This window comes from Bacillus sp. iso_77, assembly GCF_056173625.1.
The window spans coordinates 1,669,304-1,781,511 of the sequence record NZ_CM149683.1 but is presented as its reverse complement, the minus strand read 5'-3'; the positions used below and the strand labels follow the sequence as shown (position 1 = coordinate 1,781,511).

Sequence of the window (112,208 nt, the reverse complement as noted above, 5' to 3'; positions counted from 1 at the left end):
TTCAGCGGCTCGCAAACGGAGATTATACGACGAATCTGCCAACTAAGGGGATATATAAAGATGTGTTCTATAATGTCAATCACTTATCCGAGCAGCTCGCTTCAAGCCAAAAAGAAAAAGACAAATTAGAGCAAATGCGGGAAGAGTGGATCAGTCATATTTCTCATGATATTAAAACACCATTATCCTCGATTCAAGGCTATGCAGAAATCATGAAAGATCCAAATTATCCTCTTTCAGAACAAGATATCAGACATTACGCTGACATCATTGAGAATAAATCACTGTACATCAAAGATGTGATGGAGGATCTCAATTTAACAACAAGGCTGAAAAATAACGACGTGATGCTGCATAAAGAGCTTGTGAACATTGTGCCATTGCTGCGTGAAACGTTAATTGATATCCTCAACGATTCGAGATATGCGGATCAGACCATTGAGCTACAAACGAATGTAGACAAGCTTATGCTGAATATTGATACGATCCTCATACGAAGAGCGGTCACCAATCTCATTTTAAATGCCCTTGTTCACAATGATGCTGATGTGAAAATCATTGTACAGCTTGAACAAAAAGAACATACCCACATCACCATTCAAGACAACGGCAAAGGAATTGAAGAGGCAGAGCTAGAAAAAGTGTTTGACCGCTACTATAGAGGGACGAATACAGGAGGGACACATGCAGGCTCAGGTCTTGGAATGGCGATTGCAAAAGATATCATCCAAAAACACGGGGGAGATATTACAATACAAAGTATAATAGGAGAAGGAACAACGATTGATATCCAATTACCCGCTTGAGCGGACACACAAAGAAACGGTTCTGCTTCATCACAGAACCGTTTTTCCATCTATTATTCTGAAAACACTTTAATGCCTTTCACAATGTTCCAAATGAAGAAGTAGATCGCCACAAGGAATGTCACAGCATACGTTGCAATTAAGAACGGACCAGCATGACTGATATCGTTCATGCCAAGTAAACCTGAACCGGCAATCCCAAGACCGAAAATCAAATAAGGAATAATATGTGTCCATAGTGATTTTTTCGCATGGTATTTCACTTCGTCTTTTCCTAAGAAATAAACGATAATCGGAAATAGAAATGGTGCAAAAAAGATACTGAAGTAACATAATGAAGACAAAATTTTATTTTCTCTCAAAGCTTTTCACCTCTATGATTGATTTAGAAGAGGGGACCATTTGACTCATCCCTCAATTCCTTACAAACTCATTGTACAACCTCAACCTTAACTCGTATTAATCCGAACCTTACAGCAACCTTAAATATGTTAAACTGTAGAATGATCAATGCAAGATAAAATCATTATAGGTATTTCAATCTATTTTTTCTGAAAAAATAGTTGACTTTGGTCATTCCCTCTGTATAAAATAAAGTCGTAACCGATGCAGGAGTGTTACTGATATGATCAGGCACCACCAAGTCAGGTAAACAGATTGTACATTTGTACGTTGTTTGCTGAGATTTTGGTGTTTTTTTATGCTTTTTTTAGCATTTTAGGTAAGGTGGGATGAGGATGTTCACCGTCGTTAAAGTTTTAAATAATAATATTGTATTAGCTCTAACAGAGGCTCAAAATGAAGTCGTTGTGTTTGGAACAGGAATAGGTTTTAAAAAGAAGAAAGGTGATACCCTTGATGAGAGCGCTGTCAGTAAGACATTTTATTCTGATCAGACGTCTCCATTAGAATCTCAACTTGCCGCTATCCCAACTGATATCCTTTTATTAACTGAAAAAATCATTCGCGTAGGCGAAGAGATGTTGAATAAGAAGTTAGGTTCCAGCGTGCTCTTTTCGCTATCCGATCATCTCACTTTCGCTATTCAAAGGCACGAAGAAAAAATGGCGTATGAAAACCCCATTGTGTGGGAAATTCCACATCTCTATTTTCAAGAATATCAAGTCGGGAAAAAAGCACTGACAATTATTCAAAAGATGATGGGCATTTCTTTTGAAGATACTGAAGCTTCACTCATTGCCCTGCATTTTGTAAACGCTCAAATAGATGGTCAGTCTATGGGAGACACCATTAAGATGACTCACCTTACGAAAGAAATCGTCAAAATTATTCAAAATATTTTCGAGATGATATTGGATAAATCATCCATTAATTATTCGAGGTTTATTACCCACTTGAGATATTTTATTGTCAGGCAGGAAACCAATCAACCACCGCAGCAGATGGATGACTCGTTAAAAGAATTAATACAGGATCGTTATATGAAGAGTTATGCCTGCGGATTGATCATCAAAGAAATGTTAAAACGAGAATTCAATTGGAATGTGACAGAAGACGAACTTGTTTTTTTAGTCATCCATATTGAGAGAATCACAAAGGAACACCAAAAAAATAAATAATTTCATTTAGGCGTGTTATGAAAAAGCATTAACCTAAACAAATCTCCATGAGAAAGAATGATCTTTTCTATGGTGGATTTTGTTTAGGTTTTTTTTGTAAAAATGAAGGGGTGAAGGCATGAAAAACAAAGAATTGGCTGGAAAAATTGTGAAATTAATTGGTGGAACCGAAAATATATCTCAAAGTTGGCATTGTATCACACGGCTAAGATTTAATCTCAACGATGAAAGTCAGGTAAAAGTAGATGAGCTGAAAACATTAGATGGTGTTTTAGGTGCTCAATTCCAAAGTGGACAGTTCCAAGTCATTATTGGAGCAAAGGTAGCAGAGGTTTATGAGGAAATCGATCATCTGGCAGGTCATAGCAGCAATAATTCGGCTCCTGTTAAAAACACGTCAAAGATGAATCCAATTGAAGTCGTATTCGATGTGATCAGCGGGATTTTCACACCTATTTTGCCAGCGATTGTTGGTAGTGGATTGATCAAAGGGATCATGGCACTGTTCGTTAGCTTAGGCTGGCTGGCGGAGACAAGCTCTACCTATCAAGTACTTCAAATTTTTTCAAATGCTGTCTTTTACTTTTTACCTTTTCTCATTGCTTATTCGGCAGCGAAGAAATTTAAAACGCGAGAATCTCTCGCACTCGCATTAGCAGGAATTTTACTATATCCAACGATGCTCGAAGGTGCAGCAAAAGGAGCAGACCCGTTAAGTTTTTTAGGGTTAAGTATTCCACTAAATAATTACACATCTTCTGTATTACCTATTATTTTAGGTGTGCTATTACTAAGTTTTGTCGATAAGTGGATAACAAAAGTGATCCCCAAATCCTTAAGTATCGTATTTACACCGGTACTGAGCCTGATGATCACAGCTCCTCTTACACTGGCTTTTATCGCTCCTATTGGGAACGTTTCTGGGCAATATTTAGAAATTTTTTTCACTTCTTTGTTCAATTTCGCTGGTCCGATTGCCGGTTTATTAATGGGAGGCTTGATGCCACTCATTGTGTTAACTGGAATGCATTACGCATTCTTCCCAAGCACGTTAGCCAGCTTTGAAAAAGTGGGTTACGATATCATGCTGCTTCCGATGAATTTCATTGCGAATATGGCACAAGCAGGCGCTGTGTTAGGTGTCATCATCCGTACCAAGCGGGTAGAAACAAGGTCATTAGCGCTTTCAACATTGCTTCCTAGTTTCTTCGGGATCACAGAACCAGCCATTTATGGAGTCACACTTAGACTAAAAAAACCTTTTTATGCTTCATTAATTGGCGGCGCAGTCGGTGGATGTTTTTACGGTTTATTTTCAGTTAAAACGACAGCCTTTTCGATCCCAGGCATTACTTCACTGCCAACTTACATTATGAAAGGGACAAATAATTTTCAGCTGGCTCTGATTGGAATCGCCCTTAGCTTCATCGTGTCACTTCTCATCACCATTCTCCTTGGATTTCAGGAGTCTGTCACGGCCGCTAACGAGCAAACAGCAGAAAAGCCAAATCACACTGAGAGTACAGAGAATCAACAAATATCTAAGCAAACAACCCCTTATGAAGTTCAAGCACCTATGAGTGGAAAGATCATTCCTTTATCTGAAGTGAATGATTCCGTGTTCTCAAGTGAAATGATGGGGAAGGGAGTCGCAATTTTGCCTGATAAGGGGGTGGTACAAGCACCGTTCTCAGGAAAAGTAGTGACTGTTACACCTACTAAACATGCCATCGGACTCGTTTCAGATGATGGGATTGAATTATTGATCCACGTGGGGATTGATACCGTCAGCCTAAATGGCCAATTCTTTGATGTACTCGTAAAAGAGGGCGATGAGATGAAGATGGGGGATCATTTATTATCGTTTGATATAGAAGGAATTCAATCAAACCATTTAGATGTAGTGACACCTATTATCGTCACAAATTCAACGCAATACCTTGATGTGATTCATACAGGTGACGCTTATGTCACCGCAGGTCAAAATAAGCTCTTAATGCTTATTCACTAATATAAAGAGAAGGGATGATTGAAATGAAGAATGTAAAAAAAGGATTTTCAGATGATTTTTTATGGGGTGGCGCAACTGCTGCCAATCAAATAGAAGGCGCATACTTAGAAGGTGGCAAGGGCCTGTCGACGTCAGACTTTGCTGCATATAAAGATCCTTATGAAAAAGGAAAAGTGAACAACTTTACTTTCGATGTGAGTTCAGCTGAATTAACAAGATACAAGGAACAACCCGATGAATTTGATTTCCCGAAAAGACGCGGAATCGATTTTTACCATCGATATAAAGAGGATATTGCACTATTTGCAGAGATGGGCTTTAAAGTGTTTCGCTTGTCTATTTCATGGGCAAGAATCTTTCCAACTGGTTTAGAAGACAAGCCGAACGAAGAAGGATTGGCTTTTTACGATAACGTATTTGATGAGTGTGCGAAATATGGAATTGAACCGCTAGTCACGATGTCTCATTACGAAATGCCGATTACTTTAACAGAGAAATATAATGGCTGGATGAGTAGAGAGCTTGTCCCGTTGTTTGAAAAATATGCCCGTGCCATTTTAGAAAGATATAAAAATAAAGTGAAGTATTGGATTACATTCAATGAAATGAATATGAACCTCAACAGCCTTTACACCGGTGCTGGAATTTTAGAGGACCTAGTAGACCATAAATTACAGGCTGCGTATCAAGCATCACATCACCAATTTATCGCCAGCGCTCTCACAGTGAAGGCTGCAAAAGAAATCATTCCACATGCACAAATTGGCTGTATGATTAACCAAATAGAAGCCTATGCAAAAACAACGAAACCAGAGGACCAGCTGCAAGCGGTAAAATCGAACCAATTGAATATGTTCTATCCGGATGTTCAAGCTAGAGGTGAATATCCAACATACATGGTGAAATATTTTGCTGATAACGACATAAAGCTGGATATCGAAGAGCAGGATGAGCAAATTTTGAAAGAGGGCATTGTTGATTTTGTGGCGATCAGCTACTATATGTCGCACGTAGCAGAAGCGCGAGAAGATGCAGCTGAGCTAGCGGGTACTTTTGATAGTCCAATCAAAAATGAGCATTTAGAGTTATCACAATGGGATTGGCCAATTGATCCAATGGGTCTGCGCATTTCATTAATTAAACTGTATGACAGATACCAAAAACCTTTATTTGTTTGTGAAAATGGACTTGGCGCAAGAGATACATTGACACCAGACAGAGAAATTCACGACGATTATCGAATTGATTATTTAAAACAACATATTGAACAGATGAAAGAAGCAGTCAAAGAAGGTGTCGACTTAATGGGGTATACACCATGGGGTTGTATTGACTTAATTAGCTGCGGAACATCTCAAATGAGTAAGCGCTATGGTTTGATCTATGTAGATCAAGACGACAGAGGGAATGGTTCATTAAATCGTTACAAAAAAGATTCCTTCTACTGGTACAAAAAAGTGATTGAAACAAATGGGGAAGATTTATCATAATCCAGATGGAATAATGATGACACCATTGCATCCGCCTTAATTGGCCGGGTGCGATGGTGTTTTATTTGTTTACCGAAAAGTAACCTTAATGATGTCATAGCAAGCACTAGAGATCTCTTTGCTACAATCATTTGATAACAAAAGTTGGCCGAAAAATGTTTCACCTTGACCTTGAAGTATAGTTCAACCTTTATAATGTACATATAGTAAAACAAAATAATAAAAAAGGAGTAACGATGGAGTTGATGACTAGAGGAGAACTTGCCAAAAAAACAGGAGTAAGTCCTGCCGCAATTCGTTACTATGAAGAGCACAACATATTACCTGCTCCAAGACGACGTTCAAACGGTTACAGATTCTATACAGACGACTATGTTGTGAAAATTCAATTGATCAAAGATGCGAAAACGCTCGGTTACTCATTAAAGGAAATAGCTGAAATTATGGACATGCTAAGTCAAGACATAGACCTTGATACCCTAAGACAAATTGTCCATCTTAAACATGAAGAAATTGAAAAGAAAATTAAAAGCCTTCGTCTCATTCAAGACCTTTTATCTAACTTATTAAAAACCCCTGAAAAAAAAGTACAAGTCTACCTGGAATCATTTCGTGTTCCGAAGCAGGATGATCAATAAACCTATTGAGTGAAGGAGAGAAAAAAATGAGTGTAGAAATGTATCATGGTGAACGTTCTAAAGAAAGTATTCAATTTGAAACATTATTCGCTTCGCAAAGTAATAAAGAGAGTTTTTCTAGTATCGAACAGACAAAAAAATTTCTTGAGCAAAAAGGAATTGAAAATACGCAGCCTTATGCCATTGGGGATGATGTGAAGTTAATCAGTGAGGTACAAGAGCAGACATTCGAAGGCATGCAAGTTTTCACATTGAATGAACAAGCATCACAAAATCAAAAAACCATTCTCTATCTACATGGTGGTGCGTGGACAAATCAGCCTTTGAATGTCCATTGGTGGTTCATGGATAAAATGGCACAATCACTAGGTGCGAAAGTAGTCGCTCCTATTTACCCAAAAGTACCTCATTATAGCAACCAGGATACGTATCCGAAAATGCTTAACCTATATAAAGACCTTCTGAAAACTGCCGGAAGTGCCAATCAATTGACGATCATGGGAGATTCAGCTGGGGGAAACATCTCACTTGGTCTTGCGCACCTTTTAAAGAAAGAGGATCTGCCGCAACCGAAGGATATCGTGTTACTATCTGCGTGTGTGGATATGAGCATGAGCAACCCTCTCATATTTGAATACGCAAAAAAGGATCCGATTCTAGGTCATGAAGGAATGGAAGTCATCACAAAAATGTGGGCAGCTGATCAAAGTCTCACAGACCCATTGATTAGTCCCATTTACGGTGACTTTAAAGGGCTCGGGAAGATCACTCATTTTATCGGAACACATGATATGCTATATCCAGATGCCATAAAACTTGATGAAAAACTATCAGAACAAGGAATGGACATCAAAACCTTTGTTTATCCTGAAATGCTACATGTGTTTGTTGTCATGCCAATTCCAGAAGCGGCAGATGCTCTGAAGAAAATCATTCAAGTGATCAATCGTTAGGGATTCAGTTCACACCTAGAAAGGGTACATGTTCTGATGTAAATAGGCGAAAAGGCTGCTTACTTGAAAGCAGCCTTTTTCAATTGAATATGAAATACATTCAGAATGGCAATTCACTACAGATTAAACGGTCTTTTGGCTGGTTTGTAAAGGAGAGTGAAATTCAGTTCATCACCTCATGTTTGGTATAATACATACGAGCAGTAAGGAAAGGGGAAACGCGATGAAAACGTTTGATCTATCACAAGAAGATATCGAATTAATAGACGAAGCAAAAAAGAAGATTATCAGTCTTTATGAAGATGACAAGCATCATGTAGGGGCAGCGATCCGCATGAAAACAGGAGAAATCATATCAGCTGTCCATATAGAAGCCTATATCGGACGGGTAACTGTTTGTGCAGAAGCCATTGCGATTGGTAGCGCTTTATCGAATGGATACAAAGATTTTGATACAATTGTTGCAGTGAGACACCCTTATTCAGATGAAGAAGATAGAAGAATCAGGGTAGTCAGCCCTTGCGGCATCTGCCGAGAGCTCATTTCAGACTTTGGACCAACATGTTTTGTCATCCTTGATATGGATGGGCAGCTGGTCAAGATGAAAATCGAAGAACTCATTCCGCTCAAATATACTCGAAGCTGATGTACCACATAAAGATAAAATAGGAAAAGGGATGTAGCAAACGTTACATGTGATTCTTGCTACATCCAAGATGACTGAAAAAGCGTTCAACAAAAGCGGCCCCATGTATGGTTTCCATATATTTCGTGTTAAAAATATACTGTTCCTTTTGTTCAAGCTTCCGCAGACTCCGCACTAGTATTTTCCGATCATGGTCAGACAGAGTAGGATCATCATCTATCTTCTCAAAGGCCTTTTTCACACGTGCAGATACATGTTCAACATATAAATGGTGTTTGGATGCTGGCGGAATACATGCCCCCAGGTCACAGCCTATAAAACGAACACCATCAAGGGTGCAGTTTTCAAAATTGGCGATCAGCTTTTGTTTGCCATTTCCATCAAACGTTATATCTATTAGCTTACCAGCAAAGGTACAATTGACGATGTTCGCTGCCTGTAAAACACGGTCATTGAATCTACAATTAGAGAAAGTACAATCGATAAACGTAGCATTCTCCAATGTCATTCCCCTCATATCGCAGGAAGAAAATTCGCAATTGGTGAAGACAGCTTCGTTTTTGCCAATGCCCACAGAGCGCAAATCTGAATGACTAAAAGTACAATGATCAATCGTACTACCGGCAAAAAATCTCGCATTCGTCAGATCACACGTATCAAATACAAGATGATCCAAGTGACAGCTCCAAAAAATAGGAGAACAAACATTTGAGTTGATGATCGTTGTTCTGCTGATTGTCTCGTTTTCATACCTGGCAACATCAGAAAATGTTTCGTTTTCTCCTGATATATCAGACTCAATTCTTCTCATCGCTATCACCCTATCATTTCTTCAGCATTTTTCAATCATGATGTCCATTTTTTCTATCAGCTCTTGTCTTTGACTCAAGATTATATCACAAAACGATATGCGTTTAATGGACCTTTTGTGATATGAGGAATGTCAGAATTCCTATTAAAGATTTTCGCATTGATGTCTATTATGCCAAAGCTAGTGATTCGTTTAGCGTGCATATCGTGATATGTTTCAGCGGTTTCTTTTGTTTTGAATAAGTAGATTCCCTATCGGGGTCAGCTTGTATACATTCTTTGACTGAACACTAAGGTAAATCACAAAAACCTAAACAAAATCCACCGTCATAAACAATGGGTATTTGTTTAGGTTTTTTAGCGATTGAATCGTTTTCGAAGAACTAGGCATGAGACAGCGAATACTGCGAAAGCGCCCGCTGATCCAGCAGCAAACACCAGCTCAAATTGTTCTGGTTTCGGTTTGAATAACAAAGGGACTGAAAGAATGAGCGCAGCACCACTAAAGCTTAATCCTAATATCAACATGGCCAATAATTTATTCATAGAAACACCTCTTACACTTAGAGTGAGAACAATGGAGACCTACTGATCTAAGTATCATTGTTATGATTCGACAACCTTTAACCGTCCTAAATGGAGTGTATCATATGATGGTAGGCGATTGGTTTCTTTTCATGAAAACACAATCGTACAACAAACAATTTTAAACGAACACTGTTCTTTACGAACGGTGTTCGTTATAATATAAATGAAATGAAATTTAAAACGCTTTCCACAAAGGGATGAGGAGATGCAGAAGATGACGTCATTATCTAAGAATCAAAAGCAAATCGCTATCATTGGAGGAGGACCTGGGGGACTAACACTTGCCTTAATTTTGCAAAATTACGGTATACAAACAACCATCTATGAACGGGAGATGCATGACAAGAGCCTTGAACGAGGGGGCTCACTGGATATTCACGAAGAAACAGGTCAAAAAGCCTTAAAAGAAGCAGGAGTTTATGAGAAATTTCAAAGGAATGCCCGCTATGAAGGGGAAGATTTCCGATTACTTGATAAATCAGGAAGAATTTATTTAGATGAAGAAACGGAATCAGATCAAAAAGGTACTCGCCCGGAAATTGATCGTGGTGTGTTATGTGAACTACTATTAGAACAAATTGATGCTGAAACCATCAAATATGGATATAAACTAGAAAGGTGCGTTTCATTAGAAAGTGGTATGACCGAGCTTCATTTTGAAAACGGGGTTGTCGAAACAGTTGACCTTTTGATTGGGGCTGATGGTGCTTTTTCTCGTGTGCGTCCTCTGTTAACAGATATTGAGATTGAATACTCTGGGCTCACGATGCTAGAACTGAATGTCTTAAGCGTAGAGGAGAACCACCCTGATTTAGCTGAATTTAATAAACGAGGTAAGATGTTTGCTTTGGCAGACCACAAAGGACTGATTGGGCAGTTAAATGGAGATGGCCGAATCAAAGTGTATGCAAGCCTTATGGTAGAACGCAATTGGATCGAGACTTGTGGTATACCGTTTCATCAAGCGAAAGAAGCAAAAGAACAATTATTAGCGTTATTTAGTGATTGGGATGATCAGCTGAAAAACTATATTCGTTATGCAGAAGATGCCATCATTCCAAGGCGGATCTATACGCTTCCTACCGGTTTTAAATGGAATCGTCATAAAGGAGTAACGCTTATCGGTGATGCAGCTCACGTCATGTCGCCATTCGCAGGCGAGGGTGTGAACATGGCGATGTTTGATGCAAGGGAGCTAGCACTTGCTATTGTCCGACATCCTCATCATATTGAAAAGGCGATTGAAGAATACGAAGACATGATGTACGAATATTCATCAGAAAAAGCGCATGAATCGGAGAATAGTTTAAAACTGTGTTTTTCAAAAGACGCTGCGGTCAAGCTTGCAAATATGATGAATTCTTTTCAAAAGGATGATGATTGATGCTCAATTTACTATTTTACTTTGACATGTTATAAAGAGAGTATGAACAATTCAAATCGTCGTATGATCAGTCGCCGGTCTCGGCCGGCTAAAGAACCCTTAAGCCGTGAGCTGATTGTGAAAACGGCCTATGAGCTTCTTAAGGAGCAAGGAATAGAGGGCATGAGTATGCGTAAGGTGGCTAAAGCATTGGATACGGGACCTGCATCCTTGTATGTCTACGTGAACAATGTTCAAGAACTCAGTGCTTACGTATTGGATTATGGTCTCGGACAAATGGTTTATCCAGATTCAAAGGATAGCACATGGAAAGAACAGTTATTCGACATATTGCATACTTATTTCCTACTGCTATTCGAAAAACCGGGTCTCGCTGAAATTTCTCTTTCCACCATTCCACAAGGAACGAACTTTCTTCAGTTGACCGAACGTATTCTCGCTGCATTGCATGAAGGCGGGATCAAATCTACATCCGCAGCATGGGGAGTAGACCTATTGCTGTTATACGTATCTTCTGTAGCTTACGAAAAGGTCTCTTGGAAGAAACAAGGCTCTTCACAGATTTCAGACACAAAAAAAGCATTTCTTCAAGCAGATAAAACGCAGTTTCCTTTCATTCATCGTGTAAAAGAAGAAATATTTGCAGGTGATACCGTATCAATGGAACGATTCCGATGGGGAATTGACGTCATTTTGTATGGAATCCAGCAGGAAGACAATTAGAAAGGAGCATAAGCAAAAAGCAGTCAATGGCTGCTTTTTTTATATGGTGATTTTCATATTTGTGATCTTGTGAGCATTATAATATATAAATAAATCTATATATTGTTTTTATATATAAAAAATTATATAATCTAGTGGAATAAAAAAATGAGGTGCTTAGGCATGGAACATATTAAAAAGTTATTAGAGAGTTATATTCCTTTAGCAAAATCTACTGCAAAAATGTTTGGACCAAATTGTGAAGTGGTGATTCATGATTTAACGAATCCTCAAGCATCTGTCATGTTTACAGTAAATAACCATGTGACAGGAAGAGAAATCGGCCAATCATTTGATCATCTAGTCAAGACTGTATTACAATCAGAAGATTTTAAAGAAGATTATCTGGCTGGTTATACATTTGTAACAGAAGATAAGCGTACGATTCGTTCTTCGACTTCATTAATACGTGATTCAAAGCAAAAAGTGATCGGTGCTTTCTGTATCAATTTTGATGTTGAAGCACTGAATCAAATGCAGCAATTTATGGATACTTTTCTTACTACACACGTGGAAGCTCAAGAGAAAGAAACAACATCAAATGATGATCTTGAAAATGTGGAAGAAATAGTAGATCAATTGATTCAACAAATCATTCAAAACAGTGTTCACCCAGTCATGAAACGTCATGAAAAAATTGAACTAATCAAATTTATGGATGAAAAGGGCATTTTTTTAATGAAAGGATTGTTGAGAAGGTCGCATCTATGTTGGGTATTTCCAAAGTAACCGTCTATAGCTATTTGGATGAAATCAAAAATAAATCGAGGTAAGGAGTGTAAAAATGGAAAGCATACTCGAGGTAGGAAATCTAAAATCAAACGGACACTATGCATTCGCAACCATTCATCAAAACACGGTCTATGTGTCGGGACAATTTGCCATCAATCCTGAAACGACAGAAAAAGAGTTCGGCCCCATTGAAAAAGAGACATTACAAGCGCTTAAGAATGTAGAGATGATTGTAGAGGCTGCTGGAAGTAAAAAAGAAAAGATTTTGCGCATGACATTATACATTTCAGATATTGAATTATGGGACAAAGTAGATGCGGTTTATACCGAATTTTTCGGTGAACATAAACCAGCACGTACGATTGTACCAACGAATGAATTACATTTTGGTTTCAAAATTGAAATGGATGCCATTGCATATATTTAGAATATTTTTTTGACCATCCTATATAAAAAATTATATTTTGTATAAAAAAATATTCAAAGGGGCAGATGAAAAATGAATCAATTAATTTGTAACCATTGCGAGGAAAAATATGAGATGACACCAACTCTATGGAAATGTGATTGTGGTGGAGTATTAAATCTAGTGAAAGATACCCCGAAAATAGACGTCACAGCTTGGGATCACTATCCAAATTCATTATGGCGTTATGTTGAAACCATGCCATTTCCAAAAGATTCTAAGACGTGGGAAACTGTGACAATGGGCGAGGGCCAATCTCCTTTAATCGTTCTAGGTCCTAATGAGCCAAACACTTATGTAAAAGTTGATTATATGATGCCGACACTATCATTTAAAGACCGTGGAGCAGCTGTGTTAATGACAAAAGCTAAGGAATTAGGGGTAACAAAAGTCATTGCTGATAGCAGCGGGAATGCAGGAACGGCAATTGCTGCGTATGCTGCGCGTTGTGGTATTGCCTGTGACATCTATCTAAGTGATCAAACATCACCTAAAAAAGTCGCTCAAATAAAAGCCCACGGAGCAACGATTAAAGAAATTCATGGTACACGAGAGGACATTGCAGCTGCGGCCCAAAAGGCAGTAGACGAAGAAAACGTTTTTTATGCAAGCCATGTCTATAACCCTTATTTTTTCGAAGGTACAAAAACATACGCCTATGAAATCTATGAGCAACTAAAAGGAGCACCGGATGCTTTAATCATTCCGGTTGGAAACGGCACTCTGCTGCTCGGTGCATATTATGGCTTTAGAGAGTTATTCGAAAATGGTCTCATTCATAAAATACCGAAAATTGTTGCTGTACAAGCGAAAAACTGCGCTCCACTTGTGAAAGCTTTTCAACATGCGGAGGAATCAGCAACGCCTGTGACAAATAAAGGGACTGTAGCAGAAGGGATCGCTATTGCTGCCCCGGCTCGCTCCAAACAAATTTTGGAAGCTGTATACAAGACGAATGGTACGTTTATTGATATTGAAGAAGAAGAAATTATACATGCACGTTCTAAACTGAGTGAGAAAGGATTTTATGTCGAAGTGACATCTGCCATCAATTTTGCTGGCTACATGAAATATCAAAAGGAATCAGAAGAAACCATTATCATACCTCTTTGTGGGGCAGGGATTAAATCAAAATAACCTTAGGACTCTGGTAGAATAGAGCGTTGCGTGCCTCGTTGTCCTATTATAGGTTCAATCAGGAGTAATATTTGCGAAATGAATTTAGATGATATGGAGGGTTTTGGCGGGGACATACCATTTGAGAACTTTACAGATGACATCATTCCTTTGCTGAATCTTTCGGATTCTGATAGTTACTTAATGCCAGATGTTTGTAAAACCGTTGCAGTTAGATTACGTCAACTGATCCACAATTGGTCTGATGATGATATAGATAAAAAGAACGCTCTCTATCTGGCAGAAGGAATGGAGTTAGCGCATCAACAAAATGAGTCAATCAGATTGATATAAGATGAGAAGAAAGCTACTTTAGAAAGCATGTTTAAACTGTAGTAGCTTTCTTTCCATTCTACCTAATTATTTTTCATTTGTTCCTCTCCCCAATAACATATCTCATCTAATACAGGCATCAGTGATAAACCCTTTTCAGATAAACTATATTCTACTTTTGGAGGCACTTGGGGATATTCTTTACGATGTATTAAGTGATCCGCCTCAAGCTCTTTTAGTGTATTGGTTAATGTTTTAAAAGAAATCGTTCCGAGCTTACGTTTCAGCTGATTATAGCGAACAGGACCATCGTTTGAATATAAAGCATACAGAACTGGCATTTTATATTTCCCACCAATTAATGACAAAGTATACCCAAAACCAGTATCTTTTAGCTCAGCTTTCGTCTGGAAGGACTCCTCATTCATTTTATACTCTCCTTTGGGTTAGTATCGCACTTTGATTACCGTACTTGTAGTATGTTATAGCACACAATAAAATGAATGTACATCAAAAAATGAATGTACATCAAAAAATGATGCAAAACTCAGAAGAAGGGTGAATGAATAATGAAAACGATTGTCTATGCACATCCTTGGGATGGAAGTTATAATCATGCCATTTTGACTTCCATAACAGAAAAATTAGAAACAAAGAAAGAACCGTTTCAAGTGATCGATTTATATAAAGATGGATTTAATCCTGTTTTTACAGCTGAAGAATTAAAACATTTTCATAAAGGAGAAACGCCTTATCCATTAGTGAAGGATTATCAAGAAAAATTAAAACAGTCAACAGAATTGGTATTTATATTCCCTGTCTGGTGGTGGGATTTACCTGCTATTTTAAAAGGATTTATTGATAAAGTGATGTTAAGGGGTTTCGCATTTACGGAAGATCAACACACTGGTGCTTTGAAAGGTTTATTGACAAATATAAAAAAAACAACCGTGATTCCAACATCTACAACAGATAAGGATTATATTGAATCGGAAGCTGGAAATGCCATTCAAAGCGTTTTTATTAACAGAACACTAGCTGATTTGGGATTGAAAAATGAATCCACGAAATGGATTCATTTTTCTAGAGTGAACTTAACAACAGATGAAAAGAGAAAGCAATTTTTAAAAGAAATATCCCAGAACATTTGATTTACAGTACAACAAATAAGGCCCATCTTCTACGACCGATTTAATTTCTTGAGAAGGTCGTAGAAGTTTTGAAATTTGAAAGAGGTGAGATTTAGACAAACAAAAGGATAGACTTGTACAAGAAGGTAAATGTAGATCCATTGTATGATCTGATAAACAATAGTCGTATAAGAATCCCACTATTTAAAGTAAGCTTTATAACTTTAGTGCTACACGTTTCAGCAGACTCTTTATCACCAGTCATTTAAGCAACAACAAATCGAGCCTGCCTAATTGACCTCTTGCACTCCTCCAAATACCCCATTATTTAAATCCATACCATTTCTGTGTTATAGCACTGCCGGCTCAAGCAGATTGTTAACATCATTCCATTAAAGAAAATACTGACTCATACCATTTCTAAAGATAGGCAGGGTCTTAGTCACTAGCTCTTCTGATGAAATAAGTCTTCCATCCTTATTCCATGTGTATGCAGCTCCGTATATCCCCCAACTTAGCATAGTAGATAGGGTTGTTACCATTTGTTTATCCTCTAATTCGATGATGTTGTTAGTTCCTTTTAGCATAAGATCAGCTATTAGTTTCTGTAACTCCTCTTTAATTTTACTTTCGATAATAGTTCCTAAAGAATGATAACCTTTGGGACATAGGTCGCTTATCTCTTTATGGTGATCACACATGGCTAGAAAAATATTTGCAATGACTTTTTCATTGAATCCATCGTGATCATTGAGTCTTTTTTTCAATTTGTCTGTAAATGTATTGGTGATTGTAGAATGTAACAAATCAAATTTATCGTCAAAGTGCGCATAAAATGTAGCGCGGTTAATAGTAGCCTTTTCTGTGATATCACGTACCGTGATATGGTTGAAATCTTTTTCACTAGCTAACGAAAGAAAAGAGTCTACAATCAACTGTCTTGTACGAAGTATTCTCGGATCTTTTTTTGGCATAATCATTTTTTCTTCTCCTTTTAGGGTTCATCATCTTGTCTAAAAACGACAATACATATAGAAGTGTTGCGTAAACTACATATTGGCTATTTTGATTATTGTTTATTATTCTTTTTCATCTTATCATCAATTATACAACGCGCGTTGCTTAAATAACACATGTTATTACGAAAGATTTTTGATCAAGGAAATCATTGTGATCATTCTGAATAACAAAAGGAGATAGACGACCATGAATATCACTATTTTTGGGGCAACTGGTGCAATCGGTCAACTTTTAACACAGTTTGCATTAGAAAACGGAGATTTCGTTACGGTATATGTTAGAAACCCTGAGAAAATCAAGCAAAAGCATTCGAATTTACGCATTGTAACGGGTGAACTAACGAACACTTCAGCTATTGAAACGGCAGTTTCAGAAGCTGATGTCGTGATAAGCACCTTAGGTCCCGGCATTGATTTATCTCGAAAACAAAAAGGTACACCGATCGCCGACGGACATAACCGGATTGTCAAAGCGATGAAGAAGTTCACCAAAAAAAGGTTGATTACACTCGCGACGCCAGCCTTGCAATCTGAAGACGATAAGAAAAGCTTATCGACGATATTGCCAAGAATATTGCCTAAACTTCTCATGCCAAATGGTTATGCCGAAATGAAGAAGATAGGAGAACTGATTAAACAATCGAACCTGGATTGGACAGTCGTTCGAATCATTAATCCTAATATCAAATACAACGGGCAATCTTACGGTTATTCATTCGGCGATCAGCCAGCTAAAATGTCCGTATCTAGGGAAAATGTCGCTAAACTCATGTATGACGCTGCTAGGCAACCCCAATTAATCGGAAAAATGCCCATTGTTTATAATCATTAAATCAGCTTTTTGTATGAGGTTGTTGATTCAGCAGAAATTATAGGAATCATTTAGAGTCATACCAAAATATTGCGTGTGAATTCTTTTTATAAGTATTCAAAATCAAAATCATAAAGGGGAAATGATCATGTCAAAAGTATTATTTGTTAAAGGAACACCTCAAAGTGAGGAACAATCAAGAAGTACGCAAGTTGCTAGAGCATTTATCAATGAATATAAGGAAGTAAACCCAGCAGATGAAATAATAGAAGTAGATGTCTATTATGCAAATGTGCCATTAATCGATGCTGATTTTTTAACTGGACAAAAGAAGTTAAGAAGTGGGGAAGTGCTAACAGATGTTGAAGCACAAAAAATAGAAGCAGTGAATGCATTCACAAAACAATTTATGGAAGCAGATAAATACATCATTCAGTCTTCAATGTGGAATTTAGGAATTCAACCTTTATTAAAAGCCTATTTTGATACAATCATGAGTGCTGGAAAAACGTTTAAATATACTTCAGAAGGTCCAGAAGGATTGATGAAAGGGAAAAAAGCAATCCATATTCATGGTATGGGAGGATTTTATTCGCAGGCAATTGGAATGGAACATTCCGATTCTTACGTAAGAGGTGCGCTAAAGTTTGTTGGAATTGAAGTGGAACCAACGATTTTTGTTGAAGGTATTGACTATGATCCAACTAAAGAAGAAGAAATTGTTACTTCAACAATTGAAAAAGCAAAAGCGGTAGCACGAACGTTTTAAAAAAAGCATTGGTGGGATTAGTTAAAAAGATTTTAATTAACATCATCCCACCTCGCACGTTCAAAAGCGTAATAAAGAAGAATAGACAAAATACATTCATCAAAATCATAAAGGGGGAACATATGATGAAAGTAGAAATTTGGTCTGATTTTGTTTGCCCGTTTTGTTATATTGGCAAACGTCAATTTGAAATAGGGTTAGAACAGTTTGAACATAAAGAAGAGGTAGAAGTCGTATTTCGACATTTTCAATTAGATCCATATGCGAAAAAAAATACAGGAATGGATATCCATCAAGTATTATCCTCTAAGCATGGTGTCCCATATGAAAAAGCAAAAGTACTGAACAATCAATTGAAACAGAAAGCAAAAGAGGTTGGGTTAGATTATCAATTTGATACAATGATTCCTACAAATTCATATGATGCACTTCGTCTTTCTTATTATGCAAAAGAGAAAGGGAAGATTCGGGAGTTTATGGAGCGTATTTTGAAAGCTCATTTCACAGATTCACTAGATATCGGTGATCACGCAACACTTGCTCAACTTACAAGTGAAATAGGTCTTGATGGCAACGAAGCTTTGGATGTTTTATCAAATGATCAATATAGCGAGAATATCGCAGCTGATAGAGCCGAGGGATCTAAAATTGGGATTCAGGGCGTGCCCTTTTACGTTGTGAATGATAAATATGTCATCTCAGGAGCACAACCTAGCGAAGTGTTTTTAGAAACATTACAACAGGTATGGAAAGAAGAGTACGCGAATCGTAAGGTTGAAGAGCATAAATTAGAGTCGTCGCTCGATGATTATTGTTCAGATGGAACATGTAAATTTTAATGGATATTCAAAAAAGATTCAGAAATCTCAAAAGAATATTATAGTATTTCAAGGCACAGGTATTGTTGTTCTAAATCTTGCAGTAGTGCCAACACCACTTGACTTGTATTGAACCTAATTGGTGCTCGTGTGATATAGCTGCTTTAAATACCACTTTATTATGAATCATTTACTTCCAAAAAATCAAAGGGGTTTAGCGATATGAAAAATACAATTTTCCAAGGCACAATCGAGCATTCAGGATTTGTAGTACCCGATATCGAAGTAGCAGTTGAATTCTTCACTCATATTTTGGGTTTTGAAGTCTTGTTCCGGCCAGGACGGATGCAGTTTGAGGACGATAGTTTAAAAAGATACTTTGGGGTTCACGAACATTCAGTTGTAGAAGGGGCGGCATTTTTGCAATATGGCGGTAGAAAGATCGAACTGGTTCAATGGTCGACGCCAGATCAACAGAATGTTCACCTAAAACCCAGTGATATCGGTGTAGCCCATCTAGCTATTACAGTCACCGATATAGAAGAGGCTTTGAAATACTTTGCAGAACAGCCTGATGTTAAAGTTAGAGAGCTGAGTCCTCTTGGATTTTTCTATATCACAACTTCATGGGGAATGGAGATTCAAATAATGGAATTACCCCAAAAACCTTTATGACCTATCTAATTTGTACCAAGACAAGAACAAGGGTCCTTTAATTAGTTGAAACAATAACTGTATCTTTATTAATGGACCCTCTTTCTCCTTCTGATCAAAGGACACCAAGAAGGGTCCTTTCCATCTAGTCTAGTTGACCTCTTGCAGGCAATTGATCATTGTTTTCTCCTCTTAATACCTCACTAATATCCTGCTTTCTTAAAATCCATATCATTTCTGTGCTTTTTGATGTCTCTTTTAGCTTTGGCAGCTCGAGCAAAGTGTTAACAGCAGAATGCCCAATGCCAACTACTGCAACTGTTTAATGCTGAAGAAGAGAAGTGGGCATTTTTCCAAAGGGTAAGAGGTGAAATTGGAGATCGATTGAAACAGTTTGCTGAGACTGGAAAATAGTGCTGCGTTTGAGTTGATTGAATATAAAATCTAATAATAAAGAGGATCAAGTCAAAGATTCTCTTTTTTTCATTAATTAATAGATAAGACATAACCATTGTAATGACTTGGCGAAGAGCTACTAAACACGAGTTGGAAGAGAGATGTTATTTATAATATCAAAACTTAAACTTGATCTCTTTTAGTTTACATAATATATATTCTAGGAAGTTAAATAATAATTGAATTTTCTCCGTCTCATTATTAAGTATACTTATCTTATTGAGATAAAACAAAAAATGAAAATCCAACGGTTGATTCGTCAGATTTTCATTCCTCTAAATGTTTTAAAATTTTTGCAGGATTCCCGCCAACAATCACATTTGACGGAACATCTTTTGTCACAACGGCTCCTGATGCAATGACAGCATGATCTCCGATTGTCACACCTGGGTTGATAATGGCGCCGCCGCCAATCCATACATGATGTCCAATTGTGACTGGTTTGCCGAATTCAATACCTGTTTGACGTTCTTCTGGATTTAACGGATGTCCAGCTGTGTATATATGTACATTCGGACCTAACAAACAATGATGTCCAATTGTAATCTTGCAAACATCTAATAACACAGCATCAAAATTTGCAAAAAAATGCTCGCCAACCTCGATATTGTATCCATAATCACATTGTATTCTGCCTTCAAATACCACATCTTCTCCGCAAGCGCCTAAAAGCTCCTTTAAAATGGCCTTTCTCTGTGATGGCTCATTTGTTTGCTGATAGGCAAATGTCAATTGTCGTGCTTTTGCTCGATCTGCCATCAATGTGTGATCATTTGGGTGATAGTATTCTCCCTTGATCATCTTTTCTTTTTCTGTTTTCATGTTCATCTCCCTTTTATTGAAAATTCATTCATCGTTTGAATGAATGCCTCGGTGAATTGTGTTGTCGTCTCATTTCCTCCTAAATCCTTCGTTTTCAAGTTCTTTTTTAAGGTCTCATCAAGAGTATGTTCGATCAGACTGGCTGTCTGTTTTAATCTTTCATCTTGATATTTCACATGTAGCCAGTTACAAAGCATTACTGTAGAAAGAATCATGCCCATTGGATTGGCTATATTTTGACCAGCTATATCAGGTGCTGAACCATGTGCCGCCTGTGCCATCGCTTGATTTTCGTTGCAATTTAATGAGGGTGCCATTCCTAAACTGCCGACTAGTTCCCCTGCAAGATCAGATAAAATGTCGCCAAACATATTTTCTGTCACAATCACATCAAAATCACCTGCACGTCTCACTAAATGAGCAGCCATCGCATCAATATGAATATCCTCAACCTCCACTTGTGGATATGCTTTCGCTACCTCTTGACATGTTCGTAAAAACAAGCCAGATCCTAATTTGATCACGTTCGCTTTATGAACAATGGTGACTTTCCCCCTCCTCTCCACTGCACGTTGAAAAGCTGCGTGGGCAATACGGGTAATTGCTTTTTTTGTAAACACACCTGTAGATATGGCGACATCTGGTGTAATCATCCACTCTCCTGTCCCCTGATACATATTCCGGTCTGGATAAAAGCCTTCTGTATTTTCTCGAAAAATGACAAGGTCGACGCCATTGGCAACGCTTTTCACACCTGGCAGCGATTGCGATGGACGAATATTTGCAAATAAATCAAATGTATGACGCAGTTCTCCACTTGGATTTCTTCTTTCTTTCAATTGATCAGGATATGAAGCTGAATCATGAGGTCCTAATATCCAGCCATGGCATTTTTTCAAGGCGGCTATAGTAGAAGCTGGCACTGGATCTTGATGAGAATGAATGGCTTCAGCACCGATAGGACACTCTACAAATTCCACAAATAGTTCATTGAACTGTGACAACGCTGTCTTTAAAATACGCATACTAGAATCAACAATTTCCGGTCCAATCCCGTCTCCCTTTAAAATACCTATTCGATATGACATATGTATCGCCCCTTTTGTCTTTATTCTATCAAAGAATGATGAAGTTGGAATATTTTCTTCATGATGATCCTCCCTCATGTTATTTACGAATCAAGAAGTCTCCTTTATAATCGAGTAGATTTGTTCTGTATGACTACATAGATATGAGGGATTAGATGAAATTAAAGTGGTATAAAGCGATTATTGTTATTTTTACGATGTCTGGGATCTCCATCTCCACTTGGTTTTCAAGAACACCAGAAGTGAGAGATTTATTGCAAGCAGATACAGGCACAATGGGACTCATTTTACTCGGCTTATCTGTAGGTTCCATTGTCGGGCTGATTCTTTCCAATGTATTCGTTCGCAAAAAAGGCGGCCGAGTGGCGATTGTGGTCAGCGCTTTTTTGATGTTTATTGGATTCTCAACCCTTGCAATCGGCGCGGCCCTCTCTTCTACGCTGGTTGTCACTGCTGGTCTTTTTCTTTTTGGTTCAGGCTCAGGCATGTGCAATGTTGCCATGAACTTAGAAGGAACGGAGATTGAGTATCAGATCAAGAGAACGATCCTGCCGATTTTGCATGCTTCTTTCAGTATTGGAACGTTAATTGGTGCAGGTGCCGGAATACTCTTTATTTATTTAGGTGTGTCTGTCCTCATTCACCTTCTCACCATTGCACTCCTTTTCTTTCTCAGCATCCTGATTTGTACACGGTTTATTCCGCACGGGACAGGAAAAGATCCGGATAAGACGCAGACAGAATCAGTTGAGGCTTCTCAAACATCATGGCTGAACAAACGGACGATCTCATTAGCGATGATTGCCTTATGTCTCGCATTTGTAGAGGGTTCTGCAAATGATTGGATTCCACTAGCAATGGTTGATGGCTATCAGGTTTCTCATTCAATGAGTACGGTCATCTATGCATTATTTTTGTGCGGGATGATTAGTGGCAGACTACTGAGCGGACGTTTCATTGATCGCTTTGGCAGGGTGTTATTGCTAAGAGTCGCGATCTTATCTGCTGCCGCCGGACTATTCTTGGTGATTTTAAAGATTTCACTCGTCGTGTGTATGATATCTATCTTTTTATGGGGACTTGGCGCGTCCTTAGGCTTCCCGCTGACCATTTCAGCAGCTGGTGATGATAGCCGCTATGCTGTCAAACGTGTCAGTATCGTCACTTTATCTGGGTATACAGCCTCTCTATCAGGGCCCCCTGTTTTAGGACTGCTCGCCAATCAAGTCGGTCTGCTTCATGCGTTTATTTTTGTTCTGTTTGCCATTTGTATTGCAGGAATCTTTACAAAAGCTGTTGCAAAACCGACATCAATACATTCTTTTTGAAAAGTGCCAGATCTTTGATCTCGGTACTTTTTTTAAATTTAATAAATAAAATTGAAACCTTTCACGAAGTGAAACAGTCCTATAGATGTCTTGATGTTTATCGCTTTTTTAAAGAGGGAAAGTAAAAAAATAAGACTTTTCAAATAACTGAAAACGTGGTAAGATCATGAAAATAAACAGGAAGGGGTGAGAAAAATGAAAAAAAATATGCTGTTAAAATTAGCAGTCTTATTCATAGCACTTGCAAGTTTTCATTTGTTCTCAATGCCTCATTCCGTTCAGGTATACCATCATGCAAAGGTGGTTGCTGATCAAGAATCACATGAAATGAAAATCGTTCAGACAGCAGGCGATGAAAAGAAACAAAAACATGTGAACGCAGTATTTGCGGCATTTACAGCACTGCTAGTCATTGGCAGTATGGCAGCTGGATTTGCACGCATCACTTATACTGATCGATTTGACCGGAAAAAGAAGCATTTACTTGCAGTGTTCTACCAGTCTTCGAATTTCCGAGTAGCTCGTGTTAACCCAACCATTTAAATCAAACAAAAATTGGGAGGTTTTACACGATGTTATTTTTCTTAAGAGTATTCATTCTAGGTCTATTCTCTGTCACTTCACTTTCTCTTTTCGTTTACCAAGGAATTGAAGTAGTGCATGCCATCACAAGCATGTTTGGCAATCACGAGAGTTAAATTGACCTCATCATAAAAAAACCCCCTGCCTTACGCAGGGGGTTTTCGTTTTGCTTATTTATTGTCATCTTGGTCAGATGCAGCAGGTGATAAAAGAACTTGAGTTACTTCTCCCTGCTCTTCCTCATCTAAAATAAACGATCCATTGCTATAACGATCATTTGCCCTTAGTGTGGAAATATCGAGCGGGATCGTGGCACCCTTTTCCGTATCAATCTCAAGTGTATCGTGCAGTGAAGCAGCAATCACAGCAACAATTCTGTGAGGGTTTTTCTTTAATTCTCTTAGCATGATCACTCCACGTTTTGCTCTTGATGTCTTATCAAATTCAGAGAGGTTCATCCGCTTCACAGCACCTCTTTGTGTCGTGAGAACAAGCACATTGTTCTTCGGATCAATGATTTGTCCCGAGACCACCTCGTCTCCGTCCTTCAAATTGATGCCTTTCACACCAGCCGCTCTCGGACCGACCACACTCACTTCTTCTTCATCAAACCATAATCCATAGCCATTTTTCGTTGCAATAAACAATTCTTGCTGACCTGTTGTAACATGAACATCTACAAGTTCATCATCACCTTTTAAATTCAAGGCGACAAGCGGTTTTGAATAGCGCTGCGCTTTATATTGGAGAAGCTCTGTTTTCTTCACCATACCGCCTTTTGTGAAGAACAAGAGATATGATGAATCATCGAATTCTTTAATTGGGATCGCTTTTTGAATGGTTTCATCGCGGTCAATCGAAATAATATTCGTAATGTGCTGCCCCATGTCTTTCCAGCGTATATCTGGCAACTGATGAACTGGACAGTAAATGTAACTCCCTTTATTCGTAAATAGCAGAAGAACATCTGTTGTATTCATTTCAAACTGGTGAATCAGTCGGTCTGTATCCTTCATACCGAAGTCCTTACCGTTTGATGCAGCATATGAACGCTGGCTTGTCCGTTTGATGTATCCATCTTTTGTGACTGTGACGTACACGTCCTCTGATGCGATCATCACTTCAAGGTTAATCTTAATTTCTTCAATTTTTTCCTCAATGACGGATCGTCTTTCATCAGCATACGTCTTTTTCAACTTCTTCAAGTTGTTCGTAATGACTTTAAACAGCTTCTTCTCATTCGCTAAAATGTCTTCAAGCTCTGCAATTCGCACGTCAAGCTCTCTTGCTTCGTCTCTTAGTTGAGTGATATCTGTATTTGTTAAACGATATAACTGGAGAGAAACAATCGCTTCTGATTGAGCTTCTGTAAAATCATATTTCTCCATCAAATTGTTTTTCGCATCACGCTTATCATTAGACGAACGAATCGTCGCAATGACTTCATCTAAAATGGAAAGAGCTTTAATTAATCCATCTACAATATGATGACGTTCTTTTGCTTTTCGAAGCTCGTATGCTGAGCGGTTCGTCACCACTTCTTTTTGATGAGCAATGTAAGCGTCTAGTACAGTTGTAAGCGTCATTAAAGTCGGTCTTCTGTTATGTATCGCGACCATATTAAAGTTATATGGGATTTGTAGATCAGAATTTTTATATAAGAAATTCAAGACACCATTCGCATCCGCTTCTTTTTTCAGCTCTACAACAATCCGAAGGCCGGTACGATCCGTCTCATCCCGAACTTCAGAAATTCCTTCTACTTTTCTTTCAATGCGGAACTCGTCCATCTTTTTGACAAGATTGGCTTTATTCACTTCATAAGGAATTTCTGTGATCACGATTTGCTGGCGTCCACCGCGGATGGTTTCAATCTCCGCTTTTCCGCGAATCATAATCTTTCCTTTTCCTGTTTCATATGCCTTCTTAATACCATCCACACCTTGAATGATCCCGCCTGTTGGGAAATCAGGCCCTTTGATGACTGTCATTAAATCTTCAACCGTACAATGCGGCTGTTCAATTCGCTTAATCACGCCATCAATCACTTCTCCTAGGTGGTGCGGCGGAATATCAGTCGCATAACCGGCTGAAATCCCTGTTGACCCGTTCACAAGAAGGTTGGGAAACATCGCTGGTAAGACAACAGGCTCTTTGCTTGTATCATCAAAGTTCGAGACAAATTCGACCGTCTCCTTGTCGAGGTCTTTTAAAAGCTCTGATGCAATTGCAGAAAGCCTTGCTTCCGTATAACGCATGGCAGCAGGAGGATCTCCGTCGATACTCCCGTTATTTCCATGCATCTCAATCAGCACATTTCGCACTTTCCAATCCTGGCTCATTCTCACCATTGCTTCATAAACAGAAGAATCACCATGCGGATGGTAGTTACCAATTACGTTACCGACTGTTTTGGCAGCTTTACGGAAGTTTTTATCTTGTGTATTTCCTTCTGCATACATCGCATATAGAATTCTTCGTTGTACAGGCTTTAATCCATCACGTGCATCTGGAAGTGCACGATCTTGGATAATATATTTACTATAGCGACCAAAACGGTCTCCAATTACTTCTTCTAACGGTAAATCATGAAATCGTTCTTGTTGTGCCATGTTTAAACCTCCTCAGCTAGCGACAAGTTTTCATTTTCAAGAATGTTGCTTTCCTCATCAAGTCCAAAGGCGACATTCTTTTCAATCCATTTACGGCGTGGTTCTACTTTGTCACCCATCAGTGTCGTGACGCGGCGCTCCACCCGTGCAGCATCATCGATCTTCACCCTGACAAGCGTTCTCGACTCTGGATTCATTGTCGTTTCCCATAGCTGGTCGGCATTCATTTCACCTAAACCTTTATAGCGTTGAATCGTATATCCTTTTCCAACTTTCTTTAACACGTCATCCATTTCTTCATCAGACCAAGCATATTCAATGACTTCTTTCTTCCCTGAGCCTTTGCTAACTTTATATAAAGGCGGAAGGGCAATGAATACTTTGCCATGCTCAATCAGCGGCTTCATATAGCGGTAGAAGAATGTAAGCAATAGAACCTGAATATGCGCGCCATCTGTATCAGCATCTGTCATGATGACAATTTTGTCATAATTGATGTCTTCTACATTAAAATCGACACCAACCCCGCCGCCAATGGCATGGATAATGGTGTTGATTTCTTCGTTTTTGAAAATATCCGCAAGCTTTGCTTTCTCTGTATTAATGACCTTTCCTCGAAGCGGCAGCACCGCTTGGAATTTTCGATCACGTCCTTGCTTGGCTGATCCACCAGCAGAGTCGCCCTCTACTAGATACAGTTCATTTCTTGCCGGGTTTCTAGATTGAGCAGGTGTTAATTTTCCGCTGAGTGTTGCTTCAGATTTTTTCCGTTTCTTGCCGCTCCTTGCTTCTTCTCTTGCTTTTCTAGCCGCTTCTCTTGCCTGCTGCGCTTTAATCGCTTTTTTCACAAGCAGTGTCGCCGTTTCGCGGTTTTCTTCAAGGAAATAAGCCAATTTTTCAGAAATCACGGCATCAACAGCTGACCTTGCCTCACTCGTTCCAAGCTTTCCTTTTGTTTGTCCTTCAAATTGAAGAAGTTCTTCAGGAATTCTGACAGAAATAACAGCTGACAGACCTTCACGAATATCCGTACCTTCTAAATTTTTGTCTTTTTCTTTTAAAAGGGTCACTTTGCGTGCATATTCATTAAAGGCTCTCGTCATGGCCGTTTTTGCACCAGACTCATGCGTACCGCCATCTTTGGTTCTTACGTTATTGACGAACGACAAAATATTTTCTGAATATCCGTCGTTAAATTGAAAGGCAAAATCGACTTCAATGGACTGATGTTCGCCTTCAAACGAAACGACTTCACTAAGTACATCCTTTTCCTCGTTTAAATAAGCAACGAACGCTTCAATACCTGTCTCATAATAAAAGGTTTCCTGTACATCATGGCGATCATCAATCAGCTCTATTTTTAGCCCTTTTAATAAAAAGGCTGATTCTCTTAAACGCTCTGATAATGTATCAAAATTATAGGTGGTGACACTGAACATCGTTGGATCTGGCTTAAAATGAATCAGTGTACCGGTCTTTTTCGTTTTCCCGATTTTTTCAAGTGATGTGACTGGCTTTCCGCCATGTTCAAAGCGCTGGTGATAAATAAATCCATCGCGTTCTATCGTCACGGTGAGCCACTCTGAAAGTGCGTTCACAACGGACGCCCCAACTCCGTGAAGTCCACCACTTGTTTTATAACCGCCTTGACCAAATTTTCCGCCTGCGTGCAGGACCGTTAAAATGATTTCTGGTGTCGGTTTTCCAAGCTTATGCATACCAGTAGGCATTCCACGCCCTTTATCTTGGACGGAAATGCTGTTATCTTTATGTATTTTGACAATGATATGATCTCCATGGCCGGCGAGCACTTCATCGACAGAGTTGTCTACAATCTCATAGACAAGGTGATGAAGACCGCGTGAATCCGTCGATCCAATATACATCCCTGGGCGTTTACGGACGGCTTCAAGCCCCTCTAGCACCTGAATAGAATCATCGTTATAATCTACTTGCTGCTTTTTAACCAAATGCTTAATCCCCTTTCACTAACAAACATAACCGGCTAATCATCAATGATCTCTCTAGATTTTAATGATGATCATGCTGCTCATTACTGTCCACTTTAATAAGCTGCATCATCACCATGCATGTGTGATTCAGTGATACATGCTCTTTTGCACGGTTATGAGAATGTTCTACATTCTGCAATCAGAACTAGAAGTCCATTATAAACAAGACTGTTTCATAAGCCAAATGCAATCATATGATGGTTTTAGCAAAACAGAACAAATGTTCTATATTTATCTTATCGCTCTTTTTCTCGATATGCAAGGTCACCGATAGGTCCCTGTCGCCTTATTTTATCGCTTTCTTCTAGAATCGCAAATATATTTCTGCAACAAAAAAGCAAAAATCCTTGAAAAACCAAGGATTTTTGACGATTTAATGAGTTTTTGTCATCGCATGAGCCACTTTGATACATAAGTCCATGATGGCGACCTTGCCATTTTCCTCAATCAGCCTTTTTGCCTCTTCATGATATACGCCTTGCTGCGCCCAAAAAACAGGTGCGTCTATTTCAAGAAATTCTTTCGCCACCTCAGGCAAAAACTCAGAACGTCTAAAGACATTGACGATATCAACAGGCTCTTTTATGTCTTTTAAAGAGGCGACCGCTTTTACCCCAAGTGCTTCATCAATCGTTGGATTGACAGGAATGATGTCATAACCGGCATCTTGCATGGCTTTTGAAACCATATAGGACGTTCGGTGCGGCTGATCTGACAAACCTACAACTGCAATTCGCTTACTGCTTTTTAATATATGCCCAATTTCTTGTTTTGAAGGATGATTCATCCAGACACTCCTTTTCTTCTATTTTAGCGAATTTCTTGTTAAAAACAAAGCTGAATTCATCGGCCATCGTTTTTTTCAAAAAAAGATCGCCATGTTTTTCATAAGATCATGTTAAAATGTAAGACAAGAGGGAGAATATAAAGGAGTTATGCAGATGTTAATTGCTTTGATGTTTATTTTGGCTTATCTTCTCGGCAGTATTCCATCAGGTCTCATTGTCGGGAAAGCTGCAAAGGGAATCGATATCCGTGAACATGGCAGCGGGAACCTAGGTGCGACGAATGCATTCCGTACACTAGGTGTGAAAGCAGGGTCCATCGTTATCACAGCTGATATTTTAAAGGGGACTCTTGCTTCGGCTTTACCGTTTTTCATGCAACTGGACATTCATCCCTTATTAGCAGGAGTTGCTGCTGTTATCGGTCACAGCTTTCCTGTCTTTGCAAAATTTAAAGGGGGAAAAGCGGTCGCTACATCAGGCGGCGTGCTGTTATTTTATGCCCCGTTCTTATTTATCACGATGATCGCTGCTTTTTTCTTATTTTTATACATTAGTAAATATGTTTCATTATCATCTATGCTGACTGGGATCTACACATTCATTTACAGCATATTCACCCAAGATCTATTTTTAATTATTGTTGTTGCTGTTCTTGCTGGCTTTGTGATCTTCAGACACATCGCCAACCTCAAACGAATTCTCAACAAAACTGAACCGAAAATCAAATGGCTTTAGCCGTTTCATCAATTTAAATATGTGGTAAAAGTAAAGAAAAGCTGTTTTTGCATCCTGCATTTAAAACAGCATGACTTCAAAAAGGGGCGATCACATTGAAATTAACGATAAAAGATGATGCACTCAATTGGTACAAGAATGAACTGGATTTAGAAAAAGGTGATCATGTTCGCTTTTTTGTCAGATATGGCGGGTGCAGTAATGTACAAAAAGGCTTTTCTCTCGGCGTCGCAAAAGATGAACCTCAAAATGCCGGCGCAACCGCTGAAGTAGAAGGCATTACTTTCTTCGTGGAAGAAAGTGATATTTGGTATTTTGACAACCATGATCTGCATATTGATTATAACGAGTCCGTGAAAGAACCAGAATTTCATTATGAATAAACAAAAAAGATACCTCATCCCTCGGGTATCTTTTTTGTTTATCACTCAATATAAAGTCCATACTCCTGAATGTTTCCTAATGACCGCTCTTTTTGCAAAATCCGTTTTTGCGAATCACCGATGAGATCAAAATGAGGAAAACCTTCACGAACATGAATCCACTCTTTCTTTAATCCATGCTTTTGTCCCCAAGCGATTAATTGCTCCATATCCTGACAGGCTGCCTTTGTGACAGTATTCGCATGCGGAAAACGGTCATCAAGCCAATAGTGTGTCAAAAAGGCCACATTCCCTTGCCGAACAGCTGATTTCCAAGCATTTAGATCCTTTCTTTTAATACCAAATGCCATGAATCAAACCTGCTTCTTGGACTGTTCGTATACGCTGTGCCATGCAGGGAAAGCTTTTCTAAATTGAATCGGTCTAAAGGTTTCTTTGTCCACACAAATATGTGAGGTGGTCCCTGTAATAGCCGTTTGTCCATCAGGTTTTTGTATTTCATAGCCATACACTGTTTTCACGCCGTTATATTCTTCAATCCATGTGTGAACTGTAGCCGTTTCACCGTACAGTAGTGGTTTCTTATATTGAACCTGAAGATCGACAACAGGTGCAAGGACACCGTCTGCCTCTAACTGGGCATAGGAAAAGCCTAATTCTTTAATTAACGCTGTTCTACCGACTTCCATCCAAATTAAATAGTTGGCATGATACACAATGCCCATTTGATCTGTTTCTGCATAACGGACTTCTATTTCTTTTCTAGATACATACACGTTTTCATCGCTCTCCTATCAAAACCTAACGTCTCTGACATTTTACCACATTCCAAATGGTTCTTCTAAAAAGAGGCAATAAAATAAACCAGGAATCCCTGGTTTATTCAGTGTAACCGCTCTTTCTTGCTGCTTCCTCGTCCTTTATTTCAGAACGCATTGCGTCAATACTTGTTCTACGGTTTTCATTTTTTTGCTTGATCATCTGCTTTTCTTCCTCTGTTGAAAGACCCATTGCTGCTTCAGATTCATCAATATTTTCAAGTGTGTTTTCGATCATATCCTGCAGCTTCTCAACATTGTCAGAACGATCATCTGGATTGGATTGATATGACTTGTCATTCATCATGCTTCCCTCCTATTATTCGCCCTTCGTCTGTATCACATCAGGCTGTTCATTCGATTTATTATGCATCTTTTTGCCTTTATTTCGTTTGTATGCTACAGGTTTTGTCCCTAAATGGTCTGGTGTAAACTGCGCTTGTTTATCATGCTCTCTACCCATCATTCATCCCTCCCTCTTCTTTAGGATGAACGAAAAAGGACAAATCATAACTTATTTCTGTCTAAATCGCTCTTCCAACTTTTCTTCAAGCTGGTTTAAAAATTCCTCATTGCTTAATAATTCTTTTTTATTTTCAAGCACAAGTTCTTCAAATGTACGGCGCTTTCTTCTTCTCATGTCTATCACCACCTCCACTCTGTTCATACCATTTTCGCCAAAACATTTAGAAAATAAGCAAAAAAGAGCTGAATCATTATAGATCCAGCTCTTTTTCAATTTCTTTTTTTGTGAGCATTTGATGCTTTACAGACAGGATACGCCCTTTTTCATCTAGTATGTATGTCGTCGGATAGGAAAGTACCTGATATCTTGCTTGAATACCTTTTTGATCTAATAAAACAGGAAAACTGACTTTAAGTTCATCAATAAATGAGGCGACGTGATCCACACTCTTTTCAGTGTTCGTCAAATTCACCGCTAGTACCTCAACTTGGTCATTTTCACTTCTAATTGCGTCTAGATCTGGCATTTCTGTTCGGCAAGGCTTACACCATGTCGCCCAAAAATTGAGGAGTACTTTTTTCCCTCGATAATCAGATAACGATGCCGTTTTGCCATCAAGGGTTTTGAGCTCAAAATCAGGGGCTTTGTCCCCTGTTTCAAGACCGATGGCAGGTTCTTTTGGTCCGAATACATTCCATGCAAGTAAACCAATCAACACAAGTAAAACAGCGCTTGCCATTCCTTTTTTCCACATGATTGATCCTCCACTATGTTAAAAAAGAAGAGAAAGCTGTCTAATCGCCTTCTCTTCTTTGCTTTATTAGTTGCTTGCCAATTTTTCACGCAAGACCATTTGAAGGATACCACCATGACGGTAGTAGTCAATTTCGACTTCACTGTCAAAGCGAACAATTACTTCAAATGTTTTCTCGTTGCCATCTGTATCAATTGCTTTTACAGTGACAAGATCACGCGGACGAACTGTTTCATCAACATCTACTTCGAATGTTTCTGTTCCTGTTAGTCCATAAGTTTCTGCACTTTCACCGTCTTTAAACTGTAAAGGAAGTACACCCATGAAGACAAGGTTACTTCTGTGGATACGCTCAAAGCTTTCCGCTAGAACGAATTTAATTCCAAGAAGATTTGTTCCTTTTGCAGCCCAGTCACGAGAAGAGCCCATTCCGTAATCTTTACCTGCTAAGATCGCAAGACCAGTTCCATCTTCTTTATAACGCATGCATGCATCATAAATGGATGTCACTTCACCAGTTGGCCAGTACGTTGTATACCCGCCTTCTGTTCCTGGTGCGATTTGGTTCTTAATACGGATGTTTGCAAAAGTACCTCTCATCATAACATGGTGGTTACCACGGCGAGATCCGTATGAGTTAAAGTCTCTAGGCGATACGCCTCTTTCTTGCAAGTATTTACCCGCAGGTGTGTCTTTACCAATCGCTCCAGCAGGAGAAATATGGTCTGTTGTGACAGAGTCACCGAACTTGGCAACGACGCGCAATCCTTTAAGCGGTTCAACTTTACCAGGTTCAACTGATAAGTTTTCGAAGAATGGCGGGTTTGCAATGTATGTGGAATCTTCATCCCATTTATACAATGCATCGTCCGTCGTTTTAATTTCATTCCAGCGGTCATTGCTGTCAAATACAGTTTCATACTCTGAACGGAAGAGTTCAGGTGTAACTGTGCTTTTCACAACACTGTTGATTTCGTCCATTGATGGCCAAATGTCATTGAAATAAACGTTCTCACCATTTTTATCGACACCGATCGGATCTTTTGTTAAATCAATATTCACCGTACCAGCAAGTGCATACGCCACAACTAATGGTGGAGATGCAAGGTAGTTTCCTTTCACAAGCGGATGGATACGTCCTTCAAAGTTACGGTTACCTGATAAAACAGAAGTGATCAGCAGATCATTTTCAGAGACAGCATCCTCAATTTCTTGTGCAAGCGGTCCTGAGTTTCCGATACAAGTTGTACAGCCATACCCAACGATGTTAAATCCGAGGTCTCTTAAGTATGGAAGAAGTCCTGAGTTCACGAGGTATCCTGTTACAACCTTAGAACCTGGCGCTAGTGACGTTTTCACGTAGTTTGGCACCTTCATGCCAAGCTCACTTGCTTTCTTCGCAACAAGACCTGCTCCGATTAAGACGTATGGGTTCGATGTATTCGTACAGCTCGTAATCGCTGCAATGGCAATCGCACCTGTCTTCATCACAGCTTTTTCACCATTTGCTAGATCAAATTCGATTTGTTTGTCTAGCTCTGATTTTTCTAAGCCAAACCCTTGGTTACCAGCTGGGCTTTCGATGTGTTTATGGAACGTCTCTTTCATTTGAGAAAGTGGAATCAAATCTTGTGGACGCTTTGGACCAGATAAGTTTGACTCAATTTGAGAAAGATCAATTTCCACAACATCAGTAAAGATTGGCTCTTCTGCATCTGGCGTATAGAATAAGCCATTTGCGCGAGAATATTCTTCAACGATATTAATTTGCTCTTCATCACGTCCAGTAAGGCGAAGGTAAGCAAGAGCTTCCTCATCTACTGGGAAGAATCCGCAAGTAGCACCGTATTCAGGCGCCATGTTTGCAATTGTTGCACGATCTGCTAACGGCAATTGTGCAACACCAGGTCCGAAGAACTCGACGAACTTGTTAACTACGCCTTTTTCACGAAGAACTTGTGTCACTTTTAAGGCAAGGTCAGTTGCAGTTGTTCCGTTTGGAAGCTCTCCAACTAATTTAGCACCAATAACTTCTGGTACTGGGAAGTATGAAGGCTGACCAAGCATACCAGCTTCTGCTTCGATACCGCCAACGCCCCATCCAAGTACACCGATACCGTTAATCATTGTTGTATGTGAGTCAGTACCAACTAATGTATCTGGGTAAGTGATGATCTCGCCATCTTCTTCGATTGCATGAACAACACTTGCAAGATACTCTAAGTTCACTTGGTGAACGATCCCTGTTGCAGGCGGAACAGCTTGATAATTGTTAAACGCTTTCTTTGCCCAGCTAAGGAAGTTATAACGCTCTGCGTTACGTTCGAATTCTAAATCCATGTTAATGTTTAATGCATCTTCAGTTCCAGCTTTATCGACTTGTACAGAGTGGTCAATGACCAGGTCAACTGGAATTTCAGGGTTGATTTTATCTGGGTCTCCGCCCACATCTGCCATTGCTTTTCTTAAAGAAGCAAGGTCAACGACAGCTGGCACACCCGTGAAGTCTTGTAAAATAACACGAGAAGGTTTAAATGGAACATCAATTTCTTTAACCTCGGCAGTTCCCCATTTTGCCAAGTTTTCAACGTGTTCCTTCTTGATCACTCTACCGTCTACTTGGCGAAGCACTGATTCTAAAAGTACCTTAATGGAATAAGGCAGCTTAGAAACATTTCCGATTCCTTGTTTCTCTAGTGCTTCTAACGAATAATAGTGATACGTTTTCCCATTTGTCGAAAACGTTTTTCTAGATTGAAAAGCGTCTTGTTTAGCGACTTGCTGCTGTTTCGACATGTCCAAAATCCCCCTTTTGATGATCAAGATCAATTTCAATTCTCAGAAAAATCGTCGTATTTCACCACAATTTTCTCACAATTTCATCTTAAAACAAATTCATACATAAGTAAATAACAATGCTTTTATTAAATTCAATAAGTTTAGCTTATCACAAGGAAATGATTACTCTTCATAAACTGAGCAGCACGGGTTCATACTAATGCTGAGGTGATAGAACATGACAAAAAGAAAAGCAAATCATGTCATTGACGGCATGAACGCAGCCAAAAGCCAAGGAAATGGTGCAGGCTATATAGAAAATGATCAGCTCGTTTTAACAGAAGAACAAAAGCAAAACAATAAAAAGCGTAAAAAAAACCAATAAGAAAGGAGTGAGAAATGATGACGGACAAAAACACTGGGAAAGACATACGTCAAAACTCTCCTAAAGAGCATCAAGGCGGGCAACCTGAGCCACTATCAGGCAGTAAAAAAGTGAAAAATCGCAACCATACAAGACAAAAGCACAATTCACATCATGATATGTAAACATTTTCTCTAAAGCCCGTGACCAAACGGGATGTTTTAGGTCTTTCACACATTTCAGCTTTTATCATATGATTTATTATGAGATGTGATGGAGGAGTGTTTATGGAGAATGAAAAGCAAGTGAATTCCTCTGATTTTCTTGAAATAGATGATTGGCTGAATGTATTAATGGACGATCCTTTTGCATGGTATGACGAACAGCTCCCAATAGATCTTTATGAAACGAGCCGTGATTATATTATTGAGATCGACCTCTCCACCCTATTGATCACTGATTTAAAACTGACCTTTTCCGGATGTGAGCTCATCCTCGCTTATTTGATTGATGAAAGAGAACAGCCAATTGAAAAAAGTGTCATGCTCCCTTTTTATTTGAATGACAAAGACATTGATACAGATTACGAAAACAGAATCATATCAATCAAAATCAAAAAGGATGCCCATCGTCAAGACGGCGCATTTTCCTTTCAAATGCCGCACTTCAAACATTAAGAGCCCGCCTGTATACAGGCGGGCTCTCTTCCGTTCGTTTCAAGTCAATACCTTGTGCGAACCACCATGGCCAAATAGTAGAGTCGCTATACAATAATGTATTCCTTTTCTACTAAATGGTTTGGGTCATTCTAGTAAATGGGCGCCTCTTGATCAAAAAAGGCGTTTTAGAGAAAAAACACATACATTTTTGTTATTTTCTTCTACCTTCCCTTCATGTAAAATAGAATAGAGAGAAGGGATATAGGGAGTGAGAACATGTTAAGCGGCTGGTTTTTGTGGTTCATTTTATTTTGGGGTACAGTGATGATTGGATTACTAGCAATCGGTGGCTTTTTTATGTTTCGCAAGTTTTTAAAACGATTGCCGAAAGAAGACGGGAAATCAGAGCTTGATTGGCAGGATGAATATATTCAAAAGAGCCTGCACCTATGGCGCGATGAAGACAAACAGCTATTAAATGAGCTAGTATTACCGGTTCCAGAGCTGTTTAGAGATGTCGCCAAAGAAAAAATCGCCGGTAAAATTGGCGAGCTGGCACTTAAAGAACAAGCGGCCAGCATTAATTTAGACTTAATTATTCGCGGCTATATTATCGCTACACCGAAGCGGGATCATAAATTTCTACTAAAGCGCCTTCAAGAAAAAAAGATCGACCATTCACCATATGAATCTTTATTAAAATAACCTCCTTTTTAAAAAGGAGGTTTAATTTATTTGGGCCTGCTGCACATCTAATTGTTTAGATATCTTTCTAAACGACAAATACATCGCAATTCGCCAAGGGACAATCATGCCAAAGGCTAGAATCCAAAACATCCCGCTGAGCGCACCATAATCAATGGAAGAGCTTAAAATCGTCTTCATTCCGATACGAAGGACAAGAAGCCCAATGAGAATAAACACAAATGCTTTTGAACGCTTCAAATAGATTTCATTACCTCTAATTTCAAATTTCGATGTTTTAATTAAAAAGATAGAGAAAAACATCCCTACAGTAATCGCCTCTAAAAATTCAGCTCCAGTTACTTGAAACATTGGCACAAAAAACATCAGTGCACCAGTGCTCATAAAGATAGGAGGTAATATAATTTTTTTCGCGGTTGCAGGTTTTGCAGATGATTTAATGCGAATAAACATGACGGCTACCGCCATACATACCGCCACTATAGAAGAAATTATGATCATCATATCAAATCATTCCTTTATTCTTTAAGGTCAGCCTATGTATAATATACTCCAATTGATGAAAAAAAACCATTCGCCGCGACTGTAGAAAACGATTTCAAAAACCAGTAAATCCTCCAAATAATGATGAGAACATAATAATGATCCATGTCAGAAGATCAAAGAACAGCAAGATCCCTACTACGATCATAATAATCCCGCCAGTTTTCATGATGAGCTGTTGACGCTTTCTGATCCAAGCCATTTTTGTGATGAAAAAGGAAAGAACAAAAAATGGGATAGCAAAACCTAATACATACGCAATCATGTAGGTCACAGCGGACTCTGGCTTGTTGCTGGCAAGTGTGATGACAGCTGATAAAATCGGGCCGGTACATGGTGTCCAACCAGCAGCAAAACCCATTCCGATGAGAATCGATCCAAAAAAACCGGCTGGACGATTTTTAAACTGCAACCTCTTTTCTCCCATTAAAAAAGAAGGCTGAAATACACCAAGAATCATAAAGCCAAAGAAAATAATGAGAATGGCACCAATTTGACGAATCGCATCTTGATATTCAATGAAAAACTTCCCAACAAACGATGTCCCAAATCCAATAGCAATAAAAATGAGAGAGAACCCAATTAAAAAGAATAATGTATGAAGAAGACTTCTCCTTCTCAGCATCACCTTCTCAGATTTCACTTCATCTATACTAACGCCCGTAATATAGGATAAAAAGGCTGGATAAAGTGGCAGACAGCACGGTGAGATAAAAGAAAGAAACCCTGCTCCAAACGCTAAAAAGTAATTCAAATCTGACAAAAGAACACCCCCTTCTTACAATATACAATAAGAGATGACAAATTCATTTCATTTTTTTTACATCATCTCAATAAAGATGGTCTAATCTCTTAAAACCTTATATAATTTAATTTGACATCAAGATACCAAACCCTTTAAATTTGAAAATAAACCTTAAAATGGATATAATAGAACCGATTCTTTTTATCAAGATTTGCATGAAAGGAACATGACTTTGGTAAAAACATCATTATTAACTCAAATTGAAGAAAAAAGAGAAGAGTTGATGAAAGTTGTCTTGCATAATGGGATGACGTCAACAGTGACCATCGAACATAGCCAGCAGCTAGATCATCTCCTCTTACAATATCAACGACACTTACACTCAAACTCAGCCAACTAATGATATCTCAAGATAGAAACAAATGCCGCACGATTTTAGAAAAGTTGATATGTGTGACAATAAAAGAAACGAAAACCTCTGCTCACAGGGGTTTTTTGTTTTGTCTTTAACAAACGGTTCACGGCAAAATAAAAACCACTTTCCCTGCTTTATTCATGCAAGTACAGTGGTTTTATGCGTCTGATGAAGGTGACTTCAATAAAGAAAGGACATCGCTTGTCCAATCTTTAGGGACCATGTTCCATCTATGATCATAATAACGTACGTATTATTTCGCTTGGTTGTTCATGGCTTTCATCATTTGATTGATTTTCTTTTGGGACGGTTTCATGCCCATTTGCATCATCATCATTCGAAGCATTTGTTCATTAATTGGTGGATTCTTTTTCAAGTAGCTCATCATATACTTACGAGCAATAAAGAATCCGAGTGCAACTCCTGCAAGCAGTGCAACAACGCCTACAAGGATGACAACCCATAAATCCATAATTCTTCCTCCTTCATGTTGTCTCGTATAAAGTGTACTAAACAAAAGGCTATTATACAACATTTCACGTTCAATTTTATTTTTTTAAACAAAATTCCTCACTTTTACCGGATTGAGCCAACCGTGCTTCTTTGATCCAAAGTCCATAGCCAGGAAACAAGGACTAATTTTTCTGAGTACTTCAAAAAACACCGCTTCTGCCTCATAACTGCCTGTGGCAGACATTTGAATGTAACGGTCTTTTATAATGAATGCGGCTGTGCCTTTTCCATCTGGTAGCGATGCACTGTATATTGAGCCTATTTGTGTATAGTGAATATTGGTTAAATTGTTCATTAAACGCTGGTGCATATGAAAAGCAGGGATTCGTTTCGTTACATAATCCACTTGCTTAACAAGCATGACTAATTCGTCATCACTGCGGTTCGTCCAGTGTAACGATTCAAACAAATGAAACAAAATAGATTCTCTACCAAAATAATGATGAGCAAACTCATCCTCAATCCAATAAATATAATAATGGCGTTCCATGTCTATCCCTTCCTTTCACATTTCGTCAATCTCGCTTATTGCTTGTATTATACAAAAATGTGAAAGAAAGAATTGTCTATATATGAAGCAAGAAGAAACTAGTTTTGTCAAAAAAACAAGAAAAAAGAAAAAAGTTTGCAGAGCATAGTGAAAAGCTCTGCAAACCGACTGCAAAAAAGCATGATGCTTGGAGACTGATTATTTATTCAGCTTTGCTTTTACGCGGCTCACCACGTTGCTGACAGTGAAACCGTATTTTTCAATAATGGTTTCGCCTGGTGCAGAAGCGCCAAATTTATCAATCGCAATCACATCGCCATCAAGGCCAGTGTAACGTTCCCAGCCAAGTGAAGCACCCATTTCGATTGCAACACGTGCTCTCACTGCTTTAGGAAGAACGGACTCTTTGTATTCGTCTGACTGCTCATCAAAGCGATCCCATGCAGGTAAGCTCACGACAGAAACGCGAATGCCTTCTTTTTCAAGTGCTTTTTGCGCTTCAATGGCTAAACCTACTTCAGATCCTGAAGCAAGTAGAAGAGCTTCTGGCTGTGCATCAGCTGCTTCAACGACGACATATCCACCTTTTTCTACGCCTTCATACGCCTTCTCTGGTGATTGATCAATCGTTGGAAGGTTTTGACGAGTAAGAACAAGCGCTGTCGGTTTATTCGTTGAAGATACAGCAATTTTCCATGCTGCAGCTGTTTCGTTTCCATCAGCTGGACGAATAACAGAAAGGTTAGGCATCGCACGTAATGAAGCGAGCTGTTCAACTGGCTCATGCGTTGGTCCATCTTCCCCAACCGCAATGCTGTCATGCGTAAATACATAAGTGACAGGAAGTCCCATTAATGCAGCAAGACGAATGGCAGGTCTTAAGTAGTCAGAGAAAACAAAGAATGTTCCGCCGAATACACGAAGTCCGCCGTGAAGTGCCATACCGTTTAATGCTGCACCCATTGCGAATTCTCTCACACCAAACCAAATGTTTCTGCCAGCGTAATTCTCTCTGCCAAAGTCAGTTGTATCTTTGATTGTTGTTTTATTTGATCCAGCAAGGTCAGCAGACCCGCCAATAAAGAATGGTACTTGTTTAGCAATGCCATTTAATACTTCTCCAGAAGAGGCACGAGAGGCAAGGCTTGAACCTGCTTCATAAACAGGAACCTCTTGATCCCAATTCTCAGGAAGTTTTCCTTCAATCGCAAGCTTCAGCTGAGCTGCTAGTTCTGGATATTCTTTTTCATATTGCTCAAACAGTTCATTCCACGCTGCTTCTTTTTTCTGTCCAGCGTCTTTAACAGCTGTTTTGAAATGATCGTACACTTCAGAAGGTACATGGAAATCTTCTTCAAACGTCCAAGAATAAGCTTCCTTCGTTAGCTTCGCTTCCTCACTGCCAAGCGGTGCACCGTGCACCCCAGACGTTCCCGCACGGTTTGGAGATCCGAAACCGATCGTCGTCTTCACTTCAATAAGTGTAGGTTTGTCTGTACTTTGTTTGGCTTTTTCAATGGCAGCCGTCACTTCGTCAATGTTATTGCCATCTTTTACATAAAGAACTTCCCAATTCATCGCTTCAAAACGATTCTTCACATTTTCAGAGAAAGAACGATCGAGGTCGCCATCTAAAGAAATGTCGTTTGAATCATAAAGAACAATTAAACGGCCTAAGCCTAAATGACCAGCAAGTGAAGCAGCTTCAGAGGAAATGCCCTCCATTAAGTCTCCATCTCCGCAAATGCTGTATGTATAGTGATCCACAACATTAAAGTGATCTTTGTTATACGTTTCTGCAAGATGTCTTTCTGCAAGTGCCATTCCTACAGCCATCGCAATCCCTTGTCCTAAAGGACCTGTTGTCGCATCTACGCCCTCTGTATGTCCAAACTCAGGATGTCCAGGTGTTTTGCTTCCCCATTGGCGGAATTGTTTTAAATCTTCGATGCTCAGATTGTATCCGCTTAAATGAAGCATGCTATATAAAAGCATAGAGCCATGTCCCGCAGATAACACAAAACGGTCTCTGTTAAACCAATTTGGATTTTGCGGACTTACGTTTAAGTGATTCGTCCATAAAGCGTATGCCATTGGTGCAGCGCCCATCGGCATTCCAGGGTGACCGGAATTCGCTTTTTCAATTGCGTCTATGGAGAGAGTACGTATTGTTGCAATAGATTTCAATTCAATCGTTTCCATATAAATCCCCTTCCGTATCTTGTGTACACCATTATCATAAATCTACTGTCCTTTTTTCACAACTATTTCACGCCGAAAAAGAAGGATTTTGTCACATTTAGTTTATCGATCACCTAAAAACTTATGCAAATATGAAAAAAGATGAGAATATTCCTCCCATCTTTTCAAAAATAAAGAAATGATGACCTTTAATGAAGATTCTGGTCTCTTTCTCTTTTTAATTTTTCTGGTGTGACATCGTTTCCTTCTGGATCGACGATTTTCACGGTTTTAAGTGTATTTTTCATAGAAGAACGAAAAGCCTTTAAATATTCCTCTCTTAATTGCTTCTGTTCTGTTTTCTCAGCGTCCGACAAACCGGCCTCTTTCGACTTTTTTGAAAGCTCATTGATTCTTGCAAGCTGTTCTTTAGAAATCATGACAAACTCCTTTAAAACATTTTCTCTACATACTACTAAATATCAGTCATTTTTACAACAAATCACGCTTTAAGTCGCAAGCCCTTTTTCATATTCTTGGTACCTTCTATGGACGGTTGCTTTTGAAATGTCAAAACCAAGTGCCTGCAATGTCACTGCAATTTCAGCGAATGTCATGTTGTTTTTTCTTAATCGAACAATTTCAGAAATCGGTACTTCAATACGTTCGCGGCCAGGCGCCTGTTCTTGGTGTTTTAAATTTAGTTCGGGTTGATACCCTCGCTCAACAGCTTTTTTCATCCCACGCTTAATTTTCAAATTATGAATTTTCCGCTGATACTCTTCTACAACGCCTACAATCTCAATGACCATCTCGTCTGCTTCTGAAAGCTCAAGCTCTCCTCTATGAAATACGCTGTACACCTTGACTTTTTCTTTAAACAGACAATGAAGAAGAGCGATTTTCGCCTGCCCTCTTCCAAGGCGTGTCTCATCTTGAATGAGAACAGCATCGATTTCTTCCTCTTTCAGCGCAGCCAGCATGTCAAAAACACCGTCACGATCAAGATCGTATCCACTCGCTTTTTCTTTAATCACTTTGACTACATTCATCTTGTGCGCTGCAGCTAAAGCAAGCAGTTCTTCTTCTTGTCTTTTAAGCGAGGTTTCTTGCTCTTCTTTGGCAGTACTTACTCTCGCATAAATGATTGCATTCATGTCTTCAATCGACCTTTCTACTGTACTGTTGCAAGTTGATATACGACTGGATGCTCTTTTTTAACTGGAATCACAAGGATATCTCCCGGCTGGATGTCAGTTGAAGCGAGATCATTGTGTTCAGTTACCCAGTCAATAAAAGCATTTTTATCGATTGATTTACTGTCGTTTACTTGATCAGCTAATCCCCAAAGAGTATCACCTGATTGAACCTCTATTTTAACATATTGATTTGGATCATTATGGCTAGTGACTGCAATAAGTGAGAGAAATATGCCAACGATGAATGAGAATAGCCCAATAAAAATAATAGATTCCTTTAACCTCATAATGTCATCTCTCCTAATAGAATGTGTGTTCGTTCTTTCTGACACTCATTATAAATACGAACAAACGTTTCTGTCAAACGTTTTTTTCGAACCTATGTTTGTACTGTTAGGAAAAACATGCTATAATTTCTTTAAAATTGACGTTTTGAGGTGCAAAAGATGACGAAGCTATCAAAAAGACAACTCGATATCCTGAAATTCATAAAAGAAGAAGTAAAAAGCAAGGGTTATCCCCCATCCGTTCGTGAAATTGGCGAAGCTGTCGGTCTAGCATCCAGCTCAACTGTCCATGGACATTTAGCTAGACTAGAAACGAAAGGTTTAATTAGAAGAGACCCAACGAAACCTAGAGCGATCGAAGTACTAGATGAAGAGGAAATGAATATTCCAAAAAGCGCTGTAATGAATGTTCCAGTCATCGGAAAAGTCACAGCAGGCTTGCCTATCACGGCTGTTGAGAATGTAGAAGAATATTTCCCACTTCCAGAAACTTTTGCAGCGCCAGATGAACAAGTATTTATGCTTGAAATTATGGGAGAAAGTATGATTGATGCAGGTATTTTGGACAAAGACTACGTCATTGTGCGTCAGCAAAGCACTGCCAACAATGGAGATATTGTGGTGGCTATGACAGAAGAAGATGAAGCAACAGTGAAACGTTTTTATAAGGAAGATACACACTTTAGATTACAGCCCGAGAATCCATCAATGGAACCGATTATTTTACAGAATGTGAGTATACTAGGTAAAGTGATTGGCGTATTTAGAAATATTCATTAAAAAAAGCCGGTATTTCATCAATTGCTGATGAGAGCCGGCTTTTTCTTTTATGAACAAGAATATGCAAGAATACTGGAGCTTGGGAACGAGCCAAATGTAAAGTTCGGCCATATGAAACCCGTTGTACGGCCAAAAGGCTGCGAGGAAAGAACATACATGAGAAATACTTGACCGTTTCTAAGGAACACAATGGTCCACCTTCTATTACATCCAGCTGCAAATTGAACCGTTTGCTGGCTTCCGCCTACACTCTGCCCCGCAATGAGCGGCTGCATACTTTGAGGCTGAGAGACTGCTTGTTGATATTGCGAGATGATATGCTGCGGCGGGGCTGGCGGGACCGATTGTCCTCCTGCACCTTGCCCAGTCCCTCCGAATGGCAAACCGGGAAATCCTCCAACTTGAGAAATAGGAAACGCCGGCATGCTTTGTACCTGCCGATCGTACAAGTACCCATTCCACGTACCTTCATATGGATTATACATACTAAACACCACTTTCTTAGACATTCATCACGACAGTATATGTCATACATAAAAAAAGAGTGTTGAGGAGACAAATAGAAATCTTTCCAAAAGACGTTTTATTCTTCTTTAGAACGGTTAAATACTAATGAGGAAGAAAAAAATAAAAAAATGAAAACTTTTTGTCTCCCTCAAACGTTATATAGATAGAAAGAAAAGAAATAAAAAACATTTAGATTTAATACTTGTAATATCTCTGTAACTATTGTAACATTTGTAACATAAGAAGTTTTCATTGAGAAAAGGAGGCAATCGCCTTGAAAAAATTATTTGTTTTATTAACCGCTATTATGCTTATGATCTCATTACAAACAACAACACTGGCCGCTTCCAAAAAATCAGCCGCTTTGACAAATAAAGAAGCGTTACATATTGCCCTTGATGCAAGAGAACACTTTTGGAGTGCGATGTCAGGCTACAACATTAAAGAGCATTCAGATTACAAATTAAAATCATTTACTTATAAAGATATGACTTACAACTACCTGTCTAAAACATTTGATACAAAGAAAAAACTAAACAGCTATCTATCTCAAGTTTTCACAAAAGATGCCATTACTCACGGTTTAAAAGACTATCAGTTCATCGTTCATAAAGGAAAAATGGCTGTGCCAGTTGGTGACGGAGACAATATGCTTAATTGGGATAAGGCAACACCTAAACTCGTCTCTAAGAAAAGTACAATCCGCACATACGAATTCACAGTTCCAACACTTGATGGACGCAAAGTAAAACGTACTGTCACTTTCGAGAAAGTACAAAACGAGTGGAAAGTAACAAAAATTGACGCTGTGATCTAAATAAAAACCAGGCCGTTTACTAGGCCTGGTTTTTATATGGATGAAAATTCAGTCATACGATCTAAAGCGTGAGCAAGTGATGAAGCCGTTTGAAATTCATTAAAAGGAAGTCCAAGCTGTACAGCCGTTTGAGCAATTTCTGGTCTAATCCCTGAAATGGTCGTATCAACCCCAATTAACCGAAGTGACGTGACAAGATCAAAGATTTGATGTGCTACCATCGTATCAATGATGACGACACCTGATAAATCAATACATAAATGTTGAACACCTTTTTGCGAACACTGTTTTAATGTATTTTCTAAGATAATCTTTGCTCGCGCAGTGTCAATATCTCCAACTAAAGGCAATAAGGCAACATGACTTTTTAACACAATGACTGGAGAACTCAGCTCATAAATCATGTCTCTTTGTGCAACGAGTTTTTTGGTGGTATTTTTCACATATTGCTGAATAAAGACATGAATTGAAATGTTAAATGCCTCAGATATCAAATCATACCAATAAAATATTCGATCAATGTCAATATCACCTTGATGCTGTTTTATAAACTCTTTTAAGTAATGAAGAACCACTCTTTGATTGGACATATATTCTCTCACGACGTAATCTAATGGTGTGTTCAAGTGCTTCGGATCACTTGCTAAGTCTTCAGACCATTTTTTAAATTTCGTATGTAAATACGTCTTGTCTTCAATAAGTGCGCGGATAAAATGCTGATAATAATCTTGATTTTGCCGTTTAAGCTCTGCTATGATGCTGGAATCTGTTGAACGATAAATGGATTCTGGATCATCATCCTCAATTGATTCATACCATGTTTCAGTCAGTTTCTCTGCATGTTGCATGAAAAAATCGTATAATGCACGGTTCTTTTCCATAAGCATATGTCCCTTCACATTTTCTACTTGTCAGTCTTTGTACCTGATGGATTGATTGTACCATTGAATCTTTTGTACCTGCTAGCTCGAATACGCTCCTGTTGAACAAAAAGAGCCCCCTCTCAAGGAGCCTCTTGTCTATGTTTATTTGACAATAAATAAAATTCGTTTCCCGTCAGGATACCCGCTGATTTGATGCCCGACCCATGAACCAGCGCCTCTATTATCTGATGGACTGACATATTGAACGCTTGCCCCCTTTCCTCCTTCAAGACACACCGCCATCGGCCATTCATCCCGGTCAAAACCAGGTTTTGTGGGAATTCCTTTTAATGATTCTTGCCTGCGGGCATCTGCCCCATTTCGGTCAATGGTACACACGTCTGAGTGCCCTTTTCGAATAGCTTCTTGAATATGACTGCCTGTTTCAGGATACCGTTCCTTAGGAAATTGAATCACATGATCATAACGATCTGCTCCTTTTGCGGAACGATCCTCTCCAAAACCACCTAATAACGCACCCATCCAAATGACAAAACAAAGAACGACAGCAGCGATCCAGCCTTTTCTCATCTTCAAAAGCTCGTGACCTCCTCATACTTTTGATGAAATGATGTTGACTTGAAGGGAATGAGTCATTTTTAATGTATGAGTGGCTGAGTGATGACATGTGAAAAACATGAGCTGAATCTTCCTGGATACTGATCCATAAGAAAAAACGAATGATCTCTTCATCATTCGCCTTGTTCTACTTAAGATATTTCATCTACTCTATATAATGTTTCGTTTTGTGAAGACATCTCGGATGGCATCCCCTCTTCAGCTGATGTGGATCGTTTATATTCTTCAGATGAGATGACTGTACCATGTGATTTAATCCAGCTAACCAATTTGCTGTTAGCTGATGACTGATTGTCTGGTAATAAAAAGTATTTCACCTTTCCTTGTTGAATAAGTGCTTTTAATTTGTTGACATTCAAAATAGGATCTGTCCCATTAAAACCGCCTAAAGCCATGACATTCTCATCTTCGTCAATGATATATGGCGCTGCGGTAACAGTCGTAAGCGTTGCAAATAAATACGTTTCACCTGTTTGATGAGCCTTTAAATAAGTGAGTAAGCCTTGATCGACACTAGATGTAAACATGTTCCCACCTCGTGAACTAGCCAGCTGTACACCTGCCTCTGGAAGAACAGCATTTCCACCATATATGATTGGGGTGGCGGACCAAAAACCTGGAAACAGTAACAGCGTTGTCAAAGCAGTGATGAGCAGTCGTTTCATGATCAATTGTTTTTCTCTGTACATCAGCAATAGGATAGCGATACTTGTTCCCGCAATGGCAATGGCATACATCCAAATACTACTGATTTGAGTCGTATAGTTACTCAAAATATACCCTTGGAAGATGGCTGTAACAGCGATTGCTGCTGGAAGCAAATACGCAGATACTCCTTTGTTTGCCTTAAATAACTCTCCCATCTTCTTAGCTCCTATGCCGCATAGTGCTGCAATAGGCGGGGCAAGCATAATGAGATAGTAATGGTGAAAGAAACCCGCAATACTAAAGAATCCGGCAGCAGGAATCAGCCATGCTGTCCAAAACATCGTTTGTTTCCATTCATTTAATTGTGCTTTTCTCTCATTCCACCAGCTGATGATCATCCCTAAAAGCCCAAACAAAGCAAACGGCAGCATCCAACTGATTTGACCTGACAATGCAGATTGAAATAAACGAAATATACCGGGATTCCCAGTGCCATACATATTCATACTTTGTTGACCTACAGCACTTCCAGGCGGAGAACCACTACCTGAACCATGTTGAGGTGGCATCATTTGATTTTGGGATGGAGGCGGCTGATTTCTGTTTGACTGATCCTCTGACGAATTCCCTAATCCAGAATTGTCTGGCATCACCATACCTGCTTGCTGATTCATGTCACCAAAGGATTTCCCTGTCGTCTGACCAAGCAGCCGTTCCGTGCCGTTATAACCAAAGGCAAGTTTTAACACTGAATTTGTTTGGCTGCTTCCCACATAAGGGCGCTCACTTTCAGCTGTCATATCTACAGCAACTGCCCACGATAGAGATAAGCAGACTAATACGACGATCGAGCATAAGAGAGAGAAAATTTTCTTTTTTAACGGTACGCGAGCAGCAATAAAATAGTAGAAAATAAATGCTGGAACGACCATAAACGCTTGCAGCATCTTCATATTAAATCCTACCGCTACCAAAGCGAAGGCCATAAGAAGCCAGCGCATCTTTCCGCTTTTTACAGCACGCATCAAGAAATATGTACCCGCAAGTAATGTGAAGACAAGCATACTGTCGATATTGTTCGTTCTGCTTACAGCTGCGGCAATTGGCGTGAGAGCCATAACGGCCGCTGACACCCTTGCAGCACCTTGACCGAAAGCCGGTTTTATCATGAGATAAAGAAGAAGAACAGACCCCACTCCAGCAAGTGCCTGCGGCAATATCACACTCCATGTATGAAAGCCAAAAATAAGTGCACTGATGGTTTGAATCCATAAAACGACGGGTGGTTTATCAATTGATACGAATCCAGCCGCATCAAATGAGGCATAAAAAAAGTGATGGAAGCTTTTGGACATACTTTTGACTGCAGCTAAATAATATTGATTGGCACTGTCATTCTGCCAAATTTGATAAGTGTAGAGAAAAGCTGCAATCAATAAAATCAACAACAATATCATATCTATTTTTTTATTTTTCACTCATATCTCTTCTTTCTTTTTCATTTATTTCATTCAGCATAGCTTGTAAATATGAAATAGTGATGAACAAAAAAAGAAACTTTTCTGCATTTGACGATAAAAAAAGCCTGTCCCCTGTAAAGGAAACAAGCTGATTGTTCTATTTTTATTGCGCCTTCGCATAGTTGATAAATTCAACAAAGGCAGCAGTCGCTTTTGGTCCGCCGTTGATCGTTCCGTTTGAATAACCCGCATTATGGACCCCGACGATCTGTTGGTTCTGATCTAGCATCGCAGAGCCAGAGTTTCCGCTAAATGTATCGATCGTATAGTATGCGAGATTCGTATCTTCTCTCGTGACTGGACCTGACATTTCCCATTGTGACACTTTGCCAGTCGATCTCATTTTATCACCTGGATATCCAGAAATTTTAATCGTTGTACCTGTTAGATTTGTCACTTGACGAATAGAGCGATAGCCGACCGTATTTCCAATGTTCGTATCTGTTTTAATGACGGCAAAATCATATTGACTCGCCCCCGTGTTGATATATCCGCTTGGTACATAGAATTCGGTCATGTTTGCTGAGCCGTTCACGGCTGTGCTGTCATTCATGCCTGGGTAGACAGACCCTTTTGCACTATAGCTTCTTGTGGCTGTATTGTAGACGCAGTGTCCGTTTGTCAATATTTTGTTTGGAGCAATGAGTGTTCCGGTGCAGCTAGACCCACCAAATGTAATATAAGCAATAGAGTTGTAGGGTGCTACTCTTGTATTCGTCACTTTTGTTCTACCATCGTCTCCAATGACTACTTTTGTTTGAAAGTCTTTTAAATATTTTGTGAGTGGTTTTACTTTTTCGCCAATAGTAGAAGAGAGATCATCCACTTTGTCAAAGGATGAGGGGGTTTTCATATCGTTGTGGAAGTCAGCTGAAGAAATCACCTTTCCGTCAGAAGTCACCATGTCATAATCAGACGTAAGTACTGAATCAGATGCTGCATGGGCAAAACTAGGCACACTTAAAGCACCAAAAACGAGTAGTGAAGGGATTAATTTTTTCACCTTTTTCATCATATTCCTCCTTTATGTCCTATATCAAAAATGATACGATTGTTTCATATTGGAGTAAATGAGAGAATATTCTTATTTTTTACAAAATATTTCATTTGTAAATTAGGTGTTTCGTATCTTCCAAATATTTATTCTAGCGATCTCTCTATGAAAAAAGAAAAACCGCCATTTTGGCGGTTTCAAGATTGTTGACGAAGGGCTAAAATGTGATTTATTTTAGGCCCTTTGTCTTCTTTTCAACATGATCAGCTCCATACATCTTTTACATATCTGTTGTCATTGGCTAAAGATGTCAGCCATTGTTCAGCTGTTTCTTTCGCACACTGTTTCTCAGTCTGATACAATTCAATAAGTGTTGCCTCGACATCTGGTGCCATGACCTTTCCATCCCCGCAAATATACAGGTAGGCGCCTTTGTCGAGCAATTCAATGAGCTTGGCTCCATCATTTTTAATGAAGTGCTGGACATACACTTTTTGCTCCTCGTAGCGAGAGTAAGCACGGTGGATGGTGACGACTCCTTTTTGTTCTGCAAGCTGCATTTCGTCATAATACAGATCATCTTCATGCGGGTGGCGGCAGCCAAAATAAAGATGGGCTTCACCTAACGACTTCCCTTCATTTTGCCATGCTTCCCTTGCCTGAATGAACCCTCTAAACGGGGCGATACCTGTTCCTGGTCCAATCATGATCATTGGTATTTCAGGAGAAGGCGGCAATTCGAATCCTGCTTGAGCTTCATGAAGGAAGCAGGCCACTTCATCTCCTTCTTGCAGTCCGCATAAATAGTTTGATGCGACGCCTGCGTATTCACCGCGTCCGCTCCATGATTTTCCTTTCACAACAGCTACTGTGATACTAAGCCTCTTTTCATCTACCTTTGGCGAACTGGAGATCGAGTAATAACGAGGCTTCAATCCTGGTAAAAGGGCTAAAAAATGATCAAATGGCAGTTCACATGCTTCGTATTGTTCTAGTAAATCAAGCATGGTCACACGCTTCTTTAATACAGCTTCTTGATAAATTTCTCCCGCCATTTGTTCAAGTTCAATACGATGAGGTGGGCATACCGTATATTTTGCAAGTTCTCTTAGCTGAGTACGTGTCACAGGCTCTTGCAGCTCTACATGTGACGCCAGCAATTCTCCGACTTGAATTGGCTGATTTAATGGTAAATGACTTGCTTCTTTTTCCGAAGAGAGTATCATGTGCTGCTCTGGATCCAGCTTGAAATGATCGGTCACTCGCTGAACGAGTGTTGCACTATTTTTTGGCACGATTCCGATATGATCTCCTTCTTTATAGTGCTTGCCTTCAGGTAACTGAAGTTCGATATGCCTTGTTTGGCGGGTACTTCTTTCAGATTGTAATTCTTGATTTTTCAATACAACAGCTGAAAAGGCACCATATGTTTTAGCAACAGGACGTTCCACTAGCTCATTCGTATATGCAATGGATAGGTTTGGCTTTTCTTGGCGTTTCTCCTGCAAGGTTAAATTGAATTCTTTTGCAAGCTCATCGAAGACTGTCTTCTGGAATGTTTCTTTATCTTCATCCATATCACCGCCCGCATCGCCTTCACCAATATCCGTTACACGCTTCGCCCCTTTTCTTTCAAGTGCTTCATCAATCAGACGAGGAATACGCTGATACGTGCTCGCCCAATTTCGATCCCCGCACCCAAAGACTGCAAATGTCACATTTGATAGATCTTGCTCCTCATCCTGCGTCACCCAATCCACAAACTGTTTCGCATGATCAGGCGGATGACCGTTGTATGAAGCCGTTACAATTAAAACTGCGCCTGACTCTGGTAACTTTCGAGTATAATCATCAAGCGGTGCCGTTGTCACGTCAAACCCTTTTGCTTTCCCGTCTTCAGCAAATTCGTTTGCCATCTGCTTTGCTGTGCCAAGATTTGATCCGTACAAGACCAATAGCGGTGTTCCATGACTCGCTATTTTCACTTCAGCAGATGCCGTGCTTTTTGTTGGTTCTTCTTTCGGAGGCGCCATAAAGAATTGCTGCTTTCTTGGCCGCACTTTGATTTTAAAATCATTCGGCTTAATCGTCAGAGATTCTTTTAAATCCAGTTCATACGACGTATGGTCAATCAGTTCAAGGTTGTGCAGAACCATCGCCAGAACCATCGTGGCTTCATGAAGGGCAAATTGCATCCCAATACACGCACGCTGTCCATTTCCGAACGGTTTATAGGCATGCTGTGGAATCTTTTCAGGATGCATAAAACGTTCAGGCTTGAATTCTTCTGCATCCTCCCCCCAAACCGCTTGATCCCGATGTATTTTAGGAAGTAGCACACTGACACTTTGGTTTTTTTTGATCGGATATTTCCCTCCAATGACTGTATCCTCTTTCGCATAAAGAGAGAACGTAGGCGCCGTCGGCCAGAGGCGAAGTGCTTCGTTTAAGACCATACGCGTATAACTTAGTTTTTGAACCTGCTTAAATGTCGGCAGTCCGCCTTGCAGCACGTCGTCTGCTTCTTGTACGGCTTTTTTTAATTTGTCTGGATTCTTTAGTAAAAAATAAATCGCAAATGACAACAACCCACTTGTTGTTTCATGACCTGCTATTAAGAAGGTAATGATTTGATAACGGATATTTTCATCTGACAGGCGTTCACCTGTTTCAGGATCCTTTGCATGTAGCATGAGAGAAAGTAAATCATTGCCCGTTTTATCTTGTTTTTTCCGTTCTTGAATAATGTCATCTACTAATTGCTTCATAAATTCAACATCTTGTTCAAATTCTCTTCTTCTTTTGATCATTAATTTATCTGCGACCGGCAATCTACTTGCTTGATCCATCGCTTCATTTAAGCCATTCAGCATGCTTTCAATAAATGGATGTTGATTTTCTTTATAAAAGCTGTTAAATCGAAAATCAAAACCGCATAACCCGATCGTATCTAAAGTGAGCTTTGTCATATCCTCTGCTACTTCAATTTCTTCATCACGGCCCGTTCTTTGCCATTTTTGTACAAGCTGTGTGGCAATATCGAGCATCATCTCATGATAGCCCTTCATGGCCTGCTGGCTAAACGCCGGCATCAAGATGTGATGAGCCTTTCTCCAATTCGGCTCTTCTGTCCAACTTGTGAATAACCCATCCCCTGAAAATGTTCTCACTTTATTGAGACTGCTTCCAATGAATTTATCAAAACGCCTCTCATCAAATACTTCTTTGGCAAGTTCATGGCTGGAAACAAAAATACTTGTTGCTTTTGAAAATTCAAACTGAAAGATCGGCCCTAATTCATCTGCCAGCCGCCAAAAGGTTTGAGAAAGCTCTCCTTTTTTGATATGAGGAATATTTTTTAAAGGTCCGTATGTTTTTGGTTTTGGAATGATTGATGTTTGTTGCATGTGCCCACTCCCTTTATTTCTTTATGATGCAACGCTAATGGCACGCCATAAGCATTGCTCAATATCTTCTAAAAATTCAATCGTTGGCTCAATTTCCTCTGCTAGAATCTGTTTATGAAGCTGAACGAACGCTCCAAATACAATGGATAAAATCGTTCTCCCTGAAAGATTTGGATGAATTCCATCCTTTTTGCCTTCTTCAAAAATATGAAATAGCTCATTTAATAGCTGCTGCATCTTCTCTTTACTTGTCTCATCTAAATAGTGTGAGCGTTTGTCAATTTCTAAGAAGTACAGACCACTTGGATTCTCTTTTGTAAAGAGCACTAAGCAGTAAAAGACATGTTTGAAATAAGCCCTGATACTTGCTTTAGGGTCTGGACTGTTTGTATTCACCTTGTCGATAAATGCAATCAGGCTTCGCTGGTATAAAATGTTCACAAGAGCCTCTTTACTATCAAAATAACGATAAATGGTTCCTGCTCCAACATTGGCTCTTTTCGAAATCATCGGCATCGTTGTACCGTCAAAACCCCGTTCAATAAATAAGTCCAGAGAAGCCTTCATAATCTGCTCCTGTTTATCAGTAGTTGCTGCGGGCATTTCATCCTCTCCTTTCGTTTAAATAGGAATGAATGTTCATTCCGCTTGATGTATATTATATTGATATTTTAAATTCTTCTATTTATACTTAAACATACTTATTTTTCTCCGTCACTACATTTTCTGAAAATAATAATAATTGAGAAATGATACCTAGATAGATGACATCCAAACGACTTATAAATATTGGCAGTTCTGTGACGCGTGGGTGTCGTCTGAACTATATGTTCATTCTTGGTCAATTGGAGAATGGATGTGATCGTCATATGTATCAATATATAAACTGCCATTACTTGAACGAACCGCATAAACAATGTCTTTTAAAGACAGCTGCCTTTTTTGAAGTTCTTCATAGATCCACTGCTCCGTTAATTGGTTTTCTTGAAGGTTTTTCAAAATGAGCTTTCCGTCCATAATGACTTCAATGGGCATGTAACGCTCTGCCTGCTTCCACAGGTTAAGATCTTTTCGCGTGACATAATCAAATGAAGGGTATTTTTTCACTGACATATGCCCATCTGTTTCAATCATTGCAAATTCAACTTCACTAATGTCAAACACATTCTTTTCTCTGAGCTGTTGATTTAAATAATCAAGTGTATACCTCATTCCTTTCATATTCTCTTCAAGGATTTTGCCATTTTGAATCACAAGCGTTGGTTTACCGGCCATAAAACCTCTCATCTTCCGGCTTCTTAAAGCAAGCAAAGAAATGACATAAATGATGATGACAAGTGACACAAAAGATATGGTTGTGTGATGAAGCGGAAGCGAAGTATTAAACGCCAGGTTCGCCGCAATTGAACCTAGACTGATCGCTGCAATGAAATCAAAAATATTCATTTGCGCAATGGTTTGCTTTCCAAGAAGACGGGCACCGCCGAATAAAATAGCAAAAGCAAATATGGTTCGAAGAATGACTTCAATATGATCTGGCATTTCAGCTTCCACCTTTCGATTTCATGAAAAAAAGCCTTTTCTTTAGAAAAGACTCTTTGTTAGACTATGCATTTATTCCGTCATTATTCAAATGGCCCGCTTCCGTTTGCTCAAATTGTGAACGCAGCTCAATGATTGAGCAGTTTCTCACGTTTACTGGATCTTGCTCGAGCAACCATGTATAAAATCTTGCTTGCTCTGCTGTTTGCAAAGCATGCATATATTTTTGGGTGGAGCGCTTATCTGCAACACGCTGTTTAATGGATCGCATTTGCTTCCAAAATTGATAATAAGGAAGCTTTAACTTGGTCATAAAGCCGCTGTTATCCTCAATGACATAGCCTTCTTCTTTGATTGTGTCATCATGTGATACAGATTGATACCATTTATAGAAAGAGGTCCAATCATGAAACACTGCCACTTGCTGTTTGCACCGCATGCCAAGCTGTTCACTGAGCCTTTTCACTTCAGCAAATGGTTCTTTTTCATAGCTCAGCTGACGCTTCACGATATCAAGTAAAATGAGTTGATCATGATCATATGTGATAATATGCGGGTCTTTCTCTGGCAAAATGACTTCAAATACAAGGGATACATGGTTGTCGCGTACATATGATTTGATGTAATCGACCTGCACATCGTCAAAGGTCGCATAAAATAGCTCTTCGACCCAAGCAGCATGCTGATTTTGCTTCACATGTGACGTATACGATTTGGACGTAAACACCAGTTCATCTTTTATGTCGTTAAACCCAACCGTACCTAAGTATCCATTTGCTTTATCATAGACCGTCACAGGAAATTGAAGATGATTCACTAGATGCTGCATTCTGGTTTCAGGACGTTCATCAATATTAAAGAACTTATTATAACTTCTAGACACAATCTGCTTTGAAGTCATATTGATAAACAACCCTCTTGCTTTGACATTTATTTCATCCCATTGTCTTTCACTAAATGCTTTTTTCGTGAAATTAAAAGATGAAATATCGTGTGGCAGCTTTAATTCCTGTACATATTCATGCTGATCTAAATGGGCTAAAAAATCATCCAGCGTCACATTGGGCTGAACAAAGACCGGTTGATTGTTTTCAGAAGCTCTGTAGACAGGATTGTCAATTTCATGTGTCTCAATCCCGCCTGCTGTGATTTTTAACACACGCAGCTGTCCGCCAAATTCAACCTGACCTTCGAGATTATAAGATCTATCCGCCGCTTGGATAGGCAGTCTATATAAATTGCGATGACCATGAATTTGAATGATATCTAATCCAGAAGTGTTTTGGACAAATAAGTGGTCAATGTCATCTGAATATTCACCTACTCCGTGAATAAGCTGCTGCGATGAGACATGCAGAAGCTCTTCTGGCAAATGGGCAAGCCCACCATGGGTGACAAGAAATGTCTGACCATGATACGTAAAATAGGTGAGCTGATGAAATGTTCTGACAAACTTCCTTAACTCTTTTAGGTCAAAACCTGCTTCCGCAATTTCAGGCGCAGTATGACGGTTAAACATATTACTTCTCACTTTTTCTTCATGTGCATATTTGTAAAGATGCTGATCATGATTTCCTTCAATGACGATCACATTGCGGCATTCTCTATGTGCCAGCATCCATTCTAAAACTTCCTTGTTTTCTATTCCTCTATCAAGCAAATCACCTGCAAAGATATAAAGCTCGTTTTCTTTCAAGTCTCCTTGCAAATAAGTATTTAGAGCTGTGTAACAGCCGTGAATATCACCGAATACGTGAATGGCCTCATACTGATCAAAAGACCTAGGCTGATAAGTCATAATGGCTGGATATTCCTCAGGCGTCAAAACGGTTACCCATGAAGGCACCTTCTCTGTCTTTAACCGTTCATTCATTTGATATAACACAGATTCCTTCACTACTTTGTGCGGCTCTCGACCGCGATTTTGCAGCAGGGATGTTTCAAGAGGCACTTGCGTAAAATCGACGACATACACTCTATAGCGGTATGAAGTAGCTAATGATTTATACTGCGAAATGGACTTACTTGTGACATGTGTTGCATCAATGACAGTAAAGTCTCCTCGTTCCATTCGGGCTGTGAGGAGTTCAAATAATAAAGACCAGACTTTATGATCATGTTTGCTTGAAATTTCCGGTTTCCCATTGACTGATAACTGCGGAGGCTGGGTTAACAGACGGATTTGATCCGCTGATAATGTATATGGTTCTAAGCCTTGTTCTTTGATCCAAGTTGATTTACCTGCACCTGGGAGACCTCGTAAAAGGACTAAAGTTCTCATAATGGTTCTCCTTTAATGAGTGATATTTTACCTATTATAGATAAATTATGGATAAATCTCAATCTTTTATTGATTATGGTAATATATAGATATAAGGAGGGTTACACATGCCTAATGAAGCGAATACTGCATTCAACATTGGGGATATCGTATTCCAAGTATTTTCTCTTCTATTCATTGCATTGATCGTGACCATCGTTGTCATCGCGATTCGAATGATAAGAAGAAAACAAGTGGAATTGAAGAAAGTCGAGGCTAGATTAAATAAAATAATTGAAAAAAATCATTTAAAAAAGTAAAAATCCGGGAGTTAACCGGATTTTTTTGTTTTCATCACGATTCCTTGTCGCTGCTGCATCAAAAAGAAAAAGACACCTAAAAGGACAAGTAGACCACCGAACATTTGTAGCAGCGTGACTTTCTCTCCAAGCAGTAAAACAGCGAGTATCGTTGCCCCAACAGGTTCGCCTAGAATACTCATTGAAATAGTTGTCGCATTCACATAGGTTAACAGCCAGTTGTTAATGACATGGGACATGGTAGGGATAATGGCGAGCAGTAAGAAAATCCCCCATTCTTTACCCGAATAGCCTACAAAAGGCGTTTGCTGTATAAGGTTAAATAAAATTAAAAAAAGGCCGGCAAAACCAAATACACAAAAACTATAAATCCAATGAGATATCTTTCTCACAGCTTGTTGACCGATTAATAAATAACAAACAACAGCGATTACACTGAAAAAGGATAAAATGTCTCCTATAATGGCGTCTTGACTATGGCCGACATCCCCCCATCCGATCATGAGCGCACCAACAATCGCCGCACACATTGTGAAAATGGCTGACTTCGTTGTTCGTTCACGAAAAATGAGAAATCCGCCTAATAATGACACCATCGGCTGAAGTGCAATGATGATTGTAGAGCTCGCCACTGTGGTGAGCTTCAATGAGCCGAACCACAAAACAAAATGGAGCCCTAAAAAGAAACCTGACATACATAAGAAAAACCAGTCTCTTCGCTTTAACGAGACAAACTCTTTTTGACGCGGCAGAATAAACGGAAGCATCAAAACCGCCGCAAATATCATTCGATACATACTTAAAATAGCAGCAGGCGCACTTGACCACTTCACAATAATGGCCGAAAACGAAATCGCAATGATTGAGATCACAAGCGGCACCGCAATCGACTTCTTTGGAGCATTTGTCTTCATTTCCATTAGCAGCTTCCTTTACATCAGCAGTAGATGAGCTTCTCATCTTGTATGACGTCATCTTACTATGACTATTCGCCTAGAAGCAAGATGAATTTTAAGAATGTTTACATAAAAAAGGCTTTCTTCACGAAAGCCTCATTCATCATCTATTAATACATAAACAGCCCGCACCGGCCCATGAACACCAACCACTAAATTCATTTCAATATCGGCAGAATTACTTGGACCTGATATAAAATGAATGGCGCCTTTCGTCTGCTCTCCTTCTTCTACTAAGCGATGAAGAGCTGAAACAGCATGAATCATCCGCGGGACAATTGTGCTTTTTTCAATACATACGATATACATCATCGGTAAAAAATGAAGTGCTCTCCCTTGACCTTGATGGGAGGAAAGAACAACCGTTCCGGATTCTGCAAGTGTGTAATCACTGAATACCACTGCATATTTCGCTTGTTCTGCCTGCCTTATATTTTCTTCTCTTGATGTATCTGCATTCCAGCTAGTGACTGAGATTCCTTCTTTCTGCAAAGCTTGAAACATAGGATGACATTCATATTGTGCAAAACGTCTATCGCTCGAAGTCATCACAGGACCTTCTCCATACTCTTTCATCAATAATCGTAACGTTGAGGGTGCTTCTTTTGGCGTTGTTTCTACCACTCTCGTATGAATTTGCTGACATTGCACCTTCAATTGCTCTATCAATTCTTCTTTCGCCAGACCTTCATTTGTTTCCCAATTGACTCGATGCTTCCAAACCGGACGCCGAATAGATGCAGGCTTGGAAGAGCTTTTGCCTAATTGTTGCTGGATATGTGCTAAAAATGGATCTCGATGAGAAATGGTACCTTTCATTGCCGCTCCTCCTTTTGTTTCTTTTTAAACCAATCCCGAAACCTTTCTTTGCTTGGCGCTGGGAGGTCACGAATTTCTGTCCAATTCTTTAAAGGACCCGCACCTTTTGAAATCTGTCCGTTTGAAGCCATACGTTTCAAGAGCACAGGGGCTGCTTTTGTTCCAAATCGATACATTCTAGGAGTGGATGCGCCCATTCCGAACATTTTCATTGCCATCATTTCCGCTTTAGGCGCTCTCCCCTCTTTTTCAACGATGGCTTGTCGATGTTTGATTAATAATTCGTGAAGTGGAATTTTCACTGGACAAGCATCTGTACAGGCTGCGCATAAACTTGAGGCGAAAGGAAGCTCTTGGTAGTCGTCATATCCTCCAAGTAACGGCGAAAGAACAGCGCCAATCGGACCCGGGTAAATTGATCCGTACGAATGACCGCCAACATGCCGGTAAACGGGGCACACATTGATACAGGCTGCACACCGAATACATTGCAAAACTGGCTGAAATTCCGTCCCTAATATATTTGACCGTCCGTTATCCACAATGACCAAATGAAACTCTTCTGGTCCATCGACCTCTCCTTCTCCTTTTGGTCCCACGACAGAGATATAGCTTGTTAACTTTTGACCGACTGCGCTTCTGCACAATAGACCGACAAGGACATCGAGCTCCTCCATCGTTGGTACAAGCCGCTCCATCCCCATGACTGCGATATGTGTCTTTGGAATGGACGTGACAAGATCCGCATTCCCTTCATTCGTCACAAGACAAATCGATCCTGTGTCAGCCACAGCAAAGTTACAGCCCGTCACACCAATATCTGCTTCAAGAAATTTTTCTCGTAACAAAGCTCTTACAAATTTGGTCATTTCTTCAGGAGTCTCTGACATATCATATCCAAGCTTTTCGTGAAAAACTTCCCGTATTTGTTCTTTCGTCTTATGAAGGGCTGGTGCCACGATATGTGAAGGTGGTTCATGGTCATCAACTTGAAGAATATATTCTCCAAGATCGCTTTCAACTACCTCGCAGCCAATCTCTTCTAGCGCTTCATTCATTTCAATTTCTTCTGTGACCATTGATTTTGATTTCACGATTTTTTTTGCTGCTTTTTTTTGTGCTACATCTTGGATGTACGCCGATGCCTCTTCCTTTGTTTTTGCAAAAAACACATGACCTCCACGTCTACTCACGCTCTCACTTAATTGATATAAGTAGTCATCAAGATGGGCAAGTGTATGCTGCCTGATGTCCTCTCCAAGTTCCCGCCACTTTTCCCAGTTTCCAAGCTCTTCACTTGCGGTCATCCGCCTTTTATACAGACGCTCCTGTGCTGAGGAAACAGCTCCTCTCATCACAGCGTCTTCTAATCCTTCGCCGATCCGCTCTTTAAAAGCCTTCTCTCCAATTTTCATACTCATGTGCCGTTCCCCCTCTTAGCTTCAGCGGCTATTCAACACTTCTGCGATATGCATCACTTTAACTGGCTTATGAAGACGATTCAGCCTTCCTCCGATATTCAGTAGACATCCACAGTCAGCACCTATGATATATTCAGCGCCTGCCTCCTCTATGCTTTGTACTTTTTCATCGACCATCTGCTCAGAAATGGGTGTCATTTTGATTGAAAAAGTTCCTCCAAATCCGCAGCAATTTTCAGCGCGAGGCAATGGTTCCATCACCAAATCTTTGACATTTGACAACAGTGTGAAAGGCGCTTCCTTAATTCTAAGCAGTCTCGTCATATGGCAGGAGGTATGATAGGTGGCTTTTCCTTTCAAACTCGCTCCTACATCTGTTACATGTAATATATCAACAATAAATTCCGTTAATTCATATGTTTTCGCAGCAAGTGCCTGAGCACGGGCAAACCACGCTCGGTCTTCTTTAAAAAGGTGCGGATATTCTAAAAACATGGCCTTACAAGAACCTGATGGTGTGACGACATATTCAGCTGATTCAAAGGCTTTCATCATATTTTTGGCCGCTTTGATTGTTTCTTTTGTATAGCCGCTGTTAAAGGCGGGCTGCCCGCAGCACACTTGTGCTTCAGGGAATTCCACTTCAACACCAAGCCGCTCTAATACCTCAACAGTCGCCTTTCCTACATGTGGCTGCATCGTGTCAATGATACAGGTGACAAATAAACTGACTCTCATCGGCGAACTTCCTTTCTTTTGCTGCACCTTGATTTATGTCTGGTCATCTGATGACTAAATAATGGACCTTCATTTCATTTTAATCCCAAATTTCTGAAATTTCAATGAACGGATTTGTCTAAAATTTGGACATCATGTTTGTGAAGGTACATAAAAAAAGCGCCCTTTTTACAGGGCGTTTTGACATGTTTATTTTGAAATCATTTCACGTATTCCGTCTTCAAGAGGTGTTAAAGAACGGCCTAATAGTTTTTCGAAATCATGGCTTTCGACTGCTAATGCCCCATCGCGAATTCCGCTTTGCATCGCTTTGACAAATGGAACAGCTTCTTTCGGTACACCATTTGACGCTAAAAATTCTCCAAATGTATCTATATCCATGTGCTCTACTTTGATCTCTTTGCCGCTCACCTTGCTGACCATTTGTGCAAGTTCAGGGTGTGTGCGAAGCGGTCCTGACAATTCATAGATTTCCTGATCATGTGCCGGCAGTGTTAACGCATTTGCTGCTGCTTCTGCATAGTCATTTCTTGTTGCCCAGCCGACTTTACCTTCACCAATTGGGCTGATAAACGGCGCTCCGTTGACTGATGCCAGAATCGTATCTTTTTCATTTTCCACATACCAATTGTTTCTTAAAAAAACATGGGGGATGCCAGAGGCCAAAATCGCTTCTTCTGTTTTTGCATGGTCATGTGCTAGGTTAAGCTGACTTTCTCTTGCATTGACAACACTTGTATAAGCAATAAATGACACATTCGCTGCTTTCGCTGCTTGGATGGCATTGATATGCTGCTTCACGCGGTCTCCATCCCCAGACGAAATGATCAAAAGGCGATCAACCCCTTGAAACGCTGTTTGAAGTGTATCCGGCTGTGTGAAGTCTCCTTTGCGCACATCCACCCCAGCTTCCTTCAAATGTACTGCTTTTTGCGGATCTCGAACACTGACCGCCAATTGTTCAGCTGGTACTTTTGCGAGCAAATGTTTCACGACGAGCGATCCAAGTTGTCCTGTTGCACCTGTCACTAATAATTTCATTAATTTGACCTCCTCATTTTTCGTTCAACGGTGATGTTCCTGAATGAAACAGCTTGTTTCTTACATCAGAGCATTCGTTATAATCAAAATGGTTACAACGAAGGGGTAAAAAAAGCTCTATGTATGAGCTTTTTCTACTCCGCCTCGATTAATAATTGCTTAATTGTCACTTGTTTTAGGCGATGCTCAAGTGCAGACTGTGCTTCTTTGAGTTCTTTCCGCAGTCTCGTATCCATGGCTTGACCAATTCGACACGCAATGACTGGTTGATGAAAATTAAACAACTCTTCATCTTCGATTACATCCACAGCCCGGTACACATCTAGTAGAGTAATGTCCTCTGCCGGCCTTTTTAAGGAAGCACCGCCAACTCCTCGGCGAATCTCAATGAGATCCGCCTTTTTGAGCATAGCCATCATTTTTCTGATAATGACTGGATTTGAATTGACACTTTCTGCAATAAAATCCCCTGTGCACTCTTTTGAAACACCCGCAATAAAAGATAAGATATGAACAGCAATGGTATACCTGCTGCTAATTTGTTTCACATTCCTTCACCACCGTTGTAATCAATATAGTTACAATGAGCGGTTTTGTCAATCAATAAACGGATTTTTCTTTCTTTCCCAATCTTCAAATGTCATCATCTCATGATGTTCTGCTGCATCAATTTCTAGCGGTGCAATACATTCAAGCAGATTTCCATCGGGATCAAGAAAATAAATGGCGGCATGAAATTGTGGTGGATTATCAAGTACTAAAGGCTGTTGCTCTTCCGAAAAGCCAAACATCGGATGTATGCTGATCCCTTTTTCTATCAGCCATTCTTTGATCTGGTCAAGGCTGGATGTTTCTATTTGGAAGGCCACATGTCGCGTCGCTGGGTGATATGGAACAGTGGACATATCAACCTTCCAAAGGCCGAGCCAGCTCTTTCCTTTCTCAATCCATAAAAAGGCCACTCGTTCATTTTCATGAGCAAGCGTTAATTCCAATTTTTCAAAAAAAGAAATGGATGCCTTCAAATCACTCACAGGTAAATGTGCTTCATACAAGCCTTTCATCATCATTTCAATCACTCCTTTACTATCTTCTATTGTGTAGGAATTGAAAACATTCTTCCTCAGCAAAACGATGTATTTCAACCAAGCCATTGGATTGAGATGGTGAAATGTTTGATCCATTGCATATGGGGGAAGGTGTTCAAATAAAAGAAAGGAGCGTTCAATATGCCTTGGACAATGGAAGATTATCCAGCTTCATTCCAATCACTAGACAAAGTCATTCGAAAAAAAGCACTTGAGATTGCCAACAAAATGGTGCAGGAAGGCTATGAAGAAGGTAGAGCGATTCCAATTGCGATCAATCAAGCGAAAGAGTGGAAAAAGAATGCGACGGAAAAAGAAATGGAGGACTTTCACTCTCATGGTTCTGTGACTCCTTCTAAGAAAAGCAGCTCTGCACGACCTGAGCTCATGGATCATGCGCAGCATGTCGTGAAACATGATGAAGGCTGGGCGGTTCAAACTGAAAAAGCGAAGCGTGCAAGTGAGGTAAAAGAAACGAAACAGGAAGCCATCGACCGCGCGAAAGAGATTTCATCTAAAAAAGGAACAGCAGTTGTCATCCACCGAACAGACGGGACGATTCAGGATGTGGTGAAGCCAAAATAAGACCGCCCTTTGGCGAGCGGTCTTTTCTTTATGCATTCTTTTCTTTTTTAGCGGGTGCTTTTCTTTTCTTAGGTGCTGCTTTTTTCGTTTTTTCAGGTTTTGATCGATCGATAGAAGCCTGCAAAGCGGCCATCAAATCGGTGACATTGGATGAAGCCTCTTTTTTACCTGTCGTTGCTGGTTGAACGGTATGTTCTCCAGAGATTTTGTCTCCAATTACATTCATCAGCTGCTCTCTGTATTCATCGCGATAAGCGGCTGGATCGAATGTGGTGGTCAGCTGCTCAATTAAAAGGAGTGCTGTATCCAACTCTTTCTTCACGATATTTTCCTCTTGCGGGATATTCGGGACATCTGATACTTGCCTAATTTCGTCAGGGAAATGAATGGTTTCCATTAGTAAAATATGTTCGTAGCACCTAACAATCGCTAATTGCTCCTTTGAGCGAATCATGATCTTGGCTACACCGATTTTCCCTGATTCTTGTAACGCTTTTCTTAATAATGAATAAGCCTTTGCTCCGCCGGTATCTGGAGATAGAAAATAACTTCTTTCATAATAGATGGGGTCGATCTCTTCTATCTTCACAAAATCAATAATTTCGACGGCTTTTTCTTCATTTTCTTTTCTCAACCTCTCGAGTTCTTCCTCATCCAATTCAATGAATTTATTTTTGGCATACTCGTACGCTTTTACAATTTGCTCTGGCGCTACCTCCTCGCCGCAGTTAGCACAAACCTTTTTGTAGTTAATCGGCGTATGGCATTCTTTATGAAGCTGTCTTAATTTAATATCTTTGTTTTCTGTAGCGGTAAACAGCTTGACTGGAATATTCACCAGTCCGAAGCTAATGCCACCCTTCCATACTGTATGCATCGTAACGCCTCCGTTCTTTTCTCCTTACTATGCAATGTTTTCATCTGAGTTATGTATGTTTATGAAAATTTCATCCCACTCTAAGAACACATGATGTAAGGAAGTGAAAAACACAATGAAACCGATGCGTTTAACGTCTGCACATGATATTCCTGTTGGAGCAGACTGGCTGTATGAATTAAAATATGACGGCTTCAGGGCCATTCTTATTTGGGAAAAAGACACCATCCATTTAGAGAGCAGAGCCGGAAAGCGATTAAATGAACAATTTCCTGAAGTCATTGATCAGTGCCAGCAACTAACAAAGCAGCTTGCACCTTTTTTACCGCTGACCCTAGATGGAGAATTGGTCTTTTTACTGAGTGAACAAGAAAGCGACTTTACTAAAGTTCAGCAAAGAGGCCGCCTGAAAAACACAGAAACCATTCAACGCCAGGCTAAGCGGTTTCCATGTCATTTGATTGCATTTGATCTATTGAGATTTAAAGGGAAATCCCTCGTTGATTTACCGTTGATTGAGAGAAAAGCTGAGCTGCATGAGGTGTTCCAAGCTGCAAATCTTCCTCTCTCCGTTCAGCTGAATCACCCCTCTCTTCTTCAAATCATCCAAACCGATAGCAGCCCTGATGACATGAAAAAAATCATGACGACATATTTAGCGGAAGGATTAGTTGCTAAAAAGAAGATGAGTAAATGGCAGGAGCATACCCGCTCGAAAGAATGGCTCAAAATCAAAAATTGGCGATATGTATCTGTCATCGTGACTCGTTTTGATAAAGACAATGGCTATTTTCAAGGATGTCTTTATCAAGAAACGAATCTCATAGAGGTTGTCCAATTTAAGCATGGTTTCTCTAAAGAAGAAGAACAAACCCTGCGCACCTTATTTCTAACCAAAGGTCAAATGACTGGAGCATCACATTATGAAATCCCACCATCCATTGTCGCAAAGATTGCCTGTATCTCTTTTGATGGATCAGCCTTACGAGAGCCCCGGTTTTCTTCGTTTTTATTCGATGCAGATCCAGCAACGTGTACCTTTCAACACATGCTCAAACAGCTTTATCCGCTCCCAGCTTTGATTGACGTCACCCACCCAGAGAAACCGGTTGTACCTGCCCTTCATATCACAAAGGCAGATTACTTACTTTATTTGAGGCAAGCCGCTCCCTATTTATTACCCTTTTTACGTGAAAGACGTCTTACGTTAATACGCTTTCCTCATGGCACTGGTGGAGAATCTTTTTATCAAAAGGCTACGCCCGATTATGCGCCTGATTTTGTTGAGACAGATCAAGCGCACGATATTTCTTACACAATCTGTAATGATCCTGACACGTTGCTTTGGCTTGGTAACCAGCTGGCGATGGAATTTCATATTCCTTTTGAAACGAGAGATACAGATCGGCCTGTAGAAATTGTATTTGATTTAGATCCGCCTTCTGTTAAAGAGTTTCACCTAGCAATAGAAGCAGCCAAACGAATCAAGGTCATTTTAGATGGACTCTTTCTCACTGCATTTATTAAAACAAGTGGTGGGAAAGGGCTACAAGTTTATATCCCATTGAAGAAAAATGCCTTCACATATGAACAAACTAGACAATTCACTGCGTTCATCTGCCAATTTTTATGTGAACAAGCACCCGAGTTGTTTACGCTAGAGCGTCTAAAGAAAAACCGCGGCAACCGTTTATATTTAGACTACCTTCAACATGATGCTGGAAAAACAATCATCGCCCCGTATTCCCCGAGAGGAAACGAGCTCGGACTTGTTGCAACACCGATTGAATGGGAAGAATTAAATAGTGAAGAATGTCACCCTTCTTTATTTACGATGCCGGCTGTTATGAAACGTCTAAAGGAAAAAGGCGACCCATTCCGGCAAATGAGGCACCATGTGAATGATGATTCTTTTCGACAAGTTTTATATCAGCTGCAGGACATGTTACCAGCTCATAAAATGGACATACGCGGTCATTAAGCGTTACACTTATTCATTAGAGAGAAAGAAAGGGATGACCATTTTGACCGCACACTCAATACGAAACATTGCCCTGATGTTCTTATGTCTTACCGCAGGAATAGTGGATGTTATTGGCTATTTAAGCCTAGGGCACGTGTTTACAGCAAATATGACGGGAAATATAGTACTGCTTGGCATTGCAGCAGGCAGTTCATTGCAGTTAACCGCTCTTCATTCCATCACGGCACTTAGCGGATTTGTTCTAGGTGTTTTACTAGCTGTTGTCATAGGTGGAAAACAAGAAAAAACATTTTGGCCAAAAGCCGTTACACGCATCTTTATCATAGAAGTCATCATCTTGCTTCTATTTGCTCTTATGACCATTTTTCCTTATACGCAAGGTGCTTATTTTATGCTGATTATCCTTTTAAGTATGGCGATGGGCATGCAAACGGCGGCCGCACGCAAATTAAATGTCGCTGGCATTTCTACAACAGTTTTAACGAGTACACTTGCTAACTTATTTGAAGATTTGGCGCAACGCTTATCAAATCGGGAAAAAAGAAAAGCCCCTATTCAACATGTGAGCTTGCTGCGAATCGGTTCTATTGTCTTTTACTGCCTAGGAGCTGCTTTAGCTGCGTATACAGATGCTTACGATCCGTTTATCATCATTTGGCTGCCTATTTGCATCCTAGGGGTTATTGTGATCACAGCTACATTTAAGCACTTTCACCAATTGAAATAGCCAATCTTAGATGGCTATTTCAATCACTGTGATGAAACATTAATAACTTCTTACATAAAAACCAGGAGGACGCCCCATAATGAATGTGGAGCCATATGGAGAATATCCAGAAAACGTCCCGAACCCCCCATATCCAGGGTAACCTCCTAAGCCCGAAAACACGCCAGGGCTCACATAATACCCGCCAAAGCCAATATGAGGTCCCACTGCTCCGCCGCTAAAACCGCCGCCATGAAAGCCTCCATACACCCGTGAATCCATACAATCACCTGCCTTCAACTTACACCTCATCTCATCATATGCGTGACAAATGGAGCGGTGTTCCCTCTTTTGTAACAATTTCTATGTACAATAGACCAATTTGATGAAATTTGAATGAAAAGTCCTGCAAAAAATTAAATTAAGCAAAGAAAGGTGACCTTTTTAACTTGTTGCTCTGCCCTATGTTTATTTAGAATAATGGAGCAGGTAACAAATTTGCACACCCCCTTTGTTGCGAATTCTTCTTATTAAACGTTCTTGCAGCGTTTAATAAGAAGAGCCTATTTTCACCCATATAAAAAACCCTTGCTGATCATCATCAACAAGGGCGAGATATGATTGGGTGATTAACCACCAATGATTTTTTCTGCTACTTCGAAAGAACCCGCTACATTTTCAGTTAAAACAGCCGCAGCGACCGCTAAACCTACAACGAATAATACTTTTAATCCTGTTTTCATCTTATATCAACCCCATTCTTTTCATATGTAAATCCGCTTCTAAACTTTTATTCAAGTAAAAAACAGACTGCTCATATAGTGCTTGATTTTCACAATACTTTGCAGCAAAGTGAGAAAGCTCTTTCACTTCATGATATTCATTCTTTTCTTCTAACTTTCTTAATTTCTCATTAATTTGCTGAAATCTTTGTGGCACATTCGTTAAGTAAAGATCATGTACGATGCCTATTTTGAGCTGAAACACTTCATGAGAAGCTTCTTTCATTCGGGCATATGCAGCCTCTATATACTGACTTGCACGCTGCTTTTCACCAATCACACAGAGTTCCCGGCTGATCAGATACGTAGAATGGAAAAAGAAATCTGAATCATAATACTCTTGATGAGACAATGCTTTTTCAAGATGTCGTATAGATTCTTTCGGTTTATTCCAAAATGAATATAAAATGGCCACATTATGGTGGTGCTGAGCCAGCATAAAATCATCCTGTTCGCTAGTCAACACCTCTTCCGCTAAACGATAATTCTCAAGCGCTTCTTCGTACCTGCCAATCTCTGTAAGGTTGGCTGCAATAAGAGAATATGAAAGTGCAGTTCTTCTTTCATATTGCTTGTGACGTTTATAGACGTGTAGAGCCCTACGAATATAACTTAATGAAAGCATAATATGACTCAGGCGATAGTAAAGCCACGCGACCTTAAAATCAAAATCAGCGCGTTCGATTTCACTTGGAATTTTATCTAAGAGCTTTTCCGCACTTTGATACATCTGTAATGCAACCTCATAATTCCCCTGATGCTGTTCATACACACCCTCATAAAAATCAAAATAATAAGCAAGGCGATTAGACAAATCATCATCTTTTTTCCCATAATGGCCTTCTATACTTTTCGTTGAAACATTGCCTTTTTGCCCTCTTAAATTGTACATCAAAATATGATGCCTTTTCTCTAGAAGAGAATAATACATGAGGATGTCATTATCATCAATTTCCTCTACTGCCTGTTTCGCTTTAGCAAATAGCCGTTCTGCCTCATCTGCATGATCTTTTTTGATTTCCATGTTCCAGTCATTTAATAGTGATGCCAATTCCGCCACAGGAACTTTGCTCATTCTACACCCCCAATCACCTTCAGCTACACCACATGATTTCACTAAATATGGAACTTCTATTAGCAATTGCTAATTCGTCCATTTGACATCATTTTAATATGAATCACTTGAATCTTCAATAACCGATTCCTTTGTTATTGCGTTTCTTTCTCCTAGTCAATGATGTATACACTAAAAATCCCGTCTTTTTTCTATTAAAGGACACGGTTGAATTGAAAAAAAAGCCCTTATTGGGCTTTTTGGATTTATTCCAATCTGATAATGGTTAATGCCGCTCCAACAGATCCCCCGCCAAGTAATACTACGGTTGCGACTAAACCGAATATTTGAAGAGAAATTTGATTCCCTGCTGCAAGTGTTGTAATGAGAGATACATTGTAGGTAGATGTAGATAAAGCAGGTGTTAAAATAGACCCTGCTATGGGTGTTCCGTTGTTAATCACCCTTGTTCCTGCCAGAAGTGCAGCGCTTGTATTTACTTGATACGTGATAAAATACCGCCCTGAAACAGGTACAGTAAACACCGTATTACCACCACTTACGGTAAATCCATCTAAACTTTGGTTATTAGGCAGCGTCACTGCCGTTCCGCCTAAAACAACCAGCACCGTACTTCCCGACGTATTGGATGCGTACATCGAGTTAGTTGTTAAACTAGTACCGGTTGGACCTGTGTCACCTGTTGTGCCCGTTGCACCGGTTGGACCTGTGGCTCCCGTTGGGCCAGTTACTCCTGTTGAACCTGTGGCTCCCGTTGGACCCGTCGAGCCGGTTGCGCCGGTTACTCCTGTTGAACCCGTGGCTCCAGTTGCACCGGTTACTCCTGTTGAACCTGTGGCTCCCGTTGGACCAGTTGCACCGGTTGGACCTGTGACTCCAGTTGTGCCCGTTACTCCTGTTGAACCCGTGGCTCCCGTTGGACCAGTTACTCCTGTTGAACCTGTGGCTCCCGTTGGACCAGTTACTCCTGTTGAACCTGTGGCTCCCGTTGGACCAGTTACTCCTGTTGAACCTGTGGCTCCCGTTGGACCCGTTGCACCGGTTGGACCTGTGACTCCAGTTGTGCCCGTGGCTCCAGTTGCACCGGTTACTCCTGTTGAACCTGTGGCTCCCGTTGGACCAGTTGCACCGGTTGGACCTGTGACTCCAGTTGTGCCCGTTGCACCGGTTGGACCTGTGGCTCCCGTTGGGCCAGTTACTCCTGTTGAACCCGTGGCTCCCGTTGGACCAGTTACTCCTGTTGAACCTGTGGCTCCCGTTGGACCCGTCGAGCCGGTTGCGCCGGTTACTCCTGTTGAACCCGTGGCTCCAGTTGCACCGGTTACTCCTGTTGAGCCGGTTGGACCGGTTACTCCCGTTGAACCCGTGGCTCCAGTTGTCCCTGTTGCGCCAGTTACTCCCGTTGGACCTGTGGCTCCAGTCGGGCCGGTTATTCCTCCACACATATTAAGTTGGGCGCACATGTCTCTCACTACTTTCAAACTGTGGAATCTTCAAGACATACACACTAATACTGATAATTGAGAGAAAACGAAACGACAATACTTCCAGTCGAGGTTCCACCAGTAGCTAAAATCCCAATCGAGTTCAGATCACTGAGCGTAATGGATCGACTCTCTCCTGGAGGTACCGTGAAATCAGGAACAGCTGTACCGTTTACCTCTAAAGCCACAGTAGGTGCTACAGCCACAATCCCATTGTTTTCCACCATGATGGTTCCGTTTATGACATAAGGTGTTCCATCTGTCCAGACGACAACTGCATCAGCTGCTGCTGCTAAATCAAGTGTGAAGCATACTGCATCATTTACAAAGCCCGCTTGTTCATTACTACATCCGCCTAAAATAGCCATTTTAACCCTCCTTCAACCTAGTCTTGATAGACTATGATCCATTGATATTGGATGATTGTGCGATTATCACAGCTTCAAAGCTTTATTTTTCTTCTTTGCACCATGTTGATTTGCATGTCTAATCGTGCTTGCACATTTTCAGTTGATGGAGATTTCAAGATAAATTTCACATCTTTCACAGTAATCGCACGACTTTCTCCTTTTTGGACAAGAAGATCATAACAAAATGTACCAGTGTGAATCCTAATTGCGACTGGTACATCCTGATGATCTTGATGATGCAACACAACAGTTGCCGTATTGAGAAATTTTGTTCCATTCCGCCATACTTCCACCGAACTGGGCGTTGTGGAAAAACAAAGAAAGATGTGGTGAGATTCTATGTTTTTTAAAATAAGCGCATCATATACAGGAAGCTCTACTTCAATGATTCCACATAAAAAAGAAAGATCTACAAGAATTTTCGAACTGGATCGATACAAAACTTTTTGACAGCATGTTGATCTATTGCAACACGGTACAAGAAGTTCCAACACCACACAATTCTGCTTTTCATTGATAGAACTCAAAGAAAAATAGCAAGTCTTAAACACACTTCTTTCAAAAAACACCCATGAGTAAAAAGGTTCCCCATCTTCCATGGTGAGCAAAAAGGGAGAACTCATCGAACGTTTGTGAGTAAAGCCTTCTAATTTTGTTTGATTGTTTATCTCTTTTAGTTTACTCATCAACAGGTTTGTCACTTACAATCAGCCCAATTCCATGCTGTATACATAACTATATGGTCTTTTATCATATGTGCCTTTGACTATTTTGTGCGATTGGATTAGACGATGAGCATAGCTTTTCATTTTTCAAGTTTCTCTATATAATATGAACAAGAACTTTCCGTGCCTCAGTAGCTCTAGAAGGGAAGAGCGCCGTAAAACAATTGTAGCTAGCGGGTCGCAAGGCAAGGGTTTCAGAAGCACCGAAAAGCAAATGAGCTGAGACAGGTGAAACTCCTGTCGGTGAAATTCCGTAGGGAAGCGTGTTGCCCCCTAGCCTATGCTTACGAAAGGAGTGCGGGTTCGAATCCCGTCTGAGGCTTGATGAATATGGAGGATGAAAACAATGCAGGTTTTTGAAGAATATGTAAGCAACATCGGTCATCCAGAGCTGAAACAGCGCATGCAAGACATCTTACAATGGATATCAGACACATTCCCTCAATTAGAGCCAAGAATTGCTTGGAATCAGCCCATGTTCACAGATCATGGCACATTTATTATTGGATTTAGCGTCGCAAAACACCACATTTCTGTCGCACCAGAAGGAAAAGGGATTGATCACTTTTCAGCAGATATTGTACAAGCTGGTTATGACCATGGAAAAAAGATGTTTCGGATGAAGGAAAGCTTACCGATTGACTATCCTCTGTTAAAAAAAATCATCGAATTTAACATTGAAGACAAAGCAGATTGTTCCACATTTTGGCGAAAATAATAAACACCCCGATCTGATGTCATAACAGATTGGGGTGTTTTTTCGTGGACTTACATATTATTTGATTCTCTCTCCTGTCCATTTCTGCTCCACCCATTCATAGCACGACAGAAGCAGGCTAACGCCCTTTTGGAATAGCGGCAAATAAACAACCGTTACTGCCGTTAAATAAGCGATCACAGCACCTGCCAACACATCAAATGGATAATGAACACCTACCCAAATCCTTGAAAACCCTACAGCGCAGGCAATGAAAAGCCAATAAATACGACGCTTGTGGAAAAGCCAAAAGACTATACAAATGGAAAAAATAAAAATGGTGTGATCACTCGGAAAAGAGTTGTTCACTTCCTTTTCGATTAAAAGATTGACTTGATTCAATTCTGCAAAGGGCTGCTGATTGGAATAAAAGAGCCCAGCGACTTTCCCTAACATCTCTGCCAAGATAAAGGTCAACCCAGCAGATATCATCATCCATCTGTTTCTTCTGCTCCGATTTTGAAACCACATGATCAAAAACATGATCGCAATGAACATCACTGAATATTCAGCCAATCCAATAAGAACTGGATTTAAGACATCGTGATTCATACTAAGTTGATTAATCGACCGAAATACCCGTTCATTAAACTCCTGCATCTCATTTCATTCCTTTTGCTTCGTTTAGGAAAAGGATAAATGAAAAAAGAAGACCGTGACATCGATCGAGCGAACAAAATAAAGGGATCATCTCACATTTTTGTCACTTCGTTGTCATCCGGATACAAAGAAACAAAGCACTATTTAGAATGAAACTGCTCCCATTCTTTTTTCAGCAAAGCATATTGATAGGTGTTGTCATATTTAGGGGTGCCATCCTCATTTGTAGTAAATGAAACAAACTCTAGAAAGAGGCCTTCTTTCCTCATGCCTAAACGCTCACATAATGTTTGAGATCGATCATTGTCATCTTCTACATATGCATATAAGCGCCTTGCTCCTTGATTGACAAATAGATATGACAAGAGAGCTTCTGCACTTTCACGGGCATATCCCTTCCCTTCATATAACGCATGAAAATTCCAGCCAATTGAATACGTGTCAGGCTCATCTTTTAAATGAAACAGTTCACCGATAATCAACTGACTTTCTTTTAAACAAATCGCCATATAAGAGTGATCTGCTTTTCTTTTTTACACCTTAGCGACCGCTTCTTCTAATGTAGAGATTTGATCATCCAGAAAACAATTTACTCTTGGATGCAAGCATTCCAGGTGCATCTTCATCACGAAATGGTCTAAGAATTAACCGTTTTGTTTCTATTTTATCCATAAGGGTCTCCTTACTATTTCTTCTTTATCTTTCACTATTTTAGATGTCATGGACTGTTTTTGATCATTTGATCGCATGGACGTATCCATTTTTAAACTCCAAGCGCTTTTTGTAATGAAATAATGTCATCAAAACTGATATAATAGAACATAAGTTTGTATTTTATTGAAAAGGGATGACTTGAAATGATCAAAACGGTAGAAGGCAATATTTTAGACGCAGAAGAAGATATCATCTGTCACCAAGTGAATTGTAAGGGTGTCATGGGAGCAGGATTAGCAAAGCAAATCAAAAGCAAATACCCAAATGTGTATAAAGACTATAAACGTTTATGTGCAGAACAAGGAGATGACTTATTAAGCTCCGTCCAGCTCATCACAACAAACGATGGAAAAACCATTGCCAACTTATTCGCTCAAGTTGGATACGGAAGAAAAACAAAACAAACAGATGACGACGCATTACGCAGCTGCTTTGAACATCTAAAACAGACAGTAACAAACCCAAATGAAGAGAACCTCCTTCATTCTATCGCCATTCCTTATGGGATCGGCTGCGGCTTGGCAGGTGGCGATTGGACGGTTGTTCGAGAGATGATAGAAGAGGTCCTTGGTGAGTGTGAAGTGACGGTTTATCGGTTTAAATAGGTAAAATGAGAAATTCTAATGAATTACAAAAACCCTCCTTCATTTATTTGGAGGGTCATTTACTATTTGTTATTTTCTTCTTTATTTTTCAAATAATTTAGCACAGCTTCTTTATCTTTCTCGTCTTCAGGTAGAAATCCGAACGTTTCGTATTCCCAAACGGCTATTCTTTGATCACCATCAATACCTAATGAGAAAATATCCTCATACCCATATTCAATCGAGAATTTACCTGAATGCTCCATCTCAAGCGTGAGATTAGTCCATGAACCATAATTATTTTTTTCATATAATGTTTTTAACTGTCTAAATAATCGTGTTAATTCAACTAAAAAATCCATATATATTGATCTACTGATATTAAATAATTTAGGTATATTGTGCCCGTAAATAAACTCCTTATCCCCCTTTTTTCTAAAGTAAAAAGTTATTTCTGCTTCGTGTTTGACCACTTCCGTATACATTCGTATTTCTTCCCATTCAACTGGAATGTTATCATGAATAAGTTCAGCTATTTTTTGATAGATAGAATCTATTGTTATGTTTTCCATATTATTCACCCTCCGATTTTATTTTCAATAATTAGATACTTTTCTTTTCCTTCTATGCTATAAAACACACCAAACTCAGAGGGTCTAATTGAATCATTTAAATATTTCGGCTCAATTATAACTTCTACACGCTTTGGGGGATCAGATGCTAATGCTTTTCTCCATTTCTGTTCCATCTCATACCATTTCCCGCCACTACGATTAATCTGCGAATTCATCGGCACCAGATTATCAATATCACCAGAACCTTTGAAAATAGTCGCAATTAAATGACCACCATCATCATCCAGCAATCGATCCGGCTTTCCTGAATTGGATTGAGCATATTGGTTTCTTTTGACCTCTCCATATTTTAAATTATTTGCTTCGACTTTGACAATGCGGCCATAGTGATCTGTTGTGTAGGTGTAACCTTGCTTTGTTGAATAAACGACATTCGGTTTTAATACCTTTTTGCGTTTCCATCGCACATAGTGCTCTCCGTAACTGACAACGGTCGGTGGTGATTTGGGTGCTGGTAATCTTCTGCCTGTCTTAGAGATTCCGTATCCTGAGTTGTTATCTAGACGCTTTGCCATGGAGATGAGTTTATTTTTGAGATTTTCTCCGTCAAACACGTTATAAGGGAGTTTCCCTCCACCTGATAGTTGAAACTTTGGTGAGTATGGCAATAGATTCGGAATGGTGACGTTACCGATTGATTTTGCCCCTTGTTCAAGCCCTTTCTTCACTGTTGTTTTGGCAGCTGTTGTCCCTGTTTTTGTGATGGCTCCTGCCCCTTTAGAACCAAAGACAATTTCCGCAAGAGAACCAGTCGCATAGGCGAACCAGTGTGACCGAGAATACGCATCACCATTTATGACTTCTTTTTGGAATGAGTCTGAAATCGATTTTCCAATCGCTTTCGATGTTTCAATTGGATGTGAAACAGCCGTTACGACCGATTCAACGGCACCTCCAGGATCTGTCACAAGATCGTAGATACCAACTACTGTATCTTTTGCCACATCATATAGACCAACTGCAGCACCTTTTACACTATCAACGAATACCTCCGATGCTTCTTCCTGTGCTTTGATTTGGAGAAGCTGGCTGTAATACATTTTTTGATCATATGTGAGATTCTCATATCCAATTTCGTCTACAATCTCAAAGTATTTCGCTTCCGATAGACACGAAGGATCATTGAGCTTTTCTTTCAGTTCTTTGATTCTTCGTTTTTCTTTTTCTTCTTTTTTCACCTTTAAATATGCTTTCACCTGTGCATCGATTTTATCATGATTCTTGTACACATCTGTCTCATGAAATGCTTTTGAATCGTAATACATTGGCTGCGCATTCTTTCCTTTTCCAGTAGCAGCTATCATCTTTGCATAAAAAGTGTTGAGGTGGTTCTCAACCGCTTCTGACTTTGCGTATTCCGTTTTTAAATCATTGTCTATTTGATGTAAAACTTCAATGGTCTCTTTTCTTTTTTTGTTCGCATCATCTAAATGTTCATTGACCTCTTTACTTGAAAAAGTATGTAATTCAATTAAATCACTGATATCGTCAAAAATAGTGGAAAGAGCCTCTTTTTGTTCTTTGACCATATCTTTATTGTTCTGAATCCCTTGTTTTAATTGAGTGTCTAAAAAGTGCTCATCAATAAAAGTACTCCCGCCTAATGATTCATCATCAAGCTTTCCTTTGACTCCATCTAAAAAAGCCTTTTGCATATCGATAAAATCAAGATAAGCGTCTGTGTACAGCGCAAGATCCTCATAAAAAGATTTGATATTGTCTGCACCTTTTCCAGTAAATTCATCACCTAACCCCGACACACTTTTTAATGCTTTTTTCACAAGTTTCATTTCTTCTTGAAGCTCATGATAGGCCTTTGATCTCTGTTCTACAGCTGATAGTAAAGATGGAGCATCTAATATTTTCATATAAAAAAGACTCCTTTTATGACATATTCTTTTACCAGAATACCATAAGGAGCCTGACACTTTAATCCACTTTATCGTTTTTTAACCAATTAACCTCCAGAGCTACCTCTTGATGCAACTGTTTGGACATCTTCATGTAGAGGTTGAGTCAAACCGTTTGTAAAGAAAAGTGTACCTAGAGCTACCACAGCTAGTGAAAATGTAATAAAAACCGACTTCTTCAATTAATTCACTCCTTTTCCTACATACTGGCTTGCGAGTAAGGCTCTTTTATAGTAATTTAATGACTGTTTCAGCAAGCCTCTCCCCTCTAAATATTTCGCCACATCAACCAGAATCTCCTCTAAATCAACCCATACTCTTTTCTCTTCAAGCTCTAAACACAGATTGTTTATATTGTTCAATTGAGATTGATTTTTTTCATACAATAGTTCTTTTAACAATTTAAATTTTATTTGAAAAACGTTATGGTTGACTTGTTCTGATAAAGAAATGCCTAGATCAATCCATTCAATCGCGTCATTACTTTTACTGGAGATTTCTATTCTAGAAAGTTCATATAAACATCTCATCTTCAATAAATCTTGATTTTCGATCTCTTTATAACTCAACGTGCGCCTAAATAGTGCTGATGCTTCTTCTAAATTTTCTTTTTTGCTTTCTAGAAAACCCATATTGTAATATAGATGAATGATTAAATGATTGTCATTAATACTTTCGATCATATTCTCAGCTTCACTAAAAAGAGCTCTTGCTTTATCATATTCAAATTGATCAATTAAGTTTAACGCATGTAGCATCCTACAGTTAATCTGTCTTTTGATATATGTTTCATGCGCATTAAATGTGTCACACGCAATTTGTGCATGATATTTTGATAAAAAGGTCATTTTCAAATCATAAAATAGAACTGCGATTTTATAATGAAATTCAGCTTTTTCTATTTCATCATCAACATAAGCCAACTTTTTTTCAGCTATTCTGAAGTAACTTAATGCCTTATCATAATCTTGCAAGTAGTCATGATAGATCCCATTATAAAAGTAGAAGTAATATGACATGAGTTTATTTGTTTTTTCTTCTTTTTCGTCTGGAGCATTCCGCTGAAAGAATGGCTTATCTAAATTTCTGCTAATATTCTGAAGTTTCAGCTTAAGCCTAAAGCTCAAAAGTTGATAGTACAAAAGAATATCTTGATTTTCTTCCATTAAATCAATTGCCCTGTCTATGTCATCTTGCATTTCTATAGCTGCCGATAAATCCCCTTTTTGTATCGCAAGATTCCAAGTGTTTAACATGTTCCCTACCTCCTGAGAGGCAATTAATCCTGACATTCCTTTACCCCCTTCTAAACAAATCCCTAGTATAATTCTAACACGCATTTTACAACATATGTAAAGTGAATCTGCTCATAATAGAAATTTTCGGTATCCCGCAAATATGATAATAATTGAATGGTATGCAATTATAAGAGTTGGTTAAAAGAGAGAGTAGCCAGAAAGGACTTGATACTTATTTCTTTTATTGACCACCTTCATTTTTTAAAAAGAAATTCACAAAATATTGTTTTGAAATTGATATAAAAAGACCTGACTGAGTTTCAGCCAGGTTCATGAAGGGGTCAATCTAAATTATATTATAATGAAATCAAAACAGATAATTAAACATCCGTTCTCATTCACTCTTTGAAAATTCAACCTATACAGTATACTCTACATGCTCTAATTTTGCCTTAATCTAAAAAATCAATATTAACAGCGAAATTTCCAGCTGTTACAGTTATCTGAGGAATTTTAGTTTTTTCAAAAATGTCTACAATTTCAAATAATGTCTTTTTTATAATATCGTTACTTGGCATTGTATATACTCTTAATATAAGGATTGTTTCAATGCTTCTAGCTACTTCAAAAAGAACGTCTTCATCTTTAACAGATTCAATGTAACTTTTTATTCTTTTAAAGAACCACTCTACTTCTTCTAAATCTTGTAACGGATATTTAGTAATTTGATGAATATCGGCTGGATTAGCTGCTTCTTTCTCTAAGATCGCTTCAAGTTCTGCTTTAGTTATATATTCCTCCTCTTCTTCTTCGTATTCACCCTCTGCTGCTTCCTCATCAACACTGTACTCAGCTGTATAAAGCCCCTCAATGAATTCATCAAAGGAATCTGCTAACTTAAAGTCTTCTTCCATCTCAACATCAAAATAATGAATTGCAGGATTCTCTTTCGTCTTTCGATAATCCATCGCTACCCAAGTATGGCCATCACCGTTAATCAAAACAAGCCCTTCTGGCAGCTCCCACTCTTTTATTAAGTAGGCACTATCCATAATTCCTTCACCTTCGGCGATACCCATCAGGTGATTAAATTGAATATGATCCTCAGCCCATGAATTAGAGTAAGTGGTTGGAAAAGCATTATGAATGGTATAACCACCATTCTGCTCTAATATGAGCTTTTTATATGTATCTGGCAAAGTGACACCAAGTTTCTTTTCAGCTTTAGCTATTTCTGCTTCGTTGATCTTTTTTAACGTATAGTAACCTTCCTCGTCTATTTCCCAAAATGATTTCAAGATGAATGCCTCCTAGTAAAATATGCACATAAGTATACCATCTTGCTGAGTATATTTAACAATTTAGGCAAAATAAAAGAAGAATATTAGTTACTTAGTCATTCACGCTGTCTATTTTTGTCGAAACGATAGTAAAAAGAAGGTACTTCATGTAAAATTTCCTTTGCACCTAAAAATCAGGAGGATCCAATATGAAGAAATTATCTATATTCATTTTTATTTGTTTCATGATGCTAACAGCTTGCAGTAGCGCAGCATCAAATGAAAAACAGCTCACGACAGGCAATATTATTGAAGCTTTTAAAAGTGCTGGGCTTGAAGCAGAAAAACCATCTGATCTTAAACAAAAAGAGTTTGGAAATATAAGAGAAGAAGGAAAAAGAATTCTCGTTCCTTCCTTAGGTGAAAATGCTGGTGGAAGGATTTTTAAATTTGGAAATGAAACTGATTTACAGCAGGCGAAATCTTATTATGATGAGTTAGGAAATGCTGGATCTATGTTCTTCTCTCACACCTATTCAAAAGGAAACTTTTTATTACAAATGAACGGTGAAATGAAAGATGCTGAATTTGAAAAGTATAAGAAAGTAATGGATGAGGAAATAAAATAATTTCATATATTTTTAAAAGAAGGAAGGTCAATAAATGTCATCATTTTGGCTGCTAACAGTTATCCTTACGATTGTTATATTGGGTGTTTCTTTGATCTTTAAAAGAAAGAATGCACCTTTACAGTATGGAATACCATCGATTCTCATTCTCATCAGTATTATCTTATTATTAATAAGTTTTTTCGTAGGAAAGTGGGAAGGTTTAGGACTGGGTGCAATCAGTATATCTTTACTGATTGCATCTGTGATCACCTTAATTTTTAATAGTACCTTGAGTTATTTTAGTCATAAATAACATAGAGCCACTTCTGCATAAGAAGTGGCTCTTTCGATTATAAAAATATACTAATTAAAATAAAAACACCCTGAAGCCAATGGCTCCAAGGGGTTTTCTTTATTAATACTGAGACATATACTGATCGCGTTCCCATGGGTGTACTTGGGTGCGGAACATATCCCATTCGATTTCTTTTGATTCGATGAAGTGCTCGAATAAGTGATCGCCTAGTGCGTTGATCATGACTTCGTTTGACTTGAGCAGCTCAAGTGCTTCTGCAAGTGTTGCAGGTAAGTCAGCGATGCCGTTTTCAAGGCGCTCTTCTTTGTCCATGACATAGATGTTTCTGTCGATTGGCGCTGGTGCGTCTAGTTTGTTTTTGATTCCGTCTAGACCTGCTGCAAGTAATACGCTTAGTGCAAGGTATGGGTTTGCAGATGGGTCTACACTGCGTACTTCTACACGTGTGCTAATGCCGCGTGATGCTGGAATACGAATCAATGGGCTGCGGTTTTGTGCACTCCATGCTACGTAGCAAGGTGCTTCATAGCCAGGAACAAGACGTTTGTAAGAGTTCACTGTTGGGTTTGTGACCGCTGTGAAGCTTGTTGCGTGCTTCACAATACCTGCGATAAAGTGTCTAGCTGTCTCGCTTAATTGTAAGTCTGCTTTCTCATCAAAGAATGCATTTTTACCATTTTTAAATAATGATAGGTTACAGTGCATACCAGATCCGTTTACACCGAACAATGGTTTTGGCATGAATGTCGCATGAAGACCGTGCTTTCTAGCGATTGTTTTCACAACAAGCTTGAACGTTTGAATGTCATCACAAGAACGGATGGCGCCTGCATATTTGAAATCAATTTCATGCTGACCAGGTGCTACTTCGTGGTGAGAAGCTTCAATTTCAAAGCCCATTTCTTCAAGCTCAAGCACGATGTCACGGCGGCAGTTTTCACCTAAATCTGTTGGTGCAAGGTCAAAGTATCCACCTTTATCGTTTAGTTCGAGCGTTGGCTCGCCTTTTTCGTCTAATTTAAATAAGAAGAATTCTGGCTCAGGTCCAAGGTTGAAATCACTAAATCCTAGTTCTTCCATTTCCTTCAAGATACGCTTTAAGTTGTTACGAGGGTCTCCATCAAATGGTGTTCCGTCTGGCTTATAAATGTCACAAATAAAGCGTGCAACTTTACCTTTTTCTGCTGTCCAAGGGAAAATAACAAACGTGTTTAGATCTGGATATAGGTACATATCTGATTCTTCAATACGTACAAACCCTTCAATAGATGAACCATCAAACATACATTTGTTATCGAGAGCTTTTTCTAACTGGCTCACAGGAATCTCAACATTTTTAATTGTTCCGAGAATGTCTGTAAATTGCAGACGGATGTACTTTACGTTTTCCTCATTTACTAATTTTACGATATCTTCTCTTGTGTACTTTGCCATTTCGTAAAACTCCTCCCCTACAAAAGGTAAAATGTGTATAGCAATGCTTTTGCTAATTGGTTAACGGAAGAACCTTGACATATCCCCCTGCCTAAAGGTCGTTCCTTGTTGGAAACGTCCAGCCTGAATGAGTTCCTTCTTCAGTAGCTTCCTGAGTTCATCATCTGTCAAGTTGTGCTTCGCTGTGGTTTTCTCCTCTGTCTTTGTTTCAGACGATGGATTTTCTGCCTCAGCTTTGGCAAAAAGTTTTTTGATTCCTGCCATGTTTACACCTTGTTCGATGAGGTTTTTGATTTCTAGTAATTTATCAACATCATGGAAAGAAAATAATCGGCGATTCCCATCACTTCTAGCTGGAAATACTAAACCATTTTCCTCATAATAGCGAATTTGTCTTGCAGATAATTCTGTTAGCTGCATGACAATCCCAATTGGGAATAAAGGCATTGAGCGGCGAATGTTATCACTCATCTCAACTGTCTCCTCCTCTTTGCTTAAATTTATTATATGTCATGTTATATTATGTGTCAACGAAATGTTAGGAATATTAACATGGATTTTTTTATCGAGCAGGCACTTCAATAAAACCTTGCTCTAATAAGGCATCTACAGCACTGCAAATGGCATTTTTCACATGGGCATACGTGAGACCACCCTGAACATAGGCTGTGTATGGCGGTCTAATCGGACCATCAGCTGATAATTCAATGCTGGCTCCTTGGACAAATGTGCCCGCTGCCATAATAACATCGTCCTCGTATCCCGGCATATAGCTTGCATGCGGTGTGACATGACTGTTAATCGGTGATGCATATTGAATCGCCTGACAAAATGCAATCATTTTTTTAGGGTCTCCAAATTCTACAGATTGAATCAAGTCGGTTCTTTTCGCATTCCACGCCGGGTTTGTTTGGAACCCGAGTTTTTCAAGAAAACGCGCTGTAAACACGGCGCCTTTTAAACTTTGTGCAACAACATGCGGTGCTAAGAAAAATCCTTGATACATTTCCTGAAGCGCATACAGCGATGCACCCGCTTCACTGCCGATGCCTGGAGATGTCATTCGATAAGAGCAAGCTTCTACCCATTTTTCTTTTCCGACGATGTAGCCGCCCGTTTTGGCAAGGCCACCGCCTGGGTTTTTAATGAGCGAACCTGCCATAAGGTCTGCACCCACATGACACGGCTCTTGTAATTCAGTAAATTCACCATAACAGTTGTCAACAAACACAATGATGTCCTCATTGATGTCTTTCACAAATGAAATCATTTGTTCAATTTCTTCTATTGTAAAGGATGGTCTTGACGCATAGCCTTTAGAACGCTGAATCCCGATGACTTTTGTTTTTGAGGAAATAGATTCTTTGACTTTGTCGAAATCGATAGATCCATCTTGACGCAAATCAATGGCTTTGTAATCGATCTGAAAATCTTTTAATGAGCCTGTCCCTTCTTTGCCGCGAATCCCGACAATCTCTTCTAGGGTATCGTAAGGTTTCCCCGTCATGTAGATCAATTCATCGCCAGGTCTTAGCACACCGAATAAGGCGATGGAAATGGCATGTGTTCCAGAAATGATCTGCGGGCGTACAAGACCGCTTTCCCCTCCAAATACATCCGCATAGATCTTTTCTAACGTGTCTCTTCCCATATCATCGTAGCCATAACCAGTTGTCGGGTTAAAATGAGAGTCGCTGACTTTATGTTTCCGGTAGCTTTCAAGAACCCGCCACTCATTTTGTTCGCTCTTTCGATCAATTTGCTGATGTATTTGTGAAATGTCTTGTTCTGCTTCTGCTGCTATTTTTTCTAAAATGGTGCCATGTTTTAAAGTGTGAAACATCGTGATTTAATTCCTTTCCTACAACATATACTTCTTGATTTGTCCTAATATGGTTTGCTCCTCACCACTAAATCCAGTGATGTCATAAAGCTCTGCTTCCTTTTGAAATTCCAGTGATTCCACCAAGGTTTCTGACTTTAAGGCAGATATGAGTTTCCCTTCATATGCCGGAATTCTTACATGATATGGCTTTAAAAAATCTTTTTTCAGTTCAGCCATGATATCCGCTTTTAACCGCTTCACATCTTCCTCGCGCCTAGCACTGATTAAAATGTGGCGCTGCTTTGAGGAAGGGATAAAATCCGGCCGGATTTGGTCTTTTTTGTTATAGACTGTCAGCATCGGAATACGGTCAGCTTCTAATTCTTCTAAAAGCTTATGAACCGTTCGTTCATGCCCTTCATAATCCTCATTCGAAGAATCGATCACATGAAGCAAATAGTCTGCTTCTTTTACTTCTTCAAGAGTGGAACGAAATGCTGCAATCAGTGTGGTTGGAAGGTCTTGAATAAAACCAACTGTATCGGAAATCAGTACACTGTAGCCAGATTCAAGTGTCATTTTACGCGTCATTGGGTCAAGTGTGGCAAACAGCAAATCTTCTTCATGGCTATCCGCTTCTGTTAACTGGTTAAACAATGTAGATTTCCCGGCATTTGTGTACCCGACAATAGCGATTTGGAATACGCCATTTTTCTTCCGTCGTTCCCGGTATCTCGTGCGATGTTCTTTGACTGCAGACAGTTGTCCGTGAATTTCGTGTATGCGGTTTCGAATATGACGTCTGTCTGTTTCAAGTTTTGTTTCACCTGGACCTCTTGCGCCAATTCCGCCGCCTTGTCTTGAAAGGCTGATCCCTTGTCCACTCAGTCTTGGCAAGGCATACTGAAGCTGGGCAAGCTCTATTTGCAGCTTCCCCTCTCTTGTACGGGCTCTTTTGGCAAAAATGTCTAGAATCAATTGCGTACGGTCAATGATTTTCACATCTAAGGCAGTCGCCAAAGCTTTTAACTGGCTAGGCGAAAGCTCGTCGTTAAAAATAATAACGTCACAGTCTAACTCGTCGCAAAGCACTTCAAGCTCTTCCACTTTCCCTTTCCCGATGTAAGTCGCGCTGTCCTGTCTATTTCTTTTTTGCGTCATGATGCTGACAGCTTCACCGCCAGCTGTTTTGGTTAAGGAAGCTAATTCTTCCATAGAATATTGAAAGCGTTCATCCGTTATATGCGGCAGTTGACAGCCGACAAGGATCGCTTTTTCGATCATTTCATGTTCATTCAACGTCAGTTGTTTCCTTTCTGTACTTAAGTTTCAGTAGTACCATCATACCAAACACATCACACGTATACCACCATTCGGAAGGTTTAATTTCTTGTCTCTTTACAAAAAGGATACGCCATTTCAAGAAGGCGTATCCTCTTTCATTTGCAGATCATGGCTTTTAATCGTAAGTAAATCTTTTTTATCATAATGATCCACAAGAAGCAGCCTCATCGCCTGAGTTCGAATCGCTTTTTCAATGGTGTTTCGCACAAAACGGCCGTTGCTGAATTTGGCAGGACTCGTTGTGCTCTTGATGTGCATTAAATAGTCTCGCAGTTTCCATTCTGCCTCTTGGGTAAAGACATATTCCCGATCTGCCATCATTCGTTTTGCAATATCCATCAGCTGATCGACCGTATAATCAGGGAAGTTGATATTGATCGGAAATCTCGATTGCAGACCAGGATTTAGAGAAAGAAAATGATCCATTTCCTTGGAGTATCCAGCTAAGATGAGGATGAATTCATGCTGCTTATCCTCCATATGTTTTACAAGGGTATCAATGGCTTCTTTCCCGAAATCCTTCTCTCCTCCGCGGGCAAGAGAATAGGCTTCATCGATGAACAAAATGCCGCCTAGTGATTTTTTAATCAAATCTCTTGTTTTTTGAGCTGTATGTCCAATGTACTCTCCAACCAGATCTCCTCGTTCTGCTTCAATTAAGTGCCCCTTTGAAAGAACATTCATTTCAAAGAAAAGCTTCCCGACAAGCCGTGCAACCGTTGTTTTCCCTGTGCCAGGATTTCCTTTAAACATCATATGAAGCGCTTGTTTTCCTACCTTTAATCCTTGTTCTTGTCTTTTTTGATTGACAAAAATCCAAGCATAAATTTCTTTTATGTTTCGTTTCATTTCATCCATCCCGACAAGGCTGTTCATTTCTCGTTCTATTTCTCGTAAGATGCTGTGTTTGGCCTCATTTTTTTGCAAGGCCTCTAGGTATTCTGCCTCTGAATCTGCATCAACCAATACTTGCTTCTGTCCATTAAGTATAATGTTGATTTGGCCGTTATTTTTATATGTGACAGCTCGCTCCAACGTATTCACCTCTCGCTCTTCTCTCTTTAATCTATTCGGGTGGAGCTGTAATCGTGACAATCGCCCGCACTAGCATCGGTTTACTGTCAAAATGACCCGAGATACTGGTTATTGTAGGGAATTGTGCGGTTTCCCAGGAAATGATGTGCTATTTCCATTGTATTCATCCATTTCGGGCGGACAAACCAACAATTTGTTTTTTCTTAGAAAAATGGCGCTTTTTCATCACAAATTGTGCAGAAAAGAGTCTCAATGATTTCCGCATTTTGTACAGGCAATTTTTCTATTTCCTCATAAAATAAAGACGAGGTGATGAATAGATGGTGAAAATTTTTATTGATCCTGGCCACGGAGGAACAGATTCTGGAGCTGCTGCTAATGGACTTTTGGAGAAAAATATCACACTGCAAATTGCGCTTTTTCTGAGAGATATGTTGATTAGTGAATATGATGGGGTTTCCGTCCGCTTAAGTCGTTCAATTGACCAATCCGTCACGTTATCCCAGCGTACGAATGCGGCAAACAGCTGGGGAGCTGACTATTTCGTGTCTATTCATATTAATGCTGGCGGAGGCACAGGTTTTGAAAGTTATGTGTACCCTGGCGTTTCAGCACCAACCACCACGTATCGCAATGCCCTTCATGATGAGATTGTCCGCTCCGTTGATTTTGCCGACCGCGGCAAGAAAACGGCGAACTTCCACGTTCTGCGGGAAACTTCTATGTCTGCCATTTTAACTGAAAACGGTTTCATTGATACGGTAGCTGATGCAAATAAGCTCCGTAACGCTACTTTCCTTCAAGGGATCGCTCGTGCTCATGCCACTGGATTAGAAAAAGCCCTTCAATTGAAAAAAAAAGCAAGTAACCTATATAAAGTGCAAGCAGGGGCTTTCAAGGTCAAAGCCAATGCGGATGAACTAGCAGCTACACTCAGATCCAAAGGATTTGAAGCGCTGGTCGTACTGGATAGCGGCATGTACCGAGTCCAAGCTGGCGCTTTCCGTTCAAAGCAAAATGCAGATGACCTCGTCGCCCGATTAAAGCAGGCCGGTCACGACGCATTCGTTTTTCAATAATCTAAAAAACAAACCGGCTCAAGTCATCTTTAGAGCCGGTTTGTTGTCTATCCAATTATGCTAAAATGTTCACGACAAATTGAGACCATGTTTCAAGACGATCGAAATACTCAGGCTTTTTCAAATCTGTTACTTTCATCCATTTGCCTGAGATTTGATCTGTTTCTTTTACTTCTACATAAGCACCCGGCGATAATTCAAGGGCTGATAACAGTCCGATGTGCACACGGCCGACACTGTTATCATCATCATTAATGAGTCCAAGGGTTTTCATCTCAAGTTTGTCTTCTTCTTGAATCGAAAGTTCCTCGTCCAGTTCACGATCGGTATTTTCTTTTAGAATCTCAGCAAATTTTTTTCCTTCAATGAAATTCATATGACCGCCAAAGCCAAGAGATAACTTATGATGTAAGCGAGTCTCTCCCCCGCCTTGAAGTCTTTCATATACATACACTTCGTCCTCACGCTTAATCACGACATAAGGTATCGGCTGTTTGAAGTCAGGATTTTCTTCTGCATCGCCTCTTCGCATCTGCTCGAAGTGTTCTTCGATTTCTTTCATAATGGTGCTGATTGTTTTCTCTTCACTATTCACACCATTAAACGCAAGTGTTTCGTTTTGGAACACGCGTGCGCGCGGTGCAACTAAAATCATTTCGTCCATTTTTCCCATGTTCGGTAACCTCCAGTATGTAACACATTGTTAGAAATGGCAAAAAGCCAAAACGAGTGATGCGTTTTGACTTTTGCGTTTTAATTATGATTCATCTCCAAAGAAGAAATCGTCATCTTTTAACGGCTCAACTGTTGCCTTTTTGTAGCCGTTCCCTTTCATTGAGAAGAAGTCATGTGACTTTGTTTTTGTATTGAGTCCGTTCAATACAATTGGGTTGATCTCTTCTTCTTCAAAGTAAGGGGCAAATCCAAGGTTCATTAACGCTTTATTGGCATTGTAACGAATGAACTTTTTCACATCATGCGATAAATTGACTTGGTCATAAATATCCTCAGTGTAATGAAGTTCATTTTCATAAAGCTCATTAAGCAGATCGATAGAGAAATCATAAAGCTCTTTTTGCACGTCAGGTGTTTGTTTGTTGTAAATTTCTTGTGCTAATAATCCAACATACACACCGTGAATCGCTTCATCGCGCAAAATCAAGTTAATGATTTCACCACTTTGCATGAGCTTTCCTTGACCGTAGAAATATAGCGGGTAGTAAAAGCCGCTATAGAATAGGAAGCTTTCTAAATACACTGAAGCAACCATTGCTTTAAATAAGGAAATTGGGTCATCCTTTTGAATGGAACGGTACAGACCTACAATCATATCTGCTTTCTTTTGCAAGAATTTATTTTTCTTGACCCATTCAAATACTTCACTAATCGTTTCAGTCGGTGCTAGCGTCATGAAGATATTTGAGTATGATTTTGCATGCACTGCATTTTCCATCATGGCCATAAAGTTTAACACGGCTTTACGCTGATGACCGTCCACATGTTCAGCCACTATCGGCATTCCTGTATTTCCTTGTTCTGTATCAAGTAACGTCAGTCCAGCCAGTACTTTCATGTACGTATCCTGCTCTTTTTCACCTAAATATTTCCATGTTAAGAGATCCCCGTTTAAGGAAATCTCCTCTGGAAGCCAGAATTGCTTGACGTTTTGGTTGTAAAACATTTGTGTAAAATCGTCTTCGTGTTTTGACCAGTTGGCTGCATCATAAATTTTTGTCACGTTAAACTCTCCTTTAATCAAACAACACAAGAAAGACAGCCTTCCTGCCCTGTATCCTTCGTTCTTGCATAATAAAGTGTCTTAATGCCTTTATGGTGTGCATAAAGATCGATGCGGTTTAAGTCACGCGTTGTCATCGTATCTTTTAGGAATAATGTAAAGCTGATTCCTTGATCGACGTGCTGCTGAATGGTTGCGATCATATCGACCACTTTAAACATGTCCATATCGTATGCTTCTTTATAGAAGAACCAGTTTTGTGCTGAAAGTCCTGGCATTGGATAATACGTTTTGCTGTTTCCGTATGTTCTTTCTTCGATACGTTCCATAATTGGCATCACAGACGCTGTTGCCGATTGAACATACGAAATAGAACCTGTTGGCGCAATACATAATCGATAGCTATGATACATGCCATTTTCCGCTACAAAATCTTTAAGTGCTGTCCAATCTTCTTTTGTTGGAATGTGCATCCCTTCAAATAGCGCAGCTGCTTTTTCTGTTTTTGGAGTGAAATCATTTTCTACGTATTTATTGAAGTACTCACCTGTTGCATAACCAGAGCCCTCATAACGGTGGAATGTTTCCCCTTTTTCTTTTGCAAGCTCACTTGAACGCTTAATGGAGTAATAGTTCACCATCATAAAGAACGTATTAGCGAAATCTCTTGCTTCTTCACTTTCATAAGCGATTTGGTTTTGAGCTAAATACCCGTGAAGGTTCATCGCACCAAGTCCAATTGACTTCATCGCTTTGTTCGCTTTTCTAACAGCTGGTGCATTGCGGATATCTGTTGTTTCAGACACAAGTGTAAGTGAGTCCGTTGCAAGCTTGACTGTTTTTTCAATGGATTTGTTTTTCATCACGTTCATGATATTTAAAGAACCAAGGTTACAAGAAATATCAAGTCCGATCTCATCATCTTGATCATAGTCCGTGTAAGAAGAGACTTCTGAAGCTTGAAGGACTTCTGAGCAAAGGTTTGAGAATTTCACACGTGAAATATGGTTCAGAGCGTGCTCTCTATTCACATTATCTTGGAACATGATATATGGGTAGCCTGATTCTGAGCGCAGAACAGCTAATTTTTCAAGAAGTTTTCTCGGATTGACTTTTTCTTTTTTGACTTTCGGGTTTTCTACAAGCTCGTCATACATTTCTTCCATATCCATCTCATCAAGATGCTGTCCATAAGCTTTATAAACTGTATGAGGATAGAATGTGTAAGCTGTTTTATCTTCTCTAGCAAGCTCGATAAATTTATCTGGGATGACGACACCGATCGAAAGTGTTTTCACACGAACATCTTCATCCGCAGAGATTTTTTTCGTATCTAAGAAATCATTAATATCTCTGTGGAAAATATTCAGGTAGGCACTGCCTGAACCTTGTCTTTGTCCCATTTGATCTGCATATCGGAATGCATTATCAAGAAGTTTCATGACGCCTACGACACCTTTGGTCGCATTTTCAACATCTTTGATTGCTTCACCTTTCGCACGAAGCTTTGAAAGGTTCAAGCTGACGCCGCCACCTAATTTAGACAGCTGCATGGAAATATCAATGGCTCTTGAGATATCGTTTAATGAGTCATTCACTTCAAGCAAGAAGCAGCTCACCAGCTCACCACGTCTTTTACGGCCTGCGTTTAAGAATGTTGGTGTACTTGGCTGATACTCTTGGTTGATCATCAGTTCCACAAACTCAAGTGCTTTCTTTTTGTCTCCGCCCGCAAAGAAAAGAGCCACAACTGAAATGCGGTCTTCATAGCGTTCAAGGATTTTCTTTTTGTCATTTGTTTTCAGTGCATAGTCATTGTAAAACTTAAACGCACTCATAAATGATGGGAATCTAAATTTCTTGGCATATGCAGCTTCAAATACTTCTTTAATATCTGACATGCTGTATTGTCTTAAAAATTCTTCCTCATAGTAGTCGTTTTCTATTAAGTAATCAATCTTCTCTTCTAGATTATGAAAGAAGACCGTGTTTTGATTAATATAATCTACGAAATAACTATGTACAGCTTCTTTGTCCTTGTCGAACTGAAACTTTCCTTCTTTTTGAATCATAATCTCGTTATTTAATTGTATCCACTTTGGAACCTGATTTTGTGACAATTCTTTCTACCTCCTGTGTAAACAATTCAACATCCCTTTTTGTTCCGCTTAGTTCAAAGGTGTGCAAAATAGGAACTTGATATTGTTTAGAAATCGTATCGGCGCTTTTGGCAAAGTTATCTCCCCACACTTTGTTCCCACTCACCGCTACACCTAGTAAAAGGTGCGCATTTTTCTCTAAAAATGACTGAGTGGTACCAGGGACTTGTCCAAATCCTGTCGTAAAGGTGACGAGAATAAACGGCGTATCCAAAAACTCTTCTCCAGTCAATTTTCGTTTGTCTGTAAAAGGGGTCTTGTCCAAAAAGCGTTGAACATTTCCTGTTTTTGAATCAAATACGATTTGAATCAATTCCATCACGACCTAGTTTTTAGTATTGTTGATCATTCCGTTATTCACTATATATAGTATACTATGTTTTTTCAAAACACAACATATAGATACTCGAAACGAAAAAAATCAACCAACCCGGCCGAACATTCATAGCCGAACTCGTACGTTCAAATAAATAGAGCAGAGCAGGTTCTAAAAATAGACTGCCCTACTCCCTATTCAACTGAAACCGAAATCTATCATAACACGAAAAAAAATCGCTTAGTAGACTAGACTTTTTGTTTTATTTTTTGTAGGCATCGCACTGTAAATCTTCTGACACTTCTGTTATTTCCACTTCAACACCTAATTCTTTGAGCACCGCTTCAAGCGCAGAGACGATCGAGGCTTCTCTTACTAACTCTTTCCCGTTTACAGAAACGCTTGTTCCATATTCGAAACAGGAGTCATCTTCACAAGTTTGTTCCCAATGATTAATTTTAATTTTGTGTGTCATGAACTCATCCTTTTCTGTCTAGATGTCTGATGCATGTTTATAGTGTAGCGACTTCACATTCATTTGTAAATTTACGTGCTTACTCTTCATCAAAGTCTTCACTATCACCATCATCTTCATCCCATTCATCTATGTACTTTGTCGTAATGAGCGTCAGCTCTCCTTCTTTTTCATCAAACCGGTATACATGTACTTCATCATCTTTCACAACAGCAATGTGATTATTTTTTAGCGCAACAGATGATGGTAAAAGACCATCAACATGGCTCCCATCATGCTCATTAGAATGGTTATGCCAACTTTCTTGTCTCGTTTCGATGTTCGAGATGGCGCATGATCCAAATAAGACAACGATTCCAATCAAAAGAAGGATCACTCGAATCCTTCTCAATTCAAGCTCTGCATTTTCCATATAAATCCCCTCACCTTTTAAATGTCCAATAAGGATTTATACGCAACTTGGACAGAAAAGTTTCATGGCATACAAAATAGCCCCTCTGCACTGACAAAAAACGTAGCGGGTTTCGGCCGGTTTATTCGCAGCTGCATGGGGCTATTGGTGAAAACGGGTGTTTATTCTAATTCAAGATTTACATTTTTTTGAGGTGCAAATGTTGAAATCGCATGTTTATAAATAAGCTGCTGCTTCCCTTCTGTCTCAAGCAGCACCGTGAAATTGTCAAATCCCTTTACTTGACCGCGAAGCTGAAAGCCATTCAGTAAAAATACTGTGACAAATGTATTGTCTTTGCGGATCTGATTCAAAAATTGGTCCTGAATATTAATCGGTTTCATGTTTCGTCCTCCTTGATTCTGATAACTACAGTTTCGCTTTAAGTCCAAGCTTTCCTGCTATATATGCGAAAATTTCCTCTTTTTTGTCCGAAAAGTGGCAAGGTGGTGTCATATCAAACCAGGTGACATCCATTTTATTACGGAACCACGTAAACTGACGCTTCGCATATCTGCGGGAATTTTGTTTTAATTGCTGGATGGCTTCATCCAGTGAGCAATCGCCTTGAAAATAGGCATACAACTCTTTATAACCAATCGCTTGAACAGACTGACAATCTTTCAAACCAGATTGATAAAGTGCGCTCACTTCTTCAATTAAGCCTTCATCTAACATCATATCAATTCTTTGATGAATGCGCTCGTACAAAAGCTCTCGGTCCATTTTCAGCCCAATGAAGGCAGTGTCATAAAGAGGAACTTCTTGATGCCCGTTTTGCATATCAGACATTTTCTGACCTGTTGTATGGATGATTTCAAGCGCTCTGATCACGCGGCGGACGTTATTCGGATGAATCGCTTTTGCAGCGTCAGGATCGGCTTCTTTTAGCTTTTCATACAGCTTGATCGGTCCATGCTGCTGCTTAAACAGCGTCATCTCTTCTCTAAAAGCAGGATCACTTTTCTCATCAGTAAACGTGTAATCATATAAAACAGACTGAATATATAGCCCAGTTCCACCAACAATCATGGGCGTTTTCCCTCTCGCAGCAATCTCTTTGATTTTTAAGCGGACAAGCTGCTGAAATTCAGCTGTAGAAAACGATTCATCCGGTTGTTTAATATCGATTAAATGGTGCGGTACGCCATTCATTTCTTCAGGGGTGATTTTCGCTGTGCCAATATTCATCCCTTTATAGATCTGCATGGAATCCCCGCTGATAATTTCTCCATTAAATGCTTTCGCTATATCAATGCTCAGCTTTGTTTTTCCGACAGCCGTCGGACCTACTAATACAATCACTGGTTGTTTTTTCATAACATCACTCTCTTTTACAAACTGCCTACAGTATAGCATAACTTCTCTTTCTCTCCTATATCCTCCCGTCACCAGCCAAGTGGTTCATTCCCGACCACTTCATATGTCTTTCCTTTTAAACGGTGCTTATGCGTTGGCCTTTCTTCATCTGGACTGTAAACGACTCCCCCGTATGGAATCGGGACAGAGTCGGTATAGGCAGAAAACGTGACTTCCTCAATTTCATGGTAGTGCGTCCCGTCCACTCTTGGGATAGCAGGTCCAGTGACGCCATAATATCTATGGAAATGCCCTCTTTCAAATGATGTGATCCCCCGGTAATAATGAGTATGACTGTCGGTACTGCTTCCATTCACAGGCTGAGAAATACCTTCTATTAAATGATAATGTTCTTCTGTTACATCCGTTCGCGCTTTATAAGCATGTGCATGAGGTGGGCATTTAGCCCAATCAGACGGATACAGGCCCATTTTTTACATTCCTCCTTATTTTAGGCATTCACCCAAACACAAGTGGGCCACTCGAATACACTGATGTCAGTTACAGTGATTTTATGTGAAAGGAGTCTTTTTTTATGAATTATTTTGACGCACCGTTTGTTCAAGATGAGATGAGAAGACCTTTTGGATTTGGACGCCCTGGATTTGGTTTTGGAAGACCTGGGTTTGGGTTTGGGCGCCCTAGTTTTGGCTATGGGAGACCTGGATTTTTTGGACCGCCATTTTTAGGTGGTTTTGCTGGAGGGCTTTTAGCTGGGTCGCTTCTTGCTCCAGGATATGGCTATGGTTATCCTTATCCACCGCCATACCCGCCATATGGACCATACCCTTATTATTAAATATGACGATTTAGTGAAAACATCCTCTTATAAAATGAATCGATTGACACATTTGTTTTTCATAGGTTAACATTTACTTTACCGACCGTTCAGTAAAGTAGGTGTTTTTTTTATGTCTAAAACGAAAAAAGAACAAATTTTTGAGGCAGCAGCTCACACCATTCTAAAAGAAGGATTGAGTCAGCTCACCCTTCAGCAGGTGGCAGAACATGCAAATATGACCAAAGCCGGGCTACTGTATCATTTTTCGAGCAAGGAAGACCTGATCCAGCAAATGAATGAGCATGCGGTTGCCTCTTTTCGTCAGCAGCTTGACACGTATCAGGAAACATACAAAAACGAAAAGGCACCTTATGTACGTGCCTATATATTGGCCACATTAAATGACCTTGATAGACAAAACACCACACAGCTATGTACAAGCATGCTGGCTACCATGTCATTTGATGAAGCATTATTAAATCCTTGGCGTCATTTTTATGCGGAATTTAAAGAAAAAGCAACCGAGGAAATCAATGACCCTGCACTTAGCCAACTGATCCGTCTTGCCTGTGATGGTATATGGTTTTCAGAAATGTTTCAGCTTGAACCATTGAATCGAGAGGAAAAAACCCTTTTACTTCATCGGATTTTACACATTTTAGAGGAGGGATGATGATGATCCTCGGATATCTTTTTTTGGCTATCGCCATTTTTTCAGAAGCAATCGGGGCAGCGATGCTGAAACTATCAAATGGTTTCACACGCTTTAAACCTAGCGCTGTCGTTGTCGCTGGCTACACACTTGCTTTTTACATGTTGTCATTGACCCTTAATATCATTCCACTTAGCATGTCTTACGCCACTTGGTCTGGGGTCGGTACCGTCCTCACGGCTTTTTTTGGCGTGCTCTTTTTCAAAGAAACCTTGAACCGTCAAGCACTTATTGGAATGGCAATGCTTGTTTCAGGGGTCGTACTATTAAATATGTCTTAAAGGATGTGAAGTGATATGAAAGGAATGCTTTATTTAACAGGAGCCATTTTGACAGAGGTTTTTGGCAGTACGATGCTGAAGCTTTCGCAAGGTTTTACACAGGTGCTGCCGAGTATGGGGGTGATGATCGGATTTGGATGCGCCTTTACCTTTCTCAGTTTGGCACTCAAAACAATTGATCTGTCATCTGCATATGCCACTTGGTCTGGTGTCGGTACAGCACTTACTGCTCTTGTGGGCCTCGTGCTATTTAACGAAACCATTCATATGAAAGGATTCATTGGTCTTGCACTTGTCATATGCGGCGTCATTGTCTTAAATCAATCCAAAAAACAAAAGGAAGAAAAGAAAGAACCATTCGATCAAACCGAATGGACGTCATAAAAAAGTCATTTTCTCCATTAATCAAGAGAAAATGACTTTTTTGTCTTAATGACCAGCTTTGATGGTTTCTTCTAAGGAAATATGGACATTCCCTTGCACAGCTCTAGAGATCATACATGAGCTTTCAGCTTTATGTGCAAGCTTACGAGCTCGTTCTATGTCCTGTGCTGTAGCCGACTCTTTGAGAATGATGACAGGACGGTGAATGATTTTCTCATATGTAAACACACCGTTTGTCACATCGACAACTGCCTCAGAGCTCATCGATAAATCCTCTTTCTCTAATTGACTCCGCTCCATCATGGCTGCAAGTGTAATGATATAACATGTGGCCGCTGCACCTAGGAGCATCTCATCTGGATTTGTTCCAATACCCGGTCCATCCATTTCTTTTGGAATGGAAATCTCCGTCTTTAACTGTTCACATTCGATTGTCCCCACATCGTTACGCAGACCAGGCCAGCTTGCCTGAAGATGAAAATGATGACGCGCCATATCTGTCTCTCCTTTTGTTATCACTTTTTATAGTGTAACAAGAATTCATCTTGCTGTCTTAAGATGTGCACCATCCTTACGTATATTCTTCATCCAGCACCGTTCGAATCGCCCTGACATACCGGTAGAACGTCTCGTTTTTTGTACTCGACCGCTGCCGAAAATCGAAACTGTCAAATAACGCTTCCCGTTGACTTCTACTAATCTCAAGCTGTACACTTTGCCCTGTTTTTGTAAGATTATTAATATTATGATTGCTCGTTCCGCTTAGGGTTGCGTGTGCAACTGCAAGTTCAGCAGAAAAACCGTTGCGCTCTAATGAGTTCACAATTTTCTCAGCACGGTTATAGTCTGTTCCGCCAACAAGGGTGTGATCAATTCCCGGCTCCCCTTTATAACCATGAACAGCTAATACATAATCATGTGCTTTTGCCTGTGCGACTCCGATTGGTTCATCGAAGTTTGTACTTGTAATATGAAGTTCTGATGCATTTTCTCTCAAACCTTCAAATAAGTACGTAGAAAAATCGTTATCAAAAAAATGGACAATCTCACTAACGCCGCCTTCGATTCTCCCGCCATGAGGCGACATCACTAGAAGACGGCTGCCGGGCACTGGATTGGATGTAATTTGATAATGATCTGTTGATTCATTCTCTTCCAGTTCTTTAAAATTGCGATACATATCATTTGAACCGCTTTCGTCTTCTCCACCTGATGACACTGGCTCATCATGTTCCTGTGCTTGCATGGTATAATAGACGCCCCATCCGATGACAAGCAGGAGAAGCAAAGCAAAAAACTTCTTCATTCCCGTTCTCCTTTAACAGATTTCTAAGCCGTTTCTATGATTAATATTGAATCATCATTTCTTTTCATTTTTTCCACATTTTCTCTTCAAATTTGATCATAACACTCTAGATCATGAGATTCCTCAAAAATAAGATAATTGCATTTATATACACAGAAACGCCTCTCCTGATTGAAAACAGAGTTAGAATAGTATGACAAACAAATGAAGTTATGTTTAAAATGACCTAGTCCTACCCAGTCTGTTTTCTTTAATTCGTCTTTTTTTTATGCGAATTTGATTTTTTTCATCTGGAATGAATCACATTTGTATGAGCATTGACCCTGTCTAGAACCCCCTTTTTTCTGCAGAATCCTCTGTTTTACTGGTTCTCTAAGAAGAACTCTCCCACCTATCATCGGCAGTTTTGATATGATTTCCACCTTTTTCTATTATTTTACAAAATGTAAGCGCTTTTCTTTTTAAAGGGAATGAGTCAGCCGCCAATATGAACAAAAGAAGGGACAAGAATCCGAACAAAGATGCTGTCATGTTCATAACGTAAGAGTGTACGAGAATGGATAGCTAGAATGGAGGGCATCACATGTTTGGATTTTCCATGGTACAAATGGTCAGAACACATGCTAGTAAATTGGATCAGCCTTTAAGAGAGACCGTCCTTCACCTCTATAAGCCTTTTAAGTGGACGCCTTGTTTTCTTCATCGTTTTTTTGAAGGAAGGTTAAAGAAGAGCAAGAAGCTTCGGGTCATCATTGAATTTAAAGAAGATGCAGTTGAAGCAGGTATTCAAAGCACAAAGCAGCTAATGAAAAAAAGCAGAAAAACAAACATCAAAAAACATTTTTCACATATTAATTGCTGCGCAGCTGATCTTACCCCTGCTGCTTTAGAGGAACTCTTAGCGAATGGGGAGCATATTCGCAAAATATATTTAGACAGACAGGTACATGCACTGCTGGATGTGGCGACACAATCAAGTCATGCGGATGAAGTCGTCCGAAATGGCACAACCTTAACCGGTGAAGGCATTACGGTTGCGGTCGTTGACACAGGCGTATACCCACATGAGGACTTAGATGGAAGAATTCGCGACTTTGTAGATTTAGTCAAACAAAAAACGAAACCTTATGATGATAACGGTCATGGAACGCATTGCGCTGGGGATGTGGCTGGAGACGGAGCTGCCTCAGACGGTTTATACAAAGGACCCGCTCCAAAAGCCAATATCATTGGGGTAAAAGTGTTAAATAAACAAGGCGCTGGATCACTTTCTACTATTATAGAAGGTGTTGAGTGGTGCATACAGTTCAACGAAGACCATCCTGATGACCCAATTCACATCATCAGTATGTCACTAGGCGGCGATGCACAGCGTTATGATGACGAACAAGACGATCCGATGGTGCGCGCTGTCAATGCAGCTTGGGATCAAGGGATTGTTGTATGCGTTGCTGCTGGGAACTCTGGTCCTAACAGTCAAACGATCGCAAGCCCTGCCGTGAGTCAAAAAGTCATTACGGTCGGAGCCTATGATGATCGAAATACGCCAGAATCAAGTGACGATGTCGTGGCACCATTTTCGAGCAGAGGTCCAACGGTCTACGGTGAAACAAAGCCTGACCTCCTCGCACCAGGAGTCAATATCGTCTCTCTTAGATCACCAAGATCATTCCTAGATAAACTAGATAAATCAAGTAGAGTCGATGATGATTATACGACGTTATCTGGCACTTCGATGGCGACACCCATTTGTGCCGGTATCTGCGCACTATTATTAGAGCATTCACCAGATTTAACACCTGATGAAGTCAAAGCCTTATTAAAAGAAAATACAAGCAAGTGGTCTGGAGAGGACCCAATGATTTACGGAGCAGGTGCCATCGACGCAGAAAAAGCAATCCAAGAATAAATAAAAAAGCCCTTTACGTTTTTCGTAAAGGGTGTTGTTTTGTCTGTTTTTATGTGTGAAGTCTTTCTTCTACTTGAGCAGCTGACATGTTATGCTTCGTTCTCATACATCTCATCTCCTTTTTGAATATGCGTACGCGCTTCGATCACAATTTCAAAAAAAGTGGAAGATTCCTTGTACATGTCGCGTTCCTTATAATAATTAGCCGCATCAAGTGCCAATTCCTCTAAATCAGCAAACATTTTTTTGTTTCGTAGTCCCAAAAGGGCTGATCTCAATTGTTCAGAGCTGTCTGTTTCTATATAGAGTGCCTGTAAAAATTGGAATTTCAATTGATAAATTTCATCTCCCAATATAGAGGCCTGATTCATGCCTTCCTTTATAGCCTCACTCGCTCGCTCCATATCTTCGAGTTTAAAACAAGTAAGAGCCAGTGAAAACAATGATTTGATCATCGTTGCAGCTTGATCTTTTTGATAAAGTGAAATGGCTTGTTCAAAGAAGACAGTCGCTGTATGATAGGTTCCCATACTATAATGACAAGTTCCTAAGTTATTGAGGGCCATCGCCTTAAAATAAGATGTGCATTCTTTTCTTTCCATTGCTTCACACACTTTTAAAGCTTTTTCTAAATACGGGAGCGCTTTTTGATGCTGATTTACATCAATCCAATTACCTGCCATCACAAAATCGCATTGAATGCTTCTTTTTCCATAAAGCTGATGTTTCTTATAGATGTCTCTCGCTTTTTTCGCATAATGCATAGAAAAATAGGTTTGTTTCATATGATAGTATACTTCAGCAATTTTATAATAAAATTCCGCTTTTTCGATCTCATCTGTCACTAAGATCAGCTGATGTTCCGCATGCTTATAATAAGAAATGGCTTCGATATACCGGTGCTGGGTAAATGCATACATTCCATGGAAAAAATGAAAGTAATAGCCCAATAAACCCGTCATCTCATCTTCTGCCTCTTCAATTTCTTTTGGAAAAGAAACCGCTTGAAGCGATTCATTCCCTGCATGGACTGGCGTTAAGTGCTGAAGCATCATTTGATGGCGAAAATCCATGAGAGAATAATAGAGTAATAAATCTTGATCTTCTTCCATCTCATGAATGTCTTCTTCAACAAGGCGCTTCATATCGTTTGCCTGATCAACTTCAAATTTGCAAATATGTGTGTACCATTGATTGATTTTTACACCTACTTCGGAAGATGGTATTTTGTGTGCCATCCACTTCAGCCCCATTCTATCATATCAAACTGATAACTATTATTTTACATAATTTATGATTTTAAGGCAAATTGTCATTTATTTCATATTTTATGTTGATTTTGCACATTTCTATCTTTTTTACCAAGTTTAAAGAGAGTACTTTTGCCCATCAAAACCTTTTTTCTACGAAGAAGGGTCGAATTCTCTAAGCACTTCTTTTAAACCACTGACATAGCGACTAAATGCTTTTTTCTTTCCTTTTCTCGTATCAAAGTTGTCAAAAAAGGCTTTTCTCTGCGCCGTACTAATTTCTAACTGGACACTTTCTCCACTTGCATTTTGATTATTAATGTTGTTTGGATCCGTTCCAGAGAGGCGCTCGCCTTTTTGCACGAGCTCTGCGGAGAAGCCCCGGTCTTTTAGTTCTCGCACAACCGCTTCTTGCATTTTTTCGTTTGTCCCGCCCACAAGTGTATGTCTTCTATCACTTTTATAGCCGTGAATGGATATAGAAAAGGGATATGTTTTAATCATTTGAACCAAAATCGGTTCATCGAATTTTGTACTAGTGATATGCAAGTCACGATTGTTGTCTTGTTTTGTCCCTTCAAATAAATACGTAGAGTACTTCTTTTCAAATGCTTCTACAATTTCACTTGTTCCTGGTTCAATTTCGCCGCCATGAGGAGAAAAGACAAGTAAGTCACTTCCCCCTTTTTCATGAAACTCTATCTCATATCCGTCTCTTTCATGCCGTATAAGCTGTTTAAAACTTTCATATTGATCCCCTTTTTTTCGCTCTTTCTTATACTTTTCTACTTCTTCATGATGTTGTTTTTGCTCTTTATTTTCTTGGATAGAATGGCTGCATTTCACCATTAAAAGAGCACACAGGATGAGAAAGATGAATCCACATATGAGTAGTCTTTTCATTTCACCGCTCCTTTTCATTCTCTTCGATGTCATCTTATCGCATTATTTTACTATCAATCGCTAAAAGAATTCAAAGAATGTCCGGCTCCTTTTCATGAATCAGGAGAACTTACCTGTTTTTTTATGTTGCCTTAGGTATTTTCGGCTTCTTTAAAACGGTTCATGTGCAAGTAAAAACTAAATCCTATGACCTCATTTTAGTTTTAGTCAAAAACACCTACAAAATTGGGAATTTTCATCTTTTTTCAAATAAAAAAGCTGTAAACAAAAGGAATATCTCCTTCTGTTTACAGCCAGTCTCTGTATATCCAGCATTAAACTCTTAATTCATTCTCTAATGCTGTCAGCACTTCATCTTGCGACATGCCTTGTGCCAGTGAAATTTCGCTCACTAACATGCCCCGTGCATCTTCAAGCATCTTCTTTTCACTAGAATTTAAGGCTTTTTTCTGATTACGTCTCATCAGATCTTTAACAACGTCTGCGCCATCTTCAATCGAACCTGTTTTTAGCTTTTTCAGATTTTCATCATATCTTTGCTTCCAAGTAAGCGTGTCGTCGTTTGTTTCCTCTGCAAAATTGTTCATCACAACTTTCAGCGTAGCTTGATCAGCTACCGGACGTATACCTAGTTGATTGATTCTGCCTTTTGGGACCATCATCTGCATATTCGGCATTTGAATCAGAAAATATTCCTGCGTCTTACCTAAAATCTCTTTTTCTTCCATTCCTTCAATCACACCGGCTCCATGCATTGGATAAACAATTTTATCACCTATTTGAAACAAATCCGCCACCTCCGAAAGTATTCACAATATCATTATAACACATTTCAGCAGAGGATAAAAATTTATATTTTATCATGTTAATTTAGCACTAGTCAATTCTTTTTATTTGAGTTTTTAAAGAATTAGCCTTTTTTTACAAAAGGAGCGCCACCATCCAGTCCTCGTACACCTTTCTTGCATATACTAGCATTGAGTCACATTTAGGAGGGATGACAATGTGCAAATGCAAGAGCAAACATTCCCACTCAAAATGCTATAAAAAGCATGACGATCATCACCATATTGATCCGTGTGAAAAAAAGAAGTTTTATCATAAAAAAGATGATTGGTTTGAGAGCGATTTTTGGGATACGTCAAGAAGCTACGATCCCCATTATTTTCCTAAAAGTGTCTGCAGCAGATGTAAGAAGCGTCGCAGAAAAAGACATAGCTTCTCATTTTAGTGTTTGACGCTGCACCTGCTTTTTGTTTTCCCGGCTGAAAAGCCGGTTTTTTTGTTACATGTCGTTCTTTTCTTTCATATGGATAGGCTCATGAAACAGGTGCAACTCATAAGATATGGCAACCTGAAAAAAAGGATGAGATACAAAATGAATAATATGAATAACCAAACCAACCATTACCATCAAGGAAACCCCTATCACACGTTTGAAAATGTGTATACAGCCAATCATGAGCATATGATCGCACCAAACATGCATGACCATATGAATATGCCAAATCATTATCATACCGGTAAAAAAGATGCTTATAGCGGACACCACCCGCATCATCATTCAGCCTATTCCCCTTTTACGAAGCAGTATGAACCCTATTCAAATGTACAGATGAACGATCACCATCACTTCGGTCACTACGGCGGTTATGGTATGGCTCCCTACCATCCATACGGCTATCATGATATGCAAATGATGATGCCTGCAAATCATCATATGACAGGAAATGCTTACGGAATGAACCAACCAAATGCATTCCTACCACGTTATTACTAAAAAACAAGCAAAATAAGGGTATAAAATACCATTTAATGACATATAGGAATATGGTAACCTTATAGGTAAATAATGGATGTAATCATCTATTATTTACCTATAATCAACCAAGGGGGAAGGAAGAAATGAAGAAAACATGGACAATGATTATGATGGGGATGCTTACATTGGTCATGGCACTCTCAGTACCGCTAGCCGCATCAGCTGAAGGGGCTAAAACAGAGGAAAGCAAAGCTTCAACGAATGCAAGGCCAGCTGCCCTTTATGCAAAAATCACAGGAGCAAGTAAACAAGAATGGTCTTTTTCTGACATTGACCTGACTTACCGTCCAAATTCTGTTCTAAGTATTGGTGCAGTTGAATTTACTTTACCAGCAGGTTTTCAAGCCACAACAAAGGATATTATCAATGGAAAAGCTTTAAAAGACAGTTACATTTTGAACAATGGAAAAACTGTCCGCATTCCAGCTCGTTTCGATTTATTCGGAAGTTCCCAATATACATTACAACTTTCTCATAAAGTACTTCCTGCTGCAGGTACATATACGTTCCGCGCAGAAAATCGTGCGATCAGCATCGGTTCCACATTTTATGCAGAGGATACGATTGATATTAATAAACGGCCAGTTGTCGTCACACCGCCTAATCCTTGCGGATGCTAAACAAAAAAGCGCTCTTAGAGCGCTTTTTCTCATTTATCACATGTCTTGCCGCTGTGCTTACTGCATTTTATATAATTGTTACACCATATCTCAATATGGTCTGTCATCATTTAGTTGGCAAACCCATATATGGCGTTTTTTATTGTTATTTTTGCTCTTTTAGTTTTTTAAAAATCACAAATTGATATACGCCAAATAGTAAGGTTAGGATCATAATTGCGGTAAATAGTTGATCGACTGGAAGCAAAAAATATACGACAACAAAAGATAAAAGCAAAACAAAGTAACCTATATTGAACGCTTTTTTGAATGTCATCATATTCCCTCCTTTTTACAATCATATCACGCTTCACCTAATCGTATAACCAAATAACAAAAACCCCTATCCATTTGAGGAAAGGGGTTATCCTTACAACATGACAGCGGATGTTTATCTTCACATCACAAAAACACGAAATAGACTATCGGATTGAAAAATTAATTGGTGGGCAAACCGATTCACCCACCATCTCAAACCTAGCTACATCACCCGCTTAAACTTCTTCTCCATTTCATATGTGGAATGATGAATCATAATCGGCCTGCCATGCGGACATGTAAATGGGTCTTGTGTTTGCCGGAGTTCATCTAATAAAGCTTTGATTTCATCGTGACGCAAATGACGATTTGCTTTAATCGAGCCTTTACAGCTCATCATGATCGCCGCTTCTTCTCTCAGTTTCTTGATATCCACACGCTTTTCATCAAGTACTTGCTGAATGATTTCTTCGATGAGTTCAGCCTCTTCTCCTTTAGGAAACCATTGCGGATGCGATCGAACGATATAGCTGCCTGATCCGAATGGCTCTAAGAAGACCCCTACTTTTGCTAAAATATCGATATGCTCTTCAATAATCAACATATCATTTTTTGAGTAGTGAAAGGTTAATGGAACAAGCATTTCTTGCACTTCCTGTTCAATATCTCCTACCTTTTCACGAAAGTACTCATACTTGATTCGCTCTTGGGCAGCGTGCTGATCGATGATATAAAGACCGCGTTCATTTTGAGCCAAAATATACGTTCCGTGCATTTGTCCAATCGGATACATCACAGGGACACGTTCACTTTCAGCCTGATGCTGGGCTTCACTCTCTTCCAGTATCACTTCGTCATGTTGTTCATGCGAAGCTGCAGATTCCTCTACATATACATGGTCAAACGTTTCTTCAGACGATGCTGGTAAAGTCGCTTCCGTACTTTCCGGTTCACGCACCCCGTATGTGTCGTTCTGACTGGTCTCGTATACAGCCGATTCGAGCGAGTCCGGCTCATAGGAAGCAGGTGTTTCCATTCGGCTTTTCATTGTTTGTTTAGAATCAAAAGATAAAGACTGCTGCTCATTTTTCACTGCTGGCATTGGTGCTTTTTTTGGCACTGAAGCACTTGGAATAAGCTGCTGCTTTTGAAAGACGTCTTTAATCCCTTGTTTGATCAACTCATGAAGTTCCTGCTCTTTACTTAGTCTTACTTCAAGTTTAGAAGGATGTACGTTCACATCGACTAAAATTGGGTCCATCTTCATCTCAATAAATGTAATCGGATGGCGTCCGATTGGGAGCAGTGTATGGTATCCTTCATGAATGGCTTTCACCAGCGGGAAATGCTTGACATATCTGCCGTTGACAACAGAAGACATGTAATTACGTGATGCCCTTGTCACTTCTGGTAAGGAAATATAGCCTTTTACTTCAAAATCAAGTGATTGTACATGTAGTGGCAGCATTTTTTTGGCCACTGCCGTTCCATAAATGGCCGCAAGCACATGCCGCACATCTCCGTTTCCATTTGTTTGAAGCAGCACTTTTCCTTGATGTCGCAAACGAATCGACACTTCTGGATGAGCAAGTGCAATTCGGTTCACAACATCAGAAATGTTGCCAAGCTCCGTATGAACAGTTTTCATGTATTTTAGACGGGCTGGCGTATTATAAAATAAATTGGTGACCACAATTTCGGTGCCGCGACGGCCAGAGGTTTTTTTCTCCGAAATGATCTTCCCGCCTTGGAGAGCTAAGTGTGTTCCAGCACCTTCACCGGTACTTGTCTTCATTTCTAAGTGAGAGACGGAGGCAATACTTGGCAGCGCCTCCCCCCTGAAACCGAGCGTCCTGACACGAAACAGATCATTTTCATCTTTGATTTTACTCGTCGCATGACGCTGAAAGGCGAGCTTACAATCTTCAGCATCGATTCCCATCCCATTATCAATAATTCTAATAGAAGAAAGTCCTGCTTCTTCTACATCGATTTCAATGACAGTACTACTAGCATCGATCGCATTTTCCACGAGCTCCTTCACAACAGAAGCCGGGCGTTCGACCACTTCACCTGCTGCAATTTTATTTGATAGGTCATCGGATAACTGAATAATCTTTGCCATTTCTTGCTCACCTCACCTTACATTATAATTTCTTTTGCAATTCATATAGCTTTGTCATCGCTTCAAGCGGTGTCATATCCATTAAATTAAATGACTTTAATTCTTCGATCACTGCTTGATCTTTGTTTTTCAGCACAGGTTTTGTTTGCGGTTTTTCTTCCACTTCAAAGAAAGATAGCTGCTGTTTTTCCTCAGCCACTTCTTTTTTCGGGGCTTTAGAGACGCGCGGAATCACTTCATGTGATCCGCTCTCAAGCTCCGTTAAGATGGTCTGGGCTCGATCAATGATCGCATCAGGCAGTTCAGCAAGCTGCGCTACATGGATGCCGTAGCTTTTATCCGCTGCTCCTTCTTTGATTTGATGTAAGAAAACAACTGTCCCTTCATGTTCTTCTGCTCGTACGTGGACATTTTTCAGTTCGCTTAATTGGGATTCCAGTACCGTCAGTTCATGATAATGGGTAGAGAAAAGCGTTTTGGCTCCAATATGATCATGCACAAATTCAATGATTGCCTGTGCAAGAGCCATTCCATCATAAGTGCTTGTCCCGCGTCCAATTTCATCAAATAAAATCAAGCTGTTCTTTGTCGCATGCACCATCGCATTTTTTGCTTCGAGCATCTCTACCATAAAAGTACTTTGACCAGAAATCAAATCATCTGCCGCCCCAATACGTGTAAAGATTTGATCAAAAATCGGAAGGGTTGCCTTTGATGCTGGCACAAAACAGCCAATTTGCGCAAGAATCGAGATCAATGCCATTTGTCTCATATATGTGCTTTTCCCTGACATATTCGGACCAGTAATGAGCAAGGTTTGTCTCCCTTTGCCCATTTGGCAGTCATTCGGCACATACTCTTGATGATCCATCACTTTTTCAACAACAGGATGACGACCATCAATGACTTCCACTTCATCTGATGAAAATTCAGGGCGGACATAACGCCGCTTTTCACTCACAGTCGCAAAGCATTGCAGCGCATCAAGCTCACTCATTTGTTTTGCGAGCAACTGTAATCTAGGAATATAGGCTTTTACTTGTTCCCGAAGCGCAGAAAATAGTTCATATTCCAATTCACTAATATTTGATTCCGCCTCAAGAATAAGGGCTTCTTTTTCTTTCAATTCAGGTGTAATATACCGCTCTGCATTGGCAAGGGTTTGTTTTCTTTCATAACGGCCTTCTTCTAATAAATGCGTATTTGCACGGGTCACTTCGATATAGTAGCCAAACACTTTATTAAAGCCGACTTTCAACGATCGAATGCCTGTATATTCTCTTTCTTGCTGTTCAAGACGAGCGATCCAATCTTTCCCGTTTCGGCTCGCATCACGATATTCATCTAATTTTGCATTGTAGCCGTCTTTAATCAAATTGCCTTCTTTTAACGTCATCGGTGGATTCTCATAAAGGGCATCTTCTAATAAATCAAGTAAATCACCGCATGGGTCAATGTTATTTGCTCTAGATTTCGCCATACCCTCTGGGAGAGAATGGACAAGCTCTTTAATAGCCGGCACTTGTTTGAGAGATTCTTTCAATTGAATAAGATCACGGGCATTCACATTTCCAAATGCCACACGGCCCGCTAGACGTTCAAGATCATACACTTGCTTTAAACGTTCTCGCAGATCCTCTCGTTCAAAGAAATGTTCCATCAGAATTTGCACCATTTCCTGGCGTTCTTTGATTTGTGAAAGGCGGATGAGCGGACGATCAATCCATTGCTTCAGCAATCTTCCGCCCATTGCCGTTTTTGTTTCATCTAAGAGCCATAATAAAGAACCCTTCTTGCTTTTTGAACGGATGGTTTCTGTTAATTCAAGATTTCTTTTTGAGTAAAGATCAATTTTCATCGTTTGTTCAAGCTCAAATACTTGAACTTGCTGAAGATGATCAAGACTCCTTTTTTGCGTTCTTCTTAAGTATGCATAGAGTGTTAAAAATGCTATTTTCAGATGCTCGTCAAGATGAGAAACGAGTCGTTCAGCTTCATCTATTAATTCATCGCTATCTTCGTATGAGATGGTCGCTTGGCAGCGTTCCTTCAGGGTTTTCACCGTTTCTTCATCGAGCTTCTTTGATACCACAATCTCTTTTGCACCGACAGAATAAATTTCAGACACAACTTCATCTAACCGTTCAATGAAAGCCGCCATGTTTTCACCTGTTGATAAATCGGAAAGCGCAAGACCGTAGCCATTTTGAAAGCTGGAAACAGACGCGATAAAGTTATTTTCGTTTTCATTCAGTCCTTTGCCATCCATGACCGTACCTGGTGTAATCAGTTGAACGACCTCTCTTTTGACCACACCTTTTGCTGTTTTAGGGTCTTCCACCTGCTCACAAATGGCGACTTTATAGCCTTTTTCTATCAGTTGTTCTATGTATGCAGACGCAGAATGATATGGAACACCACACATTGGAATCGTGCCGCCATCCCTGCTTGTTAACGTAATTTCTAATTCTTGTGCTGCTTCTTTTGCATCATCAAAAAACATTTCATAAAAATCGCCTAAGCGAAAAAATAAAAAGGCATCTTGGTAATCTGCCTTGATCTTTAAATATTGCTGTATCATGGGCGTATAACTTGCCATATTTCTAATCCCTCACTATATTACTTTCGAATTCATACCATCTTTCATTATAGCATAAAAATTCACCTTTTTTCCCTAGATCAAGGCACAAAAAAACTAGGGGGATATGCGCCCTAGTCATCAATTACTCTTCTGGATCACCCGCGAGGAATTCTGGATGAATATCTTCTAATTCCTCATCCACTTCTTCTTCCCATTCGTGATCATCTTTTTCTTTCCAGCTTGAATTGACTTCTACAACAATTTTGGTTTCCCCTACTACTTCAGCAATGAATTCACGCTCTGCTTGAACGACAATTTTATTGCCATTTGGAGAAATGGTGACTTCTAAGCAATTGGGTTGCTGTAAGACTTTCGCAATCACTTCGTGCTCATCATCAAGGAAGTTTTTATCTTTATATCTCAGTTTGATGATATCTACATATTTTACACGTTCTGTGACCACTTCGGTTTTCGTGTTGTCTGCGTAAGAATACCACACGTTAATATCAAATGTACCTTCAATCTCAACTGTTTTACCGACCTTTTCAGCATCATACTTATGATTAATGATCCAACCGCCTAGGATGCTGGTTGGTTTTTGCGATGGAGAAATGGTGTGTGTGCTTTGGGTAAATTTCCTCCCTTTTGCAACCACCGCTTTTGTAATAATTTCTCTGTATTCAGACATTCCGGCATGCCTCCTTGTTCTTGATCGTTTTATCTTATGCTGGGCATTCGTCTAGTGTGTCACGATTTTGAGTCTCATGTTCAATTAAATTCATTTCTGTTTCAGTGTATGCATGGTCGCCCATAAACTTGCCTTGAAAATTGGAAAAGTTGGAGAGTGAGAGATTGGGATTGATGGAAGCTGAAGGAGAAAGAAGGTATGCAATTCTTACATCAGAAAACAAAAAAACCCGCATCTGCGGGGTTTTTTCATTTAATGGAGCAACTTGGGGATGAGTTTTTCACTTTTGAACCGGTTTCTCCTAATAAGAGGTCACCGCCGGTTGAAAGAATGATTTCATCCGTTACTTGATTAGAAATCGTGTGCGCTACAAGCTGAAGCAGGGAATTAACCTCTGTTTGTGATTCTTTGAATTCTTGAATCACTGGGATCTCATCCAGTTCTTCTTGCAGGGCATCAATTTTTTCTTCCACTTGTTTTAAGGCTTCATGTTTGCCATAATGCTTTAAATTCACAGCTTGCTTTTGAAGCGCCTTAATTTGATTAATGATCGCTGCAATTTTTGTATTTTCATTGATTTGCGCTTCTGCTTTTTTGAAGAAATCAACTTCTTCTGTTTCAGAAATCATTTTTGCGAGCTCTCTTGCGCGCTCGACAATCTCTTTCTTTGAATAAAGCGTCATTTTAATTCACCTCGATAGCTTCTCCAACCATTTCTCCGTCAAGAGACCAAGTTTTGGCTTGTGTGATTTTCACTTTGACGATGTTGCCAATCGCTTCTTTTGGTGCTTTAAAATTCACAAGCTTGCTTTTACTTGTATATCCGGCTAGGATCTCAGGGTTGTTTTTACTTTCACCCTCTACTAATACTTCGACAGTCTGCCCTTCATATTCCTTCATTTTTTTCGCAGAAATTTCATTTACGAGTGCATTCAGGCGCTGCAGACGTTCTTTTTTCACACGCATTGGCACGTTGTCTTTCATATTGGCTGCTGGTGTTCCTTCTCTTGGAGAGTAAATGAACGTATAAGCCGCATCAAACTCAACCTCACGATAGAGGGAAAGCGTCTCTTCAAACTGCTCATCTGTTTCATTTGGGAACCCAACGATAATGTCCGTTGTTAATGAAGCATTTGGCATTGCCTCTTTGATTTTGCGCACTAAGTCAAGGTAACGTTCACGGTCGTATTTTCTTGCCATGAGTTTCAGCACAGAAGAACTTCCTGATTGAACCGGCAAATGAATATGGTCGAGAAGGTTACCGCCTTTGGCAAGCACTTCAATTAAGTGATCATCAAAGTCACGCGGGTGGCTTGTTGTAAAACGGATACGTGGAATATCGATTTTACGCAGCTCATCCATTAGGTGACCAAGACCATATTCCATGTCTTCAAAATCTTTTCCATACGCATTCACGTTTTGACCAAGAAGGGTAATTTCTTTATATCCTTCTGCTGCTAAGCGTCTGACCTCTTGAATAATTTCATCCGGACGGCGGCTTCTTTCCTTACCGCGCGTGTAAGGGACGATACAGTATGTACAGAATTTATCACAACCGTACATAATATTCACCCAGCCCTTAATTTTTCCTTGGCGGGCTCTCGGAAGATTTTCAATCACATCGCCTTCTTTAGACCAAACCTCAATGACCATTTCTTTTGAAAGGTAGCATTCAGATAATAGCTCTGGCAGGCGGTGAATGTTGTGGGTACCGAAAATCAAGTCAACAAATGGGTGTTTCTTTAAAATACGGTTAACGACAGATTCTTCTTGCGACATGCATCCGCAAACGCCTAAGATTAAATCTGGCTTTTCACGCTTTAATGCTTTTAAATGACCAAGCTCTCCAAACACTTTGTTTTCTGCATTCTCACGAATGGCACAAGTGTTTAATAAGATAACATTCGCATCTTCAGTCGAATTTGTTGGTTCATAACCAAGCGCCATAAAAATACCAGCCATCACTTCTGTGTCATGCTCATTCATTTGACAGCCATATGTGCGAATATAAAACTTGCGGCCGTTCCCTAACCCTTTAAACCGCTCGTCAATTTGAAATTGATTGTATTCGACTTCTTCTTTACCCCGTTTTTTTGCATCTTTTAAGGAAGGCGGAATGTACACAGCTTCAAAATATTGGCTGTAGTCCTTCTCGGATTTTTTGTCCGATGAACTTACTTGTCCGCTCGCTTTTCTCTGCTCTTCATTCATGAATTTGTACTCCTTTCAAACCAAGCTCCACCCTACAGTATAGACTATTTTGTCGTGAATTGAAAATAAATTCATATGTGTCCACACTTTTCAATCCACACGAATTTTGCATGAATATTGAGTAGGCTTCAGACGGAGATCGTCTTTTCCTAAAGGATTTTGTATTTCTTTGACAATCTTCATCTGCTGTGTACCGACACTCTCAACTAAAGTAATTACATATGATTCTTTTTCTTCTTCTGCTACCATTC

125 protein-coding genes and 3 pseudogenes (2 of these 128 running past the window's edge) are annotated in these 112,208 nt (G+C 39.7%); 48 read left to right on the top strand and 80 right to left on the bottom strand.

The window, feature by feature from the left end:
* On the top strand, positions 1-806 hold the 3' portion of the coding sequence (locus AC0VYC_RS09050) for a sensor histidine kinase (protein ID WP_256689297.1). Its footprint begins 598 nt before the window's first position; only the last 806 of its 1,404 coding nucleotides appear in the window; its start codon lies off the left edge, out of view; its stop codon occupies positions 804-806.
* A 53-nt stretch (positions 807-859) separates the two neighbouring features.
* On the opposite strand, the gene AC0VYC_RS09045 is transcribed toward AC0VYC_RS09050, so the two are convergent.
* On the bottom strand, positions 860-1,168 hold the full coding sequence (locus AC0VYC_RS09045) for a magnetosome magnetite crystal formation protein family (protein ID WP_007499277.1): 309 nt from the start codon (positions 1,166-1,168) through the stop codon (positions 860-862).
* Between the two features lie 375 nt (positions 1,169-1,543).
* On the opposite strand from AC0VYC_RS09045, the gene AC0VYC_RS09040 reads away from it, so the two are divergent.
* The 6 genes from AC0VYC_RS09040 to AC0VYC_RS09015 all read left to right on the top strand — a co-directional run bounded on the left by AC0VYC_RS09040 (position 1,544) and on the right by AC0VYC_RS09015 (position 8,124).
* Entirely contained in the window at positions 1,544-2,386 is an 843-nt protein-coding gene (locus AC0VYC_RS09040) for a PRD domain-containing protein (RefSeq protein WP_144680422.1), read from the top strand.
* 118 nt (positions 2,387-2,504) lie between these two features.
* Positions 2,505-4,397 carry a beta-glucoside-specific PTS transporter subunit IIABC gene (locus AC0VYC_RS09035; protein ID WP_335350296.1) on the top strand — a complete coding sequence of 631 codons (1,893 nt, stop codon included), beginning with the start codon at positions 2,505-2,507 and terminating at the stop codon, positions 4,395-4,397.
* A gap of 23 nt (positions 4,398-4,420) precedes the next feature.
* Positions 4,421-5,887, top strand: coding sequence for a glycoside hydrolase family 1 protein (locus AC0VYC_RS09030; RefSeq protein WP_327878874.1), 1,467 nt, complete (start codon positions 4,421-4,423; stop codon positions 5,885-5,887).
* A gap of 236 nt (positions 5,888-6,123) precedes the next feature.
* Positions 6,124-6,525 (top strand): MerR family transcriptional regulator, encoded by a 402-nt coding sequence (locus AC0VYC_RS09025; RefSeq protein WP_017367349.1) that lies wholly within the window; start codon positions 6,124-6,126, stop codon positions 6,523-6,525.
* Between the two features lie 26 nt (positions 6,526-6,551).
* Positions 6,552-7,478, top strand: coding sequence for an alpha/beta hydrolase fold domain-containing protein (locus AC0VYC_RS09020; RefSeq protein WP_045034793.1), 927 nt, complete (start codon positions 6,552-6,554; stop codon positions 7,476-7,478).
* Positions 7,479-7,701: 223 nt separating this feature from the next.
* Positions 7,702-8,124, top strand: a complete 423-nt coding sequence (locus AC0VYC_RS09015) for a cytidine deaminase (protein WP_427243633.1) — start codon at positions 7,702-7,704, stop codon at positions 8,122-8,124.
* A gap of 43 nt (positions 8,125-8,167) precedes the next feature.
* Here the strand turns inward: AC0VYC_RS09015 and AC0VYC_RS09010 are convergent, their stop codons facing one another.
* The 3 genes from AC0VYC_RS09010 to AC0VYC_RS09000 all read right to left on the bottom strand — a co-directional run bounded on the left by AC0VYC_RS09010 (position 8,168) and on the right by AC0VYC_RS09000 (position 9,480).
* Complete coding sequence (locus AC0VYC_RS09010) at positions 8,168-8,935, bottom strand: pentapeptide repeat-containing protein (protein WP_427243635.1); 768 nt, start codon at positions 8,933-8,935, stop codon at positions 8,168-8,170.
* An 80-nt stretch (positions 8,936-9,015) separates the two neighbouring features.
* Positions 9,016-9,183 (bottom strand): YdhR family protein, encoded by a 168-nt coding sequence (locus AC0VYC_RS09005; protein WP_135009131.1) that lies wholly within the window; start codon positions 9,181-9,183, stop codon positions 9,016-9,018.
* Positions 9,184-9,291: 108 nt separating this feature from the next.
* Positions 9,292-9,480: a hypothetical protein gene (locus AC0VYC_RS09000; protein WP_024719068.1), complete on the bottom strand. Its 189-nt coding sequence runs from the start codon at positions 9,478-9,480 to the stop codon at positions 9,292-9,294.
* A 256-nt stretch (positions 9,481-9,736) separates the two neighbouring features.
* Between AC0VYC_RS09000 and AC0VYC_RS08995 the strand changes: the two genes are divergently transcribed.
* The 7 genes and pseudogenes from AC0VYC_RS08995 (at position 9,737) to AC0VYC_RS08965 (ending at position 14,336) form a co-directional block, all read left to right on the top strand.
* Entirely contained in the window at positions 9,737-10,906 is a 1,170-nt protein-coding gene (locus AC0VYC_RS08995; RefSeq protein ID WP_475389951.1) for an FAD-dependent oxidoreductase, read from the top strand.
* 42 nt (positions 10,907-10,948) lie between these two features.
* The gene (locus AC0VYC_RS08990; RefSeq protein WP_400912404.1) at positions 10,949-11,629 is read left to right on the top strand and encodes a TetR/AcrR family transcriptional regulator; all 681 of its coding nucleotides are present in this window, start codon (positions 10,949-10,951) and stop codon (positions 11,627-11,629) included.
* Positions 11,630-11,791: 162 nt separating this feature from the next.
* On the top strand, positions 11,792-12,397 hold the full coding sequence (locus AC0VYC_RS08985) for a helix-turn-helix transcriptional regulator (RefSeq protein WP_475389949.1): 606 nt from the start codon (positions 11,792-11,794) through the stop codon (positions 12,395-12,397).
* A pseudogene (locus AC0VYC_RS08980) lies at positions 12,370-12,441 on the top strand (helix-turn-helix transcriptional regulator); the annotation flags it as partial. The gene AC0VYC_RS08985 and the pseudogene AC0VYC_RS08980, both read left to right, overlap by 28 nt.
* A gap of 11 nt (positions 12,442-12,452) precedes the next feature.
* Positions 12,453-12,827 carry a RidA family protein gene (locus AC0VYC_RS08975; RefSeq protein WP_025207414.1) on the top strand — a complete coding sequence of 125 codons (375 nt, stop codon included), beginning with the start codon at positions 12,453-12,455 and terminating at the stop codon, positions 12,825-12,827.
* 72 nt (positions 12,828-12,899) lie between these two features.
* Positions 12,900-14,003, top strand: coding sequence for a threonine synthase (locus AC0VYC_RS08970; protein ID WP_277518452.1), 1,104 nt, complete (start codon positions 12,900-12,902; stop codon positions 14,001-14,003).
* Between the two features lie 78 nt (positions 14,004-14,081).
* A complete protein-coding gene (locus AC0VYC_RS08965) occupies positions 14,082-14,336 on the top strand; it encodes a hypothetical protein (protein WP_475389946.1) in 255 nt (84 codons plus the stop codon).
* 62 nt (positions 14,337-14,398) lie between these two features.
* Here the strand turns inward: AC0VYC_RS08965 and AC0VYC_RS08960 are convergent, their stop codons facing one another.
* On the bottom strand, positions 14,399-14,743 hold the full coding sequence (locus AC0VYC_RS08960; RefSeq protein WP_017359567.1) for a winged helix-turn-helix transcriptional regulator: 345 nt from the start codon (positions 14,741-14,743) through the stop codon (positions 14,399-14,401).
* Positions 14,744-14,884: 141 nt separating this feature from the next.
* Between AC0VYC_RS08960 and AC0VYC_RS08955 the strand changes: the two genes are divergently transcribed.
* Complete coding sequence (locus AC0VYC_RS08955; protein ID WP_475389944.1) at positions 14,885-15,466, top strand: NAD(P)H-dependent oxidoreductase; 582 nt, start codon at positions 14,885-14,887, stop codon at positions 15,464-15,466.
* A 371-nt stretch (positions 15,467-15,837) separates the two neighbouring features.
* Here AC0VYC_RS08955 and AC0VYC_RS08950 read toward each other — a convergent pair whose 3' ends face one another.
* Positions 15,838-16,425, bottom strand: a complete 588-nt coding sequence (locus AC0VYC_RS08950) for a TetR/AcrR family transcriptional regulator (RefSeq protein WP_234925114.1) — start codon at positions 16,423-16,425, stop codon at positions 15,838-15,840.
* A gap of 226 nt (positions 16,426-16,651) precedes the next feature.
* Here AC0VYC_RS08950 and AC0VYC_RS08945 point away from each other — a divergent pair, with 226 nt between their 5' ends.
* From AC0VYC_RS08945 to AC0VYC_RS08925, 5 genes and pseudogenes are all read left to right on the top strand, one after another.
* Positions 16,652-17,296, top strand: a complete 645-nt coding sequence (locus tag AC0VYC_RS08945; protein ID WP_113747409.1) for an NAD(P)-dependent oxidoreductase — start codon at positions 16,652-16,654, stop codon at positions 17,294-17,296.
* 127 nt (positions 17,297-17,423) lie between these two features.
* On the top strand, positions 17,424-18,044 hold the full coding sequence (locus AC0VYC_RS08940) for an FMN-dependent NADH-azoreductase (RefSeq protein ID WP_186316901.1): 621 nt from the start codon (positions 17,424-17,426) through the stop codon (positions 18,042-18,044).
* A gap of 125 nt (positions 18,045-18,169) precedes the next feature.
* Positions 18,170-18,883 carry a DsbA family oxidoreductase gene (locus AC0VYC_RS08935; RefSeq protein WP_144665508.1) on the top strand — a complete coding sequence of 238 codons (714 nt, stop codon included), beginning with the start codon at positions 18,170-18,172 and terminating at the stop codon, positions 18,881-18,883.
* Between the two features lie 201 nt (positions 18,884-19,084).
* Positions 19,085-19,537 carry a glyoxalase/bleomycin resistance/extradiol dioxygenase family protein gene (locus AC0VYC_RS08930; protein WP_058337569.1) on the top strand — a complete coding sequence of 151 codons (453 nt, stop codon included), beginning with the start codon at positions 19,085-19,087 and terminating at the stop codon, positions 19,535-19,537.
* A gap of 309 nt (positions 19,538-19,846) precedes the next feature.
* Positions 19,847-19,930 (top strand): annotated as a pseudogene (locus AC0VYC_RS08925) (arsenate reductase); the annotation flags it as partial.
* A gap of 309 nt (positions 19,931-20,239) precedes the next feature.
* On the opposite strand, the gene AC0VYC_RS08920 reads toward AC0VYC_RS08925, so the two are convergent.
* Complete coding sequence (locus AC0VYC_RS08920) at positions 20,240-20,794, bottom strand: sugar O-acetyltransferase (protein ID WP_024719077.1); 555 nt, start codon at positions 20,792-20,794, stop codon at positions 20,240-20,242.
* Between the two features lie 2 nt (positions 20,795-20,796).
* Positions 20,797-21,960 carry an isocitrate/isopropylmalate dehydrogenase family protein gene (locus tag AC0VYC_RS08915; RefSeq protein WP_268372917.1) on the bottom strand — a complete coding sequence of 388 codons (1,164 nt, stop codon included), beginning with the start codon at positions 21,958-21,960 and terminating at the stop codon, positions 20,797-20,799.
* 77 nt (positions 21,961-22,037) lie between these two features.
* Here AC0VYC_RS08915 and AC0VYC_RS08910 point away from each other — a divergent pair, with 77 nt between their 5' ends.
* The 3 genes from AC0VYC_RS08910 (at position 22,038) to AC0VYC_RS08900 (ending at position 23,908) form a co-directional block, all read left to right on the top strand.
* The gene (locus tag AC0VYC_RS08910; RefSeq protein ID WP_047946220.1) at positions 22,038-23,210 is read left to right on the top strand and encodes an MFS transporter; all 1,173 of its coding nucleotides are present in this window, start codon (positions 22,038-22,040) and stop codon (positions 23,208-23,210) included.
* Positions 23,211-23,405: 195 nt separating this feature from the next.
* Complete coding sequence (locus tag AC0VYC_RS08905) at positions 23,406-23,753, top strand: hypothetical protein (RefSeq protein WP_008343786.1); 348 nt, start codon at positions 23,406-23,408, stop codon at positions 23,751-23,753.
* Positions 23,754-23,782: 29 nt separating this feature from the next.
* Positions 23,783-23,908, top strand: a complete 126-nt coding sequence (locus AC0VYC_RS08900; protein ID WP_008343787.1) for a hypothetical protein — start codon at positions 23,783-23,785, stop codon at positions 23,906-23,908.
* Between the two features lie 54 nt (positions 23,909-23,962).
* On the opposite strand, the gene parC is transcribed toward AC0VYC_RS08900, so the two are convergent.
* The 3 genes from parC to AC0VYC_RS08885 all read right to left on the bottom strand — a co-directional run bounded on the left by parC (position 23,963) and on the right by AC0VYC_RS08885 (position 29,203).
* Positions 23,963-26,404 (bottom strand): DNA topoisomerase IV subunit A, encoded by a 2,442-nt coding sequence (gene parC, locus AC0VYC_RS08895; protein WP_256689285.1) that lies wholly within the window; start codon positions 26,402-26,404, stop codon positions 23,963-23,965.
* A 2-nt stretch (positions 26,405-26,406) separates the two neighbouring features.
* The gene (parE, locus tag AC0VYC_RS08890; RefSeq protein ID WP_327862031.1) at positions 26,407-28,374 is read right to left on the bottom strand and encodes a DNA topoisomerase IV subunit B; all 1,968 of its coding nucleotides are present in this window, start codon (positions 28,372-28,374) and stop codon (positions 26,407-26,409) included.
* Positions 28,375-28,789: 415 nt separating this feature from the next.
* Positions 28,790-29,203 carry a CoA-binding protein gene (locus AC0VYC_RS08885; RefSeq protein ID WP_041092719.1) on the bottom strand — a complete coding sequence of 138 codons (414 nt, stop codon included), beginning with the start codon at positions 29,201-29,203 and terminating at the stop codon, positions 28,790-28,792.
* Positions 29,204-29,357: 154 nt separating this feature from the next.
* Between AC0VYC_RS08885 and plsY the strand changes: the two genes are divergently transcribed.
* Together plsY and AC0VYC_RS08875 are read left to right on the top strand one after the other, a co-directional pair.
* Positions 29,358-29,939, top strand: coding sequence for a glycerol-3-phosphate 1-O-acyltransferase PlsY (gene plsY, locus AC0VYC_RS08880; RefSeq protein ID WP_008343794.1), 582 nt, complete (start codon positions 29,358-29,360; stop codon positions 29,937-29,939).
* A 95-nt stretch (positions 29,940-30,034) separates the two neighbouring features.
* A complete protein-coding gene (locus AC0VYC_RS08875; RefSeq protein WP_008343795.1) occupies positions 30,035-30,322 on the top strand; it encodes a HesB/YadR/YfhF family protein in 288 nt (95 codons plus the stop codon).
* A gap of 41 nt (positions 30,323-30,363) precedes the next feature.
* Here AC0VYC_RS08875 and AC0VYC_RS08870 read toward each other — a convergent pair whose 3' ends face one another.
* From AC0VYC_RS08870 to acnA, 7 genes are all read right to left on the bottom strand, one after another.
* Positions 30,364-30,672: a hypothetical protein gene (locus tag AC0VYC_RS08870; protein WP_024719080.1), complete on the bottom strand. Its 309-nt coding sequence runs from the start codon at positions 30,670-30,672 to the stop codon at positions 30,364-30,366.
* 3 nt (positions 30,673-30,675) lie between these two features.
* Entirely contained in the window at positions 30,676-31,098 is a 423-nt protein-coding gene (locus AC0VYC_RS08865; protein ID WP_178930214.1) for an acyl-CoA thioesterase, read from the bottom strand.
* Between the two features lie 103 nt (positions 31,099-31,201).
* Complete coding sequence (gene tlp, locus AC0VYC_RS08860) at positions 31,202-31,444, bottom strand: small acid-soluble spore protein Tlp (protein ID WP_017359579.1); 243 nt, start codon at positions 31,442-31,444, stop codon at positions 31,202-31,204.
* Between the two features lie 15 nt (positions 31,445-31,459).
* Complete coding sequence (locus AC0VYC_RS08855; protein WP_008357830.1) at positions 31,460-31,603, bottom strand: acid-soluble spore protein N; 144 nt, start codon at positions 31,601-31,603, stop codon at positions 31,460-31,462.
* 51 nt (positions 31,604-31,654) lie between these two features.
* Entirely contained in the window at positions 31,655-31,780 is a 126-nt protein-coding gene (locus AC0VYC_RS08850; protein WP_003211002.1) for an FbpB family small basic protein, read from the bottom strand.
* 76 nt (positions 31,781-31,856) lie between these two features.
* Positions 31,857-32,360, bottom strand: coding sequence for a TlpA family protein disulfide reductase (locus tag AC0VYC_RS08845; RefSeq protein WP_008343807.1), 504 nt, complete (start codon positions 32,358-32,360; stop codon positions 31,857-31,859).
* A gap of 66 nt (positions 32,361-32,426) precedes the next feature.
* Complete coding sequence (gene acnA, locus AC0VYC_RS08840) at positions 32,427-35,156, bottom strand: aconitate hydratase AcnA (protein WP_024719082.1); 2,730 nt, start codon at positions 35,154-35,156, stop codon at positions 32,427-32,429.
* A gap of 220 nt (positions 35,157-35,376) precedes the next feature.
* Between acnA and sspO the strand changes: the two genes are divergently transcribed.
* The 4 genes from sspO to AC0VYC_RS08820 all read left to right on the top strand — a co-directional run bounded on the left by sspO (position 35,377) and on the right by AC0VYC_RS08820 (position 36,866).
* The gene (gene sspO / locus AC0VYC_RS08835; RefSeq protein WP_017359581.1) at positions 35,377-35,523 is read left to right on the top strand and encodes a small acid-soluble spore protein O; all 147 of its coding nucleotides are present in this window, start codon (positions 35,377-35,379) and stop codon (positions 35,521-35,523) included.
* A gap of 17 nt (positions 35,524-35,540) precedes the next feature.
* A complete protein-coding gene (locus AC0VYC_RS08830; RefSeq protein ID WP_058337579.1) occupies positions 35,541-35,687 on the top strand; it encodes a small acid-soluble spore protein P in 147 nt (48 codons plus the stop codon).
* A gap of 102 nt (positions 35,688-35,789) precedes the next feature.
* The gene (locus tag AC0VYC_RS08825) at positions 35,790-36,179 is read left to right on the top strand and encodes an Hsp20/alpha crystallin family protein (RefSeq protein WP_475389935.1); all 390 of its coding nucleotides are present in this window, start codon (positions 35,790-35,792) and stop codon (positions 36,177-36,179) included.
* 258 nt (positions 36,180-36,437) lie between these two features.
* Positions 36,438-36,866 (top strand): DUF2621 domain-containing protein, encoded by a 429-nt coding sequence (locus tag AC0VYC_RS08820; RefSeq protein ID WP_007499335.1) that lies wholly within the window; start codon positions 36,438-36,440, stop codon positions 36,864-36,866.
* Between the two features lie 21 nt (positions 36,867-36,887).
* Here the strand turns inward: AC0VYC_RS08820 and AC0VYC_RS08815 are convergent, their stop codons facing one another.
* Together AC0VYC_RS08815 and AC0VYC_RS08810 are read right to left on the bottom strand one after the other, a co-directional pair.
* Positions 36,888-37,370 carry a CcdC family protein gene (locus AC0VYC_RS08815; protein WP_041507215.1) on the bottom strand — a complete coding sequence of 161 codons (483 nt, stop codon included), beginning with the start codon at positions 37,368-37,370 and terminating at the stop codon, positions 36,888-36,890.
* A gap of 94 nt (positions 37,371-37,464) precedes the next feature.
* Positions 37,465-38,172, bottom strand: coding sequence for a cytochrome c biogenesis CcdA family protein (locus AC0VYC_RS08810; protein WP_008343813.1), 708 nt, complete (start codon positions 38,170-38,172; stop codon positions 37,465-37,467).
* A 208-nt stretch (positions 38,173-38,380) separates the two neighbouring features.
* On the opposite strand from AC0VYC_RS08810, the gene AC0VYC_RS08805 reads away from it, so the two are divergent.
* On the top strand, positions 38,381-38,554 hold the full coding sequence (locus AC0VYC_RS08805; protein ID WP_369810454.1) for an aspartyl-phosphate phosphatase Spo0E family protein: 174 nt from the start codon (positions 38,381-38,383) through the stop codon (positions 38,552-38,554).
* A gap of 268 nt (positions 38,555-38,822) precedes the next feature.
* On the opposite strand, the gene AC0VYC_RS08800 is transcribed toward AC0VYC_RS08805, so the two are convergent.
* The 6 genes from AC0VYC_RS08800 to yneA all read right to left on the bottom strand — a co-directional run bounded on the left by AC0VYC_RS08800 (position 38,823) and on the right by yneA (position 43,239).
* The gene (locus AC0VYC_RS08800; RefSeq protein WP_003212379.1) at positions 38,823-39,041 is read right to left on the bottom strand and encodes a YneF family protein; all 219 of its coding nucleotides are present in this window, start codon (positions 39,039-39,041) and stop codon (positions 38,823-38,825) included.
* 84 nt (positions 39,042-39,125) lie between these two features.
* Positions 39,126-39,572 (bottom strand): sporulation inhibitor of replication protein SirA, encoded by a 447-nt coding sequence (gene sirA, locus AC0VYC_RS08795; RefSeq protein WP_007499339.1) that lies wholly within the window; start codon positions 39,570-39,572, stop codon positions 39,126-39,128.
* A gap of 198 nt (positions 39,573-39,770) precedes the next feature.
* Positions 39,771-41,774: a transketolase gene (tkt, locus tag AC0VYC_RS08790; RefSeq protein WP_144678735.1), complete on the bottom strand. Its 2,004-nt coding sequence runs from the start codon at positions 41,772-41,774 to the stop codon at positions 39,771-39,773.
* A 188-nt stretch (positions 41,775-41,962) separates the two neighbouring features.
* A complete protein-coding gene (locus AC0VYC_RS08785; protein ID WP_008343816.1) occupies positions 41,963-42,193 on the bottom strand; it encodes a DUF896 domain-containing protein in 231 nt (76 codons plus the stop codon).
* 69 nt (positions 42,194-42,262) lie between these two features.
* Positions 42,263-42,910, bottom strand: coding sequence for a YneB family resolvase-like protein (locus tag AC0VYC_RS08780; RefSeq protein WP_017359583.1), 648 nt, complete (start codon positions 42,908-42,910; stop codon positions 42,263-42,265).
* Positions 42,911-42,927: 17 nt separating this feature from the next.
* Positions 42,928-43,239, bottom strand: coding sequence for a cell division suppressor protein YneA (gene yneA / locus AC0VYC_RS08775; RefSeq protein ID WP_007499348.1), 312 nt, complete (start codon positions 43,237-43,239; stop codon positions 42,928-42,930).
* A 159-nt stretch (positions 43,240-43,398) separates the two neighbouring features.
* Between yneA and lexA the strand changes: the two genes are divergently transcribed.
* Positions 43,399-44,019, top strand: coding sequence for a transcriptional repressor LexA (lexA, locus tag AC0VYC_RS08770; protein WP_007499350.1), 621 nt, complete (start codon positions 43,399-43,401; stop codon positions 44,017-44,019).
* A 47-nt stretch (positions 44,020-44,066) separates the two neighbouring features.
* Here the strand turns inward: lexA and AC0VYC_RS08765 are convergent, their stop codons facing one another.
* Complete coding sequence (locus tag AC0VYC_RS08765; protein ID WP_057079489.1) at positions 44,067-44,504, bottom strand: hypothetical protein; 438 nt, start codon at positions 44,502-44,504, stop codon at positions 44,067-44,069.
* A gap of 296 nt (positions 44,505-44,800) precedes the next feature.
* On the opposite strand from AC0VYC_RS08765, the gene AC0VYC_RS08760 reads away from it, so the two are divergent.
* Positions 44,801-45,343 (top strand): IseA DL-endopeptidase inhibitor family protein, encoded by a 543-nt coding sequence (locus AC0VYC_RS08760; protein ID WP_017359584.1) that lies wholly within the window; start codon positions 44,801-44,803, stop codon positions 45,341-45,343.
* Positions 45,344-45,375: 32 nt separating this feature from the next.
* Here the strand turns inward: AC0VYC_RS08760 and AC0VYC_RS08755 are convergent, their stop codons facing one another.
* From AC0VYC_RS08755 to AC0VYC_RS08720, 8 genes are all read right to left on the bottom strand, one after another.
* Positions 45,376-46,224, bottom strand: a complete 849-nt coding sequence (locus tag AC0VYC_RS08755) for an STAS domain-containing protein (RefSeq protein WP_017359585.1) — start codon at positions 46,222-46,224, stop codon at positions 45,376-45,378.
* 144 nt (positions 46,225-46,368) lie between these two features.
* Complete coding sequence (locus AC0VYC_RS08750) at positions 46,369-46,749, bottom strand: NucA/NucB deoxyribonuclease domain-containing protein (RefSeq protein ID WP_224559893.1); 381 nt, start codon at positions 46,747-46,749, stop codon at positions 46,369-46,371.
* 227 nt (positions 46,750-46,976) lie between these two features.
* Positions 46,977-48,971 carry a glycosyltransferase family 39 protein gene (locus AC0VYC_RS08745; protein ID WP_475389929.1) on the bottom strand — a complete coding sequence of 665 codons (1,995 nt, stop codon included), beginning with the start codon at positions 48,969-48,971 and terminating at the stop codon, positions 46,977-46,979.
* A gap of 145 nt (positions 48,972-49,116) precedes the next feature.
* Positions 49,117-50,025 carry a trypsin-like serine peptidase gene (locus AC0VYC_RS08740; RefSeq protein ID WP_008343827.1) on the bottom strand — a complete coding sequence of 303 codons (909 nt, stop codon included), beginning with the start codon at positions 50,023-50,025 and terminating at the stop codon, positions 49,117-49,119.
* A 245-nt stretch (positions 50,026-50,270) separates the two neighbouring features.
* On the bottom strand, positions 50,271-53,414 hold the full coding sequence (locus AC0VYC_RS08735) for a bifunctional cytochrome P450/NADPH--P450 reductase (protein ID WP_427243650.1): 3,144 nt from the start codon (positions 53,412-53,414) through the stop codon (positions 50,271-50,273).
* 21 nt (positions 53,415-53,435) lie between these two features.
* A complete protein-coding gene (locus tag AC0VYC_RS08730; RefSeq protein ID WP_058213736.1) occupies positions 53,436-54,017 on the bottom strand; it encodes a TetR/AcrR family transcriptional regulator in 582 nt (193 codons plus the stop codon).
* Between the two features lie 228 nt (positions 54,018-54,245).
* Positions 54,246-54,956 carry a DUF421 domain-containing protein gene (locus tag AC0VYC_RS08725; RefSeq protein ID WP_427243653.1) on the bottom strand — a complete coding sequence of 237 codons (711 nt, stop codon included), beginning with the start codon at positions 54,954-54,956 and terminating at the stop codon, positions 54,246-54,248.
* 64 nt (positions 54,957-55,020) lie between these two features.
* Complete coding sequence (locus AC0VYC_RS08720) at positions 55,021-57,237, bottom strand: RNA ligase (RefSeq protein ID WP_427243655.1); 2,217 nt, start codon at positions 57,235-57,237, stop codon at positions 55,021-55,023.
* 107 nt (positions 57,238-57,344) lie between these two features.
* Here AC0VYC_RS08720 and AC0VYC_RS08715 point away from each other — a divergent pair, with 107 nt between their 5' ends.
* Entirely contained in the window at positions 57,345-57,536 is a 192-nt protein-coding gene (locus AC0VYC_RS08715) for a hypothetical protein (protein WP_343489494.1), read from the top strand.
* An 11-nt stretch (positions 57,537-57,547) separates the two neighbouring features.
* Here the strand turns inward: AC0VYC_RS08715 and AC0VYC_RS08710 are convergent, their stop codons facing one another.
* The 7 genes from AC0VYC_RS08710 to AC0VYC_RS08680 all read right to left on the bottom strand — a co-directional run bounded on the left by AC0VYC_RS08710 (position 57,548) and on the right by AC0VYC_RS08680 (position 63,581).
* On the bottom strand, positions 57,548-58,456 hold the full coding sequence (locus tag AC0VYC_RS08710; protein WP_039167701.1) for a DMT family transporter: 909 nt from the start codon (positions 58,454-58,456) through the stop codon (positions 57,548-57,550).
* Between the two features lie 132 nt (positions 58,457-58,588).
* Positions 58,589-59,311: a LutC/YkgG family protein gene (locus AC0VYC_RS08705; RefSeq protein ID WP_337902809.1), complete on the bottom strand. Its 723-nt coding sequence runs from the start codon at positions 59,309-59,311 to the stop codon at positions 58,589-58,591.
* The gene (locus AC0VYC_RS08700) at positions 59,308-60,732 is read right to left on the bottom strand and encodes a LutB/LldF family L-lactate oxidation iron-sulfur protein (RefSeq protein WP_475389926.1); all 1,425 of its coding nucleotides are present in this window, start codon (positions 60,730-60,732) and stop codon (positions 59,308-59,310) included. The genes AC0VYC_RS08705 and AC0VYC_RS08700 overlap by 4 nt, the downstream gene beginning before the upstream one ends.
* Before the next feature lie 21 nt (positions 60,733-60,753).
* The gene (locus AC0VYC_RS08695; protein ID WP_041092692.1) at positions 60,754-61,470 is read right to left on the bottom strand and encodes a (Fe-S)-binding protein; all 717 of its coding nucleotides are present in this window, start codon (positions 61,468-61,470) and stop codon (positions 60,754-60,756) included.
* Between the two features lie 189 nt (positions 61,471-61,659).
* Positions 61,660-62,511, bottom strand: a complete 852-nt coding sequence (locus AC0VYC_RS08690) for an SDR family oxidoreductase (protein WP_427243658.1) — start codon at positions 62,509-62,511, stop codon at positions 61,660-61,662.
* Positions 62,512-62,645: 134 nt separating this feature from the next.
* Positions 62,646-63,059: an Rrf2 family transcriptional regulator gene (locus AC0VYC_RS08685; protein ID WP_041507230.1), complete on the bottom strand. Its 414-nt coding sequence runs from the start codon at positions 63,057-63,059 to the stop codon at positions 62,646-62,648.
* 48 nt (positions 63,060-63,107) lie between these two features.
* Complete coding sequence (locus AC0VYC_RS08680; RefSeq protein ID WP_051404169.1) at positions 63,108-63,581, bottom strand: VOC family protein; 474 nt, start codon at positions 63,579-63,581, stop codon at positions 63,108-63,110.
* Between the two features lie 159 nt (positions 63,582-63,740).
* Here AC0VYC_RS08680 and AC0VYC_RS08675 point away from each other — a divergent pair, with 159 nt between their 5' ends.
* Positions 63,741-64,184 carry a DUF2188 domain-containing protein gene (locus AC0VYC_RS08675; RefSeq protein ID WP_007499382.1) on the top strand — a complete coding sequence of 148 codons (444 nt, stop codon included), beginning with the start codon at positions 63,741-63,743 and terminating at the stop codon, positions 64,182-64,184.
* 28 nt (positions 64,185-64,212) lie between these two features.
* On the opposite strand, the gene ku is transcribed toward AC0VYC_RS08675, so the two are convergent.
* The gene (gene ku, locus AC0VYC_RS08670; protein ID WP_007499384.1) at positions 64,213-65,061 is read right to left on the bottom strand and encodes a non-homologous end joining protein Ku; all 849 of its coding nucleotides are present in this window, start codon (positions 65,059-65,061) and stop codon (positions 64,213-64,215) included.
* A 115-nt stretch (positions 65,062-65,176) separates the two neighbouring features.
* Between ku and AC0VYC_RS08665 the strand changes: the two genes are divergently transcribed.
* Positions 65,177-67,042 carry a DNA ligase D gene (locus AC0VYC_RS08665; RefSeq protein WP_327855451.1) on the top strand — a complete coding sequence of 622 codons (1,866 nt, stop codon included), beginning with the start codon at positions 65,177-65,179 and terminating at the stop codon, positions 67,040-67,042.
* 34 nt (positions 67,043-67,076) lie between these two features.
* Positions 67,077-67,772, top strand: a complete 696-nt coding sequence (locus AC0VYC_RS08660) for a YoaK family protein (RefSeq protein ID WP_008343947.1) — start codon at positions 67,077-67,079, stop codon at positions 67,770-67,772.
* A gap of 39 nt (positions 67,773-67,811) precedes the next feature.
* Here AC0VYC_RS08660 and AC0VYC_RS08655 read toward each other — a convergent pair whose 3' ends face one another.
* From AC0VYC_RS08655 to AC0VYC_RS08635, 5 genes are all read right to left on the bottom strand, one after another.
* Positions 67,812-68,033, bottom strand: coding sequence for a hypothetical protein (locus tag AC0VYC_RS08655; protein WP_024719106.1), 222 nt, complete (start codon positions 68,031-68,033; stop codon positions 67,812-67,814).
* Positions 68,034-68,495: 462 nt separating this feature from the next.
* A complete protein-coding gene (locus AC0VYC_RS08650; RefSeq protein WP_327855452.1) occupies positions 68,496-69,608 on the bottom strand; it encodes a response regulator aspartate phosphatase in 1,113 nt (370 codons plus the stop codon).
* 245 nt (positions 69,609-69,853) lie between these two features.
* The gene (locus AC0VYC_RS08645; RefSeq protein WP_427243663.1) at positions 69,854-71,071 is read right to left on the bottom strand and encodes a BclA C-terminal domain-containing protein; all 1,218 of its coding nucleotides are present in this window, start codon (positions 71,069-71,071) and stop codon (positions 69,854-69,856) included.
* Between the two features lie 44 nt (positions 71,072-71,115).
* Positions 71,116-71,460 carry a DUF3992 domain-containing protein gene (locus tag AC0VYC_RS08640; RefSeq protein WP_008343952.1) on the bottom strand — a complete coding sequence of 115 codons (345 nt, stop codon included), beginning with the start codon at positions 71,458-71,460 and terminating at the stop codon, positions 71,116-71,118.
* Between the two features lie 74 nt (positions 71,461-71,534).
* Positions 71,535-72,188, bottom strand: a complete 654-nt coding sequence (locus tag AC0VYC_RS08635; RefSeq protein WP_024720419.1) for a CotZ-related putative spore coat protein — start codon at positions 72,186-72,188, stop codon at positions 71,535-71,537.
* A gap of 385 nt (positions 72,189-72,573) precedes the next feature.
* On the opposite strand from AC0VYC_RS08635, the gene AC0VYC_RS08630 reads away from it, so the two are divergent.
* Positions 72,574-72,945 carry an iron chaperone gene (locus AC0VYC_RS08630; RefSeq protein ID WP_008343954.1) on the top strand — a complete coding sequence of 124 codons (372 nt, stop codon included), beginning with the start codon at positions 72,574-72,576 and terminating at the stop codon, positions 72,943-72,945.
* Positions 72,946-73,002: 57 nt separating this feature from the next.
* Here AC0VYC_RS08630 and AC0VYC_RS08625 read toward each other — a convergent pair whose 3' ends face one another.
* Positions 73,003-73,584, bottom strand: coding sequence for an undecaprenyl-diphosphatase (locus AC0VYC_RS08625; RefSeq protein WP_024720417.1), 582 nt, complete (start codon positions 73,582-73,584; stop codon positions 73,003-73,005).
* Positions 73,585-73,724: 140 nt separating this feature from the next.
* A pseudogene (locus tag AC0VYC_RS08620) lies at positions 73,725-74,256 on the bottom strand (GNAT family N-acetyltransferase).
* Positions 74,257-74,441: 185 nt separating this feature from the next.
* Here AC0VYC_RS08620 and AC0VYC_RS08615 point away from each other — a divergent pair.
* Positions 74,442-74,903 (top strand): macro domain-containing protein, encoded by a 462-nt coding sequence (locus tag AC0VYC_RS08615; RefSeq protein ID WP_135008858.1) that lies wholly within the window; start codon positions 74,442-74,444, stop codon positions 74,901-74,903.
* Between the two features lie 62 nt (positions 74,904-74,965).
* Here the strand turns inward: AC0VYC_RS08615 and AC0VYC_RS08610 are convergent, their stop codons facing one another.
* The 4 genes from AC0VYC_RS08610 to AC0VYC_RS08595 form a co-directional block, all read right to left on the bottom strand.
* A complete protein-coding gene (locus tag AC0VYC_RS08610) occupies positions 74,966-75,454 on the bottom strand; it encodes an immunity protein YezG family protein (protein ID WP_335350574.1) in 489 nt (162 codons plus the stop codon).
* Between the two features lie 5 nt (positions 75,455-75,459).
* A complete protein-coding gene (locus tag AC0VYC_RS08605) occupies positions 75,460-77,385 on the bottom strand; it encodes a T7SS effector LXG polymorphic toxin (RefSeq protein WP_475389918.1) in 1,926 nt (641 codons plus the stop codon).
* 224 nt (positions 77,386-77,609) lie between these two features.
* On the bottom strand, positions 77,610-78,719 hold the full coding sequence (locus tag AC0VYC_RS08600) for a response regulator aspartate phosphatase (RefSeq protein WP_039166523.1): 1,110 nt from the start codon (positions 78,717-78,719) through the stop codon (positions 77,610-77,612).
* Positions 78,720-79,117: 398 nt separating this feature from the next.
* Positions 79,118-79,963, bottom strand: coding sequence for an SMI1/KNR4 family protein (locus tag AC0VYC_RS08595; protein WP_335350576.1), 846 nt, complete (start codon positions 79,961-79,963; stop codon positions 79,118-79,120).
* Positions 79,964-80,154: 191 nt separating this feature from the next.
* On the opposite strand from AC0VYC_RS08595, the gene AC0VYC_RS08590 reads away from it, so the two are divergent.
* Both AC0VYC_RS08590 and AC0VYC_RS08585 read left to right on the top strand, forming a co-directional pair.
* Positions 80,155-80,574, top strand: a complete 420-nt coding sequence (locus AC0VYC_RS08590; RefSeq protein WP_475389915.1) for a stress protein — start codon at positions 80,155-80,157, stop codon at positions 80,572-80,574.
* Positions 80,575-80,608: 34 nt separating this feature from the next.
* Positions 80,609-80,869, top strand: a complete 261-nt coding sequence (locus AC0VYC_RS08585) for a YesK family protein (protein WP_217967133.1) — start codon at positions 80,609-80,611, stop codon at positions 80,867-80,869.
* Positions 80,870-80,971: 102 nt separating this feature from the next.
* Here the strand turns inward: AC0VYC_RS08585 and glnA are convergent, their stop codons facing one another.
* From glnA to spoVK, 5 genes are all read right to left on the bottom strand, one after another.
* Positions 80,972-82,306 (bottom strand): type I glutamate--ammonia ligase, encoded by a 1,335-nt coding sequence (glnA, locus tag AC0VYC_RS08580; RefSeq protein ID WP_007499421.1) that lies wholly within the window; start codon positions 82,304-82,306, stop codon positions 80,972-80,974.
* A gap of 60 nt (positions 82,307-82,366) precedes the next feature.
* Complete coding sequence (locus tag AC0VYC_RS08575) at positions 82,367-82,777, bottom strand: MerR family transcriptional regulator (protein WP_007499423.1); 411 nt, start codon at positions 82,775-82,777, stop codon at positions 82,367-82,369.
* 91 nt (positions 82,778-82,868) lie between these two features.
* On the bottom strand, positions 82,869-84,149 hold the full coding sequence (locus AC0VYC_RS08570) for a methionine gamma-lyase family protein (protein WP_268431931.1): 1,281 nt from the start codon (positions 84,147-84,149) through the stop codon (positions 82,869-82,871).
* Between the two features lie 18 nt (positions 84,150-84,167).
* The gene (gene hflX, locus AC0VYC_RS08565; RefSeq protein ID WP_017359031.1) at positions 84,168-85,430 is read right to left on the bottom strand and encodes a GTPase HflX; all 1,263 of its coding nucleotides are present in this window, start codon (positions 85,428-85,430) and stop codon (positions 84,168-84,170) included.
* A 120-nt stretch (positions 85,431-85,550) separates the two neighbouring features.
* Positions 85,551-86,510 (bottom strand): stage V sporulation protein K, encoded by a 960-nt coding sequence (gene spoVK / locus AC0VYC_RS08560; RefSeq protein WP_008344008.1) that lies wholly within the window; start codon positions 86,508-86,510, stop codon positions 85,551-85,553.
* A gap of 320 nt (positions 86,511-86,830) precedes the next feature.
* Between spoVK and AC0VYC_RS08555 the strand changes: the two genes are divergently transcribed.
* A complete protein-coding gene (locus AC0VYC_RS08555; RefSeq protein WP_008344009.1) occupies positions 86,831-87,589 on the top strand; it encodes an N-acetylmuramoyl-L-alanine amidase in 759 nt (252 codons plus the stop codon).
* Between the two features lie 55 nt (positions 87,590-87,644).
* Here AC0VYC_RS08555 and AC0VYC_RS08550 read toward each other — a convergent pair whose 3' ends face one another.
* The 9 genes from AC0VYC_RS08550 to AC0VYC_RS08510 form a co-directional block, all read right to left on the bottom strand.
* Positions 87,645-88,262, bottom strand: coding sequence for a hypothetical protein (locus tag AC0VYC_RS08550; protein WP_475389911.1), 618 nt, complete (start codon positions 88,260-88,262; stop codon positions 87,645-87,647).
* Positions 88,263-88,346: 84 nt separating this feature from the next.
* Positions 88,347-89,327, bottom strand: coding sequence for a class 1b ribonucleoside-diphosphate reductase subunit beta (gene nrdF / locus AC0VYC_RS08545; protein ID WP_024720404.1), 981 nt, complete (start codon positions 89,325-89,327; stop codon positions 88,347-88,349).
* 17 nt (positions 89,328-89,344) lie between these two features.
* A complete protein-coding gene (nrdE, locus tag AC0VYC_RS08540; RefSeq protein WP_343489377.1) occupies positions 89,345-91,447 on the bottom strand; it encodes a class 1b ribonucleoside-diphosphate reductase subunit alpha in 2,103 nt (700 codons plus the stop codon).
* Positions 91,407-91,799 carry a class Ib ribonucleoside-diphosphate reductase assembly flavoprotein NrdI gene (nrdI, locus tag AC0VYC_RS08535; RefSeq protein ID WP_017359034.1) on the bottom strand — a complete coding sequence of 131 codons (393 nt, stop codon included), beginning with the start codon at positions 91,797-91,799 and terminating at the stop codon, positions 91,407-91,409. Before nrdI ends, nrdE begins: the two co-directional genes overlap by 41 nt.
* A 265-nt stretch (positions 91,800-92,064) precedes the next feature.
* On the bottom strand, positions 92,065-92,277 hold the full coding sequence (locus AC0VYC_RS08530; RefSeq protein WP_003212415.1) for a hypothetical protein: 213 nt from the start codon (positions 92,275-92,277) through the stop codon (positions 92,065-92,067).
* Between the two features lie 79 nt (positions 92,278-92,356).
* Positions 92,357-92,689, bottom strand: a complete 333-nt coding sequence (locus tag AC0VYC_RS08525; protein WP_144665454.1) for a YmzC family protein — start codon at positions 92,687-92,689, stop codon at positions 92,357-92,359.
* 161 nt (positions 92,690-92,850) lie between these two features.
* Positions 92,851-93,072, bottom strand: coding sequence for an RNA chaperone Hfq (gene hfq / locus AC0VYC_RS08520; protein WP_003211269.1), 222 nt, complete (start codon positions 93,070-93,072; stop codon positions 92,851-92,853).
* 25 nt (positions 93,073-93,097) lie between these two features.
* Positions 93,098-94,048 (bottom strand): tRNA (adenosine(37)-N6)-dimethylallyltransferase MiaA, encoded by a 951-nt coding sequence (miaA, locus tag AC0VYC_RS08515; protein ID WP_056704774.1) that lies wholly within the window; start codon positions 94,046-94,048, stop codon positions 93,098-93,100.
* A 68-nt stretch (positions 94,049-94,116) separates the two neighbouring features.
* Positions 94,117-94,518, bottom strand: coding sequence for a YmaF family protein (locus AC0VYC_RS08510; RefSeq protein ID WP_046526675.1), 402 nt, complete (start codon positions 94,516-94,518; stop codon positions 94,117-94,119).
* A 104-nt stretch (positions 94,519-94,622) separates the two neighbouring features.
* Here AC0VYC_RS08510 and AC0VYC_RS08505 point away from each other — a divergent pair, with 104 nt between their 5' ends.
* From AC0VYC_RS08505 to erbB, 4 genes are all read left to right on the top strand, one after another.
* Positions 94,623-94,886 (top strand): spore coat protein, encoded by a 264-nt coding sequence (locus AC0VYC_RS08505; RefSeq protein WP_475389906.1) that lies wholly within the window; start codon positions 94,623-94,625, stop codon positions 94,884-94,886.
* Between the two features lie 112 nt (positions 94,887-94,998).
* Positions 94,999-95,541, top strand: coding sequence for a TetR/AcrR family transcriptional regulator (locus AC0VYC_RS08500; RefSeq protein WP_041507251.1), 543 nt, complete (start codon positions 94,999-95,001; stop codon positions 95,539-95,541).
* A 2-nt stretch (positions 95,542-95,543) separates the two neighbouring features.
* Positions 95,544-95,861 (top strand): SMR family multidrug efflux transporter EbrA, encoded by a 318-nt coding sequence (erbA, locus tag AC0VYC_RS08495; RefSeq protein WP_017367286.1) that lies wholly within the window; start codon positions 95,544-95,546, stop codon positions 95,859-95,861.
* A 15-nt stretch (positions 95,862-95,876) separates the two neighbouring features.
* A complete protein-coding gene (erbB, locus tag AC0VYC_RS08490; RefSeq protein ID WP_024720399.1) occupies positions 95,877-96,245 on the top strand; it encodes an SMR family multidrug efflux transporter EbrB in 369 nt (122 codons plus the stop codon).
* Positions 96,246-96,290: 45 nt separating this feature from the next.
* On the opposite strand, the gene AC0VYC_RS08485 is transcribed toward erbB, so the two are convergent.
* Both AC0VYC_RS08485 and AC0VYC_RS08480 read right to left on the bottom strand, forming a co-directional pair.
* Positions 96,291-96,740 carry an OsmC family protein gene (locus AC0VYC_RS08485; protein WP_047945891.1) on the bottom strand — a complete coding sequence of 150 codons (450 nt, stop codon included), beginning with the start codon at positions 96,738-96,740 and terminating at the stop codon, positions 96,291-96,293.
* Positions 96,741-96,816: 76 nt separating this feature from the next.
* Entirely contained in the window at positions 96,817-97,551 is a 735-nt protein-coding gene (locus AC0VYC_RS08480; protein ID WP_041507253.1) for a poly-gamma-glutamate hydrolase family protein, read from the bottom strand.
* A gap of 583 nt (positions 97,552-98,134) precedes the next feature.
* On the opposite strand from AC0VYC_RS08480, the gene AC0VYC_RS08475 reads away from it, so the two are divergent.
* A complete protein-coding gene (locus tag AC0VYC_RS08475) occupies positions 98,135-99,460 on the top strand; it encodes a S8 family peptidase (RefSeq protein ID WP_056704767.1) in 1,326 nt (441 codons plus the stop codon).
* An 89-nt stretch (positions 99,461-99,549) separates the two neighbouring features.
* Here the strand turns inward: AC0VYC_RS08475 and AC0VYC_RS08470 are convergent, their stop codons facing one another.
* The 3 genes from AC0VYC_RS08470 to AC0VYC_RS08460 all read right to left on the bottom strand — a co-directional run bounded on the left by AC0VYC_RS08470 (position 99,550) and on the right by AC0VYC_RS08460 (position 102,401).
* The gene (locus tag AC0VYC_RS08470; RefSeq protein WP_056704766.1) at positions 99,550-100,698 is read right to left on the bottom strand and encodes a Rap family tetratricopeptide repeat protein; all 1,149 of its coding nucleotides are present in this window, start codon (positions 100,696-100,698) and stop codon (positions 99,550-99,552) included.
* 165 nt (positions 100,699-100,863) lie between these two features.
* Positions 100,864-101,613, bottom strand: coding sequence for a poly-gamma-glutamate hydrolase family protein (locus tag AC0VYC_RS08465; RefSeq protein ID WP_056704764.1), 750 nt, complete (start codon positions 101,611-101,613; stop codon positions 100,864-100,866).
* Between the two features lie 314 nt (positions 101,614-101,927).
* Complete coding sequence (locus tag AC0VYC_RS08460) at positions 101,928-102,401, bottom strand: CarD family transcriptional regulator (protein ID WP_007499456.1); 474 nt, start codon at positions 102,399-102,401, stop codon at positions 101,928-101,930.
* Positions 102,402-102,991: 590 nt separating this feature from the next.
* Between AC0VYC_RS08460 and AC0VYC_RS08455 the strand changes: the two genes are divergently transcribed.
* The gene (locus AC0VYC_RS08455; protein WP_186316899.1) at positions 102,992-103,393 is read left to right on the top strand and encodes a hypothetical protein; all 402 of its coding nucleotides are present in this window, start codon (positions 102,992-102,994) and stop codon (positions 103,391-103,393) included.
* Positions 103,394-103,518: 125 nt separating this feature from the next.
* Complete coding sequence (gene bslA, locus AC0VYC_RS08450; protein ID WP_024720390.1) at positions 103,519-104,055, top strand: biofilm surface layer hydrophobin BslA; 537 nt, start codon at positions 103,519-103,521, stop codon at positions 104,053-104,055.
* A gap of 145 nt (positions 104,056-104,200) precedes the next feature.
* On the opposite strand, the gene AC0VYC_RS08445 is transcribed toward bslA, so the two are convergent.
* The 7 genes from AC0VYC_RS08445 to AC0VYC_RS08415 all read right to left on the bottom strand — a co-directional run.
* Entirely contained in the window at positions 104,201-104,374 is a 174-nt protein-coding gene (locus AC0VYC_RS08445) for a hypothetical protein (RefSeq protein WP_155720697.1), read from the bottom strand.
* 201 nt (positions 104,375-104,575) lie between these two features.
* Positions 104,576-106,477, bottom strand: a complete 1,902-nt coding sequence (gene mutL, locus AC0VYC_RS08440; protein WP_475389901.1) for a DNA mismatch repair endonuclease MutL — start codon at positions 106,475-106,477, stop codon at positions 104,576-104,578.
* A gap of 22 nt (positions 106,478-106,499) precedes the next feature.
* Complete coding sequence (gene mutS, locus AC0VYC_RS08435; protein ID WP_159159635.1) at positions 106,500-109,076, bottom strand: DNA mismatch repair protein MutS; 2,577 nt, start codon at positions 109,074-109,076, stop codon at positions 106,500-106,502.
* A gap of 124 nt (positions 109,077-109,200) precedes the next feature.
* Complete coding sequence (gene cotE, locus AC0VYC_RS08430; protein WP_007499466.1) at positions 109,201-109,746, bottom strand: outer spore coat protein CotE; 546 nt, start codon at positions 109,744-109,746, stop codon at positions 109,201-109,203.
* A 248-nt stretch (positions 109,747-109,994) separates the two neighbouring features.
* Positions 109,995-110,429, bottom strand: a complete 435-nt coding sequence (gene ricA / locus AC0VYC_RS08425) for a regulatory iron-sulfur-containing complex subunit RicA (protein WP_008344661.1) — start codon at positions 110,427-110,429, stop codon at positions 109,995-109,997.
* Between the two features lies 1 nt (position 110,430).
* Positions 110,431-111,957 (bottom strand): tRNA (N6-isopentenyl adenosine(37)-C2)-methylthiotransferase MiaB, encoded by a 1,527-nt coding sequence (gene miaB / locus AC0VYC_RS08420; RefSeq protein ID WP_335350581.1) that lies wholly within the window; start codon positions 111,955-111,957, stop codon positions 110,431-110,433.
* A gap of 90 nt (positions 111,958-112,047) precedes the next feature.
* Positions 112,048-112,208: the 3' end of an MrcB family domain-containing protein gene (locus AC0VYC_RS08415; RefSeq protein ID WP_335350582.1), read on the bottom strand. Its footprint extends 946 nt past the window's final position; 161 of the gene's 1,107 nt are visible here — the last part of the coding sequence; its start codon lies beyond the right edge, outside the window — the gene reads right to left on this strand; the stop codon is at positions 112,048-112,050.

What these genes read in the sequence shown, in the direction of transcription:
- AC0VYC_RS09040 (WP_144680422.1), top strand. Translation starts at nt 1,544, where the DNA reads ATGTTCACCGTCGTTAAAGTTTTAAATAATAATATTGTATTAGCTCTA.
- AC0VYC_RS09035 (WP_335350296.1), top strand. Translation starts at nt 2,505, where the DNA reads ATGAAAAACAAAGAATTGGCTGGAAAAATTGTGAAATTAATTGGTGGA.
- AC0VYC_RS09030 (WP_327878874.1), top strand. Translation starts at nt 4,421, where the DNA reads ATGAAGAATGTAAAAAAAGGATTTTCAGATGATTTTTTATGGGGTGGC.
- AC0VYC_RS09025 (WP_017367349.1), top strand. Translation starts at nt 6,124, where the DNA reads ATGGAGTTGATGACTAGAGGAGAACTTGCCAAAAAAACAGGAGTAAGT.
- AC0VYC_RS09020 (WP_045034793.1), top strand. Translation starts at nt 6,552, where the DNA reads ATGAGTGTAGAAATGTATCATGGTGAACGTTCTAAAGAAAGTATTCAA.
- AC0VYC_RS09015 (WP_427243633.1), top strand. Translation starts at nt 7,702, where the DNA reads ATGAAAACGTTTGATCTATCACAAGAAGATATCGAATTAATAGACGAA.
- AC0VYC_RS09010 (WP_427243635.1), bottom strand. Translation starts at nt 8,935, where the DNA reads ATGAGAAGAATTGAGTCTGATATATCAGGAGAAAACGAAACATTTTCT.
- AC0VYC_RS09000 (WP_024719068.1), bottom strand. Translation starts at nt 9,480, where the DNA reads ATGAATAAATTATTGGCCATGTTGATATTAGGATTAAGCTTTAGTGGT.
- AC0VYC_RS08995 (WP_475389951.1), top strand. Translation starts at nt 9,737, where the DNA reads ATGACGTCATTATCTAAGAATCAAAAGCAAATCGCTATCATTGGAGGA.
- AC0VYC_RS08990 (WP_400912404.1), top strand. Translation starts at nt 10,949, where the DNA reads ATGAACAATTCAAATCGTCGTATGATCAGTCGCCGGTCTCGGCCGGCT.
- AC0VYC_RS08985 (WP_475389949.1), top strand. Translation starts at nt 11,792, where the DNA reads ATGGAACATATTAAAAAGTTATTAGAGAGTTATATTCCTTTAGCAAAA.
- AC0VYC_RS08975 (WP_025207414.1), top strand. Translation starts at nt 12,453, where the DNA reads ATGGAAAGCATACTCGAGGTAGGAAATCTAAAATCAAACGGACACTAT.
- AC0VYC_RS08970 (WP_277518452.1), top strand. Translation starts at nt 12,900, where the DNA reads ATGAATCAATTAATTTGTAACCATTGCGAGGAAAAATATGAGATGACA.
- AC0VYC_RS08965 (WP_475389946.1), top strand. Translation starts at nt 14,082, where the DNA reads ATGAATTTAGATGATATGGAGGGTTTTGGCGGGGACATACCATTTGAG.
- AC0VYC_RS08960 (WP_017359567.1), bottom strand. Translation starts at nt 14,743, where the DNA reads ATGAATGAGGAGTCCTTCCAGACGAAAGCTGAGCTAAAAGATACTGGT.
- AC0VYC_RS08955 (WP_475389944.1), top strand. Translation starts at nt 14,885, where the DNA reads ATGAAAACGATTGTCTATGCACATCCTTGGGATGGAAGTTATAATCAT.
- AC0VYC_RS08950 (WP_234925114.1), bottom strand. Translation starts at nt 16,425, where the DNA reads ATGATTATGCCAAAAAAAGATCCGAGAATACTTCGTACAAGACAGTTG.
- AC0VYC_RS08945 (WP_113747409.1), top strand. Translation starts at nt 16,652, where the DNA reads ATGAATATCACTATTTTTGGGGCAACTGGTGCAATCGGTCAACTTTTA.
- AC0VYC_RS08940 (WP_186316901.1), top strand. Translation starts at nt 17,424, where the DNA reads ATGTCAAAAGTATTATTTGTTAAAGGAACACCTCAAAGTGAGGAACAA.
- AC0VYC_RS08935 (WP_144665508.1), top strand. Translation starts at nt 18,170, where the DNA reads ATGAAAGTAGAAATTTGGTCTGATTTTGTTTGCCCGTTTTGTTATATT.
- AC0VYC_RS08930 (WP_058337569.1), top strand. Translation starts at nt 19,085, where the DNA reads ATGAAAAATACAATTTTCCAAGGCACAATCGAGCATTCAGGATTTGTA.
- AC0VYC_RS08920 (WP_024719077.1), bottom strand. Translation starts at nt 20,794, where the DNA reads ATGAAAACAGAAAAAGAAAAGATGATCAAGGGAGAATACTATCACCCA.
- AC0VYC_RS08915 (WP_268372917.1), bottom strand. Translation starts at nt 21,960, where the DNA reads ATGAGGGAGGATCATCATGAAGAAAATATTCCAACTTCATCATTCTTT.
- AC0VYC_RS08910 (WP_047946220.1), top strand. Translation starts at nt 22,038, where the DNA reads ATGAAATTAAAGTGGTATAAAGCGATTATTGTTATTTTTACGATGTCT.
- AC0VYC_RS08905 (WP_008343786.1), top strand. Translation starts at nt 23,406, where the DNA reads ATGAAAAAAAATATGCTGTTAAAATTAGCAGTCTTATTCATAGCACTT.
- AC0VYC_RS08900 (WP_008343787.1), top strand. Translation starts at nt 23,783, where the DNA reads ATGTTATTTTTCTTAAGAGTATTCATTCTAGGTCTATTCTCTGTCACT.
- parC (WP_256689285.1), bottom strand. Translation starts at nt 26,404, where the DNA reads ATGGCACAACAAGAACGATTTCATGATTTACCGTTAGAAGAAGTAATT.
- AC0VYC_RS08885 (WP_041092719.1), bottom strand. Translation starts at nt 29,203, where the DNA reads ATGAATCATCCTTCAAAACAAGAAATTGGGCATATATTAAAAAGCAGT.
- plsY (WP_008343794.1), top strand. Translation starts at nt 29,358, where the DNA reads ATGTTAATTGCTTTGATGTTTATTTTGGCTTATCTTCTCGGCAGTATT.
- AC0VYC_RS08870 (WP_024719080.1), bottom strand. Translation starts at nt 30,672, where the DNA reads ATGGCATTTGGTATTAAAAGAAAGGATCTAAATGCTTGGAAATCAGCT.
- tlp (WP_017359579.1), bottom strand. Translation starts at nt 31,444, where the DNA reads ATGAATGACAAGTCATATCAATCCAATCCAGATGATCGTTCTGACAAT.
- AC0VYC_RS08855 (WP_008357830.1), bottom strand. Translation starts at nt 31,603, where the DNA reads ATGGGTAGAGAGCATGATAAACAAGCGCAGTTTACACCAGACCATTTA.
- AC0VYC_RS08850 (WP_003211002.1), bottom strand. Translation starts at nt 31,780, where the DNA reads ATGAGAAGAAGAAAGCGCCGTACATTTGAAGAACTTGTGCTTGAAAAT.
- AC0VYC_RS08845 (WP_008343807.1), bottom strand. Translation starts at nt 32,360, where the DNA reads ATGTGGAAAAAAGGAATGGCAAGCGCTGTTTTACTTGTGTTGATTGGT.
- acnA (WP_024719082.1), bottom strand. Translation starts at nt 35,156, where the DNA reads ATGTCGAAACAGCAGCAAGTCGCTAAACAAGACGCTTTTCAATCTAGA.
- sspO (WP_017359581.1), top strand. Translation starts at nt 35,377, where the DNA reads ATGACAAAAAGAAAAGCAAATCATGTCATTGACGGCATGAACGCAGCC.
- AC0VYC_RS08830 (WP_058337579.1), top strand. Translation starts at nt 35,541, where the DNA reads ATGACGGACAAAAACACTGGGAAAGACATACGTCAAAACTCTCCTAAA.
- AC0VYC_RS08825 (WP_475389935.1), top strand. Translation starts at nt 35,790, where the DNA reads ATGGAGAATGAAAAGCAAGTGAATTCCTCTGATTTTCTTGAAATAGAT.
- AC0VYC_RS08820 (WP_007499335.1), top strand. Translation starts at nt 36,438, where the DNA reads ATGTTAAGCGGCTGGTTTTTGTGGTTCATTTTATTTTGGGGTACAGTG.
- AC0VYC_RS08815 (WP_041507215.1), bottom strand. Translation starts at nt 37,370, where the DNA reads ATGATGATCATAATTTCTTCTATAGTGGCGGTATGTATGGCGGTAGCC.
- AC0VYC_RS08805 (WP_369810454.1), top strand. Translation starts at nt 38,381, where the DNA reads ATGACTTTGGTAAAAACATCATTATTAACTCAAATTGAAGAAAAAAGA.
- AC0VYC_RS08800 (WP_003212379.1), bottom strand. Translation starts at nt 39,041, where the DNA reads ATGGATTTATGGGTTGTCATCCTTGTAGGCGTTGTTGCACTGCTTGCA.
- sirA (WP_007499339.1), bottom strand. Translation starts at nt 39,572, where the DNA reads ATGGAACGCCATTATTATATTTATTGGATTGAGGATGAGTTTGCTCAT.
- tkt (WP_144678735.1), bottom strand. Translation starts at nt 41,774, where the DNA reads ATGGAAACGATTGAATTGAAATCTATTGCAACAATACGTACTCTCTCC.
- AC0VYC_RS08785 (WP_008343816.1), bottom strand. Translation starts at nt 42,193, where the DNA reads ATGATTTCTAAAGAACAGCTTGCAAGAATCAATGAGCTTTCAAAAAAG.
- AC0VYC_RS08780 (WP_017359583.1), bottom strand. Translation starts at nt 42,910, where the DNA reads ATGAATGCAATCATTTATGCGAGAGTAAGTACTGCCAAAGAAGAGCAA.
- yneA (WP_007499348.1), bottom strand. Translation starts at nt 43,239, where the DNA reads ATGAGGTTAAAGGAATCTATTATTTTTATTGGGCTATTCTCATTCATC.
- lexA (WP_007499350.1), top strand. Translation starts at nt 43,399, where the DNA reads ATGACGAAGCTATCAAAAAGACAACTCGATATCCTGAAATTCATAAAA.
- AC0VYC_RS08765 (WP_057079489.1), bottom strand. Translation starts at nt 44,504, where the DNA reads ATGTATAATCCATATGAAGGTACGTGGAATGGGTACTTGTACGATCGG.
- AC0VYC_RS08755 (WP_017359585.1), bottom strand. Translation starts at nt 46,224, where the DNA reads ATGGAAAAGAACCGTGCATTATACGATTTTTTCATGCAACATGCAGAG.
- AC0VYC_RS08750 (WP_224559893.1), bottom strand. Translation starts at nt 46,749, where the DNA reads ATGGGTGCGTTATTAGGTGGTTTTGGAGAGGATCGTTCCGCAAAAGGA.
- AC0VYC_RS08740 (WP_008343827.1), bottom strand. Translation starts at nt 50,025, where the DNA reads ATGAAAAAGGTGAAAAAATTAATCCCTTCACTACTCGTTTTTGGTGCT.
- AC0VYC_RS08735 (WP_427243650.1), bottom strand. Translation starts at nt 53,414, where the DNA reads ATGCAACAAACATCAATCATTCCAAAACCAAAAACATACGGACCTTTA.
- AC0VYC_RS08730 (WP_058213736.1), bottom strand. Translation starts at nt 54,017, where the DNA reads ATGCCCGCAGCAACTACTGATAAACAGGAGCAGATTATGAAGGCTTCT.
- AC0VYC_RS08725 (WP_427243653.1), bottom strand. Translation starts at nt 54,956, where the DNA reads ATGCCAGATCATATTGAAGTCATTCTTCGAACCATATTTGCTTTTGCT.
- AC0VYC_RS08720 (WP_427243655.1), bottom strand. Translation starts at nt 57,237, where the DNA reads ATGAGAACTTTAGTCCTTTTACGAGGTCTCCCAGGTGCAGGTAAATCA.
- AC0VYC_RS08715 (WP_343489494.1), top strand. Translation starts at nt 57,345, where the DNA reads ATGCCTAATGAAGCGAATACTGCATTCAACATTGGGGATATCGTATTC.
- AC0VYC_RS08710 (WP_039167701.1), bottom strand. Translation starts at nt 58,456, where the DNA reads ATGGAAATGAAGACAAATGCTCCAAAGAAGTCGATTGCGGTGCCGCTT.
- AC0VYC_RS08705 (WP_337902809.1), bottom strand. Translation starts at nt 59,311, where the DNA reads ATGAAAGGTACCATTTCTCATCGAGATCCATTTTTAGCACATATCCAG.
- AC0VYC_RS08700 (WP_475389926.1), bottom strand. Translation starts at nt 60,732, where the DNA reads ATGAGTATGAAAATTGGAGAGAAGGCTTTTAAAGAGCGGATCGGCGAA.
- AC0VYC_RS08695 (WP_041092692.1), bottom strand. Translation starts at nt 61,470, where the DNA reads ATGAGAGTCAGTTTATTTGTCACCTGTATCATTGACACGATGCAGCCA.
- AC0VYC_RS08690 (WP_427243658.1), bottom strand. Translation starts at nt 62,511, where the DNA reads ATGAAATTATTAGTGACAGGTGCAACAGGACAACTTGGATCGCTCGTC.
- AC0VYC_RS08680 (WP_051404169.1), bottom strand. Translation starts at nt 63,581, where the DNA reads ATGATGATGAAAGGCTTGTATGAAGCACATTTACCTGTGAGTGATTTG.
- AC0VYC_RS08675 (WP_007499382.1), top strand. Translation starts at nt 63,741, where the DNA reads ATGCCTTGGACAATGGAAGATTATCCAGCTTCATTCCAATCACTAGAC.
- ku (WP_007499384.1), bottom strand. Translation starts at nt 65,061, where the DNA reads ATGCATACAGTATGGAAGGGTGGCATTAGCTTCGGACTGGTGAATATT.
- AC0VYC_RS08665 (WP_327855451.1), top strand. Translation starts at nt 65,177, where the DNA reads ATGAAACCGATGCGTTTAACGTCTGCACATGATATTCCTGTTGGAGCA.
- AC0VYC_RS08660 (WP_008343947.1), top strand. Translation starts at nt 67,077, where the DNA reads ATGACCATTTTGACCGCACACTCAATACGAAACATTGCCCTGATGTTC.
- AC0VYC_RS08655 (WP_024719106.1), bottom strand. Translation starts at nt 68,033, where the DNA reads ATGGATTCACGGGTGTATGGAGGCTTTCATGGCGGCGGTTTTAGCGGC.
- AC0VYC_RS08650 (WP_327855452.1), bottom strand. Translation starts at nt 69,608, where the DNA reads ATGAGCAAAGTTCCTGTGGCGGAATTGGCATCACTATTAAATGACTGG.
- AC0VYC_RS08645 (WP_427243663.1), bottom strand. Translation starts at nt 71,071, where the DNA reads ATGTGCGCCCAACTTAATATGTGTGGAGGAATAACCGGCCCGACTGGA.
- AC0VYC_RS08640 (WP_008343952.1), bottom strand. Translation starts at nt 71,460, where the DNA reads ATGGCTATTTTAGGCGGATGTAGTAATGAACAAGCGGGCTTTGTAAAT.
- AC0VYC_RS08635 (WP_024720419.1), bottom strand. Translation starts at nt 72,188, where the DNA reads ATGAGTAAACTAAAAGAGATAAACAATCAAACAAAATTAGAAGGCTTT.
- AC0VYC_RS08630 (WP_008343954.1), top strand. Translation starts at nt 72,574, where the DNA reads ATGCAGGTTTTTGAAGAATATGTAAGCAACATCGGTCATCCAGAGCTG.
- AC0VYC_RS08625 (WP_024720417.1), bottom strand. Translation starts at nt 73,584, where the DNA reads ATGCAGGAGTTTAATGAACGGGTATTTCGGTCGATTAATCAACTTAGT.
- AC0VYC_RS08615 (WP_135008858.1), top strand. Translation starts at nt 74,442, where the DNA reads ATGATCAAAACGGTAGAAGGCAATATTTTAGACGCAGAAGAAGATATC.
- AC0VYC_RS08610 (WP_335350574.1), bottom strand. Translation starts at nt 75,454, where the DNA reads ATGGAAAACATAACAATAGATTCTATCTATCAAAAAATAGCTGAACTT.
- AC0VYC_RS08605 (WP_475389918.1), bottom strand. Translation starts at nt 77,385, where the DNA reads ATGAAAATATTAGATGCTCCATCTTTACTATCAGCTGTAGAACAGAGA.
- AC0VYC_RS08600 (WP_039166523.1), bottom strand. Translation starts at nt 78,719, where the DNA reads ATGTCAGGATTAATTGCCTCTCAGGAGGTAGGGAACATGTTAAACACT.
- AC0VYC_RS08590 (WP_475389915.1), top strand. Translation starts at nt 80,155, where the DNA reads ATGAAGAAATTATCTATATTCATTTTTATTTGTTTCATGATGCTAACA.
- AC0VYC_RS08585 (WP_217967133.1), top strand. Translation starts at nt 80,609, where the DNA reads ATGTCATCATTTTGGCTGCTAACAGTTATCCTTACGATTGTTATATTG.
- glnA (WP_007499421.1), bottom strand. Translation starts at nt 82,306, where the DNA reads ATGGCAAAGTACACAAGAGAAGATATCGTAAAATTAGTAAATGAGGAA.
- AC0VYC_RS08575 (WP_007499423.1), bottom strand. Translation starts at nt 82,777, where the DNA reads ATGAGTGATAACATTCGCCGCTCAATGCCTTTATTCCCAATTGGGATT.
- AC0VYC_RS08570 (WP_268431931.1), bottom strand. Translation starts at nt 84,149, where the DNA reads ATGTTTCACACTTTAAAACATGGCACCATTTTAGAAAAAATAGCAGCA.
- AC0VYC_RS08555 (WP_008344009.1), top strand. Translation starts at nt 86,831, where the DNA reads ATGGTGAAAATTTTTATTGATCCTGGCCACGGAGGAACAGATTCTGGA.
- AC0VYC_RS08550 (WP_475389911.1), bottom strand. Translation starts at nt 88,262, where the DNA reads ATGGGAAAAATGGACGAAATGATTTTAGTTGCACCGCGCGCACGCGTG.
- AC0VYC_RS08530 (WP_003212415.1), bottom strand. Translation starts at nt 92,277, where the DNA reads ATGACACACAAAATTAAAATTAATCATTGGGAACAAACTTGTGAAGAT.
- AC0VYC_RS08525 (WP_144665454.1), bottom strand. Translation starts at nt 92,689, where the DNA reads ATGGAAAATGCAGAGCTTGAATTGAGAAGGATTCGAGTGATCCTTCTT.
- hfq (WP_003211269.1), bottom strand. Translation starts at nt 93,072, where the DNA reads ATGAAACCGATTAATATTCAGGACCAATTTTTGAATCAGATCCGCAAA.
- miaA (WP_056704774.1), bottom strand. Translation starts at nt 94,048, where the DNA reads ATGAAAAAACAACCAGTGATTGTATTAGTAGGTCCGACGGCTGTCGGA.
- AC0VYC_RS08510 (WP_046526675.1), bottom strand. Translation starts at nt 94,518, where the DNA reads ATGGGCCTGTATCCGTCTGATTGGGCTAAATGCCCACCTCATGCACAT.
- AC0VYC_RS08505 (WP_475389906.1), top strand. Translation starts at nt 94,623, where the DNA reads ATGAATTATTTTGACGCACCGTTTGTTCAAGATGAGATGAGAAGACCT.
- AC0VYC_RS08500 (WP_041507251.1), top strand. Translation starts at nt 94,999, where the DNA reads ATGTCTAAAACGAAAAAAGAACAAATTTTTGAGGCAGCAGCTCACACC.
- erbA (WP_017367286.1), top strand. Translation starts at nt 95,544, where the DNA reads ATGATCCTCGGATATCTTTTTTTGGCTATCGCCATTTTTTCAGAAGCA.
- erbB (WP_024720399.1), top strand. Translation starts at nt 95,877, where the DNA reads ATGAAAGGAATGCTTTATTTAACAGGAGCCATTTTGACAGAGGTTTTT.
- AC0VYC_RS08485 (WP_047945891.1), bottom strand. Translation starts at nt 96,740, where the DNA reads ATGGCGCGTCATCATTTTCATCTTCAGGCAAGCTGGCCTGGTCTGCGT.
- AC0VYC_RS08480 (WP_041507253.1), bottom strand. Translation starts at nt 97,551, where the DNA reads ATGAAGAAGTTTTTTGCTTTGCTTCTCCTGCTTGTCATCGGATGGGGC.
- AC0VYC_RS08475 (WP_056704767.1), top strand. Translation starts at nt 98,135, where the DNA reads ATGTTTGGATTTTCCATGGTACAAATGGTCAGAACACATGCTAGTAAA.
- AC0VYC_RS08470 (WP_056704766.1), bottom strand. Translation starts at nt 100,698, where the DNA reads ATGGCACACAAAATACCATCTTCCGAAGTAGGTGTAAAAATCAATCAA.
- AC0VYC_RS08465 (WP_056704764.1), bottom strand. Translation starts at nt 101,613, where the DNA reads ATGAAAAGACTACTCATATGTGGATTCATCTTTCTCATCCTGTGTGCT.
- AC0VYC_RS08455 (WP_186316899.1), top strand. Translation starts at nt 102,992, where the DNA reads ATGAATAATATGAATAACCAAACCAACCATTACCATCAAGGAAACCCC.
- bslA (WP_024720390.1), top strand. Translation starts at nt 103,519, where the DNA reads ATGAAGAAAACATGGACAATGATTATGATGGGGATGCTTACATTGGTC.
- AC0VYC_RS08445 (WP_155720697.1), bottom strand. Translation starts at nt 104,374, where the DNA reads ATGATGACATTCAAAAAAGCGTTCAATATAGGTTACTTTGTTTTGCTT.
- mutL (WP_475389901.1), bottom strand. Translation starts at nt 106,477, where the DNA reads ATGGCAAAGATTATTCAGTTATCCGATGACCTATCAAATAAAATTGCA.
- mutS (WP_159159635.1), bottom strand. Translation starts at nt 109,076, where the DNA reads ATGGCAAGTTATACGCCCATGATACAGCAATATTTAAAGATCAAGGCA.
- cotE (WP_007499466.1), bottom strand. Translation starts at nt 109,746, where the DNA reads ATGTCTGAATACAGAGAAATTATTACAAAAGCGGTGGTTGCAAAAGGG.
- ricA (WP_008344661.1), bottom strand. Translation starts at nt 110,429, where the DNA reads ATGACGCTTTATTCAAAGAAAGAGATTGTCGAGCGCGCAAGAGAGCTC.
- miaB (WP_335350581.1), bottom strand. Translation starts at nt 111,957, where the DNA reads ATGAATGAAGAGCAGAGAAAAGCGAGCGGACAAGTAAGTTCATCGGAC.